Origin of the sequence: Actinoplanes subglobosus, from assembly GCF_042650585.1 — a bacterium.
GTDB classification, from domain to species: domain Bacteria; phylum Actinomycetota; class Actinomycetes; order Mycobacteriales; family Micromonosporaceae; genus Actinoplanes; species Actinoplanes subglobosus.
In genome coordinates this window covers 461,165-576,507 of sequence record NZ_JBHSBL010000028.1, presented here as the reverse complement: position 1 = coordinate 576,507, position 115,343 = coordinate 461,165, and the positions used below count along the sequence as shown (strand labels likewise).

At 69.8% G+C, this 115,343-nt stretch carries 91 protein-coding genes and 3 pseudogenes (1 of these 94 cut by a window edge); 43 read left to right on the top strand and 51 right to left on the bottom strand.

All coding sequences use genetic code 11. The features are described from left to right. The 3 genes from ACFO0C_RS42920 to ACFO0C_RS42910 all read right to left on the bottom strand — a co-directional run. Positions 1–760: the 5' portion of an nSTAND1 domain-containing NTPase gene (locus tag ACFO0C_RS42920; protein WP_378072602.1), read on the bottom strand. It extends 3,392 nt beyond the left edge of the window; the window shows 760 of its 4,152 coding nt (coding positions 1–760); its start codon is at positions 758–760; its stop codon lies beyond the left edge, outside the window. After that, on the bottom strand, positions 760–1,083 hold the full coding sequence (locus ACFO0C_RS42915) for a CU044_2847 family protein (protein ID WP_378072601.1): 324 nt from the start codon (positions 1,081–1,083) through the stop codon (positions 760–762). Before ACFO0C_RS42915 ends, ACFO0C_RS42920 begins: the two co-directional genes overlap by 1 nt. 84 nt (positions 1,084–1,167) lie before the next feature. After that, the gene (locus ACFO0C_RS42910) at positions 1,168–2,091 is read right to left on the bottom strand and encodes an LLM class flavin-dependent oxidoreductase (protein ID WP_378072600.1); all 924 of its coding nucleotides are present in this window, start codon (positions 2,089–2,091) and stop codon (positions 1,168–1,170) included. A gap of 100 nt (positions 2,092–2,191) precedes the next feature. Here ACFO0C_RS42910 and ACFO0C_RS42905 point away from each other — a divergent pair, with 100 nt between their 5' ends. After that, a complete protein-coding gene (locus ACFO0C_RS42905; RefSeq protein WP_378072599.1) occupies positions 2,192–3,040 on the top strand; it encodes a helix-turn-helix transcriptional regulator in 849 nt (282 codons plus the stop codon). A 70-nt stretch (positions 3,041–3,110) separates the two neighbouring features. Here ACFO0C_RS42905 and ACFO0C_RS42900 read toward each other — a convergent pair whose 3' ends face one another. Further along, entirely contained in the window at positions 3,111–3,635 is a 525-nt protein-coding gene (locus ACFO0C_RS42900) for a hypothetical protein (RefSeq protein ID WP_378072598.1), read from the bottom strand. Beyond that, positions 3,625–3,873 carry a hypothetical protein gene (locus tag ACFO0C_RS42895; RefSeq protein WP_378072597.1) on the bottom strand — a complete coding sequence of 83 codons (249 nt, stop codon included), beginning with the start codon at positions 3,871–3,873 and terminating at the stop codon, positions 3,625–3,627. Before ACFO0C_RS42895 ends, ACFO0C_RS42900 begins: the two co-directional genes overlap by 11 nt. 386 nt (positions 3,874–4,259) lie before the next feature. On the opposite strand from ACFO0C_RS42895, the gene sigK reads away from it, so the two are divergent. The 3 genes from sigK to ACFO0C_RS42880 all read left to right on the top strand — a co-directional run bounded on the left by sigK (position 4,260) and on the right by ACFO0C_RS42880 (position 7,494). Continuing rightward, complete coding sequence (gene sigK / locus ACFO0C_RS42890) at positions 4,260–4,874, top strand: ECF RNA polymerase sigma factor SigK (protein ID WP_378072596.1); 615 nt, start codon at positions 4,260–4,262, stop codon at positions 4,872–4,874. After that, entirely contained in the window at positions 4,871–5,608 is a 738-nt protein-coding gene (locus tag ACFO0C_RS42885) for an anti-sigma factor (protein ID WP_378072595.1), read from the top strand. The genes sigK and ACFO0C_RS42885 overlap by 4 nt, the downstream gene beginning before the upstream one ends. A 65-nt stretch (positions 5,609–5,673) precedes the next feature. Then, positions 5,674–7,494 carry a serine/threonine-protein kinase gene (locus ACFO0C_RS42880; protein ID WP_378072594.1) on the top strand — a complete coding sequence of 607 codons (1,821 nt, stop codon included), beginning with the start codon at positions 5,674–5,676 and terminating at the stop codon, positions 7,492–7,494. A gap of 59 nt (positions 7,495–7,553) precedes the next feature. Here the strand turns inward: ACFO0C_RS42880 and ACFO0C_RS42875 are convergent, their stop codons facing one another. Both ACFO0C_RS42875 and ACFO0C_RS42870 read right to left on the bottom strand, forming a co-directional pair. Further along, positions 7,554–9,167: a discoidin domain-containing protein gene (locus tag ACFO0C_RS42875; RefSeq protein ID WP_378072593.1), complete on the bottom strand. Its 1,614-nt coding sequence runs from the start codon at positions 9,165–9,167 to the stop codon at positions 7,554–7,556. Between the two features lie 413 nt (positions 9,168–9,580). Further along, positions 9,581–9,883 carry a MerR family transcriptional regulator gene (locus ACFO0C_RS42870; protein ID WP_378072592.1) on the bottom strand — a complete coding sequence of 101 codons (303 nt, stop codon included), beginning with the start codon at positions 9,881–9,883 and terminating at the stop codon, positions 9,581–9,583. Positions 9,884–10,806: 923 nt separating this feature from the next. On the opposite strand from ACFO0C_RS42870, the gene ACFO0C_RS42865 reads away from it, so the two are divergent. Then, a complete protein-coding gene (locus ACFO0C_RS42865; RefSeq protein WP_378072591.1) occupies positions 10,807–12,048 on the top strand; it encodes a helix-turn-helix domain-containing protein in 1,242 nt (413 codons plus the stop codon). 219 nt (positions 12,049–12,267) lie between these two features. Here ACFO0C_RS42865 and ACFO0C_RS42860 read toward each other — a convergent pair whose 3' ends face one another. Then, positions 12,268–12,903: a TetR/AcrR family transcriptional regulator gene (locus tag ACFO0C_RS42860; protein ID WP_378072590.1), complete on the bottom strand. Its 636-nt coding sequence runs from the start codon at positions 12,901–12,903 to the stop codon at positions 12,268–12,270. Between the two features lie 206 nt (positions 12,904–13,109). On the opposite strand from ACFO0C_RS42860, the gene ACFO0C_RS42855 reads away from it, so the two are divergent. Beyond that, complete coding sequence (locus ACFO0C_RS42855) at positions 13,110–13,745, top strand: DsbA family oxidoreductase (protein ID WP_378072589.1); 636 nt, start codon at positions 13,110–13,112, stop codon at positions 13,743–13,745. Here the strand turns inward: ACFO0C_RS42855 and ACFO0C_RS42850 are convergent. From ACFO0C_RS42850 to ACFO0C_RS42840, 3 genes are all read right to left on the bottom strand, one after another. After that, entirely contained in the window at positions 13,730–14,356 is a 627-nt protein-coding gene (locus tag ACFO0C_RS42850; protein ID WP_378072588.1) for a hypothetical protein, read from the bottom strand. The two genes, ACFO0C_RS42855 and ACFO0C_RS42850, sit on opposite strands and share 16 nt — an antisense overlap. A 110-nt stretch (positions 14,357–14,466) precedes the next feature. After that, entirely contained in the window at positions 14,467–16,695 is a 2,229-nt protein-coding gene (locus tag ACFO0C_RS42845) for a putative bifunctional diguanylate cyclase/phosphodiesterase (RefSeq protein WP_378072587.1), read from the bottom strand. Between the two features lie 96 nt (positions 16,696–16,791). Next, positions 16,792–19,059, bottom strand: coding sequence for a M4 family metallopeptidase (locus ACFO0C_RS42840; RefSeq protein WP_378072586.1), 2,268 nt, complete (start codon positions 19,057–19,059; stop codon positions 16,792–16,794). 288 nt (positions 19,060–19,347) lie between these two features. Between ACFO0C_RS42840 and thiM the strand changes: the two genes are divergently transcribed. The 6 genes from thiM to ACFO0C_RS42810 are packed head-to-tail and all read left to right on the top strand — an operon-like array spanning position 19,348 to position 24,674. Continuing rightward, positions 19,348–20,136 (top strand): hydroxyethylthiazole kinase, encoded by a 789-nt coding sequence (gene thiM / locus ACFO0C_RS42835; RefSeq protein ID WP_378072585.1) that lies wholly within the window; start codon positions 19,348–19,350, stop codon positions 20,134–20,136. After that, the gene (locus tag ACFO0C_RS42830; protein WP_378072584.1) at positions 20,133–21,461 is read left to right on the top strand and encodes an LLM class flavin-dependent oxidoreductase; all 1,329 of its coding nucleotides are present in this window, start codon (positions 20,133–20,135) and stop codon (positions 21,459–21,461) included. Before thiM ends, ACFO0C_RS42830 begins: the two co-directional genes overlap by 4 nt. After that, entirely contained in the window at positions 21,458–22,258 is an 801-nt protein-coding gene (locus ACFO0C_RS42825) for a sulfurtransferase (RefSeq protein ID WP_378072583.1), read from the top strand. Before ACFO0C_RS42830 ends, ACFO0C_RS42825 begins: the two co-directional genes overlap by 4 nt. A gap of 9 nt (positions 22,259–22,267) precedes the next feature. Beyond that, positions 22,268–22,942: a GntR family transcriptional regulator gene (locus tag ACFO0C_RS42820; protein ID WP_378072582.1), complete on the top strand. Its 675-nt coding sequence runs from the start codon at positions 22,268–22,270 to the stop codon at positions 22,940–22,942. 46 nt (positions 22,943–22,988) lie between these two features. Beyond that, positions 22,989–23,912 carry a TIGR03564 family F420-dependent LLM class oxidoreductase gene (locus ACFO0C_RS42815; RefSeq protein WP_378072581.1) on the top strand — a complete coding sequence of 308 codons (924 nt, stop codon included), beginning with the start codon at positions 22,989–22,991 and terminating at the stop codon, positions 23,910–23,912. 3 nt (positions 23,913–23,915) lie between these two features. Beyond that, positions 23,916–24,674, top strand: coding sequence for an alpha/beta fold hydrolase (locus ACFO0C_RS42810; RefSeq protein ID WP_378072580.1), 759 nt, complete (start codon positions 23,916–23,918; stop codon positions 24,672–24,674). A 26-nt stretch (positions 24,675–24,700) separates the two neighbouring features. Here ACFO0C_RS42810 and ACFO0C_RS42805 read toward each other — a convergent pair. The 6 genes and pseudogenes from ACFO0C_RS42805 to ACFO0C_RS42780 form a co-directional block, all read right to left on the bottom strand. Then, positions 24,701–24,862: pseudogene (locus tag ACFO0C_RS42805) on the bottom strand (GNAT family N-acetyltransferase); the annotation flags it as partial. Positions 24,863–24,912: 50 nt separating this feature from the next. Beyond that, complete coding sequence (locus tag ACFO0C_RS42800) at positions 24,913–26,697, bottom strand: carbohydrate-binding module family 20 domain-containing protein (RefSeq protein WP_378072579.1); 1,785 nt, start codon at positions 26,695–26,697, stop codon at positions 24,913–24,915. Between the two features lie 165 nt (positions 26,698–26,862). Continuing rightward, complete coding sequence (locus ACFO0C_RS42795; protein WP_378072578.1) at positions 26,863–27,777, bottom strand: ABC transporter substrate-binding protein; 915 nt, start codon at positions 27,775–27,777, stop codon at positions 26,863–26,865. Further along, the gene (locus ACFO0C_RS42790; RefSeq protein ID WP_378072577.1) at positions 27,778–28,434 is read right to left on the bottom strand and encodes an ABC transporter permease; all 657 of its coding nucleotides are present in this window, start codon (positions 28,432–28,434) and stop codon (positions 27,778–27,780) included. After that, the gene (locus ACFO0C_RS42785; protein WP_378072576.1) at positions 28,431–29,069 is read right to left on the bottom strand and encodes an ABC transporter permease; all 639 of its coding nucleotides are present in this window, start codon (positions 29,067–29,069) and stop codon (positions 28,431–28,433) included. Before ACFO0C_RS42785 ends, ACFO0C_RS42790 begins: the two co-directional genes overlap by 4 nt. Further along, positions 29,066–30,043, bottom strand: coding sequence for an ABC transporter ATP-binding protein (locus tag ACFO0C_RS42780; protein WP_378072575.1), 978 nt, complete (start codon positions 30,041–30,043; stop codon positions 29,066–29,068). Before ACFO0C_RS42780 ends, ACFO0C_RS42785 begins: the two co-directional genes overlap by 4 nt. A 91-nt stretch (positions 30,044–30,134) precedes the next feature. Between ACFO0C_RS42780 and ACFO0C_RS42775 the strand changes: the two genes are divergently transcribed. Further along, positions 30,135–31,556 carry an aromatic amino acid ammonia-lyase gene (locus ACFO0C_RS42775; protein ID WP_378072574.1) on the top strand — a complete coding sequence of 474 codons (1,422 nt, stop codon included), beginning with the start codon at positions 30,135–30,137 and terminating at the stop codon, positions 31,554–31,556. Between the two features lie 1,501 nt (positions 31,557–33,057). Here the strand turns inward: ACFO0C_RS42775 and ACFO0C_RS42770 are convergent. Beyond that, complete coding sequence (locus ACFO0C_RS42770; RefSeq protein ID WP_378072573.1) at positions 33,058–33,894, bottom strand: cytochrome c biogenesis CcdA family protein; 837 nt, start codon at positions 33,892–33,894, stop codon at positions 33,058–33,060. A 205-nt stretch (positions 33,895–34,099) separates the two neighbouring features. Here ACFO0C_RS42770 and ACFO0C_RS42765 point away from each other — a divergent pair, with 205 nt between their 5' ends. Beyond that, complete coding sequence (locus tag ACFO0C_RS42765; RefSeq protein ID WP_378072572.1) at positions 34,100–34,474, top strand: hypothetical protein; 375 nt, start codon at positions 34,100–34,102, stop codon at positions 34,472–34,474. On the opposite strand, the gene ACFO0C_RS42760 is transcribed toward ACFO0C_RS42765, so the two are convergent. Beyond that, a complete protein-coding gene (locus ACFO0C_RS42760) occupies positions 34,468–34,944 on the bottom strand; it encodes a DnaJ family domain-containing protein (protein WP_378072571.1) in 477 nt (158 codons plus the stop codon). The genes ACFO0C_RS42765 and ACFO0C_RS42760 overlap by 7 nt on opposite strands. Before the next feature lie 65 nt (positions 34,945–35,009). Next, positions 35,010–36,155, bottom strand: coding sequence for a LacI family DNA-binding transcriptional regulator (locus ACFO0C_RS42755; protein WP_378072570.1), 1,146 nt, complete (start codon positions 36,153–36,155; stop codon positions 35,010–35,012). 189 nt (positions 36,156–36,344) lie between these two features. On the opposite strand from ACFO0C_RS42755, the gene ACFO0C_RS42750 reads away from it, so the two are divergent. Further along, positions 36,345–38,555 (top strand): ricin-type beta-trefoil lectin domain protein, encoded by a 2,211-nt coding sequence (locus ACFO0C_RS42750; RefSeq protein ID WP_378072569.1) that lies wholly within the window; start codon positions 36,345–36,347, stop codon positions 38,553–38,555. A 183-nt stretch (positions 38,556–38,738) separates the two neighbouring features. Here ACFO0C_RS42750 and ACFO0C_RS42745 read toward each other — a convergent pair whose 3' ends face one another. Further along, positions 38,739–39,599, bottom strand: coding sequence for an amidohydrolase family protein (locus ACFO0C_RS42745; RefSeq protein ID WP_378072568.1), 861 nt, complete (start codon positions 39,597–39,599; stop codon positions 38,739–38,741). 64 nt (positions 39,600–39,663) lie between these two features. On the opposite strand from ACFO0C_RS42745, the gene ACFO0C_RS42740 reads away from it, so the two are divergent. From ACFO0C_RS42740 to ACFO0C_RS42730, 3 genes are all read left to right on the top strand, one after another. After that, positions 39,664–40,728: an aldose epimerase family protein gene (locus tag ACFO0C_RS42740; protein ID WP_378072567.1), complete on the top strand. Its 1,065-nt coding sequence runs from the start codon at positions 39,664–39,666 to the stop codon at positions 40,726–40,728. Positions 40,729–40,818: 90 nt separating this feature from the next. After that, on the top strand, positions 40,819–41,949 hold the full coding sequence (locus tag ACFO0C_RS42735) for an RCC1 domain-containing protein (RefSeq protein WP_378072566.1): 1,131 nt from the start codon (positions 40,819–40,821) through the stop codon (positions 41,947–41,949). A gap of 45 nt (positions 41,950–41,994) precedes the next feature. Next, the gene (locus ACFO0C_RS42730; RefSeq protein ID WP_378072565.1) at positions 41,995–42,900 is read left to right on the top strand and encodes a DUF1295 domain-containing protein; all 906 of its coding nucleotides are present in this window, start codon (positions 41,995–41,997) and stop codon (positions 42,898–42,900) included. Between the two features lie 1,030 nt (positions 42,901–43,930). Here the strand turns inward: ACFO0C_RS42730 and ACFO0C_RS42725 are convergent. Beyond that, positions 43,931–44,665: a nucleotidyltransferase domain-containing protein gene (locus ACFO0C_RS42725; protein WP_378072564.1), complete on the bottom strand. Its 735-nt coding sequence runs from the start codon at positions 44,663–44,665 to the stop codon at positions 43,931–43,933. Between the two features lie 160 nt (positions 44,666–44,825). Here ACFO0C_RS42725 and ACFO0C_RS42720 point away from each other — a divergent pair, with 160 nt between their 5' ends. Continuing rightward, entirely contained in the window at positions 44,826–46,565 is a 1,740-nt protein-coding gene (locus tag ACFO0C_RS42720; RefSeq protein WP_378072563.1) for a M28 family peptidase, read from the top strand. Positions 46,566–46,729: 164 nt separating this feature from the next. Here the strand turns inward: ACFO0C_RS42720 and ACFO0C_RS42715 are convergent, their stop codons facing one another. Beyond that, positions 46,730–47,896, bottom strand: a complete 1,167-nt coding sequence (locus ACFO0C_RS42715) for a DUF4041 domain-containing protein (protein ID WP_378072562.1) — start codon at positions 47,894–47,896, stop codon at positions 46,730–46,732. Between the two features lie 227 nt (positions 47,897–48,123). Beyond that, positions 48,124–49,452 (bottom strand): hypothetical protein, encoded by a 1,329-nt coding sequence (locus tag ACFO0C_RS42710; protein ID WP_378072561.1) that lies wholly within the window; start codon positions 49,450–49,452, stop codon positions 48,124–48,126. A gap of 515 nt (positions 49,453–49,967) precedes the next feature. On the opposite strand from ACFO0C_RS42710, the gene ACFO0C_RS42705 reads away from it, so the two are divergent. Both ACFO0C_RS42705 and ACFO0C_RS42700 read left to right on the top strand, forming a co-directional pair. Next, the gene (locus tag ACFO0C_RS42705) at positions 49,968–50,339 is read left to right on the top strand and encodes a YciI family protein (protein ID WP_378072560.1); all 372 of its coding nucleotides are present in this window, start codon (positions 49,968–49,970) and stop codon (positions 50,337–50,339) included. Further along, positions 50,327–51,517, top strand: a complete 1,191-nt coding sequence (locus tag ACFO0C_RS42700) for an RNA polymerase sigma factor (RefSeq protein ID WP_378072559.1) — start codon at positions 50,327–50,329, stop codon at positions 51,515–51,517. The genes ACFO0C_RS42705 and ACFO0C_RS42700 overlap by 13 nt, the downstream gene beginning before the upstream one ends. Here ACFO0C_RS42700 and ACFO0C_RS42695 read toward each other — a convergent pair. The 4 genes from ACFO0C_RS42695 to ACFO0C_RS42680 are packed head-to-tail and all read right to left on the bottom strand — an operon-like array spanning position 51,504 to position 56,284. Then, positions 51,504–52,247 carry a discoidin domain-containing protein gene (locus tag ACFO0C_RS42695; RefSeq protein ID WP_378072558.1) on the bottom strand — a complete coding sequence of 248 codons (744 nt, stop codon included), beginning with the start codon at positions 52,245–52,247 and terminating at the stop codon, positions 51,504–51,506. The two genes, ACFO0C_RS42700 and ACFO0C_RS42695, sit on opposite strands and share 14 nt — an antisense overlap. After that, positions 52,244–53,785: an alkaline phosphatase D family protein gene (locus tag ACFO0C_RS42690; protein WP_378072557.1), complete on the bottom strand. Its 1,542-nt coding sequence runs from the start codon at positions 53,783–53,785 to the stop codon at positions 52,244–52,246. Before ACFO0C_RS42690 ends, ACFO0C_RS42695 begins: the two co-directional genes overlap by 4 nt. A 49-nt stretch (positions 53,786–53,834) precedes the next feature. Further along, on the bottom strand, positions 53,835–55,601 hold the full coding sequence (locus ACFO0C_RS42685) for a sensor histidine kinase (protein ID WP_378072556.1): 1,767 nt from the start codon (positions 55,599–55,601) through the stop codon (positions 53,835–53,837). Next, a complete protein-coding gene (locus tag ACFO0C_RS42680) occupies positions 55,598–56,284 on the bottom strand; it encodes a response regulator transcription factor (protein WP_378072555.1) in 687 nt (228 codons plus the stop codon). Before ACFO0C_RS42680 ends, ACFO0C_RS42685 begins: the two co-directional genes overlap by 4 nt. Before the next feature lie 91 nt (positions 56,285–56,375). Between ACFO0C_RS42680 and ACFO0C_RS42675 the strand changes: the two genes are divergently transcribed. From ACFO0C_RS42675 to ACFO0C_RS42665, 3 genes are read left to right on the top strand one after another with little or no spacing between them, the layout of a single operon-like run. Beyond that, positions 56,376–57,533 (top strand): efflux RND transporter periplasmic adaptor subunit, encoded by a 1,158-nt coding sequence (locus ACFO0C_RS42675; RefSeq protein WP_378072554.1) that lies wholly within the window; start codon positions 56,376–56,378, stop codon positions 57,531–57,533. Then, a complete protein-coding gene (locus tag ACFO0C_RS42670) occupies positions 57,530–58,195 on the top strand; it encodes an ABC transporter ATP-binding protein (protein WP_378072553.1) in 666 nt (221 codons plus the stop codon). Before ACFO0C_RS42675 ends, ACFO0C_RS42670 begins: the two co-directional genes overlap by 4 nt. Next, a complete protein-coding gene (locus ACFO0C_RS42665) occupies positions 58,192–59,358 on the top strand; it encodes an ABC transporter permease (protein WP_378072552.1) in 1,167 nt (388 codons plus the stop codon). The genes ACFO0C_RS42670 and ACFO0C_RS42665 overlap by 4 nt, the downstream gene beginning before the upstream one ends. Before the next feature lie 388 nt (positions 59,359–59,746). Here ACFO0C_RS42665 and ACFO0C_RS42660 read toward each other — a convergent pair whose 3' ends face one another. Beyond that, positions 59,747–60,316 (bottom strand): hypothetical protein, encoded by a 570-nt coding sequence (locus tag ACFO0C_RS42660; protein WP_378072551.1) that lies wholly within the window; start codon positions 60,314–60,316, stop codon positions 59,747–59,749. A 93-nt stretch (positions 60,317–60,409) separates the two neighbouring features. On the opposite strand from ACFO0C_RS42660, the gene ACFO0C_RS42655 reads away from it, so the two are divergent. Further along, the gene (locus tag ACFO0C_RS42655; protein WP_378072550.1) at positions 60,410–60,742 is read left to right on the top strand and encodes a hypothetical protein; all 333 of its coding nucleotides are present in this window, start codon (positions 60,410–60,412) and stop codon (positions 60,740–60,742) included. Positions 60,743–60,874: 132 nt separating this feature from the next. Continuing rightward, positions 60,875–61,177 carry a hypothetical protein gene (locus tag ACFO0C_RS42650; protein ID WP_378072549.1) on the top strand — a complete coding sequence of 101 codons (303 nt, stop codon included), beginning with the start codon at positions 60,875–60,877 and terminating at the stop codon, positions 61,175–61,177. Positions 61,178–63,349: 2,172 nt separating this feature from the next. On the opposite strand, the gene ACFO0C_RS42645 is transcribed toward ACFO0C_RS42650, so the two are convergent. The 4 genes from ACFO0C_RS42645 to ACFO0C_RS42630 all read right to left on the bottom strand — a co-directional run bounded on the left by ACFO0C_RS42645 (position 63,350) and on the right by ACFO0C_RS42630 (position 74,643). Next, positions 63,350–64,000: an AAA family ATPase gene (locus ACFO0C_RS42645; protein ID WP_378072548.1), complete on the bottom strand. Its 651-nt coding sequence runs from the start codon at positions 63,998–64,000 to the stop codon at positions 63,350–63,352. 208 nt (positions 64,001–64,208) lie between these two features. Then, positions 64,209–65,402: an MFS transporter gene (locus tag ACFO0C_RS42640; protein WP_378072547.1), complete on the bottom strand. Its 1,194-nt coding sequence runs from the start codon at positions 65,400–65,402 to the stop codon at positions 64,209–64,211. Positions 65,403–65,508: 106 nt separating this feature from the next. Then, on the bottom strand, positions 65,509–71,586 hold the full coding sequence (locus ACFO0C_RS42635) for a carboxypeptidase regulatory-like domain-containing protein (protein WP_378072546.1): 6,078 nt from the start codon (positions 71,584–71,586) through the stop codon (positions 65,509–65,511). Between the two features lie 273 nt (positions 71,587–71,859). Beyond that, entirely contained in the window at positions 71,860–74,643 is a 2,784-nt protein-coding gene (locus ACFO0C_RS42630) for an FAD-binding and (Fe-S)-binding domain-containing protein (RefSeq protein ID WP_378072545.1), read from the bottom strand. A gap of 235 nt (positions 74,644–74,878) precedes the next feature. On the opposite strand from ACFO0C_RS42630, the gene ACFO0C_RS42625 reads away from it, so the two are divergent. Further along, the gene (locus tag ACFO0C_RS42625) at positions 74,879–75,973 is read left to right on the top strand and encodes a hypothetical protein (protein WP_378072544.1); all 1,095 of its coding nucleotides are present in this window, start codon (positions 74,879–74,881) and stop codon (positions 75,971–75,973) included. An 80-nt stretch (positions 75,974–76,053) separates the two neighbouring features. On the opposite strand, the gene ACFO0C_RS42620 is transcribed toward ACFO0C_RS42625, so the two are convergent. The 6 genes from ACFO0C_RS42620 to ACFO0C_RS42595 all read right to left on the bottom strand — a co-directional run bounded on the left by ACFO0C_RS42620 (position 76,054) and on the right by ACFO0C_RS42595 (position 82,176). Next, positions 76,054–76,380 carry an ArsR/SmtB family transcription factor gene (locus ACFO0C_RS42620; protein ID WP_378072543.1) on the bottom strand — a complete coding sequence of 109 codons (327 nt, stop codon included), beginning with the start codon at positions 76,378–76,380 and terminating at the stop codon, positions 76,054–76,056. Beyond that, the gene (locus tag ACFO0C_RS42615; RefSeq protein ID WP_378072542.1) at positions 76,377–76,823 is read right to left on the bottom strand and encodes an SRPBCC family protein; all 447 of its coding nucleotides are present in this window, start codon (positions 76,821–76,823) and stop codon (positions 76,377–76,379) included. The genes ACFO0C_RS42620 and ACFO0C_RS42615 overlap by 4 nt, the downstream gene beginning before the upstream one ends. Before the next feature lie 94 nt (positions 76,824–76,917). Next, a complete protein-coding gene (locus ACFO0C_RS42610; protein ID WP_378072541.1) occupies positions 76,918–79,125 on the bottom strand; it encodes a family 78 glycoside hydrolase catalytic domain in 2,208 nt (735 codons plus the stop codon). A gap of 5 nt (positions 79,126–79,130) precedes the next feature. Further along, positions 79,131–79,964 carry a carbohydrate ABC transporter permease gene (locus tag ACFO0C_RS42605; RefSeq protein WP_378072540.1) on the bottom strand — a complete coding sequence of 278 codons (834 nt, stop codon included), beginning with the start codon at positions 79,962–79,964 and terminating at the stop codon, positions 79,131–79,133. After that, the gene (locus ACFO0C_RS42600; protein WP_378072539.1) at positions 79,961–80,875 is read right to left on the bottom strand and encodes a carbohydrate ABC transporter permease; all 915 of its coding nucleotides are present in this window, start codon (positions 80,873–80,875) and stop codon (positions 79,961–79,963) included. The genes ACFO0C_RS42605 and ACFO0C_RS42600 overlap by 4 nt, the downstream gene beginning before the upstream one ends. After that, the gene (locus ACFO0C_RS42595; protein ID WP_378072538.1) at positions 80,875–82,176 is read right to left on the bottom strand and encodes an ABC transporter substrate-binding protein; all 1,302 of its coding nucleotides are present in this window, start codon (positions 82,174–82,176) and stop codon (positions 80,875–80,877) included. Before ACFO0C_RS42595 ends, ACFO0C_RS42600 begins: the two co-directional genes overlap by 1 nt. Before the next feature lie 252 nt (positions 82,177–82,428). Here ACFO0C_RS42595 and ACFO0C_RS42590 point away from each other — a divergent pair, with 252 nt between their 5' ends. Together ACFO0C_RS42590 and ACFO0C_RS42585 are read left to right on the top strand one after the other, a co-directional pair. Next, positions 82,429–83,442 carry a LacI family DNA-binding transcriptional regulator gene (locus ACFO0C_RS42590; RefSeq protein ID WP_378072537.1) on the top strand — a complete coding sequence of 338 codons (1,014 nt, stop codon included), beginning with the start codon at positions 82,429–82,431 and terminating at the stop codon, positions 83,440–83,442. 288 nt (positions 83,443–83,730) lie between these two features. Continuing rightward, on the top strand, positions 83,731–85,608 hold the full coding sequence (locus ACFO0C_RS42585) for a serine/threonine protein kinase (RefSeq protein WP_378072536.1): 1,878 nt from the start codon (positions 83,731–83,733) through the stop codon (positions 85,606–85,608). A 699-nt stretch (positions 85,609–86,307) separates the two neighbouring features. Here the strand turns inward: ACFO0C_RS42585 and ACFO0C_RS42580 are convergent. The 4 genes and pseudogenes from ACFO0C_RS42580 to ACFO0C_RS42565 all read right to left on the bottom strand — a co-directional run bounded on the left by ACFO0C_RS42580 (position 86,308) and on the right by ACFO0C_RS42565 (position 91,403). After that, entirely contained in the window at positions 86,308–86,556 is a 249-nt protein-coding gene (locus ACFO0C_RS42580; protein ID WP_378072535.1) for a hypothetical protein, read from the bottom strand. Between the two features lie 80 nt (positions 86,557–86,636). Next, positions 86,637–86,780 (bottom strand): annotated as a pseudogene (locus ACFO0C_RS42575) (helix-turn-helix domain-containing protein); the annotation flags it as partial. Between the two features lie 265 nt (positions 86,781–87,045). Further along, the gene (locus ACFO0C_RS42570) at positions 87,046–87,348 is read right to left on the bottom strand and encodes an STAS domain-containing protein (RefSeq protein ID WP_378072534.1); all 303 of its coding nucleotides are present in this window, start codon (positions 87,346–87,348) and stop codon (positions 87,046–87,048) included. Further along, complete coding sequence (locus tag ACFO0C_RS42565; protein WP_378072533.1) at positions 87,348–91,403, bottom strand: SpoIIE family protein phosphatase; 4,056 nt, start codon at positions 91,401–91,403, stop codon at positions 87,348–87,350. The genes ACFO0C_RS42570 and ACFO0C_RS42565 overlap by 1 nt, the downstream gene beginning before the upstream one ends. A 144-nt stretch (positions 91,404–91,547) precedes the next feature. Here ACFO0C_RS42565 and ACFO0C_RS42560 point away from each other — a divergent pair, with 144 nt between their 5' ends. Next, positions 91,548–92,225, top strand: coding sequence for a response regulator transcription factor (locus ACFO0C_RS42560; RefSeq protein ID WP_378072532.1), 678 nt, complete (start codon positions 91,548–91,550; stop codon positions 92,223–92,225). A gap of 194 nt (positions 92,226–92,419) precedes the next feature. Here the strand turns inward: ACFO0C_RS42560 and ACFO0C_RS42555 are convergent, their stop codons facing one another. Continuing rightward, positions 92,420–92,707 carry a hypothetical protein gene (locus ACFO0C_RS42555; RefSeq protein ID WP_378072531.1) on the bottom strand — a complete coding sequence of 96 codons (288 nt, stop codon included), beginning with the start codon at positions 92,705–92,707 and terminating at the stop codon, positions 92,420–92,422. Between the two features lie 20 nt (positions 92,708–92,727). Here ACFO0C_RS42555 and ACFO0C_RS42550 point away from each other — a divergent pair, with 20 nt between their 5' ends. The 4 genes from ACFO0C_RS42550 (at position 92,728) to ACFO0C_RS42535 (ending at position 96,807) form a co-directional block, all read left to right on the top strand. Further along, positions 92,728–93,828: a sensor histidine kinase gene (locus ACFO0C_RS42550; RefSeq protein ID WP_378072530.1), complete on the top strand. Its 1,101-nt coding sequence runs from the start codon at positions 92,728–92,730 to the stop codon at positions 93,826–93,828. A 143-nt stretch (positions 93,829–93,971) separates the two neighbouring features. Next, the gene (locus tag ACFO0C_RS42545; RefSeq protein WP_378072529.1) at positions 93,972–94,307 is read left to right on the top strand and encodes a PepSY domain-containing protein; all 336 of its coding nucleotides are present in this window, start codon (positions 93,972–93,974) and stop codon (positions 94,305–94,307) included. Positions 94,308–94,456: 149 nt separating this feature from the next. Further along, the gene (locus ACFO0C_RS42540) at positions 94,457–95,167 is read left to right on the top strand and encodes a DUF3311 domain-containing protein (RefSeq protein WP_378072528.1); all 711 of its coding nucleotides are present in this window, start codon (positions 94,457–94,459) and stop codon (positions 95,165–95,167) included. Further along, positions 95,164–96,807 carry a sodium:solute symporter family protein gene (locus tag ACFO0C_RS42535; protein ID WP_378072527.1) on the top strand — a complete coding sequence of 548 codons (1,644 nt, stop codon included), beginning with the start codon at positions 95,164–95,166 and terminating at the stop codon, positions 96,805–96,807. The genes ACFO0C_RS42540 and ACFO0C_RS42535 overlap by 4 nt, the downstream gene beginning before the upstream one ends. Before the next feature lie 299 nt (positions 96,808–97,106). Here ACFO0C_RS42535 and ACFO0C_RS42530 read toward each other — a convergent pair whose 3' ends face one another. Together ACFO0C_RS42530 and ACFO0C_RS42525 are read right to left on the bottom strand one after the other, a co-directional pair. Further along, positions 97,107–98,306: a sporulation protein gene (locus tag ACFO0C_RS42530; RefSeq protein ID WP_378072526.1), complete on the bottom strand. Its 1,200-nt coding sequence runs from the start codon at positions 98,304–98,306 to the stop codon at positions 97,107–97,109. Between the two features lie 24 nt (positions 98,307–98,330). Continuing rightward, positions 98,331–98,555 (bottom strand): annotated as a pseudogene (locus ACFO0C_RS42525) (transporter associated domain-containing protein); the annotation flags it as partial. Positions 98,556–98,893: 338 nt separating this feature from the next. Here ACFO0C_RS42525 and ACFO0C_RS42520 point away from each other — a divergent pair. The 7 genes from ACFO0C_RS42520 to ACFO0C_RS42490 all read left to right on the top strand — a co-directional run bounded on the left by ACFO0C_RS42520 (position 98,894) and on the right by ACFO0C_RS42490 (position 106,168). Continuing rightward, positions 98,894–99,574 (top strand): response regulator transcription factor, encoded by a 681-nt coding sequence (locus ACFO0C_RS42520; RefSeq protein WP_378072525.1) that lies wholly within the window; start codon positions 98,894–98,896, stop codon positions 99,572–99,574. Continuing rightward, the gene (locus ACFO0C_RS42515) at positions 99,571–100,863 is read left to right on the top strand and encodes a sensor histidine kinase (protein WP_378072524.1); all 1,293 of its coding nucleotides are present in this window, start codon (positions 99,571–99,573) and stop codon (positions 100,861–100,863) included. The genes ACFO0C_RS42520 and ACFO0C_RS42515 overlap by 4 nt, the downstream gene beginning before the upstream one ends. A gap of 89 nt (positions 100,864–100,952) precedes the next feature. Then, positions 100,953–101,876, top strand: a complete 924-nt coding sequence (locus ACFO0C_RS42510) for an STM4015 family protein (protein ID WP_378072523.1) — start codon at positions 100,953–100,955, stop codon at positions 101,874–101,876. Continuing rightward, positions 101,876–102,958 carry an STM4014 family protein gene (locus ACFO0C_RS42505; RefSeq protein WP_378072522.1) on the top strand — a complete coding sequence of 361 codons (1,083 nt, stop codon included), beginning with the start codon at positions 101,876–101,878 and terminating at the stop codon, positions 102,956–102,958. Before ACFO0C_RS42510 ends, ACFO0C_RS42505 begins: the two co-directional genes overlap by 1 nt. Continuing rightward, positions 102,946–103,743 carry an STM4013/SEN3800 family hydrolase gene (locus ACFO0C_RS42500; protein WP_378072521.1) on the top strand — a complete coding sequence of 266 codons (798 nt, stop codon included), beginning with the start codon at positions 102,946–102,948 and terminating at the stop codon, positions 103,741–103,743. The genes ACFO0C_RS42505 and ACFO0C_RS42500 overlap by 13 nt, the downstream gene beginning before the upstream one ends. After that, positions 103,740–105,164 (top strand): STM4012 family radical SAM protein, encoded by a 1,425-nt coding sequence (locus ACFO0C_RS42495; RefSeq protein ID WP_378072520.1) that lies wholly within the window; start codon positions 103,740–103,742, stop codon positions 105,162–105,164. Before ACFO0C_RS42500 ends, ACFO0C_RS42495 begins: the two co-directional genes overlap by 4 nt. A gap of 161 nt (positions 105,165–105,325) precedes the next feature. Then, positions 105,326–106,168 (top strand): STM4011 family radical SAM protein, encoded by an 843-nt coding sequence (locus ACFO0C_RS42490; RefSeq protein ID WP_378072519.1) that lies wholly within the window; start codon positions 105,326–105,328, stop codon positions 106,166–106,168. Positions 106,169–106,672: 504 nt separating this feature from the next. Here the strand turns inward: ACFO0C_RS42490 and ACFO0C_RS42485 are convergent. From ACFO0C_RS42485 to ACFO0C_RS42475, 3 genes are all read right to left on the bottom strand, one after another. Then, positions 106,673–107,653 (bottom strand): DUF6745 domain-containing protein, encoded by a 981-nt coding sequence (locus ACFO0C_RS42485; RefSeq protein WP_378072518.1) that lies wholly within the window; start codon positions 107,651–107,653, stop codon positions 106,673–106,675. A gap of 578 nt (positions 107,654–108,231) precedes the next feature. After that, positions 108,232–108,549, bottom strand: coding sequence for a hypothetical protein (locus tag ACFO0C_RS42480; RefSeq protein WP_378072517.1), 318 nt, complete (start codon positions 108,547–108,549; stop codon positions 108,232–108,234). A gap of 233 nt (positions 108,550–108,782) precedes the next feature. After that, on the bottom strand, positions 108,783–110,762 hold the full coding sequence (locus tag ACFO0C_RS42475) for a serine/threonine protein kinase (RefSeq protein WP_378072516.1): 1,980 nt from the start codon (positions 110,760–110,762) through the stop codon (positions 108,783–108,785). Positions 110,763–110,808: 46 nt separating this feature from the next. On the opposite strand from ACFO0C_RS42475, the gene ACFO0C_RS42470 reads away from it, so the two are divergent. Next, on the top strand, positions 110,809–111,534 hold the full coding sequence (locus ACFO0C_RS42470; RefSeq protein ID WP_378072515.1) for a PP2C family protein-serine/threonine phosphatase: 726 nt from the start codon (positions 110,809–110,811) through the stop codon (positions 111,532–111,534). 138 nt (positions 111,535–111,672) lie between these two features. Here the strand turns inward: ACFO0C_RS42470 and ACFO0C_RS42465 are convergent, their stop codons facing one another. Beyond that, a complete protein-coding gene (locus tag ACFO0C_RS42465; protein WP_378072514.1) occupies positions 111,673–112,866 on the bottom strand; it encodes an endonuclease in 1,194 nt (397 codons plus the stop codon). 180 nt (positions 112,867–113,046) lie between these two features. Here ACFO0C_RS42465 and ACFO0C_RS42460 point away from each other — a divergent pair, with 180 nt between their 5' ends. After that, a complete protein-coding gene (locus tag ACFO0C_RS42460; RefSeq protein WP_378072513.1) occupies positions 113,047–113,841 on the top strand; it encodes an alpha/beta hydrolase in 795 nt (264 codons plus the stop codon). Here the strand turns inward: ACFO0C_RS42460 and ACFO0C_RS42455 are convergent. Beyond that, positions 113,838–115,343 (bottom strand): LuxR C-terminal-related transcriptional regulator (locus tag ACFO0C_RS42455; protein ID WP_378072512.1); only part of this gene is annotated, 1,506 nt, incomplete at its 5' end. The two genes, ACFO0C_RS42460 and ACFO0C_RS42455, sit on opposite strands and share 4 nt — an antisense overlap.

The window sequence follows — 115,343 nt, the reverse complement described above, 5'->3', positions numbered from 1 at the left end:
CGGACGGGCCGACCACTGCCACGAAGTTGTGCTGCTCGATATCCTTGGCCAGCTGCGCGGTCCGGTCCTCTCGACCGAAATACACGTCCGCGTCCTGCTCGCGGAACGCGGCCAAACCACGGTACGGGCACGGCGCGCGCCCCATCTCGCCCAGGTCGGGCCAGGCCTCGGCCAGCGCCGCGGCCGGGATCATGTAAGCGGCACGCAGGTCGCCGTCGACCTCCGCGGCCACGGCCATGCCGACCACAGCTGCCAGCTCGTCGTCCCACACGGGCGAACCGCTGAAACCCGGCTCCACCGCATAACCGTTGTTTCCGCTGCTTTCCAGCTGGACCCAGCCGATTCCTTGCCGGCCCCTCAGGATCCCGGCCACCCAGACGCCGTCCTCACGCCCGCCCGAGAAGCCGAACAGCCGGCACGGATGACCCCAGAGCTCGGCCTCCTCGACCATCGGGACACGCCACGCAGTGCACGGTGGATCCGCGGCGAGCCTGAGCACCGCGATATCCCCGCTGCCGTCCGCGAGCACCGGCAGCAACGCCACGACCTCGGCAGCGAACGTCGCGGACCCGGGCAGCAACGGAAAATCCAACCGCACGGATCCCGCCCGCTGCACCACATGCGCGCATGTCAGCACCGTCCGGTCGCCGGCCAGGAACCCGACTCCGGCGACGCGGCCGTCATCACCCCGGATCCGGACGATCGCCGGCTCCAGACCACCTGCTGCCGGCACCCGGACCGGATCGACGGTCTGCGACATTACGGCGCCGAATCGTCAGCGAGTGTCCATCTCAGGACGACCTTGAAGTTTGCCTCACCGCTCGACTCCGCGATCACGAATCCCGTTTTGGCCGTCAGTTTCAGCCCGAGCTCGACGTCGATCTCGTCGGGAGGAACCGCAGTCTCCCTGGCGCGCCGGATCGCCTCCTGCCCCATCCGGGTCACCTGCGCGACCGCCTGGTCGAACCGCTCGGACGCCCGCCCGACCACGTCGCCCGCATTGGCCCGCACCACACCCTGACCGCTCACCTCGACCATGACGAAGTCGTCGTCGTCCACGGGTAGCTCAACATAGGCAACCATGTAGCCGTCATATCAGTGCACACCCGATTAAACCGTCCTATCCGGTGAATCAATCCGACAATCGTTCAAGAGGGTGATCGCACGTCAGCCAGGATCGGGGGCACGCCGCGACTCCACCGCCTCCCGGACGGCCGGGACGATCTCCGCACCCCAGCGGGCGAGTGACCTGCGATCGGGTGTGCCGCCGGACGGGGAGAACAGCAGGAAGCCCGAAGCGCCATGATCCAGGACGGCTGTGGTCAGCTCCTCCACCCACTGGCCGGCCGAGCCGCCGATCCACCGGCCGTCACGATCACGCGGAGCCGGTAGCGGACCGTCGGTGATACGGCCGGGAAGGTTGAACACCGTCCGGATCTGTTGTGGATCGCGGCCCATTGCTGCGGCCGCCTCGTCGATGACCGGCCGTGAACTGCGGTAGCGCGCACTCTGCCAGTCGGCAGCGTGGCCGGGGATCCACCCGTCGGCGGCGCGGCCGGTCGCGGCCAGCGATCGGGGACCGACCGAGCCGGTCCACACCGGAGGAGCCTCCACCGGGGCGGGCTCGATGCTCTCGACCCGGTAGTGACGGCCGTGATGGGTGATCGGCGGACCGCCGCCGGACAGCTTGCGGACCAGGAGGATCGCCTCCTCGAAGGCGTCGACCGCCTCGCTCGGCGACAGCCTTGGCACTCCCATGTCGCTGATGCGGTCCCACAGCCCGCCGGCTCCCATGCCGAGGACCACCCGCCCGGCGGACAGTGCCGACAGCGAGGTCACCGTGCGGGCCAGCACAGCGGGTGGACGGGTGGGCAGGTTGGTGACATTGGCGAACCCGGCCAGCCGGCGGGTGGCGCCGAGGACGAACCCGATGGCGGCATAGGCGTCCAACCGCCGGCCGAGGTAGGGGTGGTCGGACAGGGAGAAGACGTCGAGGCCGTCGCGGTCGGCCTGCTGTGTCAGCCGCAGCAGCTCAGGACCCTCGCCGATGTCGGTGTGCGCCCCGAAGCCGAAGACGATTCGCTCGTTCATGCGTCGAGATTGCCCCGGCTGCGGGCCTTGAGGGAGGCCGGGCTGATAGTGGTACCAGGAGGGACACCTTGAGGGCCCGCGGCGTTGTTACGGTCGGGTGGTGAGCGACAACGAACTCGGATTGTTCCTGCGGACCCGCCGGGAGGCGATCACTCCGGCCGAGGTCGGGCTGCCCGCCGACCCACGGCGGCGGGTCCCAGGTCTGCGCCGGTCCGAGGTCGCCGCGCTCGCCCGGGTCAGCGTCGAGTATGTGACCCGGCTCGAGCAGGGCCGCGACCGCCGGCCCTCACCGCAGGTGCTGTCCGCCCTCGCGGGCGCCCTGCGACTGTCGGCTGGTGAGCGTGCGCATCTGTTGCGGCTGACGAAGGCGTCCGACCCCGGTTACAACTGCCTCGGTGGCGGCACCAGGCCGGCCCGGGCGGTCCGGCCGACAGTGCGGGCGGTCCTCGATCGGCTCGAACCCACCTCGGCCGTTCTGCTGAACAGGCTCGGTGACGTTCTGGCCCACACCTCCGGCTATCAGCGGCTGATGGGCCCGGTCGGGCTCCTGGATGCGGCCCAGCCCAACGTGGCCCGGTTCGTGCTCACCGACGAGCGGGCTCGGCAGGTCTATCCCGACTGGGAGCGGGTCGCCGATGAGGAGGTCGCAGCGCTCAAACAGGGGCCGTTCCGGGCCCACCCGCACATCGCCGCCCTCGCCGACGACCTGACCATCACCGCCGGGGAGGAATTCACCCGGCGGGTGGAGACGGTTCCCGGACTACCGAGTGCCAGCGGCGTGCTGCGGCTGGCCCATCCGATCGTGGGCCCACTGCGGCTGGCATACGAGGTGCTGGAGCTCCCCGCCGACGAGGATCAACGGATCGTGGTCCACCTGCCCGCCGACACGGAGACGGCTGCCGCACTCGACCTGCTCGTGACACCGCCCCTGCACGCCCTGGCCGGCTGACGAGGTCCCCGTGGCGCACCCCGACATGGACGCATCAGTGACGCATCGACCGCGGCCGCAGGACGGAGGGTCAGCTGTGGTGACGCGGGGATCGCCACGTCTCCTGAGCCCACGACAGGTCGGCCGGGTCGTCGTGGATGCACAGGACACGGGCGATCGCGCCCGGCACGGCGGCGTAACCGTGGAACTCGTGCCGGGCCTTGCCGTCGACCGTAGTGGTCAGCCAGAAGGCTTGCCGCAGCACGCCGCTGTCGGGCTCGGTGGACTCGCCGTCACGCCGGGTCGGCGCGCCCTCGGTCAGCAGCGCGATCGCCTCGGCGGCGCCGGCCTCGGCCGGTGTGGTGTACATGTCGAGGACCACCGTGCGGCTGGGGCCGACGGAGCGGAACTCGTCACCCCGGCGGCGTGGAGCCAGGCCCGCGGTCCGCAACAGCGACCACTTGTCGGTGACACGTTCGCGCACGGTCGCGGGCAGGGCGTGGGGGATACGACTGAGCACGTCGTCGCGGTCCCACTCCTCGTTGAGGACCCGCCACAGCGTGGCGCCCTCGCGCCGGCCAGATACGGCAGGTCGTCGACCGGCGTCAGAACTCATCGACGCGTCCGCGCTGGTCGAAGCAGGTCGTGTCGATCGCCAGCTTGATCAGCTCGCGGGCGGTGGCGTGGTCGGTGGCTTCGGCGTCGAGGGTGCCCAGGGTCCGGGTCGTGTCGACGATCTCGTCGGTCGACCGGCCTGAGGCCAGCCCGGCGCAGGCGGTGTCGGCGATCGCCTGGATGTCGGCGTCGCTGCGGTCAGCGGCGATGTCGGCGAGTTGGGCCCGCACGACGTTCACGAACTCACCCGGCGACGAGGAGGGCGACGAGGAGGGCGAGGAGGTGGACGAGGATGCCACGGATGGCGATGGAGCCACGGACGGTGAGGAGGCAACAGATGACGTCGGCGGATCACCAGCCACCGGATCGGCACCATCCGTGCAACCAGCCACCGTGCAGAGGACCGCAACCACGGCCATCACCGGCCACGTCTTCATCATCGCCCCGTCCCTACCGACCAAGATCCCCCGAGACTAGACCAGCCCCGCCCACCCGGCCGCGGCCGCGACAGGGCCGTGACACGCCGCCCCGATAGTGGTAGCCAGATTGCGGAAATATCGCACCCATCCGCGGCCGGGGCGGCTCCGAACCCCCACACGGACGAATCGATGCGGGATGGAGAACGATGGCAGAGCGTGGCGTCGGGGACCGGCCGGAGTACCTGACTCCGGTGCCGGCCCCGGAGACGGTGCCGGATGCCGGCCTGTTGCTGGCGTCGGTGGCGCGCGGCGACGAGAAGGCGTTCGGCAGGCTGTACGACCTGGTCGCGCCACGCGTCTACGGCCTGGTCAGGCGAGTGCTGCGGGATCCGGCGCAGGCCGAGGAGGTCGCGCAGGAGGTTCTGGTCGAGGTGTGGCGGACGGCGGCCCGCTGGGATGCGAGCAGAGGTTCCGCGACGGCCTGGATCTTCATGATCGCCCATCGGCGGGCAGTGGACCGGGTCCGGGCCGAGCAGGCCGCCGGTGATCGGGTCGCCCGGGTGGGCGCGGCCTCGGTCGACACCCCGTATGACGAGGTCGCCGACGAGGTCGCGGTGCGCCTGGAGCGCCAGCAGGTGCGGCACTGCCTGGAGGTGCTCACCGAGGTGCAGCGACAGGCGGTGACGCTCGCGTTCTACCAGGGCCACTCCTATCCACAGGTGTCCGAGTTGCTGAGGGTGCCGTTACCGACGGTGAAGAGCAGGATGAGAGACGGCCTGATCAGGCTCCGTGACTGCCTGACTCCGGAGGTGGCCGCATGAGCGATGACGTTCACTCGCTGATCGGCGCCTACGTCCTGGACGCTCTGGACGACATCGACCGCGCCGCGTTCGACCGGCATCTGCGCGACTGCGACGTGTGCCGGCTGGAGGCCGACGAGTTGTTCGAGGTGACGGCCCGGCTCGCGGACGGCGCCTGGTCGGTGCCGCCGCCCCGTCTCCGCGACAACGTGCTCGCCGAGATCACCAACACCCGTCAGCTTCCGCCGGCGATTCCGTCACGGCCGCAGCCCCGGTCGTCCCGGCGCGGTCTGCGTCTGGTCGCCGCGGCCGCCGCGGTTGTCGCCGCGGTCGGAGCCGGGGCGGTCGTCTATCAGATTCAGGATCAGCGGGTACGGGACACGCAATCCCGGCTCGAGGCAGCGCAGGCGAGCGAGGCGCGGGTACGGTCGATTCTCGGCGCGTCCGACGTCCAGACACACTCTGAGCAGCTGAGAAGCGGCGGCCGGGTGACGGTGTCGACGTCCCGCCTCCACAATGCCGGCGTAATCATGCTCGCGGCTGACAGCGCTCCGGCCGCGGGACGCGTCTATCAGATGTGGACTATTCAATCGGGCGCACCTGCCTCCGCCGGCGCGCTGAGCGAGGGCCAGTCAGCGGCCGTGCAGGTGGTCGAGGGTCTGCCCGCCATGTCGAATGTGGGCATCACCATCGAGCGGGCACCCGAGTCCACGACTCCGACCGCCCCGCTCGACGCCCTGGTCGATCTGGCCTGACGATGCGTCCGTCCGCGAGCCGTCCCGCTCCGAATCCCTCTCGACGACACGAGAGGGGTTCGGGGATGAACGGGGAGCTGGGTGGCCGGTATCGGCTGCTCGAGGTGATCGGGTCCGGTGGGATGGGCCGGGTCTGGCGGGCCGACGACACGCTGCTGCAACGCACGGTCGCGATCAAGGAGCTCACCACCCCGGCCAGTCCGGTGCGGGAGGCGCGGGCCGCCGCCCGTCTGGATCATCCGGGCGTGGTGCGGATCTACGACGTGCTCACCACGCAGGACCGGGCGTGGATCGTGATGGAGTACGTGCCGTCGCGGTCTCTGCACCGGGTCGTTTCCGAGGACGGCCCGCTCTCATCGGCGGAGGCGGCCCGGGTCGGCCTGCTCATGCTGGCGGCGTTGCGCAGCGCCCACGCCGCCGGGGTCCTGCATCGCGACGTCAAACCGGACAACGTGTTGCTGACAGTGAGCGGGCGGGTGGTGCTGACCGACTTCGGGCTGGCCGCGATCAGTGGCGACGGCCCCGATCCACGTCTGGGCTCCCCCAGTTACATCGCCCCGGAGCGGCTGCTGTCCCAGGAGGCCGGGGTTGCCGGTGACCTGTGGTCGTTCGGCGCGACGCTGTATTTCGCGGTCGAGGGCCGTCCCCCGTTCACCCGCGGTGACGGCGGCGCTGCGCTGCGGGCGCTGATCAGCGAGCCACCGGATCCGCCGATGCGGGCCGGTCCCCTGGCCCCGCTGCTGCTGGCACTGCTCGACCGCGATCCGGCCCGGCGTCCGTTAGCGGCCGCGATCGAGCTGAGGCTCGGAGGCACTCTCCAGCCAGCCCTGCCGGGCAAGGAAAGGGAGGCGCAGGCCTGGCCGCAAGGAGAGTCCGCTCTTGGGGCGCAACCGCTGATGACGAAGGAGATACAACAGGGCCCGAACCTCCAGGCACCACCGTGGATGGAGAAGCGACGACAAGAGCCAGGCCCTCAGGCGCCACCGTGGACGCACAAGTTACGACAAAAGCCATACGCTCAGGCGCCACCGTGGATGCACAAGTTACGACAGAAGCCATACGCTCAGGCGCCATCGTGGACGCAGAAGCTACGACAAGAGCCAGGCCCTCAGGCGCCACGGTGGACAGCGAAAGAGCTACAACAGCGTCCCGGGCTGCGGGCGCGGCTGCAGAAGGCAGGGCGGCCGAATCGCCCGCCTCGGCTCCAGGAGATCTCCCGACGCGTGCGGCTGGCCCTGGCCGGCTCGGTGACAGCCGTGGCGATCAGCGGTGGGGCAGCGCTGGCGACGGTCACCGCGGACCGGGCGGCACAGCCGGGCAGCCCGCCCGCGGCGCTCATGTCGTATCGGGTCGACACCTGCGGTCCCGGTGCGACGACGACACCGGTCATCACCGCGACCAGCGACGTTCCGGCGGGGCTGCCGACGGATTGGGTGTGGTCCCGGGATCCGGCCGGGTTCGCGCTGGCGCTGCCCGCCGGCTGGCGGCGATCCGCGGGCGGTGACGAGGTGTGCTTCACCGACGCGGACGGCACGAGGGCGTTCACGGTCGACGTGACCGGCGGCGTGACCGGCGGCGTCACCGGCGGCGCGACTGGCGATCCACTCGCCTACTGGCAGAGCCGGGAGCAGTCCGAGCAGGCAGGTGGCGGCCTGCCCGGCTACCAGCGCATCCGCATGGACACGCTGCTGGTGAAAGGGGGCGGAGCGGACTGGGAGTACACGTGGCAACCGGGCTCGGGCGAGAAACGACATGAGCGCCGGATCCTGATCACCGCCAGCGACACCTGCTCATACCTGCTGCGGTGGACGGTCGCCGACTCCCGCTGGGCCGAGAACACCGCACGTCAAGGACGACTCGTCGACCTGTTGGAGGCATGCCGATGAAGACGCCGATCCCGTGCGGCGGCCGTTTCGACCACCGCACGGGACCAGGAGGGGGCCTGCTACTGGTAGACGCGGACGTAGTCGACCAGCATCTGGCTCGGGAACGGGGTGGTCGCGTCGATCGGTCCGGGGAAGTCGCCGCCGACGGCCAGGTTGAGGATCAGGTAGAACTTGTGGTCGTAGATCCACGGGCCACGGGTGTTCTCCACGGTCTCCTTGGCCGCGTCGAAGACGAGACGACCGTCGAGGAAGAAGCGGATACCCTTGCTGTCCCACTCGGCCGCCCAGACGTGGAAGTCCTGGGACAGGTCGACGGTGGCGTACTTCTGGCCGTGCCCTCCGGCTCCGTTGTAAGCCGGCGCGTGCAGCGTCGAGTAAGCCTCGCTGGTGTTGCGGCCGAGGACCTCCATGATGTCGATCTCCCCGTTGTACGGCCACGGCCGCCCCTGCAGGAAGTCGTCACCCATCAGCCAGAACGCCGGCCACAACCCATTGCCCTTCGGTACCTTGACCCGTGCTTCGATCCGGCCGTACTGGACGCTGAACTTGTTGCTCGTGTTCATCCGGTGCGAGGTGTACTGCCGGCCCTGGTAGTCCTGCCGGCGTGCCTCGATGACGAGCGAACCCTGCCCGTTCATCGACGCGTTCTCACTGTTGGGGGTGTAGTACTGGACCTCGCCGTTCTGCGGGACGCCCGGGTCGTACGTCCACTTCGCGGTGTCCGGCTTGCTGCCGGCCGCGCCGTTGAACTCGTCGGAGAAGACGAGCCGCGTGGCGGGGAAGGTGGGGTCGGCGGGCTTCGCCGGCGGCGTGGTCGGGTTGCCTCCGGTGCCGTAAATGCTGAACTCCCAGAGCGAGTAACCGTAGGCGCTGCTACGGGCGGTGCCGTACATCCGCACGTAACGGCCGGTGCCGGTGGCGTTGACGACGTCCTTCAGGCCGTCGCCGGTGGTGGTGCTGTAGAAGGTCGTCCAGTTGACGTTGTCCGGCGACACCTGCAGCTGGTAGGAGCGGGCGTACGCCGGGTCCCACTGGAGCACGACCTGGCTGATCTGGGCGGTGGCGCCCAGGTCGACAGAGATCCAGCCCGGGTCGACCCAGCCGTTCGTCGAACTGGTGGCCCACCGGCTCGCCGGGTCGTTGTCGAACGCCTTGTCCGGGCTGCACGGGTTGCAGTTGACATCGTTCTGCCAGGTGGAGGCCAGCGCCGGCTTGCCGTAGGAGAGCAGGCGCGTGGTGCCGGTCGGCGGGCCGTCACCGGAGTAGACCTGGAACTCCCAGAACGAGTAGCCGTATGCCTCCAGCGCCCGCTGCGTCAGGTTGATCCGCACGTAACGGGCGGTGCCGGAGACCGCGATGCTCTGCTGGCCGCCGGCGCCGGTGGTGGTGGCGTAAGCCTGGGTCCAGGTGCTGCCGTTCGCGGAGAACTGGATGTTGAATCCGCGGGCATACGCGGCCTCCCAGTTGATCGCGATCCGGCTGACCGAGGTGGACGCGCCGAGGTCGACCTGGAACCACTGGGCCGCCGACCACGAGCTGGCCCAGCGTGTGCCGTTGTTGCCGTCGACGGCCTCGGCCGCGAGGTAGGCGCCGGCCGCCTCGGTGGACGACGCAGTCGCCGCCTTGCCTTGCGAAACGAGGACCTCGGCGGCCGCTGCGGGACCGCTTGTCACGGCGACGAAGCCGGCCATCAGACCGGCGAGACCAACGGCAAGAGCAATCCTTCTGGTACGGCCGGAGCGCGGCCGTTTTCGGGCAGGAGTGATCATGGGACGGGACTCCTCGGGATGTGACGAAGCGGTTTCCAGCGGGGGAACGACCTGTGAAACCGCTCTCTTGCCCGCCACCGTCGCAGCCCTGTAGAGGGGTGTCAATGCCCTCCGAAACCGGTTCCGGCACCGGTTCCACGAAAGCCCAGCTCAGAGCCCAGACATACGTCAAGTTCCGGAACCGCCAAGCCCCGCCAACCTCTGACCGATATAGGCGATTCGAGTAATGAAAGCGCTCTACCGACGGTCACCCTTCGAGAGTTCAGGTGACTGGATGACGGTTCAGAGTGAGGGAGACCCCATCGCCCGGCGACCCACTAGCGGCACTCATGGTCGCGGTTGTGCTGCAGTGCCGCCTCGAGCTGATCCTCGAGACTGATGATCCGGCAGACGGCTTCGAGGGCGGTGCCCTTGTCGACCAGCTCCCGGGCTCGGGCCGCCAGACGCAGCTGGTGGCGGGAGTAGCGACGGTGCCCGCCGGCGGAACGGAACGGAACGATCAGATTCTCTTCGCCGAGACGGCGCAGAAAGTCCTGTGAGGCGCCGACGATGTCGGCGGCACGGCCCATGGTGTAGGCGGGGTAGTGATCGTCGTTGAGCATGTCATCGGATCCGGCCATACATTCCTCGTCATGAACGAGGGCCCCGGCGCATGTCGCACCGGGGCCCAGGGTTACGGGTTGAATACACCATCTACCGACAGGTTCGTCGGGTTCTCGTTTCCGCACCATGCCGATACCGGCAGAATCAGGTGCGAGGATCGCATATGCGTGACCGGAGACCACCTCACATTCGATGTGACCACGGTGTCCACCTCAAGACTGGAACCACGTCCTGACGGCGGGCGATCCAACGGCGTCAAACCCTCCCTTTCCTCTACTCGCGAGACCTTGGACTCGCGATAACCAATCTTGCTATCCGCCGATGCCGGAGCCCCACGCGACTTCATGGCCCCACACATGTGCGGCGGATCCCTGGTGCATCAGACGAAGGCCCCGATCTTGCGTCAGGCCTGCCTGCGGTATGCCCTGACCTGGAATTACGTCAAGGTCTTGTCGTGCATGCGGTGATGCCCTTCCATCGCGATCACCGAGCGAGCCACGAAACTTCCGGGCCCTGCTTTGGCGCTCGGCTTGTCACGTCAGCGTCTTCAACTGATCTCTGTCGTCAACGGAGACGATACTACCCAGCCCAGTCGAGGATATCTAGTTTCGAGAGACCAGATTTTCTCGGCGGCTGATCGCAGCTTTGTGGGCGGATGACCGCCTCCGCGGCGAGGCTTTGCCCAGCGGGGGAAGTGATCAGCCTCTTCGGGGCGTGGCGGCGGCCATACGTTCGGTCGCCGGGATGCGGGATCACAGCCGTGTCGGCGGTGAACAGCGGTCCGGGCAGCTGTGGCCGCGCGCTGGAAGCACCTCCGTCACCGGAACACGGCCCGGAAACCTGAACATCATGATCGTCCACCGCGCCGGCCGGACGCGCTGACCTGGGCTTCAAGTTTTCGGACAGCGGGCGTCAAGGACCGGGACGGTTTGCTGCGGCGATGAAGACGCGCACGGCGATGGAGACGCCCACGACGATGAAGACGCCCAGGATGATCGACACGCGCACGGCGATGGACACGTACACGGCGATGGACACGTACACGGTGATCGGCCGCGCCGCCGTGGTCTCGTCGCCGGCCGATCTGGCAGTTCTGCTACGCGGTTTGCGGCAGCGGCATGCACGGACCCGGCGGTCACCGGCGCTCAGCTACCGGGAACTGGCGACCCGCACCGGATGGTCACACGGGATCATCGGCGCCTACCTGACCGGCAAAGTGCTGCCGCCGGTCGACCGCCTCGACGAGCTGGCCCGGCAGTTGGGTGCCGCACCTGCCGAACTGGGAGCGCTGGCCGACGCCCGGGAGCGCATCGCCGACCGTACGCTCTGCACGCCGGCCCGGCCGCCCCGGCAGTTGCCCGCACCGGTACCGCGATTCACCGGCCGGGAACCGGAGCTGGTTCTTCTCGGCGCTCCGGACATCGGCCCGGCCGACTCCGCGAACCCGGCGACGACCAGACCGGCGACAGGCCATCTGACGGGGGGCGGATCAGTGACAAGCCGATCAACGGCGAGCGGCTGGCTTGCGCACGGACCGATGGTGGTGACCGGGCCACCCGGGGTCGGCAAGACGGCGCTGGCCGTTCACTGGGCTCAGTCCGTGGTCGACGCCTTCCCGGGTGGTCAACTCTGGGCCGACCTGCGTGGCAGCACCGCCCAGCCGGTCGAGCCCGACATGGTGCTGGATCAGTTCCTGGTGGCGCTGGGTGGGATCGCGGGCGGGGGTGCGACCGCCTACCGGACGCTGATGGCTCGCCGCCGGATCCTGGTGGTTCTCGATGACGCGGTGGACGCCGCTCAGATCCGGCCGCTGCTTCCGGGCGGGCCCGGTTGCCACACGGTGATCACCACCCGGGCCCGGCTGACGCCGCTTGTCGCGATCGATGGTGCTCGGCCGCTGACTTTGGGCCCGATGTCCCGGGACGAGGCCCGGCGGCTGCTCACCGCCCGCATCGGAGCGGACCGTGTCGCCGCCGATCCGCTCGGAGCCGAGGCGATCTGCGCGGCCGCCGCCGGACTGCCGCTGTCCTTGGCCGTCGCCGCCGCCCGGGTACTCATCGATCCCGGCGGCGACCTCCGCAGGGTGGCGAAGGAACTGGCCGCTGGAGACCTCCCCACCGACGGTCGCTGGGACCGCGCCACCGAAATAGCGATCACACATCGGACCGGCACGGACCGCTGATCCAGGCGCCGGACGGCACCGCGCCCACGGCGACAGGGGACCGCAGCGGTGACAGCGACCCGAGCCGGACCCGAGGCCAAGTCAGACCGCAGCGGCCAAGGCGACCCGAACCGGACCCGAGGCCAAGTCAGACCGCAGCGGCCAAGGCGACCCGAACCGGACCCGAGGCCAAGTCAGACCGCAGCGGCGAAAGCGACCCGAGCCGGACCCGAGGCCGAGTCAGGTGGACGGGGCTGCCGCGCCCTCGATCAGCAAGTGGTTGATCTCCTGCGCGCTCATCGGCGCGACCGGCAACGGGGTCGCCGCCGGGGTGCGTAGGCCGTCGAGCATGAAAGTGACCGCCCGGCGCCACGCCTCCGAACCCGCGGCCGCCGCCGAGCGGGCCAGCGGAGCGTGGGAGGCCAGGAAGAACAGCAGGTCGGAAGCAGTGAAATCCGGACGCAGCGAACCGTCACGGCGCGCCCGATCGATGATCGACTCGGCGGCGGAGAACGAGTTGTCGCAGACGGCCATGAGGCGGCTCGCGTCCGGGAAACGGCGCGTCAGCACGTCACCCAGCGCGGGATCGGTGGCCTGCAACTCGCAGACCTCCGTCACATACCCGGCGAAACCCTCCCACGGATCGGGACAGGCCAGCGCGGTCCGGGCGGCGTCGCCGAGACGGACCGCGGCCAGGTCGGCGATCACCTCGTCGATCAGGGCCTCCCGGGAGCCAAACAGGTTGTAGAGCGTCCCGTGGCTCACCCCGGCATGCCGGGCGATCTCCTTGAGCGACACCTGCAGGCCGCGCTCCTGGAACAGATCGGCCGCCGCGGCGCGCAGTTTGGCCGCGTTGCGCTGTGCGTCGGCTCGCATACCCCTCCATAACTTGACCCTGTGGTCAACATGTCTGCTACCGTGGCGAAGACAAGTTGACCGTAGGGTCAGGATAGCGGAGGAGCGGCCGTGCCGGAGACCCCAGCCGAGCAGATCGACGAGGAGACCCCCGTCGAGGAGCTGCCGCAGCTGATCATCCTCGAAGGCGCCGAGGACGCGCCCGTCTGCGAGAACGGAGTGTGCCTGTGAGCATCAGCATCGACGTCTGGTCCGACGTGGTCTGCCCGTGGTGCTACATCGGCAAGCGGCGCCTGGAGACCGCGCTCGGCCGGTTCGAGCACGACGTCACCGTCACCTGGCACAGCTTCCAGCTCGACCCGACCATCCCGGCCGGCACCCGGGAGCCGGTCCACGAGATGCTGGCCAAGAAGATCGGGGCGCCAGCCTCGCAGGTGCGGGCGATGACCCACCAGGTCACGCAGCTAGCCGAGGCCGAGGGCCTGACCTACGACCTGGGCAACGCGATCTCGGTCAACACCCGCGACGCGCACCGGATCGCCCACCTGGCCGGCGAGCACGGCCTCGGCACCGAGATGCACGAGGCCCTGCTGAAGGCGCATCTGTCCGACGCCGCGGTGGTCGACGATCCCGAGACTCTGGTACGGCTCGCGACCGCCGTCGGGGTCCCGGCCGCCGAGGCGGCGGACGTGGCCGGCGGGACGAAGTACGGCGCCGAGGTCGACGCCGACATCCGCAAGGCCCGGCAGCTGGGCATCAGCGGCGTCCCGTTCTTCCTGATCAACAACAAGTACGGGATCTCCGGCGCCCAGTCGGCCGACGCCTTCCTCGGCGCGCTGCACAAGGTTCACGCCGAGGGCTGACCGGCAGCCAGGCCGCTGAGGAAGTCGTCGGTGGCCGCCAGCACCCGGTCCAGCTCGTCCATCCCGCGCAGACTGGTGAAGAGGAAAGCGGCCCGGCCGCCGATCACGTCGGCGGCCGGGTTCTGCACCCGGGCGAGCGCGGCCAGCCCGTCCCCGCCGATCAGGCCGGCGAGGCTGCCAGAGATCTCGTAGCCGGGCTCACCCCGCCGCGGATCCAGGCGCAGGTCGCCGGTGAGCTCGGGCGCGTCCATGGTGACCACCATGGTCAGCACCGTGGTGCCGTGGTCGTTTCCCAGCTCCGACTCGAACCCGGACGGCACGACCGCGGCCAGCACCGCCACGGTGGCATCCCGCTGCCGGAACCGGCCCCGTGCGGCCCCACGCTGGCGCACCTCCGGCAGCCGCCCCATCCGGCCCACCGGCACGGTCGGCTCGAACGCGGCCGGCTCCCAGGTCCACCGGCGGGCGAGGGCCTGCTCCCGGAGCCGCCGCACGGTCTGCCCGGACCGGCGCAGCTTCCCGGCCTCCTTGCCGGCCATGCCGAACGCCACGACACCCCGGACGATCAGCGCCGCCAGAGCCACCATCGCACCGATGACCGTCCAGTCCACAGCTCCCCCTCAAGACCTGTCTCCCCGGCCATCAGTACCAGACACGGTCAAAATCGCACCCCGCCAGCCGTCGCTGAACGACGCGAAGCGATGCGGACAACCGGCGTGAGCTACGGCTGGCGAACGGGAGCGCGAGTTACGGACTGCTGGGAGGCGGGTAGGGGCTTGCCGTACAGCCAGCCCTGGGCGAAGTCGCAGTCGTTGGCCCGCAGCCAGTCCCGCTGGGTGGTGGTCTCGACTCCTTCGGCGACGACCCGGTGGCCGAGTGCGTGCGACATCGCCAGGACGGCGCGGACGATCGGTTCGTTCGGGCCGCCGTCGCCGACGCCGGTGACGAACGCCCGGTCGATCTTGACGATGGAGACCGGCATCCGCTGGAGGTAGCTCAGCGACGAGAAACCGGTGCCGAAGTCGTCGATGCACAGGGTGACGCCCAGGTTGCGCAGTTCGTGCAGGGTCCGCAGGCAGGCGTCCGGGTCGTCCATGAAGCCGGACTCGGTGACCTCCAGCCACAGCCCCTCCGGCGGGAGACCGGTCCGGGCCAGGATCTCCCCCACCCGTTCGGCGAGACCGGGTTCGCGCAGCTGCCGTACGGCCAGGTTGACCGACACGTGCACGGGAGCCGTCTCCCGCCAGTCCCGGGTGCGGGCGGCCGCCTCCTCCAGCAGCCATGCCCCGGCCGCGACGATGAGGCCGGTGTCCTCGGCGATCGGGATGAACTCGACGGGCGAGACCGGTCCCAGTGCGGGATGGGTCCAGCGCATCAGGGCCTCGAAGCCGTCGATCTGTTCGCTCTCCAGGTGCACGAGTGGCTGGTAGTGCACGTCGAGCTGGCCGTGGTCGAGGGCGCCGCGCAGTGCCCGTTCGAGGGTGAACCGCCGCTGGAGACGTTCGCGCAGCGGCGGGTCGAAGACGGCGTAGCGGTTGCGGCCGGACTCCTTGGCCTGGTACATCGCCGTGTCGGCGTCCCGTAGCAGTTCCACGGCCCCGGTTCCGGCGCGGGCGGTCGCGATGCCGATGGACGCGGTGACGTCGACCGCCCCGACGGACAGCGGCAGCGGCTCGTCGAGGGCCGCGAGCAGGCGCCCGGCCAGGTGTTCGGCGGCGGGATCGCCGGCCGGGGCGGTCAGGGCGACCGCGAACTCGTCGCCGCCGGTCCGGCAGACCAGGTCGTCGGCGCGGACGGTGACGGCGAGCCGGGCGGCGGCCGCGCGCAGCATCTCGTCGCCGACCTCGTGGCCCCAGTGGTCGTTGACCAGCTTGAACCGGTCGAGGTCGAGCAGCAGCACGCTGACCTGCGTGTCGGGGGCGGTCCAGCGGGCCACGGTGGCGGCCAGGCGTTCCCGGTTGGGCAGGCCGGTCAGGGAGTCGTGCTCGGCACGCCAGCGGGCCTCCTGTTCGGCGCGGGCCCGGGAGTTGTTGGCTCTCACCACGCGGGCGACCACGACGCCGATCAGTGCCAGCGACAGCGCCGCCCGTACCAGCGAAAAGGTCTGACCTCTCGGCGGCGCAGCCACGCCGAGGATCGTCGGCACGCACAACGTCGCCGTGATCATGGCGGTGCGGCCGCGGCGCAGCAGGTGGGAGCGGCCCAGCACCCGCTCGGTGAGGACGGGCACGGTGGGATGCAGCACGCAGGCGGCGTTGGCGAAGTCGGCGGCCAGGACGAGGGCGCCCATGGTCTTGAGCGGGATACCGTCGGCGCCGTGGACGAACCAGCCGCGGTTGGCGAGCACAATGTTCGCCGACAGCAGGGCCACACCGCTGGTGACGAAGAACCACATCGCGGGGGCGCGGGTCCGGCCGAGCAGCAGCATCGGCAGGGCGATGGTCATCAGCAGGGCGGCGGCCAGCGGTAGGGCCGCGGCGACCAGGTTCTGCCAGCGGAGGTCGTCGCCGGCGATCCAGGGTTCGACCCACAGCGACCAGACCAGCAGCGCGGCGCCGACGCCGATGAGGGCGGAGTCCACCCGGGCCGGGTCGTCGGCGGTCGCCCGTGTGCGCCGCACCAGGTCGATGACACCGGCAGTGAGCAGCAGGTAGATGGGCAGCAGTGCGGCGTCCGGGAACATGGCGAGGACGGTGCCCCGCTCGGCCAGCACCCGGGTCGACTCGCCGGTCAGCGAGACCATCATCGCGGCCAGGATGAGCAGCCACGGCCGACGCTGCCCGGGCGGGACGTTGCGGCGGATGCCGACGGCCGCCGCGATCACGCAGACCAGGACGCCGGCCAGGTAGGCGTAGGTGGCGCCGGGTGGGTCGGCGACACCGACGAAGACGGCGACGGGCACGCCGACGCTCAGCAGCACCCAGGAGGAGACGGCCCACCGGTCTCTCACATGTCTCGTATCGGTTCCTCGCCGCCGGGGCTTAGCGCGGCTCCGCGGCCACCGCCCTCAGGGCGATGACCGCGGAGCACACCGTTACCGAAGGGATCAGAGGGTCAGGGTCCAGCTGTTGATGTAGCCGACGTCAGCCGAGGCGGCGTCCTGGACCCGCAGGTTCCAGGTGCCGTTCGGGGCGGTCTCGGAGGACAGATTGGCCGTGTAGGTGGTGTCGATGTTGTCGGCGCTGCCACCGCTCCGGTTGCGCAGCGTGTAGACGCTGCCGTCCGGGGCGACCAGGGAGACGACCAGGTCACCGACGTACGTGTGCACGATGTGGATCTCGACGGTGCTGGTCGCCGAGGCGGCGCGGGAGCAGCCGCTGATGGTGATCGGCGAGTTGACCGTCGCGTTGTCCGAGATCGTCACGTCGGTGGCGTTGGTGCCGGAGCAGCTGCCACCGGCGCCGTTGATCGTCAGGGAGAACGTGGCCGTCTTGGTGGCCGCGGTGCCGGTGCCGGTGATCGTGATGGCGTAGGTGCCGGGGGCGGCCGCGGTGGTGGTGGCCAGGGTCAGCGTGGAGCTGGCGCCGGCGGTGACCGACGACGGGCTGAAGCTGGCGGTGACGCCGGACGGCAGGCCGGAGGCGGTCAGGGCGACCGTCTGGGCGCTACCGCTGGTGACGGCGGTGGCGATGGTGGCGGTGGCCGACGAGCCCGGGTTGACCGAGGCGCTGGTGGGGCTGGCGGTCAGCGAGAAGTCGTTGCCGGTGGAGCAGGTGGCGTCGCTGCCGGCCACGTTGACCGCGGTCCAGGCGGCCTGGACGGTCTTGTACTCGGTGGAGCACGAGCCGTACAGGTCGGTGGCGGCACGCAGGGTGTAGGCGCGGGCCGTGTTGGCCAGGTTCGAGGCCAGGTAGTAGCGGGTGTTCGAGGTGAAGTACGAGTCGAGCGCGCGGAACCAGATCTTCTCGGCCTTGGCGCGGCCGATGCCGGTGACGGCCGGGGCCGAGCCGCAGACCGGCGAGGTGCCGTACGCGGTGGCGCCGGTGCCCTCGGCGAGGTTGAAGAAGAAGTGGTTGCCCGGGCCGGACGAGTAGTGCACGTCGATGCTGTTGGTGTTGGAGGCCCAGCAGCCGTGCGACGAGCCGTCCAGGGTCGGGTTGTACATGTAGCGCAGCGGCGTGTTGTTGCCGTTGATGTTGATCTTCTCGCCGACCTGGTAGTCGCCCGGGTCCACGGTGGTGTTGGCGTAGAACTCGACCATGTTGCCGAAGATGTCGCTGGTGGCCTCGTTGAGGCCGCCGGACTCGCCGGAGTAGGTGAGGCCGCCGGAGACGACCGCCTCGGTGACGCCGTGCGACATCTCGTGGCCGGCCACGTCGAGGGAGACGAGCGGGCGGGAGTTGCCGGAGCCGTCACCGTAGGTCATCTGGGCGCCGTCCCAGAACGCGTTGACGTACGCGTTGCCGTAGTGCACGCGGGACGGGACGCCCGCGCCGGTGCCGAAGATGCCGTTGCGGCCGTGCACGTTCTTGAAGTAGTCGAACGTCTTGGCCGCGCCGAAGTGTGCGTCGACGCCGGCCGACTGGCGGTTCGAGGTCGCGCCGGTGCCCCACGTGTTGTCGGCGTCGGTGAACGTGGTGCAGGTGCTGGTGCCGTTGTTCATGTCGCAGGTGCGGCCGTTGCCGTGCGACGGGTCGATCATGCTGTATGTGGATCCGGACAGCGTGGTGTCGATGCTGACGGCGCCGGAGTAGACGCTGTTGCCGGTGCCGGCGACCGTCTCGATCTCGTCGAACTCACCGATGAACGCGCCGGTCTGCGCGTCGCTGATGACGTGCAGCTTCGACGGGGTCTGCTTGTCCGGGGCCCAGCCGCTGACGACGGTCTCCCAGGCGAGGCGGCCGGTACCGGTGCTCGCGTCGACGAACAGCTCCGGCGTGCCGGTCGCGGTGCGGGTGCCCTCGAAGTTGGCCTCGGCGGTCTTGGTGGCCTTGGCCGCGCTGACCTTCGGGGTGACGCTCAGCGTCAGCGGGGACAGCAGACCGACCGAGGAGCCGTCGTAGACGCCGCTCGGCTTGCTGTGCACGACGAAGTCACCGCCGTAGACGCGCAGGCCGTGGTAGAGGCGGTCGTAGCGCACGTGCGAGGCGCCGTTGGCGTCCACCGTCGTACGGAACACCTTGTACGAGTCGCCGTCGGAGGCCTCGACGTCCGCGGGGCGGGTCGCGATGTGGGTCTCCGCCCGGGCGACCGCCTGTGCTTCCGAGGGCGGGGCGACGGGGGACGGCGGTGCGGCTGAGGTGCTCGTGGCGGTGGCCACGAGCGCGCTGCCGACCAGCATGGTGGCGCTGGCCAGCGCAAAAGCTTTCTTCACTCGGTTCCTCCCCGAACCTGAGATTCACACATGACTATGTGTGAACATCAGTATGTAGACGAGGTAACGACGTACGTATATATCTCTACGGTCATACCGCGGGCATTCACCTGCCATGTAAGCGCTTACCCGGGCGTATTCGCGGCATCAGCGACTTACGCCGTTCCATCACCTCCCACCTCGGACACGACAGTCCTGCGCGTTCCAATCTCCTATCGAGTAGACGGGAGATGTAGGGTGCAGCTACTGTATGCAGCCGTATGCAGTAGCTCGATGCTGGAGGCGACGATGACAGTGACCACGTGGAAGGACCCGGCCGTTCGCGAGGGCTACGCCCGGATCGCGCAGACCGGCCCCTTCGTCTACGGGCTGACCAACTACATCGCGGCCAACCTCAGCGCCAACGTCCTGCTGGCGGCCGGCGCCGGTCCCGCGATCGGCGCCGCCTCCGACTGGACCACCACCTTCCCGGCCGGGGCCAGCGCGGTCTGGATCAACGCCGCGTCCCTGATGAGCAGTGACGAGGAGTCGCTGCGCACGGTCGCGCGCACCGCGCACGAGGCCGGCACACCGTGGGTGCTCGACCCGGTCGCCGTCGGCGCCGGGGCCACCCGCTACGACGACTTCGTCCGGTCGCTGCTGGAGTTCCGGCCCGCGGCGATCCGGGGCAACGCCAGCGAGCTGATCGCCCTCGCCGGCGGAGAGGCCACCGGCAAGGGCGTGGAGACGACCGTCGACTCCGCCGAAGCGGTCGCCGCCGTGTCCGACTTCGCCGCCCGCATCGGCACGATCGTGGCGGTCAGCGGCCCGGTCGACTACATCTCGGACGGACACCGCACCGTGGAGATCCCGGGTGGTGACGTGCGCCTGACCCGGGTCACCGGGGCGGGCTGCGCGCTCGGCTCGCTCACGGCCGCGGCGATCTTCGCCACCGGCGACCCGTTGCAGGGTGCTGTCGTCGCGCACGCCGCCTATGCCGAGGCGGCTGAGCGCGCGGGTGCCCGTACCCGCGGAACCGGCTCTTTCGCCGTCGCCCTGGTCGACGAGCTGTCGCTGTTGAACGAGCCCGTCGAGTGATCCATCTCGGCGCGTTCCTCAACGCCGGCGCGCAGGGCACCGCGGGGTGGCGGCACCCGGACGCCGCGCCCGGCTTCCTGACCGCCGCGCACTACGTCCGCATCGCGCAGGTCCTGGAGCAGGGCCTGTTCGACTTCGCGTTCGTGCCCGACGCGCTCGCCGTGCCGCGCAGTCTCGGTGGCTCGTTCGACCCGGCGGTGAAATGGGGTTCGGGCACGCCCCGGCTCGACCCGGTGCCGGTGATCAGCCTGATGGCCGCCGTCACGACCCGCCTCGGGGTGGCCGCGACCGTGTCCACCGGCTACCACGAGCCCTACAACGTGGCCCGGCAGTTCGCCACCATCGACCACCTCACCGGCGGGCGCTCCGGGTGGAACGTGGTGACCAGCTTCCAGGACGCCGAGGCACAGAACTTCGGCCGGCCGAAACTGCCGCCCCGGCCGGAACGCTACGCCCGCGCCGAGGAGTTCCTGGAGGTCACCACCCGGCTCTGGGACAGCTGGGCCGACGATGCGATCGTCGCCGACAAGGTGTCCGGGGTGTTCGGCCGGCCCGAGGCGGTGACCGCGATCGACCACGACGGCGAGCGGTTCCGGGTGCAGGGCCCGCTCAGCGTGCCCCGGCCGCCGCAGGGCTACCCGGTGATCATCCAGGCCGGGGCGAGCGAGTCGGGCCGCGACTTCGCCGCCCGGTGGGCCGACGTCATCTTCTGCAGCCACGAGTCCCTCGCGTCGGCGATCGCCTTCTACATCGACGTGAAGTCACGCGCCGCCGCCCACGGCCGCGACCCGGACCAGCTGAAGATCCTGCCCGCGGCCACCCCGGTGATCGGCCGCGACGTGCACGACGCGCTGGCCAGACACGAGGCGTTCGCCGATCTGGTGTCCGTGGAGGCCGGGCTGTCGCGTCTGGCCTACCACGTCAACGTGGACCTGACCGCCTTTGACCCGGACGGCCCGCTGCCACCCTTGGAGGAGGTCGGCGTCGAGGGCCACTACCGGGAGGTCGTCGAGTTCGCCGAGCGGGAGAGACTGACCGTGGCACAGATCGGCCGGTGGTACGGCGCCCGCACCGAGGGCAGCCTGATCGGCTCGGCGAGCGACATCGCCGACACCATCGAGCAGTGGGTCGACGCGGGCGCCGCCGACGGTTTCGTCATCCAGGCCACCCACGTGCCGGCCGCGTTCGAGGACTTCGTCGCCACCGTCGTACCCGAGCTCCAGCGGCGCGGCCGGTTCCGCACCGCCTACGAGGGTGACACGCTGCGGGAGAACCTCGGCTTGAAACGCCCGGGGCAGGGCGAGTGGAAGGCGCGGCGAGCATGACGGAACCCCTGGTCAGCGCCGCCTGGCTGCGCGATCACCGAGACGACGTGGTGCTGCTGGACGCGTCGATCGACCGTACCCCCGAAGGCGGTTTCGGCTCCGGCGCCGCCGCCTTCGCCGCCGCGCACATCCTCGGCGCCCGCTTCGCGGACATCCACACCGGATTCTCCGACCCCACGGCCGCGTTCCCCTTCACCCTGCCTTCCCTCCCGCAACTGCACGAAACAGCACAGACCTTGGGGGTACGGGACACCGCACGCGTGATCCTCTATGACCGCAACGGCGGCGCGTGGGCAGCACGAATCTGGTGGCTGCTGCGAATCCACGGGCACCCGGCGGTGAGCGTGCTCGACGGCGGGCTGTCCGCGTGGACCGCGCTCGGGCTCCCACTCGCCGCCGGCCCTCCCCCACCGCCGGCCGAACCCGCCCCACTGACACTGCACGAGCCCGGCCCGGTCACCGCCGGCCTGGACGAGGTGCTGCGCGGATCGTCCACCGGCACCCTGGTGTGCGCGCTGCGACAGGAACGCTTCGAGGCCGGCCACATCCCCGGCAGCACCAGCCTGCCCTACCCGGAGCTGCTGCGCGCCGACGGCACCGTCGACGTCGCGGTGGTCCGGGAACGCGCCGCCGGGCTCACCCCGGACACCATCGTCTACTGCGGAGGCGGCATCAACGCGGCCGGTCTGCTGCTCGCCCTGGACGCGGCCGGGCTGCCACTGCCCCGGCTGTACGATGGCTCGCTCACCGAGTGGCGGTCCGATCCGTCCCGTCCGCTCGACACGGGTGCGGGGTAGAGGAAACTGATGAACGCGCGGGACACGATCTACCGGGCTCTGCTGGAACGGCTCACGCACGGGCACTACACGTTCGGCGAGCCGCTGATCCCGCAGGCGCTCAGCGAGGAGTTCGACGTCTCCCGTACTCCGGTGCGGGAGGCGCTCGCCCTGCTCGAACAGGACGGGCTGCTGGTCGCGGGCCGGCGCGGCTTCGAGATCCGGCGCCGCAGCGACGAGGAGATCCTGGAGATCTTCGAGACCCGGGCCATCCTGGAGTCGTCCGCCGCCTACGCCGCCGCGACCCGGGCCACCCCGATCGACCTGGCCCGCCTCCAGGACCTGCACGACCGCTCGCAGGCCACCGACGACCCGGCCGAGGTGCGGCGGCTGTTCAACCACTTCCACGACGCGGTCCGCAACGCCGGCCACAACGGCACCATCACCACCCTGCTGCGCACCGTCGAGAGCCAGGTGAAGGTGTCCGCCCCGTGGAGCACACCCGGCGGCGCCCGCGACTTCGCCCCCAGCTACGCCGAACACGCCGCCCTGCTCACCGCCATCCGCTCCGGCGACCCCGTGGCCGCCCGCACGATCAGCCTGGAACACAGCGCCCACGACCGCGACACCCGCGTCAGCCAGCTGATCGCCCGGATGGCCGCCGACCTGACCGCCCCCGACGCCACCTCGGCCGGCTGGCGGTAATAGGAGTGTCCGGCGGCGTTGACAATCCGCTGGCAGCATCGGGCCCATGAGCATCGGTGTGGCTATCGGCCCGACGGGCGCCGTCAACTACGTGGACGAGACCATCGCGCAGGCCCGCGCGGCTCAGGAGGCCGGGCTGCGTAACGTCTGGTTCGGGCAACGTTTCGACTACGACGTGGCGGCGCTGGCCGCTCTCGTGGGGCGGGAGGTGCCCGGTCTGACCGTGGGCGCGTCCGCGATCCCGATCTTCGGGCGGCATCCGGTATTGGTCGCCGGGCAGGCGCAGACCGCGCAGGCGGCGACGCACGGCCGGTTCCGGCTCGGGCTGGCGCTGGGCGCGCGGTCACTCGTCGAGCCCGTTCTCGGGGTGCCGTTCGAGCGGCCCATCACCCGGCTGCGGGAGTTCCTGACGGTGATCCGGACGGTGCTGGAGACCGGGCAGGCCGACTTCCAGGGGGAGCTGATCTCGGCGCGGACCGTGCTGCCGACCGGGCTACCCGGCGCCGAGACGGCGGTGCCGCTGCTGGTCGCGGCCATGGGACCGCAGGCCCTGCGGGTCACCGGCGAGCTCGCCGACGGGACACTGCCCAACCTGGCCGGGCCCCGCACCCTGTCCCGCCACATCGTTCCCGCCCTCACCAAGGCCGCGGCTGAGGCCGGGCGGCCCCGGCCGCGGGTCATCGCGTTCCTGCCGGCGGTGGTGACCGGCGACCCGGAGCGGGCACGCGAGGCGGCGGAACGTCAGCTCGCCTTCTACGACACCATTCCCTCCTACCATCGGGTCGTCGAGCTGGAGGGCGCGTCACGGGCCGCCGAACTGGCCGTGATCGGTGACGAGAAGACGGTCGCCGCGGAGATCCGCCGCTACTTCGACGCCGGCGCCGACGAGGTGGTCGTCACCCAGGCCGGCCTCGACGGGCCGGACGGTCAGCTGCGCACCTGGCGGCTGCTCGGCGAGCTGGCGGGCTGAGCGGTGCACTACGCGGTGGCGACGGCCTCCGGGGCGTCGGTGGCGTTCCTCGATCTCGGGGCCGGGCCGGATGTCCGGGTCTACCTCGGCGGGCTCGGGTCGGCCTCGACCGTGGGGTTCGCCCCGGTCGTGGGGCATCCGGGGCTGGCCGGGGCCGGGCGGCATGTGCTCGTCGACCTGATCGGCAGCGGGTGGAGCGATCACGACGACACGTTCGGGCACAGCATCGACGAGCACGCCGGGACGGTGGCCGGGGTGCTCGACTCGCTCGGGCTGCGCCGGGTCACGGTGGTCGGGCACTCGCTCGGCGGGTCGGTGGCGATCAGTCTCGCCGCCCAGCGACCCGATCTGGCCGGAACGCTCGTCGTGGCCGAGCCCAACCTCGACCCCGGAGTCGGGACGTTCTCGGCCGAGATCGCCGCGTTCGCCGAGGACGACTTCGCCGCCGGGGAGCATCAGCGCATCGTCGAAGGGCTGCTCAAGCTCGGTGATCCGGTGTCGAGCCAGTTCGGCCGTACCGTCGCTCGATGGTCTTCCAGGGGTTTGCACCGCACCGCGGTGTCGCTGCTCGCCGGGCGCGCCTCGACGTTCCGTGAGCAGTTCGCCGCGTTCGGCGGGCCGCGCCGTTACGTCAGCGGCGAGCTGTCCCGGGAGGATCTCGCGCCGTTGCGCGAGACCGGTGCCGACGTGCGTGTCGTCGTCGGCGCCGGGCACGTGCTGATGTGGGACAACCTGGACGGATTCATCGCCGCGCTGCGCTGAGTCGCTGAGCGTGCGGTGCGGCGCAGCTCCAACCCGATCGACAGGTAGAGCCGGATGGCGTCGGTGTTGGTGGCGGAGGCGTGCATGAACGGGGTCTCGCCGCGCTCGCGGATGTCGTGCGCGACCGCGCGGACCAGCGTCGACGCCAGGCCCAGCCCGCGGAAATCCGGGTCGGTACTGAGGCCCAGGCGGCCCGGCCACCCTGAAAGGTGGCCGGGCCGGGTCGCGATGCGGAGGATCAGCGGAAGGTGTCGTTCAGCGTGACCTGGCCACTGGCCGGGACCGTGGCGGTGCGGTTGCTGCCGGACTCCCAGGTGACACTGCCGTCGGTGTTCTTACGGATGTACTTGTACTCGAACGCCGTGCCCGCGGGCAGCGACACCGTGCCCTTCCACACCGGATAGGTGGCCGCGGACAGGGCGACCGCACTGGCCGGGGCCCAGTTGCCGAGCGCCGCCTGGTTGCCGACGACGAAGATGTTCTGGCCGAGCGTGGTGGTGGCGGTGACGTTGAAGCCGGCGCCGGCCGCGGCGGTGCTGGTCGGCGTGGGCGAGGCCGTCGCGGTCGGCGACGTGGTCGGGGTGACGCCGCTCGCGCCGACGTAGAGGGCGATCGCGTCACCGGCGGGGACGGTCGCGGTGAACTGGCCGGAGGAGTTGACGGCGTACGTCGTACCCGTGCATCCGCCGTTTGCCGTGGGGTCGCCGTGCTGGACGTCGCAGTAGGTGCCGGCCGGAAGAGACGTCTGGAAGGTTCGCGTCAGCGAACTGCCCTCGTGGTTGATCGCGACGTAGCCCTTGCTGCCACGGCTGAAGGCGATCTGGTCGGCGCCGTTGCTCCACCAGTCGGCGACCGCGGTGCCGCGGGTGGCGTTGCGGAACCCGACCATGTTGCCGATCTGCCGCCACGCGTGCTGGCACTTCCACCCGTCGGCGTAGCAGGCGTTGACCGTGCCGTTGTTCGGCGGCCCGGCGTCGTGGTTGGTGAACTCGTAGCCGGAGTTGACGTCCGGCGCGCCGTACGGCCAGGCCAGCGTGAAGACCTGGGCCAGGGTGTACGCCGACCCGTTCTTGTAGCTGAGGGTGTCGCCGCCACGCTCGGTGTCGTGGTTGTCGACGAAGACGGCCGCCTGGTTGCTCGGCATGTAGCCCCACGCGGTGCCGAAGTTCGACAGGTAGGCGAGGTTCTCGTTGAGGAACACGCGCTTGAGGTCGCGGGCGAACCGGAACTCCTGCACGTCGCCGGTGCCGGTGTACTCGGTGGGCTGGACCGCCTCGCCGGCACCGTAGATGGCCTCCTGCTTCCAGTACGCACCGGTGTTGTTCAGCTTCGCCTTGATGCCGGCCAGGTCGGCCGCGGCCATGTGCTTGGCGGCGTCGATCCGGAAGCCGTCCACCCCCAGCGAGGCCAGGTCGTTCATGTAGCCGGCGATCTTGCCGCGGACGTAGTCGCTGCCGGTGTTCAGGTCGGACAGGTTGACCAGCTCGCAGTCCTGCACGTTGCTGCGGTTGGTGTAGTCGCTGATCGCCGAACGGCAGGAGTGGAAGTCGGCGTCGGAGTAGACACCCGGGTAGTTGTACTTGGAGTACGAGGTGCCACCGGTGCCGGTGCCGGAGCCCGCGCTCATGTGGTTGATCACCGTGTCGGCGACGACCTTGACCCCGGCCGCGTGGCAGGTGCTGACCATGCTGGCGAACGCCGCGCGGTCACCGAGACGACCGGCGATCTTGTAAGACACCGGCTGGTAGGAGGTCCACCACTGGCTGCCCTGGATGTGCTCCTGGGGCGGGGACACCTGGACGTATCCGTAGCCGAGCGGGCCGAGTGTGTTCGTGCACTCGCGCGCGATCGACGCGAAGCTCCACTCGAACATCACGGCGGTGACGTCCTTCTCACCGGGCGGGGACGCGAACGCGTCCGGGCCGGTGACGATCTGGGCGACACCGAAGCCGCCGACGCCGAGGGCGAGGGTGGTGGCGGCCAGGATGCGGGTCAGGCGTCGCCGCCTGCGGGGACTGTCCACATCTACCTCCGGGCAAAGGGGAACGGGCTGCAAGCCCTTGCAGTAACAGGCTTGAAACTTTCTGAAAATCTTTGCGGCAAAGATAGATACCAGCGAGTGTGCACGTCAAGACATCTGCCGGAAACAGAAAACGCCGCCCCGGAGGGCGGCGTTCTGTTAACAAAACTAGCTGAGGCCGTTCTCCGTCAGGAACGCCTTCGCCACCACGGTGATGTCCTTCTTGTCCACCTGGACCTGCGCCAGGTAGCTGGTCAGGTTCTCCGTGGTCAGCTTGCCCGAGACGGCGTCCAGGGCACCGGTCACCGTCGCGTTGTTCGCCTCACTGCGGATCAGCGGCAGGACGTTCTGCGAGGTGAACAGGTTCTTCGGGTCCTCCAGCGGGACGAACTTGTTGGTCACGATCGACGAGTCGGTGGAGAACAGGTTCGCCACCTGGATGTCGCCGTCCTTGAGAGCGGTGACGGTCAGCGGGCCACCCGGGTCCAGCGGCTTGTACTCCTTGAACTCGACGCCGTACACCTCCTTCAGGCCCTTGAGGCCCTGCTGGCGCTCGGTGAACTCGGGCCCGCCGCCGGCGACCAGCGTCGAGGCGACCGCCTTCAGGTCCTCGATGGACTTCAGGTTGTTCTTGCTCGCGGTCTCCGCGCTGACGGTCAGCGTGTCCTTGTCCTCGGCCGCGGACTGGGCCAGCACCTCGGTGCCGGCCGGCAGCACCTTCTTGAGCTCGGCGAGAACAGCGTCCGGGCTGCTCACACCGGCCGGGACACCGTTCGGCGACAGGGCGGCCAGCAGCGCGCCGTTGTACTCCGGGAGCAGCGAGATCGAGCCGTCCTGGAGCGCCTTGAGGTAGACCTCACGGGCGCCGATGTTGAACTTGCGGGTGACCTTGACGCCCTTGACCTCCAGGGCCTGCGAGTAGATCTCGGCGAGCAGCTGGCTCTCCGGGAAGTTCGCCGAACCGACGGTCACCGATCCGCCGGCGGCACCGGAGGCCGCCGGCTCGTCGGCTAGCGGATCACTGTTCGCGCCACACGCGGTGAGCGTGAGCGCCATGGCAAGAGCAGCGGCGATGCGCTTCATTTACGAGCCTTTCAATCCGGGTGAGACGATCAGGCGCTGGATCAGCGCCAGGAACAGATCGACGAGTACGGCCAGTACGGCGACGACGATGGCGCCGGCCAGAACCCGTGAGTAGTCGTTGACGGCCAGGCCGTCGATCAGGAGCCGGCCCAGCCCGCCCAGTCCGACCGCGGCCGCGACCGTGGCGGTGGCGACGACCTGCAGCGCGGCGTTGCGGAAACCGCTGAGCATCACCGGGAGCGCCATCGGCAACTCGACCCGGGTCAGCACCTGCCAGGGGCGCATCCCCATCCCGCGGGCGGCGTCGACGACCCGGTGGTCGAGGTTGCGCATCCCCGCGTACGCCGAGGTCAGGATCGGTGGGATGACCAGGACGGTCAACGCGATCAGCACCGGCAGCAGGCCCAGCCCGAGCAGGGTGACCATCAGCATCAGCAGGCCCAGCGTCGGCAGGGACCGCCCCGCGTTGCCCGCGTTGATGGCGATGAACGAGCCCCGCCCGGTGTGGCCGATGTAGAGCCCGACCGGCAGGGCGATGATCGCGCCGAGCAGCAGGGCCAGCGCCGTGTAACCCAGGTGGGACACGATCAGGTTCGGGATGCTGCCCGGGTTGCTCGGGTCCCAGTGGGCCGGATCGGTCAGATAGGAGAAGTTCATGCCACACGCGTCCACGGGGTGACGGCCCGCTGCACGAGCACGATGATCAGGTCGGCGATCCCGGCGAGCAGCACCGACAGGATGATGCCGATCAGGATCGGCTCCAGATAGAACAGCTGGAAGCCACGGGTGAACAACTGGCCGAGACCGCCGATGCCGATCAGTGAACCGACGCTGACCAGGCTGATGTTGGACACCGTGGCGACCCGCAGACCGGCCAGGATGACCGGCAGTGCGATCGGCAGCTCGACGTCGATCAGCCGGCGCGTGCGCCGGTAACCCATCGCGGTGGCCGCCTGCACCACCACCGGGTCGACCGATCGCAGGCCGTCGGCCACCGTCCGGGCCAGCAGCGCCACGGTGTAGACGGTCAGCGCCACCACCACGTTGACCGGCGACAGCACCTTGGTCCCGAGGATCACCGGCAGGAACACGAACAGCGCCAGCGACGGGATCGAGTAGAGCACCCCGAACGTGTTGATCAGCGGGTGGTAGAGCCAGGTGAACCGCACCGCGAGGTAGCCCAGCGGCAGCGCGATCACGAAGCCGAAAAGGATCGGCAGCAGCGCCAGATACAGATGCTCCTGGAGCGCCTGCCAGACGATCTCGTGATTGTTCGTCAGGTACTGGATCATGAGCGGCGGCTCTGCAGGTAGTCGGCCAGGTCGTGGTGACTGACCTGCCCGTCGGCGGCCCCGTCCGGCCCGACCCGCACCGCGATCCCGCCCGGCGAGCTGATCACCAGGTCGGCGACCACCCGCAGCGAGTCGTCCTTGGTGAAGACGCCGGGACGGCCGACCGGGCGGCCCGCGCCGTCCAGCTCGACGCCGTCGACCGGGCGGACCGGCAGCTCGGCCGCGCTGTCGAAGGAGAGGCTGCGCAGACCGCGGTCACGGCCGACGAACGACGCCACGAAGTCGTCGGCCGGCTCGGCCAGCAGCTCCCGCGGCGTCGCGAACTGGGCCAGCCGCCCTCCGGTACGGAACACCGCCACATGGTCGCCGAGCTTGATCGCCTCGTCGATGTCGTGGGTCACCATCGCGATGGTCTTGCCCAGATCCTGCTGGAGACGCAGGAACTCGGCGTGCAGCTGCGCGCGGACCACCGGGTCGACGGCACTGAACGGCTCGTCCATCAGCATGATCGGCGGGTCGGCGGCCAGCGCCCGGGCGACACCGACGCGCTGCTGCTGACCGCCGCTGAGCTGGGCCGGGTAGCGTTTCGCGAAGTCGGCGGAGAGACCCACCCGCTCCAGCAGCGTGAGCGCGGCGGTCCGGGCCTCCCGGCGGGTCCTGCCGAGCAGCACCGGGACGGTGGCGACGTTGTCCAGGACGGTCCGGTGCGGGAAGAGGCCGGCGTGCTGGATGACATAACCGATGCCCCGCCGCAGCAGCGCCTCGTTCTGCTGCGCGACGTCCTGGCCGTCGATCAGGATGCGGCCGGAGGTCGGCGCGACCATGCGGTTGATCATCCGGAGGGACGTGGTCTTGCCACACCCGGAGGGCCCGACCAGTACGGTGATCTTGCCAGTGGGTAGCTCCAGGTCGAGGTGGTCAACCGCGGTGGCGCCGCCGGGGTAGACCTTGACGACGTCCTCGAATGTGATCATGGCGCTCCCAGTTGATCTTCTGAATCATACTATTCATACTCGCTAAGTAGTGAATAAGGTGTCAACGTACGGTCACGGTTCTGGAGACTTCGTGCAGGTCCGGCTAGATGGTCACTCCCTGACGATCCCAGAACTGGAGGCGATCGCATCCCGGGCGATCGAGATCACTGTCGATCCGGCCGCACTCGCCCTCGTCGACGAACGACACGCCGGACTCCGTGAGGCCCGGGCACGCGGCGCCGTCTACGGCGCCAACACCGGCGTCGGCGCGAACCGGCACGAACAGGCCGGCGATCCGGACGGTCACGCGCTGCGCCTGCTGCAGAGCCACTGCGCCGGCGCAGGGCCCGAAGAGGACGATCGCACCGCCCGGGCCGTCATGGCCGTACGCCTGAACCAGATCCTGGCCGGCGGCTCCGGCGTCTCGCGCCGCGTCGCCGAAGCCCTCGCCGCGGCCCTCCGCGCGGGTGCCGTGCCGGCCCTGCACCGCTGGGGCGCCATCGGCACCGCCGACCTCTCCCCGCTCGCCGAACTCACCCTCACCCTCGCCGGCGCCCGCCCCTGGCGCAGCGGCGACGCCCCAGCCGTCGAACTCGACGCCACCGACGCCCTGCCGATGATCAGTTCCAGCGCCCTCACCGTCGCCACCTCCGCCCTCGCCGTCTCGGAAGTCCACCGTCACCTACGGGCCTCAACGATCATCGCCGCGCTTTCCTTCCTAGCGCTGCGCGGCAACCCCGAGGCCTACGATCCTGCCGTGCACGCCGCCCGCGCGCACCCGCACCAGATCGCCGTCGCCGAGACGCTGCACACGCTGGTCACCGGCGCGTCACCGGCGCTGCGCCTGCAGGACCCGTTCGGCCTCCGGGTGGTGCCGCAGGTCACCGCCCCCGCCCTGCACGCCGCCGAGAACCTGACCGCCGCGGTCACCGCCGAAATCAACGCCGCCGTCGAGAACCCCCTGGTCACCGCCGACGGCATCCACCATCACGGCCAGTTCCACACCGCGACCCTCGCCTCCGGCCTGGACGCCGTCCGCGGCGCCCTGCTACCGGTCATGTCCCTCTCCGCAGCCCGCCTCAGCCTGCTGATGCGCCCCGACATGACCGGTCTGCGCCCGTTCCTCGCCGACGGCCCACCCGGCAGCTCCGGCCTGATGATCACCGAATACCTGGTCCAGGACCTGCTCGCCGAGATGCGCGGCACGGTCCAGCCCACCGCCTCCGGCACCCTGTCGATCTCCCTCGGCCTCGAGGAACACGCCAGCTTCGCCACCCAGGGCGCCCGCTCCCTGCGAACCATGACCCAGCTCACACCGACGTTGCTGGCCGCCGAACTCGTCGCCGCGGTCCGCGCCCTCAGCCTCGCCCCCGAACGCCTCACCACCGGAACCCTCCGCACGGCCTACGACCTCGCCACGGCATCCCTCTCCCCCGACCTCACCGACCGCCCCCTCGACGGCGACCTCACCCACGCGGCCGCCCTGCTCCCCCGCTTGGCGACACTCCTCTGACACCCTTCCCACCCCGGCCGACCGTCGGCCTCCGAACAGCCACCCGCGCCCACCCACCGCGGCCCGCTCCCGGCAGTCGCGGACAGCCTTCTCGTACGGCCACACGAACCGTGGCCAGCAGACCCGCGAGAGGCTGCCCGCTCCCCGCCCCACCGCGACCACCACACTGGCGACCCACCCCGCCTACCACCGCCCACCACCGCACTGGCGCCACCACCACAACCACACCTGGCTGCCGCCGCAACCACCACAACCACCGCACTGCCACCACCACATTGCCGCCAGCACCACACCGCCGCCACCACACGGGGCTGCCACCACCACACCGCCACCACCACTGGGCTGCCGCCGCACTGGGCTGCCGCCACCACAACCCCACCTGGCTGCCACCACCACCGCACTGCCACCACCACACCGCCACCACCACTGGGCTGCCGCCACACTGGGCTGCCGCCACCACAACCCCACCTGGCTGCCACCACCACCGCACTGCCACTTCACACCGCCGCCACTACCGCACTGGGCTGCCGCCACCACAACCACACTGGGCTGCCCGCTCAGCGATTCCCGCCCGGTTCGCTGTCGCCCCGCCCCAACCCGCTGACGGCCAGGGGCAGTCCGGAGTCAGCGTTTGCCGTGCGGTCAGGGCGAGTTCGCGAGCCGGAGCTCAGACACCTCACGAGCGGCCGATGGGGTGTCTGAGCTCCGGCTCGCGATGGCGCTATGCCGCGCGCCCCAAGTTGATCTTGCTGAGGCTCCACCGCGACCGCACGACCGCCACCTGCCGGGACAGCCATCGTCGCAAAATCTGCGCCCCAGCGATGATCACACCGCGGTCGTTCAGCTTCGGCAGGTCAGGGCATTGATCAACTCAAGCTGAACGGCATTGCGCGATCGCGAAGCCTGTCCCCGACAGCTCCCTGGTCTGATCGCCGCCCGTTGTCTGCGGCCAGCCGGCGTGGATCAGCGCGCACAGTCGACGATCGGGTGCTCCTGCCGCCGCGATGGAGGCGGTGGACGACCCCGAACTGCCGGTCGGAGCATTCATCGCCCCAATAGCGCGTGACCGCGGCGATAAGGCCACCCGCTGATGTTGCGTGTGCTCCCGTCGCCCCTGCGGCCAGGCCGGCCGCCGCCTACGAACCGCTGGTCGCCGCATGCGGGAACAGGCCACACGTGAGAACGGAGCACACGCGAGAACGGGACACGCGGGAGCGGGCGAACGGGGGGACGGGAACGAGCGGACGAGCGGACGAGCGGGCGAGCGAACGGACGGACGGACGGAGGGACGAACAGGCGGACGAGCGGACGAGCGGACGGACGGACGAGCGGACGGACGGACGAGCGGACGAGCGGACGGACGGACGGACGAGCGGACGGACGGACGAGCGGACGGACGAGCGGACGGACGGACGAGCGGGCGAGCGAGCGGGCGGGCGGGCGGGCGGGCGGGCGGCGAAGTCTGGTGAATCGGTGGCGAGGAAGTCGATGGCGGAAGGGGTCAGCGGCCGTCGGCGGGAGTGGGGCGCGGGGCAGGCTTTCGGCGGGTGACGACGGCCAAGACGGCCACCACGGCGAAGGCCGCGGCGATCCACGTGATGCCGATGGTGTCCAGCCACGTCGTGACCCGGCCCTGAAGGTCGGTCACGGCGGCCACGAGCGGGTCGGAGGGGGAGCCACCGTCTGCGAGGCGCAGTTCGTACCAGCCGTAGTAGGTGACGTAGGCGCCCGCCAGCAGCAGGAAGGCACCGGACAGGCGGGAGATCCATGGGAGTACCGCGCGGGTCCGGCGGACGGTCGCCTCCCTGGCGAAGGCGACCAGCATCGCCAGCAGGCCCACGACCAGTCCCATGCCCAGGCCGTAGGCCACGAACGCGGCCACTCCCGACCTGATGTCGCCGCCGCCGGAGACCAGGCCCGTCACGGCCAGGAACGGGGCGATCGTGCACGACAGGGACGCCACCGCGTACGAGGCGCCGTAGCCGTACAGCGCGAGGATCGAACCCGTCGGGGACCCGGCGGCGAGCCGCGGAAGCCGGACCCGCAGCTCCCGGCCCGACAGTAACCCGGCTCCGAGCAGGAACAATACGACTCCGGTGACCACCGCGGCCCAGGGCAGATGCCGCTGGATCGGCGCTGTCGTGACGGCGAGCACCGCACCGATCGACCCGAAGACGGTGACGAATCCGGCGGTCATCGCCGTCGACAGGCGGAGCGCGCGCAGCACCCCGCCCGGTCCGGCTACCAGCAGCGCCAGGAACGACGGCAGCAGCGCGAACCCGCACGGATTGAACGCCGCCAGCAGCCCGGCGGCCAGCGCGAAGGTGATCGTCTCCATGTCCACGACAAGGCATACGGTTCCGCGCCGCCCAAAGCTCAAGATCAACGCGAGGCGAGGCGCGGGGTGCGGGCGGCGGGGCGCGAACGGGTGAGTCGGTTCGGGCCGTTCGAACCGGAAAATTTGGTACGGCTACGCGTTGCGGCCCATGAGAGCACCATGGTTCTCGAACAATTCCACCAACAGGTAAACGGGGGATCATGCCATGCGGAAGAACACGATCGTCATTGCCGTGACCGCGTTTCTGGCCGTCGGTGCGGGGGCTGTGCCGGCGCACGCCGGAAGCCGTTTCGGCTGCGTTTATCCGCGCGTCTGCTTCTACCAGACCAGCACTGACTGGCTCGCCCGCAAGCCGACCGCCTCCTATCGGGACATGACCTCGGAATTCCAGAAACTGGGTTCGCGCGCGGAGGGGTCATATGCGGTCTACAACTCACGGATCGACGATTCGGCCTGGTTGAAGATGTCGGATGATTCGCGGTCCTGTCTCGGGCCGAACGACAACTGGTTCTATGACCAAGGGGATACACCGGAGCGGGTCATGGGCGTCCAGATAGTTGACGAGGACGAGTGTTACTGACCGGGAACGGTGAAGAGCCGCCGCCACCACGGCAGACGCACGGATGGCGGCGGTGGCCCGGGCGGGGCCGGCAGTGGGCGGGTCGCCAGCCAGAGCGCGACCACCGGCTCGGGGTCGACCCACCGGACGACCAGGCCGGAGTCGGCGGGCAGGCGCCAGGACTCCTCGATACGCCGGTTCAGCTCGGCGACCGTGGCGCGGACCCTCTCCTCGGTGGGCAGGTCACGGACCGTGTCGTCGATGTCCTCGGACTCCTTGCGCAGCCGCAGCGGCAACGGGAGCGAGGTCTCGGCGGGAACCTCCTCGCGCTCCAGGTAGTCGCGGAGCCACCAGTCCTCGTCGTCGGCGCCGGGCGGGATCGCCTTGCCCGCGCCGGGCAGATCGTCGAACTCGCCGCGCTCGGTGGCCTCGGTGATCTGCTGGTCGATCCACGACTCGAAATTCATGCCGACAGGTTTGCGCTCGGTCATCGCCGCCCCCGAATCCTCGAGAGGAACACCGTCCGCCAAGCCTAATACCCGACCGGCAGATCCGGTCAGGGCGCGGAAGGAGGAGCGGCCACGGCAGGAGGAGCGGGCGCGGAAGGAGGAACGGCCGCGGAAGGAGGAACGGCCGCGGAAGGAGGAGCGGGCGCGGAAGGAGCGGCCGCGGCAGGAACGGGCGCGGCGGGCGAGGTGGGCGTGACGGGTGCGGGGCCGGTGGAGCCGCGGACGATCAGGTCGGTGCCGAGTTCGACGTGGCGGGCGTCGAGGTCGTGGCCTTTCAGCATGCGGACCAGCATGGTGACCGCCATCCGGCCCATCTCGGCGAGCGGCTGGTGCACCGTGGTCAGCATCGGATCGGTGGCCTGGCCGATGTCGGCGTCGTCGAAACCGCCGATCGACAGGTCGGCCGGCACGCGCAGACCCCGCTCCCGGGCGGCCCGCAACGCGCCGATCGCGGTCTTGTCGTTGAAGCAGGCCAGCGCCGTCGGCCGGTCCGGCTGGTCGAGCAGCTCGCAGGCGGCGCGATGACCGTTCTCCATGGTGGGCTCGTTGACGAACCGGATCCGGCCGGGTGACGGCAGCACCCCGGCGTCGGCGAGGGCCGCCACGTAGCCGGCCGTCCGTGACGTGGTGACCAGCCACTCGCGGGGGCCGGCGATGATGCCGACCTGGCGGTGCCCGAGCTCCACCAGATGGCTCATCAGGAGCCTGGCCCCGGTGACGTGGGCGCTCGACACGGCCACGATGTCGCGCGGCGGGCTGGTCCGCGGGTCCAGCACGACGAAGGGGAAACCCTGGTCACGGAGCCGGGCGAGTTCCTCGGGCGACTCCGGCGGGAGGATCAGGACGCCACCGGCGAGACCGGCGGTGCGGGGCAGGCCGGTCAGCGCTCCGGGGCGGCGGGCCGCCTTGCCCGCGTTGATGACGGCGGTCATGCCGTGCAGCTCGATGGTCTCCACGATGGACGAGACCATCGGGCCGAAGTAGTCGTCCAGAAGGTACGGACACCGGACGAACACACCGCCGGCCGGTGTGCTCGTGGTCAGCCCGTCGTGGCCGAGTCGCCGGGCGGCGTGCAGTACCAGCTCACGGGTCCGGGGAGCGACGTTGTCCTGGCCGTTGAGGACCCGGGACACCGTCGCGATGGACAGGCTGGTCTCGGCGGCGATCTGCCGTACCGTCGCGCGCTTCTTCACCGGGACCCCCACTGGCGTTCCATATTTGGATGTAACAATGTAACAGATCCGGAACCGGTTTCGACCAGCGCATATGCAGCCCGCGACGGACTGTCTCATTGACATGTATAAGCCGCGAGTGTTCCATCTCCGTTACGTCGGCTGGGCAGGAGGTCCGCCACGTTCCGTTGTTCACACAGGGAGTTCCCCATGCCGTTGACTGGCATCCCGTCAATCAGGCGACGACTACTCACCGTCGCCACCACCACCGCGGTCGTCGGCGGCCTCGGCATCCTCGGCATCACCAGCGCCTCCGCGGCCAGCGCCGGCTCGCTGGTCGGTGCGGGCAGCGGCAAGTGTCTCGACGTCGCCAACGGCTCGACCGCCGACGGCGCCGCGATCCACATCTGGACCTGCTACAGCACGGTGGCGAGCCAGCGGTGGACACTGGCCGACAACGGTCAGGTCCAGTCGCAGGGCAAGTGCCTGGACGTGGCGAACAACGGAACCGCGGACGGCTCGCTGACCCACCTGTGGACCTGCTACGACAGCGTGACCACCCAGAAGTGGTCGCTCAACGCCTCCGGCGCGCTCGTCAACCAGGCCAGCGGCAAGTGCCTGGACGTGCAGAGCAACGGCACCGCCGACGGTTCCCGGCTGCAGATCTGGACGTGCGCCGGGTCGGCCAACCAGCGGTGGACGCTGTCCGGCGGCACCACCACGCCGCCGACCACCCCGCCCACGACGCCGCCGAACGAGACCCCGGTGACCAACCCCGACCTGGGCCCGAACGTGTCGGTGTTCGACCCGTCGATGACGGCCTCGAGCATCCAGAACCGGTTGAACACGGTCTTCAACCAGCAGGTCACCAACCAGTTCGGGACCCAGCGGTTCGCGCTGCTGTTCAAGCCGGGCACCTACAACGTCGACGCCAACGTCGGCTTCTTCACCCAGGTCGCCGGGCTGGGCCTGGTCCCCGGGCAGACCACGATCAACGGCCGGGTGCATGTCGAGGCCGACTGGTGGCCGGACGGCTCGCAGAACGCGACGCAGAACTTCTGGCGTTCGGCGGAGGGCCTCGCGGTCAACCCGACCGGTGGCCTGGACCGCTGGTCGGTGTCACAGGCCGCCCCGTACCGCCGCATGCATGTCCGGGGAAACCTGGCGCTCTCCGACGGCGGCTGGTCGTCGGGTGGCTGGATCTCCGACACGAAGATCGACGGGCAGATCGACTCCGGCTCGCAGCAGCAGTGGATCACCCGTAACTCGCAGATCGGGTCGTGGACCGGCCGGAACTGGAACCAGGTGTTCGTCGGTGTGCAGGGCGCCCCGGCCACCAGCTTCCCCAATCCTCCCTACACCAACATCGGACAGGCGCCGGTGGTACGGGAGAAGCCGTACCTGTACGTCGACGGCAACGGCGGGTACCGCGTGTTCGTACCGGCGCTGCGCCGCAACACCAGTGGCACGACCTGGGCCGGCGGCACGCCGGCCGGTGAGTCGATCTCGCTCAGCCGGTTCTACATCGTGCGGCCCGGCGACACCGCGGCCAACATCAACACCGCTCTCGCCGCCGGTTACCACCTGCTGGTCACGCCGGGCACGTACAACATCAACCAGACCATCAACGTCAACCGGGCCGACACCGTGGTGCTCGGCCTGGGCCTGGCCACGTTCGTGCCGCAGAACGGCATCGTGCCGATGCGGGTCGCCGACGTCGACGGTGTGAAGGTCGCCGGCATCATGTTCGACGCGGGCACCACCAACTCGCCGCTGCTCCTGGAGGTCGGCCCGAACGGCTCGTCCACCGACCACTCGGCCAACCCGACCTCGCTGCACGACGTGTTCTTCCGCATCGGCGGCTCGATCGCCGGCAAGGCCACCGTCAGCCTGCAGGTCAACAGCGACGACGTGATCGGCGACCACACCTGGATCTGGCGTGCCGACCACGGCAACAACGGCACCGTCGGCTGGAACATCAACACCGCCGACACCGGACTGATCGTCAACGGTGACGACATGACCTTCTACGGCCTGTTCGTCGAGCACTACCAGAAGTACCAGACGATCTGGAACGGGGAGAACGGGCGCACGTACTTCTACCAGAACGAGATGCCCTACGACCCGCCGAACCAGGCCGCGTACATGAACGGCTCGACCCGGGGCTGGGCCGCCTACAAGGTCGCCGACGCGGTCAACAACCACCAGGCCTACGGGCTCGGCTCGTACGCCTACTTCAACGTCAACCCGTCGGTGGTCAACGAGCGGGCCTTCGAGGTCCCGAACAAGTCCGGGGTCCGCTTCACCAGCATGGTCACCGTGTCGCTCGGCGGCACCGGCACGATCAACCGGGTCATCAACAACACCGGTGCGACGGTGAACAGCGGCAGCCAGGTCGCCTACCTGGTCACCGGTCCCTGACGTCACGGCCGGTCCGCACCGCTGCCTCGAAGCCGTCGAGACAGCGGTGCGGACCAGGCGGTGACCGTCGCATACGCCCCGGCGGCCGCGCTGTCGGGCGGGAGCGGGCAGCCCCGTCGCGGGGTAGGTCCGGGGACGGTGTGGGCTGCGGTTGTGGGAGCGGTGGCCGTACCGGAAAAGGGGTTATCGAAGTAACCGTGCGGGATTCGCGGTGAAGTAGGCGTCGTGGTAGGCGAAGGGGTCCAGCGGCTCGGCGTAGGGGCGGTCGGAGCCGTGGACGACGGCGGCCGGGCCGACGACGCGGGCGACGGCGGCGATGGCGTCGGTGCGGTACGAGGACGTCTCGTAGAAGACGTTCGGGTCGGCGACGAAGGCGGGCCCGCCGCGGGCCGAGAGGCGCTCGTGGTGCAGCGGGGCGAGGCCGGCCAGGGCGACGAACGCGATACGCAGGCTCGGGTGGCTGTGGCGGCCCGCGACGTGCCAGGCCATCCAGGAGCGGTGCATCTGGGCGACGTAGGGCACCAGCGCCGGCCACCAGCCGGGCAGCTCGCCGGGTTCGGCGGCGGCCGGACCGGGATGGACGAGCAGCGGTTTACCGGCCCGTTCGAGGACCGTGAGCAGCGGTTCGACGAACGCGATGGCGTCGGGGCTGCCGAGGGCGGTGGCGGGCAGCTGCAGGCCGGCGACCCGGTCCTCGCGCAGGATCTTCGTCAGCGCGGCCGGGTCGGGAGCGGCGACCGACGCGGCGGCCCACAGGTGGAACGGGTCGGGCAGGTCGAGGGCGCTCGCGTGCCAGATGTCGATGAGCTCGGCACCGCCGGGGTCGTGCTCGATGCCGAGCGGGCTGGAGAGCGAGACGAGGACCCGGCCGGCGCTCTCGGCGGCGCGCCGGCGTTCCACATCGTGGGCGGCCGGGTCGACCTGGTAGGGATTCTCGCCCTCCAGGTGCAGGGTCCAGTCCCGCAGGAACGGCATGGCGTCGCGCTGCCGCAACGCTGCGACCAGCGCCGGAGGCCAGAGATGCTGGTGGCAGTCGAAGCGCATGCCGGAGAGCCTACCGGCCGAGGTGAACGTTAACAGTCACCGCTTATCTGGCACGATGCCGCCCATGACGAGTATCGACAAGGTGACAATCGGCGAGCTGGCCGACGGCACGGGCATCGAGAAGTGGACGCTGACCAACGCGGGTGGCGTCTCCGTGTCGATCCTCACCTGGGGCGCGACGATCCAGTCCGTGCTGGTGCCGGACCGGAACGGCGACCTCGCCAACGTGACGCTCGGGTTCGCCGACCTGGCCGGGTACACCGATCCCGCCTACCTGGCCGGCAACCCGTTCCTCGGCTCGACGGTCGGCCGCTACGCCAACCGGATCGCCGGTGGCGGCTTCACGCTGGACGGGGAGAGCTACAAGCTCGCGCAGAACGAGGGCCAGACCACCCTGCACGGCGGTTCGCACGGCTTCGACCAGCGGGTCTGGACGGCCACCGAGGTCGACGGCGGCGTGCGGATGACCTACACGTCGGCTGACGGCGAGCAGGGCTTCCCGGGAACGCTGCGGGCCGGCGTCACGTTCACCCTCGACGAGCGGGGTGCGCTGCGCCTGGACTACGAGGCCGAGACCGACCGCGCCACCGTCGTCGCGCTGACCAACCACGCCTACTGGAACCTGTCCGGCGAGGGCAGCGGCACCACCGAGGGCCACCTGCTGCGCATCGACGCGGAGCACTACACGCCGGTCGACGCGACGCTCATCCCGACCGGGGAGATCGCCGAGGTGGCGGGCACGCCGTTCGACTTCCGTGAGTTCCACCCGATCGGCGAGCGGATCCGCGGGGAGCACCCGCAGCTCGGGATCGGCCGCGGTTACGACCACAACTACGTGCTGAACGCCGGCGACGGCCTGCGGACGGCGGCGGTCGTGCGCGACCCGGCCAGCGGGCGGGAGATGACGATCGAGACGACCGAGCCGGGCCTGCAGTTCTACTCGGGCAACTTCCTGGACGGCAAGCTGCGCGGCACGGGCGGGCTCACCTACCGGCAGGGTGACGCGTTCGCGCTGGAGACCCAGCACTTCCCGGACAGCCCCAACCAGCCGCAGTTCCCGTCGACGGTGCTGCGCCCGGGCGAGACCTACCGGTCGACGACGACCCACATCTTCTCCACGTTCGCCTGACCCCGCCGCTTGTCCATTGCTCGGTGTCGATGATATGAACGCGTGGGAGCGCTCCCACTCCCACCCGTTCCCCATCCCCGGAGTGAGCACATGGTCAAGTTCCGTTCCCTCGTCCTCGCGCTGGCGGTGGTGGCGCTGAGCCTGGTCGGCAGCCCAGCCTCGGCCGCCACCACCCCCAGCGTCGCCACCGGCTACGCACACACCTGCACCATCCCCGCCGACGGCTCGCTCTGGTGCTGGGGCGGCAACTACACCGGCGCCCTCGGCGACGGCACCACCAACCACCGCACCACCCCGGCCCGCGTCGGCGCCGCCACCGACTGGACGTCGATCGACGCCGGCTTCCTGCACAACTGCGCGGTCCGCTCCGGCGGCACCCTGTGGTGCTGGGGCAACAACTTCCGGGGCCAGCTCGGCGACGGCTCCACCACCACCCGTACCGCCCCGGTGCAGGCCGGCACGGCCACCAACTGGGCCACCGTCAGCGCCGGCGACAGCCACACCTGCGGCGTGCGCACCGACGGCAGCCTGTGGTGCTGGGGCTTCAACCGCTCCGGCCAGCTCGGCACCGGGCTCTCCTCCTACACCGAGAACGCCCCGGTACGGGTCGGCACCGCCACCAACTGGGCCACCGTGACGACCGGTTACGCCCACACCTGCGCCACCCGCACCGACGGCACCCTCTGGTGCTGGGGCGACAGCACCACCGGACAGCTCGGCCTCGGCATCCTCAACTACCGCGCCACCCCCGAGCAGGTCGGCACCCTGACCACCTGGAAGACCGTCACCGCGGGGTACGCGTTCAGCTGCGCCACCCGCACCGACGGGACACTGTGGTGCTGGGGTGAGAACGGCTACGGCCAGCTCGGTCAGACCGGCACCTACCAGACCACACCGGTCCAGGTCGGTACCGCGTCCACCTGGGCCCGGGTCACCGGCAACGACAACTCGGCGTGCGCGTCGCGTACCGACGGCAGCCTGTGGTGCTGGGGCAACAACATGGAGGCCCAGCTCGCCGACGGCACCACCGTCAACCGTTACGCCCCGACCCGGGTCGGCACCGCCACCGACTGGACCGGGAACTTCGCGATCGGCTACCACGGCTGCGGCATCCGGACCGGCAACGCCCTGTGGTGCTGGGGCAACAACGCCAACGGGCAGCTCGGAGACGGCACCACCACCCGCAATCCGGCTCCCACCGCGGTGGCCCTGCCCGGCTGAGTTCCGGCGTTCCCTTCCGCAAGCCGGAGACATTAGTCTCCGTCCATGACTTACCGGATCGGCGGGAACCTGGCCGGCTCCTCGCGGCCGGCCGGGTTCGCCGTCGTGACACTCGCCTACCTGGCGGCCGGGCTCGCCGCCTGGGCGGTCACCGCCGCCGTCGACGGGCACGGACTCCTCGTCACCTTCTACGCCGACCTGGCCGCCACACTCGTGGTGTTCGCGGCGAGCATGCTGGTGGCCAACGCGAGCCTCTACGACCCGTACTGGAGCGTCGCCCCCGCGATCATCGTCATCGCCTGGGTGGCCCTGTCCCCACCACTGACCGGCCGGCAGATCGCCGTACTCGTCCTGGTGCTCGCCTGGTCGATCCGGCTCACCGCCAACTGGGCCCTGTCCTGGCGCGGCCTCAGCCACGAGGACTGGCGGTACGTCCAACTACGCGAACAACGACCGGCCGGCGTCCCCTGGTGGCTGATCAACCTCGGCGGCATCCAGCTCATGCCGACCCTCGTCGTCTTCGCCGGCCTGCTCGCCGTCTGGCCGGCGACCACCGTGACCGGCCGCCCCTGGGGCCTGCTCGACATCATCGCCGTCGCCGTCACGGCCGGCGCGATCCTGCTGGAGTCCACCGCCGACCGCCAGCTGCACCGCTTCGCCGACGACCCGGCCAACCGCGGCGCGATCATCGACCGCGGCCTGTGGCGGCACTCCCGGCACCCCAACTACCTCGGCGAGATCACCTTCTGGTGGGGGATGTGGTTGTTCGGCCTGGCCGCGGCCCCGAACTGGTGGTGGACGGTCATCGGCCCGGTCACCATGGTCCTGCTGTTCACCTTCGTCAGCGTGCCGATGATGGACCGCCGTTCACTGATCCGCCGCCCCGCCTACGCCGAACACATGCGCCGCGTCCCGGCCCTGTTCCCCCGCCCGCCCGGATTCCGCGGCTGACAACCCCCGGTCCCGGTCCGCGTTCTCTCACCCTTCCTTCTTTCCGGTACGGCTCCGGAGAAGCCCCACCCCCGGAAAAGGCCGGTGAACCGCCCCGGGCGATGACCCACCCCCTCGCCGGCCCGGCCGTCGTCCGGCGCCGCTCCCCCACGCACACCAATCCCAGCTCAGCCACCGCACCCCCACGAGCCGCCCGAGCCCCACACCACACCTCCAGGCACAACAACGCCAGCTCAGCCACCGCACCCCATCCACCGCCCGAAGCCCCACACCGCACCCCCACGCCCACGCACCGCACGCGGTCCGCCGCCGCCGACCACGGCCACGACCGTCGGCCGGGAGCTCGGGAATCCTGTCGTTCGGGGATTCGGCTGAGACATTGATCTTGGCCAGCTGGCTGTCACCGCCGCCTCACGCGAGTGGAGACAGCGGTCACGGCCAGCCCGATCTGCGCCACCGCCACCTCCTCCTCGCGACAGCGGTCAGGGTCGGCGCCGTGTCCGGCAGTTTCGGCGGGCAAACCCCGCCGATCTTGGACGCTTTGTCACCGCGACGTCGAACTTGAGCGCCTGACCACCGGAAGCGGTGGTAAAGCGACCAAGATCGGGAGGTGGCGGGCCGCGGATCGAGGGCGGAACACCGCGACCGGCAGGCCGCACGCGCACGACCGGCGGGCCGGAGGCGCACGACCGGCAGGCCACAGGAACGCGCACGGCAGGCCGCGGAAACGCGCCCGCAGCGCAGATCGGCACCCAACGGCGACCGCATCAGGGTCGTAAAACCCGCAGTTCAGAGGCTTGATCAACTCAGGCTGTCCGGCATCACCGGAGACCCGGCCGGTTGCCGCCGCCGTCGCGGGTGACTTGAGGCGGCGCTGACGACCAGTCGCGGCGAGGCCCGGACGCCGCATGAACTCGCCGCCCGGATCAGCCTCTGACGCCGCGCCTCTTCACCTGTCCCGGGCGACTTGAAGCGGCGCTGACGACCACTCGCGGCGAGGTCCGTACGCGGCATGGGCTCGCCGCCCGGATCAGCCTCTGACGCCGCGCCTCTTCGCCGCGCCCACCGTCATGGCCGCGTCGCGCCAGGCGATGGCCGCCGTGCGCAGCCGGGGTGATCGGATCGTCTCGCCGCGGCGACGGGCGCCGAGCTGGTCGCGCAGCCACCGCGGTGCGCGGGCCTGCTGGATCGCGCGGGTCTTGGTGAGCAGTTCGCCGTGCGTGAGGGCGTGCCGGCCGCGGGCCATCGAGGTGAGGCCGAGGTCGGCGATCATCGGGTCGAGCCACAGCCAGGGGCGTCGTGCGGCCCACGCCCAGTAACCGGTGAGCTCGGCGTGGGCGGCGGCACGGATGTCGTCGCCGGAGACCGCCGGGAAGACGCCGGCCGGTGCCCGCCCGTACACCGCGTAGCCGTGCAACGCCAGCTCGGCCCGGGTCACTCCGGAGAGGATCCGGTGGACGAGCTGCCCGTGTGTCCACGTCGGGTGCCGCACCTCGGTGTCGGGGACGGTGGCGGCGTCGACGTAGACGCAGCCGAGCGCGTACCCCTTGCCGGATCCGCTGTCGAGACGGCGATGGACGTCCTCGAGGGCGGCGATCCGCTCGGGCCCGACCGGCCCGTCGGTGAGCGCGACCAGGTCGAGGTCGCTGACTCGCGGGATGTAGTCGCCGGTGGCCAGCGACCCGGCGACCAGCAGATCGGTGACCCACCGGAGCTGTTTCAGCTCGTCACCGAGGTCACCGACGACGGCGGGCGAGGTCGTCACGAGCACGAGTGTAGAGGCCGCGCTCAGCGTCAGGACGTTCACGACGCGGTGTGGCACCAACCTGACAAAGAGATATAAGCATTTCGATATGTTGTGCCTCGCGGCGCGTTCCTGTTCTTCTACGGCCAGCCAAGAATCGGCCTAGACCCTAGGACCCCCCATGAAACTCAGAACGGTGACGGCAGGACCTGCCCTAGCTGTTTTCGCCGCGGTGACGCTGGTGCTCAGCGCCCTCCCGGTGTCGGCGTCGACCGACGAGATCGCGCCGGCGACCAGTGCCGCCCTGCTCGCGGCCCCGCCGACCGTCAACGTCGCCAACGTCAACGCCCACCTGCAGCAGCTGCAGAACTTCGCCACCAGCAACGGCGGCAACCGGGCCACCGGCACGGCGGGGCACACCGCGACGACGACCTACCTGCAGCAGAAACTGCAGGCGGCCGGTTACACCGTCACCGTGCAGACCTGCACCACCTGCTCCGGTTCGGCGAAGAACATCATCGCGGACTGGCCGGGCGGCGACACCAGCAACACCTACATGTTCGGGGCGCACTCCGACAGCGTGTCGGCGGGGCCGGGGATCAACGACGACGGTTCGGGTACGGCCACCCTGCTCGAAGCCGCACTCCAGCTGGCCGCGAACAACCCGACGATGACCAACCACCTGCGGTTCGGCTGGTGGGCCGGCGAGGAGCAGGGGCTGATCGGCTCCAAGTTCTACGTCAACTCGCTGACCACCGCCCAGAAGAGCGCGATCAAGGCGTACGGCACGTTCGACATGATCGCCTCCACCAACGGCGGCTACTTCGTGACCGGGACCGACGCGGTCGCCGTGAAGCTGCGGGAGTACTTCACCTCGATCAGCGTGCCGACCGAGACGTCGACCGAGTGCTGCAGCGACGACGGCTCGTTCCGTAACGCGGGCATCCCGGCGTCGATCAACTCGACCGGGGCCAGCTACACCAAGACCAGTGCCCAGGTCACCAAGTGGGGCGGTACCGCCGGGCAGGCCTACGACCCCTGCTACCACAAGGCGTGCGACACGTACCCCTCGAACGTCAACACCACCTCGCTGGGCCGCTGGGCCAACGCCGAGCTGTACGCCGCGTGGACCCTCACCACGGCCGCGTCGACCACCAACGACTTCTCGGTGGCGCTCAGCCCGGCCAGCGGCTCGGTCAACCCGGGCTCGTCGGCCACCACCACGGTCAGCACCGCCACCACCTCCGGCAGCGCACAGACCGTCGCACTGTCCAGTTCGGGTGCCCCGTCCGGTGTGTCGGTGAGTTTCAGCCCGGCATCGGTCACGTCCGGCGGATCGTCGACCATGACCGTCACGACGACCGCGGCGGCCGCACCGGGTTCGTACCCGATCACCGTCACCGGAACGGGCTCGGTGACCCGCACCGCCTCCTACACGCTGACGATCAACGGGACCGGCACGTGCACCGGCACCGGTCAGAAACTCGGCAACAACGGCTTCGAGAGCGGGACGACACCGTGGACCGCCACGACCGGGGTGATCGGCGCCAACACCGGTGACGCGTCCCCGCGAACCGGCACGCGTGACGCGAAGCTCGGCGGCTACGGCTCGACGCACACCGACACGCTGACCCAGTCGGTGACGCTGCCGACCGGGTGCAGCTCGTACACGCTGTCGTTCTACCTGAAGATCACCACTTCGGAGACGACGACCAGCACCCAGTACGACAAGCTGACCGTGAAGGTCGGCACGGCCACGCTGCAGACGTTCTCCAACCTGAACGCGAGTGCGTACACGCTGCGCTCGTACAACCTGGCCGCCTACGCCGGGCAGACCGTCACGCTCACCTTCACCGGCACCGAGGACTCGTCGCTGAAGACCACGTTCACCATCGACGACACGGCCCTCACCGTCGCCTGACACAGTCCGGACGATGCCGTGGCAACGCTGCGGCATCGTCCAGCCGTCTTGTCAGAGAGATCCTCGTACCTGCCCCCGCCGCCTGCCGCTTTTCCTGACTTCCTCACGGCGAGGAGGCGTCGAAGAGCACCGACGGCCCTGGCCGGCGGCGGCACCCTACTATCTTATGTCCGCGGCCATCTCCCCTTGCTTTGGAAATACTGGTCAGCCTGAGGCTTCTCGGTGAACTCCAGCAATCCACCGGTCTTCTTCTCGAGAATTTCTCGAACTTCAGCCGGTGTGGCGAAAAAGAATTCGCGCCGCTCGTTCACAAAATTTACTCGCCGCCCGGCGAACTCTTTGTGCAACTCGTTTTCGAGAGTGATGGCGTCGTTGGAGAAATACAGAACATGCACATCATACGGAAACGGCACGGATGCGTCGCCAAGTTCTCGGACCCGATCGAGAGGCTCGAGTCGACGCGTCATGCCGATCTTGACTACATCCGGCCCGAAGGCACCGATGTTCGAGATGACGTATACGTAGCCAGCGCGAATGTTAGCGATTCGATAGTCATTTTGCTCAATGGCCAGGTCAATCTGCGCCAATCGACTGGAAAGCTCTGCTATGGCGGCTTGATCGCCCTGGAAACGCAGGGACTCAAGGGCGCTCTGATAGTGGGCCCGCTCTTTTTCGAGACGCTCACGCTCTGCGGCCAGCTCCTGCTCCGCACGACGCTGTTCGCGCAGGAGCTCGCGCTCTTCCCGGGCTCGCTCACGTTCCTCCTGAACCTTCACCTGAAAGTCAGCGGTCAACTCGAGCTCCCGCACTCGAAGAACGTGATATTCCGGATTGACCCGCATCTCCATGATCGCGCCAAGCTTCTCGATCGCCGTGACGGCTGATTGAAGGCGTTTCTTCGCCGTCACGATATTTCCCGAACGCAGGGAACGGACGCAGTTATCCGCCTCGGCGTTATAAGCCCTGAGCATGAGTTTTGAAAGATCCGCGGTCATCTTACGACCCTTGGCCAGCGAGCCGGAAAAGGTAAACATGTCGGCAGCAAGAACGGCGCGCCCGGATTTGACGATCGTATCCATCTCGACCTCGAGAGATCGAAGCCGTTCCTTGTATGCTGCCGCATCTTCAAGGGGATGGTGATACCGGTAGATCCCGACATCCTGCAACACGCGCTGATCGTCAAGCTCGACGACGCCGTTTGCGGTCTGCCCCTTGGCCTGCGCTAACGCGGCTTCCAGCTCGGCGATGTGAGCGAGTAGAGAACCCGTTCCATGACCGGCCACCGCTGAATCGATGGCCAAGGAGTCGGAGACCACACCAGCGACGGGCACACGTAAGGCTGCACCTTGATTGTGGGTCGCAGACAAATCATCTACGAGGCGACTCGGCCCCTTCGGCGACTCCGCTGCCGCATTCCCCGATGGTTCCGGAACGTCGGGCAGCCAGAACTGCCACCCTGTCGGCGGTGGGGGCCAGGAAGGGTCAGGGTTCCATCCAGCGGGCGGGGACCATCCCGCTGGTGGCTGCGGCCATCCCGGTGGCGGGTTGAACCGCACGCCTACCGCCCTCGGACCCGGACACCAGCGCTGCTGTCGGCGGCCACGAAGTCGAATGGCGACTTCGACAGTGCGGCCCCGAGGTAACTGAGGGTCGCATGCGGGACGACATGAGCCAGGTCGAAGGTGCCGAAGTGCTCGCGGTCGGCTCCCACGAGCACGAACGGGATACGCTCCGGTTGCCCCGTCGCCGGCGCAAGCCGATCGGCAGCCACGGTGAGCGCCACGGATCGGATCTTCCCCGCGCGGTCCGCCTCGAATATCTCGTGCAAGGTGCGAAGCGCGACCTGCCATACGGCACTGGCATAGCGATCCTTTCGCTCCTTCACCGGCAATGCGGTGGGCACGATCTCATCCTTTGCTTTCACGTACCTGTATTCCTTGACCGCCGGAAGACCACCAGGCTCCGGGACGATAACGGTGAGTACAAGCTCACGGCTGCTGATGTCGAAGCTGTGGTCGTAGGCGATCGGAAACGCCTCGGGATAGACGGAGTTGGACAGCACGACTCCGACGTAGTCCTGAATGGCGGATTCAACATCGAAGGCCAGATCGTTGATAAATTGCGAGAGGTGCTGATTCTGCGCCTCGGCTTCGGCCTCGCGTTGCCGACACTGAAGTCGGTATTCCTCTTCAGCAGCGTTGAGTCTATGAACACGTTCCTGCTCAGCCCGCTTTCGCCGCTCATACTCAGCCATATAGTCGGCGTGCAGGCGAGCGCAATGCTCATGCCAGCCCCGATGAGCGACCTCGTAGGCGGCACGGACCTTGGCAACCTCCGCCTCATGCCGCTTCTTCCCGCCGAAGGCGTTCGACAGTCCGGTCGGGGCGGCCGGTTCCCGGTAGACAGGTTCAGGAGGGTAGATCAGGGACGGCATCGGAGGCACGGGATCAGCCAGCGGCCCGGGTTCGAATCGGGGATGCTCCACAGTCTTGATCTTGAGAGACTCCAGATCAATGTAGTCGTCCACATCCAGGGTGGATGCGAGAAGGCAGTTCATATCCTCGTACAATTGCGCAAGTTCGGCATTCATCGCAGCCGCCTCAGCTGTTCGCGCATCAACATGCATGCGTGCAGCAAGCTTCTGCGCCTCCACTTGTTCGGCGGCACTCGCGCGGGCTGACGCAGCGGCAGCTCGTTCGTAGTCCCTCCGAGCGCGTTCAGCTTCCCGCTGTGCGGCAGCCTGCGCCCGATAGGCTGCGGCCACCTGTTGCCTGCGGCGCTTCTCGGCCTGCTGAGCCTGATAGTTCAGCTCGGCAAAGAAACCACGTCGTGCCACTTCAACCCCCAAATACTCTGGTGCGCCGAGGAACAGTACCGAGCCGGACAAGCACGTGCATCACCCAAATACCTGATTCGCATGAACCAGTCGGCGCGCATTCAGAGATCACTCGCCAGATCAACACCGTGCTGGGGTCGAGAAAGAATCACGAAGCGGCGCATATATCGCCACATCGCCGAAATAAGTCCTGAAGCGGTCGACTGCCTGCATATCATTTTGATCTTCCCGGCGGCGCTCCGGATCGCTGTTCCCGCAGGTCAGCAGTATATCGAGCGAGAGACTCCGGCGCCGCGAACAAACCCATCAGGGAATTCCGCCGGAGGCTTAGCCGGCCTTCTCACCCTCCGCGCCTGCTCGAAGTGATCGAGCAGGCGCCTCTCCGATTCCAATGGATGGACCAAGCTTGTCCGCCCTTGCCCGGTCTGTCCGGCATCGAGAGGCGGCGACAACAGTCCCCTGTCACAGGAGAGTCGAAGCTCGGCCGCCCGACCGGAGGTAGGTGACGATTTGCGGGAGAGCCGTTCGTCATCACGGTGACGGAGTTCGAGCGGAGGAGAGAGATCATGCGGTACGCGCTACTGATGCACCACTTCGAGCCGGCCGAGGGGGAGCTCAGTGAGGAGGCGATGGCCGAGGGGCAGCGGGCCTTCGGGGTGTATGCGAAAGCGCTGCACGAGGCCGGAGTGCTGCTGTCGGCGGACATCCTCAGTCACACGCCGGCTACGACGACCGTGAGCCGGCGGGACGGGGCGACCCGGGTGCAGGACGGGCCGTTCGCCGAGACCAAGGAGGCGCTCGCCGGGGTGTTCGTGATCGACGTGCCGGATCTGGACGGGGCCATCGGGTGGGCCGAGCGGTGTCCCGGCGCGGAATGGGGTGCCGTGGAGGTCCGGCCGGTGGCGACCTCGGTCGTGAACGGTGGATGGACCCGCTGACCGAGGCCGAGGCAGCCGCCCGTGAGTGGCACGGCCGGCTGCTGGCCCTGCTCGCGGGCCGGTCGGGTGACATCCCGGCGGCCGAGGACGCGCTCGCCGACGCCTATGAGGCGGCCGTCCGTACATGGCCGGGGCAGGGCGTTCCCGGCAATCCCGGCGGATGGCTGCTGACCGTGGCCCGTAATCGGCTGCGGGATCGGTGGCGGGCCGCCGAGTTCCGGCGGACGGTGGCTCTCGACGTGGAACGGGACAGCCCGGCCTGGCTCGACGACCTCGACGTGGACGCGATTCCGGACCGGCGGCTGGAGCTGATGCTGGTCTGTGCGCATCCGGCGATCGACTCGGGCATGCACACGCCGCTGATGCTCAACACCGTGCTCGGGTTCACCGCCGAGCAGATCGGGCGGGCGTTCTCGGTGCCGGCGGCGACCATGGCCACCCGGCTGGTGCGGGTGAAGAAGCGGATCCGGACCACCGGGATCGCGTTCCGGATCCCCGATCGGGGCGATCTGCCGGGGCGGATGGCGGCGGTGCTCGAAGCCGTCTACGGGGCGTTCGTCATCGACCGGGGCGGGGCCGAGGCGCTGCATCTGGCCGGGGTGCTGGCCACGCTGGCGCCGGAGGATCCGGAGGTGCACGGGCTGGCGGCGCTGGTGCAGTTGTCGGCGGCCCGGGCGGGTGCGCGTTCCGGGGTGGACGGGCGGTTCGTGCCGTTGGAGGAGCAGGATCCGGGGCGGTGGGATCGCGGGCTGATCGCGCGGGCGCACGAGCATCTGCGGGTGGCGCACGGTCTCGGGCGGCTGGGGCGGTTCCAGGTGGAGGCGGCCGTCCAGGCGTTGCACTGCTCGGGGGCGGCGGATGCCCGTACGCTGATGGACCTGCATTTGATCTTGAATGATCTGGCGCCGTCGCTCGGTGGTGGGGTGGCGCTCGCGGCGGTGACGGCCGAGGCCGACGGGGCGGAGGCCGGGCTCGCGCGCCTCGACGAGCTGCTGGCCGGCGCCGGTGAGGCGGGGCGCCGTTTCCAGCCGGCCCGGGCGACGCGCGCGCACCTGCTGGAACGTCTCGGGCGGCACGCGGAGGCCCTCGCCGAGTACGACCGGGCGATCGCCCTGACCGACGACGCGGCCGAGCGCGACCACCTCCGCGACCGGCGGGCACGAGTCAGGAGACGGTGAGTTCGGCGATGCGGGACAGGTCGCCGAGGCCGTTGCCGGACAGCGTCAGGATGCGCACCGCTGAGGTCGGGCGGGGTGGGAACCGGCTGGTCCGGGTGGTGGCCGTGTTGCCGCGGACCGACGCCACGGTCTGCCAGCCGCCGGACCACACCTGGACGTCCCAGTCGCGCAGGCCGTTCCCGGGTGGTGTCGTGACGTCGGCGCGCGACACGGTGACCGGGGTGTTCCAGCCGAGCTGGAACCAGTCGGGCCAGTACTTGGTGGTGCCGTCCGACCAGAACGTGGCGGGGTCGCCGTCGGTGGCCGCGCAGATCGGGTTCTTCGCGCGGAACGACGCCGCGGTCACCTCGGCGGCACGGGTGACCAGGGTGGCCGACGGCGCGGGGGCGGACAGCGTGACCGGGACGTCGATGGCGCCGACCCTGATCCGGTAGTCGCCGGGCGGGGTGCCGGTGGTGGCGCTGACCCTGACCGGCACGGTGCTGGTGTATCCGGCCGGCAGCCACGTCGACACCAGGGTGCGTTGCAGGTGCAGGGCCCGCGGTGCGGACAGTTCGGCGTCGGCGTACAACGGCTGGGTGGAGGTGTTCGCCAGCCGTACCGAAAGCTCTCGGGCGTTGCACGGGCCGGTGGTGAGCGGAAGGCTGCGCGGATCCACCGTCAGGTGAACCGGGTCCGGCGGGGGTGCCGCCGGGAGGAGCGCGCAGAGCAGCGCGGACATGATCTTCATGCCGCGACCAGTCCGGGACGGGCGCGCTCGGAGACGAACGAGGCTCGCGTGGTGATCGGTGAGCCGGGGCGGGTGACGTGCGGCAGGACCCGGAAGTCGGCGCGCAACATGTCGCGGGTCAGTTCGCAGCGCACGTAGCCGCGCTGCCCGTTGGTGAACCGCAGGTGCGGGCTGTACCGCTGTTGCTGCTGGAGTTTCGGGACCACGTCGGCACCGTCGCCGCCGCTGGTGAGCGAGGTGCCGACCAGTTCCACGCCGACCGGTGGCAGGTCCGGCCGGGAGAAGTCGGTGCGCAGGTCGGCGGCGTAGTTGAAGTGGATGTCACCGGTCAGGACGACCGTGCCGGGGACGCGGGCGGCGGCGCCGAGGATCGCCGCCCGGTCGGCCGGATAACCGTCCCACTTGTCCATGTCGAGGCGGCCGGCAGCACCGCCGTACCGGCACTCGGCCATCATCACCTGCTGGGCCAGCAGGTTCCAGCGGGCGCCGCCGTGTGCCATGCCGTTGAGCAGCCAGGTCCGCTGACCGGGTCCGAGCAGGGTACGGCCCGGCTCGTCCCGCTGAGCGCAGACGGACACCATCCGGCCGTCGCACGCCTGGTCGGTCCGGTACTGGCGGGTGTCCAGGACGTACGCGTGGGCCAGGTCCCCGAAACACAGCCGCCGGTGCAGTGGCATGTCCGGGCCGGCGGGCTGGCGCGGGCGGCGCAGCGGCTGGTTCTCCCAGTAGGCGCGGTACGCGTTGGCCCGGTGCACCAGGAAGTCGGCGGGCGGCCCGCCGCCGCGGGGCACGGCGGCCGCGTAGTCGTCCTCCACCTCGTGGTCGTCCCAGGTCAGCGCCCACGGGACGGCGGCGTGCGCGGCCTGCAGGTCGGGGTCGGTGCGGTAGAGGGCGTAGCGCATCCGGTACAGGTCGAGGGTGTCGGCGGCCAGTTCGAACGTGTCCGGCAGCCGCAGGGACCGGTCGTTGCGGTCACCGCCGACAGCGTCGACGGCGCCCTCGTAGATGTAGTCGCCGAGGAAGAAGAGCACGTCCAGATCCTCGGCGGCCAGGTGGCGCAGCGCGGTGAACCAGCCGTTGGTGTAGTTCTGGCAGGAGGCGATCGCGAACCGCAGGCGTTCCGGTCTCGCCGTACGGGCCGGGGTGGTGCGGGTGCGGCCGGCCGGGCTGATGTGCCGGTCGGTGCGGAACCGGTAGAAGTAGTCGTGGGCGGGCCGCAGGCCGCGGACGTCGACGTGCACCGAGTGGCCGTAGGCGGCGGCCGCGACGGTGACACCGTCCTTGACCACCCGGGTGAACCCCTCGTCCTCGGCCACCTGCCATCGGACCTGGTAGTCGGCTCTCGGCAGGCCGCCGGTCGGCTCCAGCGGGTGCGGGGCCAGCCGGGTCCAGAGGACCACGCCCTCGGGCAGCGGATCGCCGGACGCCACTCCGAGGGTGAACGGGTCGGCCGGCGGGGCGGCTCGTGCGGGTGCCGGGGTCAGCGCCGTCACGAGAGCGGCGCTGCCCACGGTGAGCAAGTCGCGGCGGGTCGCCATCGCGTCCTCTCCCGATGAAGACGATTCCCCAGGAAAGGTACCCGCCGCGTCAGGCCGGGAGGGCCGGAAGCCGGACTGTGAACACGGTTCCCCGGCCTGGAGTGCTCTGCACCTCGATCGTGCCGTCGTGGGCCTCGACCAGCTTGCGGGTGATGGCCAGCCCCAGTCCGCTGCCGCCGGTCGCGCGACTCCGCGATTCGTCGGCTCGCCAGAAACGGTCGAAGACGCGCGGCAGATCCTGCTCGCTGATGCCGATGCCGGTGTCCCGTACCGCAATCGTGGTGTCCGACGCGGTGACCGTGACCGCACCGCCCGCCGGTGTGTAACGGATCGCGTTGCTGACCAGGTTGCCGACGACCTGCCGCAACCGCACCGGATCGGCCCGGACCACCGGATCGCCCTCGACCCGCGTCTCCAGACGCACCGCGGCCGTGCCCCGATGTGCCTCCACGACCTGCTCGATCACGTCCCGCACCCGGATCGGCTCCGGATGCACCCGCAGCGTGCCCGCGTCGACGGCGGCCAGGTCACCCAGGTCGTCGATCAGGTGCTGCAGCAGCACCGACTCCTCGTGCAGCAGATCGACCAGCTGCGCGTCGGTGGGTGCCAGATCGTCCTGGGCGGCCTCCAGCCAGCTGCGGATGTTGGTCAGCGGCGTCCGCAGTTCGTGCGCCACGTCGTTGACCATGGCGCGCCGCTGCTCGGCCGAGGCGTTCAACGCCCGGGCCAGGTGGGCGATCTCGTCGCGGCCGGAGACCACCATCGGCGCCTGCCGGTCGGCGGCCTCGGTCAGCGCCCGCAACGGCCGGACCAGCCGCCGCCCGGCCAGCACCGTGACGAGAATGGTGGCCAGCAGGACGGCACCGGTGGTGGTGACGATCCGGACGGTGTTCTCCTCGGACAGCGTGAAGGTGGTCTCGGCCGCGCCGGTGTCCGGATCGGTCACGAAGAGCAACGCGGGCGGGGCGACAAACGGCTGGAGCTGGGTGCGGCGGGACTTCTCCAGGCAGGACCGGATCCGCGCGACCTGGCCCTTCTCCTTGGTGCGGTAGTCGGGGACGATCGGCACCACGGTCCGGTCGGCGGCCTCCTTCCAGGTGACCACATAGGCGCTGAACTGCGGCGACACCATCACCGTGCCGCCGTCGACCCCGCCCAGGCAGGCACTCGTCATCTTCCCGAGCGTCTTCAGCGCCTTCCTCTCGGTGTCGGTGACCTCCTCGTCCAGCCCGGCCGAACACCGGGCCAGGGCGCCGCTCGTGTCGGGCAGTGTCAGCTCCAGAGCCGGGCGGCCGCTCGGGGTGTCGACGACACGACCGGACACCCCGGCGTAGTCGAGGCACGACTTCGACTTCAGGGCGTAGTCGCGCAGCTTGGCACGTTCGGCGGCAGGCAGCAGGTAGGGGCCGACCGCGCGGGTGTCGATCCGCTCGGTGCCGCCGGTCAGGCCGAGATCCAGGTTGAGCGGGTCGACGACGGCCGACGGACGAGCGGCGGCCAGTGACGGGCCCGGACCCGAATCGATGATCACCTGGCGGTCCTCGGTCATCAGGGTGATCCGCCGGCCCAGTTTCGCAGCCCGGACCCGGATCAGCTCCGTGGCCTCCGACCAGTCCGGATGCCCGGCCGCGTAGGTGACCAGCATGTCGTAGACACCCTTGTCGTCGGTGAGCGACCGGCCCTGTTCCTGGCTGATGGCGCGGGTCGCGGTGCGGACCGCCAGCCAGGCCGTCGACCCGATGGCGGCGATCGCGATCAGCACCGACGTCGCGAGCAGGCGGGTCACCAGGCTGTGCCGCCACCGCACCTTCGTCATGCCGGGCCCGCCGTCAGCCGGTAACCGACCCCGTAGACGGTCAGCAGCTGCACCGGCCGCTGCGGATCCGTCTCGATCTTGCGGCGCAGGTTCATCACGTGCACGTCGATGGTCCGCTCGGTGGAACTGCGGTCGATGCCACGGGTGTGGTGCAGCAGCTGGCCACGGCTGAACACCCGGTCCGGCTGCTCGCACATGGCGGCCAGGATCGCGAACTCGCCACGGGTGCACTCGATCGGCTCGCCGTCGACGGTCACCTGATGGGTCTCCGGATCGAGCGCCACCCGGCCCACCTCCCGTCTGGTACCCGCGACCGGACGGCTCGCCCGCCGCAGCAGGGTGCGCACCCGGGCCATCAGCTCCCGCGGGCTGTAGGGCTTGGTCAGATAGTCGTCGGCGCCCAGCTCCAGGCCGAGCAGCAGGTCGTCCTCGCCGGTCCGCGCGGTCAGCATCAGCACCAGCACCTCCGACTCGGCGCGCAGCGTGCGGCACACGTGCAGGCCGTCCAGCTCGGGCATCATCACGTCCAGCACCAGCAGGTCCGGGCGCAGCCGCCGGGCCTGGTCGAGCGCCTGCCGCCCGTCGTGCACCACGGCCACCTCGTGACCGTCGGCCTGGAGGTACCGCCGGACCACCTCGGCCTGCCGGGGATCGTCGTCGGCGATCAGCACGTGTGCGCACATGGCGGCGACTATAGGTGCGAGCGCCACCATCGGGCCCGTCGTCGGGCGAGACCTGACAGCTTTCTAACGATCTCCGCCCAGGCTCTCCGGCATGCCTGCTCACTCTCACCTCCGGCGGATCGGGTTCGCGGCCGGCGCGCTGGCCCTCCTTTCCGGCGGCGCCTTCCTCCTCACCGAGCCGCGATCCGCCGCCTCCCCCGCGCCGGCCACCACCGATCCGGTCGCCACCGCCAAGCTCGAGCGACGCGATCTGAGCACGTCAAAATCAATTTCCGGATCCATCGGGTACGGGAACCCGCGCGCCGTCGAGGGTCACCGGCAGGCGACCGTCACGTGGCTTCCGGCGCCGGGGGCGAGCATCAAGCGGGGTCAGCAGTTGTACCGGGCCGACGACCGGCCGGTGCCGCTGTTCTACGGTGGGATGCCGCTCTACCGGGAGATCGCCGGCAAGGGGCTGGTGGGCCGGGACGTGGAGATCGTCGCCGGCAATCTGTCCGAACTGGGCTATTCGCTCGGCTACCGGCCGCGGCCCGGAACATGGGTGACACCTCCGGCCGCGTCGCCCTCACCCTCACCCTCCACACCATCCGCGTCAACGCCACCGGTTCCCCCCGTCAAGATCAAGAAGGGCGAGGGTGTGCTCACCTCCGGGATGATCGCGGCGATCAGGAAGTGGCAACGCGACCTCGGCCTCCCCGAGACCGGCACGATCGCCGTCGGTGACGTCGAGGTGCTCTCCGGCGCGGTCCGCGTCGACTCCGTCGCCGTGCAGCCCGGCGCCCCCGCGAACGGCCCGCTCATGGCGGTCACCCCGACCCGCAAGGTGATCACCGTGTCCGCCGGGATGTCCGAGGCCGCCTCCATCGAACGCGGCGCCGCCGTCACCGTCGTCCTCCCCGACGAGCGGGAGATCCCGGCCCGCGTCCTGTCGGTCGGCCGCACCCTGGCCGCCCCCGAGGGCACGATCGGGGACGGCACACCACAACTGACCGTGACCGTGACCGTCGACGACCCGGCCGGCATCGCGAAGATCGACTCCGCCGACGTGACGGTCGCCTTCGCCGGGAAGTCCCGCCCGGACGTCCTCGCCGCGCCGGTCGAGGCCCTGATCGCGCTGGCCGAGGGCGGGTACGCCGTACAGACATCGTCCGGTCTCGTGGCCGTGACCACCGGAATGTTCGCGCAGGGCTGGGTCGAGATCACCGGAGACGGCCTGACCGAGGGCACCGACGTGGTGGTGGCGTCATGACCGCCCCCGTGCTGTCGGTGCGCGACGCCGGCATGATCTACCCCGGCGGCGTGACCGCGCTCGCCGGAATCGACCTCGACATCCACGCCGGCGAGTTCGTGGCGATCGTCGGACGGTCCGGCTCCGGCAAATCCACCCTGCTCAACATCATCGGCACACTCGACCGCCCCACCTCCGGGACCGTCCGGATCGCCGGCCAGGACGTCACCACCCTCTCCGACCGGCGGCTGTCGGCACTGCGGGCCCGCGAGATCGGCTTCGTCTTCCAGCAGTTCCACCTGACCGACGGCCTGACCGCCACCGACATCGTCGCGACCGGGCTGCTCTACGCCGGAGTGCCGCGGCGGCGACGGGCGGCGATGGCCGTACAGGCACTCGACCGGGTCGGTCTCGCCCACCGCGCCGACCACCGCCCGAACCAGCTCTCCGGCGGCGAACGGCAACGCGTCGCGATCGCCCGCGCCCTGGTCAACAGCCCGGCCCTGATCCTCGCCGACGAACCGACCGGTGCCCTCGACACCGCCACCGGCCAGACCGTGCTGGCCCTGCTGCACCGGCTCAACGCCGAAGGCGCCACGATCGCCCTGATCACCCACGACCGGGAGATCGCCGCCGCCCTGCCCCGCCGGGTCGAGATCCGCGACGGGCGGCTGGTCCCGTGACGAACCCGATTGACATGCTCGCCCTCGGTGTCGTCGGGCTGCGGACCCGGCCGCTGCGGGCACTGCTCTCCGGCCTCGGCATCGCGATCGGCATCGCCACGATGATCGTCGTGACCGGCATCCCCGCGTCCAGCCAGGCCGCCCTGGTCCGCGAACTCACCGCCCTCGGCACCGACACCCTGCAGGCGATGCCGATCCCCAACCAGGAACCACCGGCAAAATTGCCGGAGACAGCGGTGGCGATGGCCGAGCGGATCGGTCCGGTCCGGGCGGCCAGCGCGGTCGGCAACACCCATGCAGCGGTACGCCGTAACGACCGCGCCGACCCGACGAGCGGCACCGGCCTGAGCGTGCTGGCGGCCAGGCTGGACCTGCTACCGGTGATCAGCGCGCGGATCGAATCCGGACACTGGCTCACGGCCGCCACCGCCGGTTTCCCGGCCGTGGTCCTAGGCTCGGTCGCGGCGACCCGCCTCGGCGTCACCAGCGTGACCGCCGCACCGCAGGTGATGATCGGCGACCGCTGGTTCACGGTCGTCGGGATCCTCGCCACCACTCCCCTGTCCCCCGACATCGACCGCTCGGTGCTCGTCGGCTGGGAGGCGGCCCGCTCCGAACTCCGCTTCGACGGCCGGCCGACGGTCGTCTACCTGCGGGCCGAGGAGTCACAGCTGGAGACGGTCCGGTCGGTCCTGGCCGAGACGATCAACCCCGAGCGGCCCGGTCAGGTCCTGGTCACCCGGCCGTCCGACGCGCTCGCCGCGAAACGTGCCACCGAGAGCAGCTTCTCCGTGCTGTTCCTCGCCCTGGCCGGGGTCGCCCTGGTGATCGGCGGCATCGGGGTCGCCAACACGATGGTGGTGTCGGTGCTGGAACGCCGCTCGGAGATCGGCCTGCGCCGGGCCCTGGGTGCGACCCGGGGCCAGATCCGCGGCCAGTTCCTGACCGAGTCGATGGTGCTGTCCACCGCCGGAGGCCTGGCCGGAACATTGCTGGGCCTGCTGGCCACCGTGGGTTACGCCCGCTGGCAGAACTGGCCGATCGTCGTCCCCCTCGAATCGGCCGCCGTCGGCGTGGGCGGAGCCGTGGTGATCGGCGTGCTGGCCGGCGTCTATCCGTCCGTGCGCGCCGCCCGCCTTCCGCCCGCGCAGGCCCTGCACTGACACCCGCCACCAGCCTCTCCCGCCGCCCACCCTTCCCTTTCCTTGACCCCTCCCCTTCGCCGCCCACCCTCCCCTCCCTTCCCTGACCGCCCACCCTTCGCCGCCTTCCCTTCCCTGACCGCCCACCCTTCGCCGCCCACCCTTCCCTTCCCTTCCCTTCCCTTCCTTGACTGCCCACCCTTCGCCGCCCACCGCTCCCTCCCCTTCCTTCGCCGCCCGCCCTTCCCTCCTTCTCCTTCGCCGCCCGCCCTTCCTTCGCCGCCTGCCCTTCCCTCCGCTGACCGCCCTTCCCTCCGCTGACCGCCCTTCCCCTCCCAGACCTCCCCTTGGCAGCAAAAGACGGCGGCCGATGAAATCTCGGCCGCCGTCTTTGAAGGTGTCGCTTTTATCAGGATTTAGCGGCCACCTCCCGCTCGCAGTCCGGGATCCGGTCCATACCGAGCGTGATCGACCGCGAGTCGTTCTGGTCGCCGCCGAGCGCGATCGAGATACCGTCCTCACTGACCTCGACGAACTCGACACCCGCATGCTTCAGGCACTTCACGACGTCGAGGGCGAAGTCCCGCGCCTCCGGGTTCGCCGGATCCTTCTCCCACGGCGGCAACGGCAGGAACTGCGGCTCACAGATCTGGTTCGCCTGCTCCGCCTTCTTCTCCTCCTCCGAGCCGGCCGCCGCCACCTCGGCCTTCTTGCGGGCATCGACCGGATCGAACCCCTGCTCGCGCATGCACTTGTTGTACGGTTCGAGCAGCGCCTCGTACTCCTCCGGGGTCATGTCGAGGCGTTCCCGCGGGCGCTCGGACTTCTTGGACGCCGAGGCGGCTGGCGCGGCGGCCGCGCTCTGCAAGGTCGCCACCCCCGGCTTGTCCGCGGCCTCCGTCGTCTCCCCTTCGGAACCGCAGGCCGTCAGCCCGGCGAGCGCGACCGCGGCGATGATGAGCGCGGCATTCCTCCGCATGGGACCCTCCTGTCCGGCAGGGACTTTCCCCGCCGCGCCGGACAGCCTGACGAGCAATAATCAGGAAGTCGTCAGGTTCGATCAGGAGCGTCCATGTCAGCCTTCGGTCCCGCGCTTTTCGTGTCCCGCGCCGACGGCGCCGACATCCCCGAGGCCGAGCGGGCGACCATTCTCGCGCACATCCGTACCGCCACGGCCAGGCTGGCCCTGCCCCGTGCGGTACCCCGCGTCTACGACTACGACGGCTACGAGCCGAAGGCGCTGGGCGTGCTGCTCTACTCCGAATACGGCTACCAGCACATGCCCGACGAGGTCCGCGAGGACCAGGACGCAGCCTGGTCCGAGCAGGGCCGTCGTGTCGGCGCCCAGGTCGAGAAACAGGTCCCCGGGGTGTACCGGTTCACCGCCTACGCCGTCGAGGACTGACGCGGCTGTACCCGCGACACCAGCCTCCCGGGTTACCGGTTCACCATATGCAAATACGATGATGTCCGGTAAGTGCCCGAAAGGGCATCGCATCACGGAGAGCACCATGCGTTCACCAGATCTTCGATCGGGATGGCGACCGCCGCCGTCATGATGGGCGCCGGTTTCGGCAGTGTCGCTCTGGCCAGTCCGGCCCTCGCCGCCGGATGCTCGGTGAGTAACTACGGCGAAAAGGGCGCCCGCGACTACTGCGTCGTCGGGGCAGCCGTCTACAAGCACCGGGCGGTCATCAAGTGCCGCAAGGTGGCCGGTGGCACCTACACCCGCTACGCGGCGTGGAAGAACCCGGGCGTGTTCACCTACGTCTACTGCACCGGCAACGACTCACGGCTGAGCGTCAGCTACGAGACGCAGATCCTCGTCATCGAGACGTGACCCGATAGCCGCCCGATCAAGACCGCGTCGCCGTCCGGCGGCACGGTCTTGATCGCATTTACGGTCGTTTGCGTGCGTAGCAGGGACACCTTGTCGGTGCTGCCGCCCGGCCCGGACCGCACTGCCGCCCGGCCAAGACCGCACTGCCGCCCGGCCAAGACCGCACCGCCGCCCGGCCAAGACCGCACCGCCGCCCGGCCAAGACCGCACCGCCGCCCGGCCAAGACCGCACTGCTGCCCGGCCCGGACCGCACTGCTGCCCGGCCAAGACCGCTCCGCCGCCCGGCCAAGACCGCGCTCCCGCTGGCCGAGACTGCGCTCCCACCGGCCGAGACCACTCGCATGGACCGGGCTTGAGCCTGGGTCGGCTTCAGCCCTCTCAAGGACCTCACCCCGCCGCTCACCGGCTGGCGCGACGACCGGCCGGTCTGGGAGAAGACCGAGTCCGAGCTGTCTCCGTCGCAAACAGTGTCCGCCCTTGTGGAGGGCTGGCAGCCCGGCGCAAGGTTTTGGATCTGCAGCGGGCGGTGGTCCTGGCCCTGCCCCTGCTGCGCCACGACAACGTTCAAGACCTCGCAGGGTTCAAGACCTCGCAGGGTTCAAGACTTCGCGGGTTCGAGACCTCGCGGGTGGGCTGTTCGGATGGTCCCGAGCCGCGGCCGCCCGGGCGTTCCGACGGACCTGTTCTCCGGCAGGCACCGGCCTGCCTGGATGAACTTGCAGGTCATCTCGACCCCGACGGCCGGATCTTCGATACCGGTACCCCGACCGGTGGCGCGCCGCACGACAACGTCACGGTCGCCGCTTCCGGTCTCGCGGACCGCGGGGTCGGCCACCTCGCCGACGGCGGCCCCGGTGTGCTCGCGGGCATGGGCTTTCAGGGCTGCGGCCCGTCGACGCCGTACCGCGAACCGCCGGCCAGGCCAGTGACCGAAGTCGGCAAGAGCTGCAGCCGGGCATCGGACAGCCTGCGTGCCGTCGTCGAATGCTCCATCCCGCACCTGGTCAACCGGAAGACTTTCGATCTCGGCTACCGAGGCCGCCTCTCAGGGGGCGGTTACAGACGCTCTGATGGGTTTCATGTTTCGGGGCCGACGCGGATTGCCTGCTCAGGTGCCCTATCGGCGAAGGGTGCCGAGCGGCGATGGATCAATCGGCCTGCAACTGGTCCTCCGGCTCGGCCCAGATGTGGCGGCCTCGCACGCCCTTCGCCCTGACCCTGCCGGATGAATAAGGGCGAAAGTGCGTAAGTAGTGCGATTGGAACTACCAAATCATTTGTAACCACCCTCTCAGAGTTCTTCGGCTTACTACGGTCTTGAGATCTACCGGGGACGGCGCCAGCGGTCGATATCCGGCAAAATAGGTTGGCATGATCCACTGCTTACACTTCCGGATTCGGGCGCGGAAGAATTTAGGCATGAGGCAGGGGTCATTGTTCAGCCGGGCTGAAATTGCTGTGATGCGTGACCGGACCGCGTCTCGGAATTACTCTGCCGAGCGTGAAGAATTTCGCCGCGAGCACGAGCGACACCGGGCTTGGGGCTTGCAACGCCGCCACGCTGAAAAGCTTCGGCGTCTTCGGGAAAATGGATCATCGCCAGCGGTCAGGCCTGTTCCACCACGCCACGAGGCGTTCGTCCCGCAGCGGCCTGCCTCCGAGCCAGCTCCCACGCCGCCGCCCCAGCAGCCGCCGCCCCAGCAGCCGCCGCCCCGGCTGCCTGCGCCCCGGCTGCCGGCGAACAGGACGCCCGCACCTGCCGGAGGCCCGATGCCTGGCGAGACTATGATGCCTGCTGCGACTATGCAGCCCACATCAGCCGCGGGCGCCGTCCCGGCCACGCTGGCGAGCCGGCTGGAAGCACCCGTTACGGATCAGACGAACGAAGCGGTGCCCGTTGCGGATCAGACGACCGAAGCGGTGCCCGCGGTGGGTCCGGCAGGCGTGCTGGGGTCCGACGCTGAGCGGCTGGGTGAGCCGGATCTTGCGGTTTCGTCCTTGTCTCCGACAGGTCCCCGTGAGTTTTTCATGAGTATGGGTGGACGCTGTGAGCAATTGGTCGATGTTTCACTCGTTCAAGCTGCATCCGGCGAGGTTTTCAACGATCACCCTTCGGGGGTTCTGGTCAATTATTGTCGAGGGGCTTGTGGGCCGGGTCTCCTTTCGCCTGGTTCATTCTCTTACGCTTGTGGGCTGCCGTCTGTGGTTGAGCATCCGTGCCGGGGAGGTGGTCGTCTTCTGTGTGCAGCGGTGACAGCTTGTCGGGCATGGGGTTCGGGGTGTGGCCTGGGTCAGGCCGCTTGTCTGCAGGATGGTGGTCACTGCTTCCTCGAGGGTGAATGTCTCTGGGATGATCCGTTCGCCGGGGGTGCCGAGCAGGTCCTTGTTCGTGTACCAGTCGTGCATCATGTCGGCGGTTACCGGGATCGGTTCGGCTCGCTGGTGGTGTCGCCGGACCGTCTCTTCGAACGAGACGTCCATGTAATAGCAGCTCGCCGGGCCCGGGTGGGTTTCGATGAGTTGCCGCAGGTGGGTGCGGTGTTCGCCGCTGTGCAGGATTCCCTCCAGCACCACGTGGTAACCGGCTTCCAGGGCAGCCTTCGCTGTTCCGACGATGAATCCGGGGGCGATCGCTTCGTCGCCGAGGCCGCCGTGTTCGCGCAGCAGGACCCTTCGCAGTTGGTCCTGTTCGATGAGGGCGCAGCCTCGGCCGTAGCGGCGGCGGACTTCCCGGGCGGTCGTGGTTTTTCCGCTGCCGGAGTTGCCGCGCAGGATGATCAGCGTCGGGCCGTGTGCGTGTGCCGCCGAAAAGGGCGAGGCCACCGACGCGGGAGAGGCCGTGGGAGCGGCAGCGGAGGCAGGAACGGGAGCGGGAGAGGCCGCGGGAGCGGGAGGGATCGCGGGAGCGGAGGCAGGAGCGGGAGCGGGAGAGGCCGCGGGAGCGGGAGGGATCGCGGAAGCGGGAGCGGAGGTGGGAGCGGGAGCGGAGGTGGGAGCGGGAGCGGACTCGGGAGTGGCGGGCCTGGCGGGGTCAGGCTGGGTGGTCGGCGATGGGGGGCTCTGCGGCTGTTCGGAAGGTGTCATCGACGGGTGTCTCCGTTGCATGCCTGGTGGGTGGGCTGTGGGAGCCTGCCACGAAAGCTACGGCCCCTACCACCACTGTCAGGCCGCAGAGGACCAAGGTCGTTCGGTGGCCGAACTGTTCCACCGCGGCGCCGGACAGGATGCCGGAGATCAGCAGGCCTGTGGTGGCGGAGTTGGCGAACAATGTTGTGGCGCGGCCTGTTGCGGGGGCCAGCACGTCCTGGAAGTAGCGGATTCCGGCCGCCGCGACCACGGCGATCCCCAGCCCGCGGAGGACCTGGCCGGCTATCAGCATCGGCATTCCGGAGGCTCCGACCGTCAGGAAATGGTAGGCCGCGAAGGAGCCGAAACCGCCGAGGATCAGGGCGCGCTGGCTGGTGCGGGACGGCAGCGCGGCCAGGATCAGGGTGGCCACCACCTCGACGGCCGCGCAGACGCTGAAGAGCACGCCGACCGACGCGGACGGCTGGTTCAGGCCCCTCGTCACGAACAGGGACAGGGCTATGCCGCCGGCGAACATGGCGGTGAAGAACAGCGTGACGCTCACCGTGAGCAGGACGGGGGTGGGGCCCGCGGTGGAGGCTTCGGCCGTCACCGGGCCGGGGCGGGTTACGGCCAGGACGGTCAGGGCGGCGACCAGGTAGACGGCGGCGGCGGTCCACATCAGGCCGGTGTAGCCGTTACGGGACAGGATGACGGCGCCGATCAGTGGCCCGACGGCCCACGCCATGGACCAGGACGCCCGCAGCAACGGTGTGGCGCGCTGGCCGGCGGGGCCTTCGCCCAGCACGGCCCGGGCCAGCGCGAACAGCTGCGGGAAGGCGGCGCTGACCGCCCCGAAGATGGTCGCGGCCATCAGGAGCAGCAGCGGGTAACTCGACACCCGCGGCAGCACCAGATACCCGGCTGAGCCCATGAGGATCACGACGATGGCGTACGCCCGTGTCGGTCGCCGGTCGAACAGGCGGCCCAGCGTCCAGCTGATCGTGATGCCGCCGACCGCGAACGCCGAGGACCACACGCCGATCTGGAGTGGCGTCATCCGGACCACGTCGGCGCCGAACAGGACGATGTAGGAGTTGACCATCGAGTCCGCGGTCCCGAACAGCAGGACCGCGGCGGCCAGGGCTAGAAAGGGCACGGCCTCTTCGTACCGACTCAATCCATTCAGCGGTACCTATTAAAGGCTCCCGGTCGCTCACCACACCCCCCTGCGGGTGGTGAGCGACCGGGAGCCGGGTGAGGGATCAGGCAGTGGCGACCGGGTCGAACCGCAGGCCGACTCCGGGGCGCAGGTTGGTGATCCAGTCGCCGTAGGTCAGATTGCTGGACCAGTCCCACTTCGACATCCCGATCAGCGACACGCCCCCGCTGCGCAGGAACGTCGTGTCGGTGCCGGGGTAGACGAAGCTGTATCCGCCGGCCTCGTCCAGGATCGCCTGGAACGTGACCGTGGTGGCCGGGTCGAGCGGGTGGCTGACCTCGTGCCACTCGACCACGTACTGCCGGTTCGGGGCGGTGCCGCGCACCTCGGTCCGCACCTCACCGTCCCACTCGCCCCAGAACGGGTCGAGGTAGGCGTTGTCGAATTCGATCGTGCCGGACCTGCTGATCCACACGCTGGTGGAGGTCTGGCCGTAGATGCTCACCGGGAACGGCAGGGTGACCTGGTTCCAGTTGTCGGTGCCGGCCAGTGCCGTCTCCGCGCCGAGCGGCGTGTAGGCGGTCGCCGTCTCGGTGAGGAAGTAGCCGGCGTTTTGCGGGGTGGCGAGCAGGGCGAAGTCGACCGGTTGCATCGTCGCGCCGATCAGCACCGCCTGCGCCGTGGTGCCGGCGCAGTCCCCGGACTGGATGGTGACGAGCACCTGGTGTGTCTTCGTGGGCAGGTCGCCGAGGAAGTAGGTGCCGTCCGACCACGTTGCCGTGCTCTGGCCGGCGACGGTCACCGTCGCGTTCTCGACCGGTTGTCCGGCGCAGGTGACCGTACCGTTGAGGTAGTTGGTCTCCGGGGTTTTCGAGGTGTATCGCACGCCGACACCGTCGCTGAGCATGTCGGATTTGTAGGAGTACTGGAAGGCGGTGGAGCCGCCCGGCCCTTCGATGCCGACGGTGGCTTCGGCGCCGCGTTCGGTGGCGCTGCCGCTGTAGGCGAGGGTGATGCCGCCGTCCTCGGTGAAGATGATCTCGAAGGAGACCCGGTCTGTGGTGTTGCCGTAGGACGCCAGGTTGCGCCATTCGACGATCCACTGCCGGTTCGGTGCGGTGCCGGTCGTCTTGGTGGCGATCGCCGCGGACGCGTCGACGACCCAGTCACTCCACATCGGGTAGATCGCGGTGTTCGGGCTGTATTCTTCGGTTCCGGACGGGATCGCGGTCGCCGTGTAGTCGGTGGCGGCGGACGGCCCGAAGGTGAGGAACCCGTTGCTGCTGATCCACGGTGTGGTGGTGGTCTCGCCGTACAGCTTGATCGGGAACGGCGCGGTGGCCTGCCAGGCCTGGTCGTCGCCGGTCCAGGTGGTCTGGACGGTGTCGCCGGGCAGGTAGGACTGGGCGATGTTGGCGCAGTCGTAGTAGGGGTCGACCTGGTTGAGTGACAGATCGGCCTTGACGTCGACGCCGCCCTTGAAGACGTCGGCCCGCGAGTCCTGGCCCTGGCAGCGTTCGCCGGTGTATTCGGCCACCACCCGGTAGGCGCCGGGCGGGACGCTGGTGAACTGGTAGCTGCCGTCGGTTCCGGTGACGGCGGTCCGGCCGGTGGGCTGCAGGGTGATGGTGCTGCCCGCGATCGGTGCGGTGGTACCGGCCTCGGTCAGCACACCGGCGACGATGCCGGGGCTCGCCGGGGTCCAGGTGATCGAGCTGTTCGAGGTGATGACCGCTTCGCGGCTCGAGTAGTACTGGGTGATCCCGGTCGGGCCGCTCAGGTCGACGTCGGCTTTGAGACCCTTCTGCCGGTCGGTGGTGACGGTGCCGTAGTGGTACGCGACCCGCCCGTCCTCGTGCAGGACCAGCTCGAACGTGGTGCGTTCGGTGGTGTTGTAGAAGAGGGCGTTGCGCCATTCGATCACGAACGACCGGTTGGGCGCGGTGCCGACCGACTGGGTACGGACACTGGCCGACGCGTCGATCACCAGGTCGTCGTAGAACACGTCGAGGTAGTGGGTGTAGTTCTCGCCGACCGACACGTAGCCGTTGACGCTGACCTTGACGACGTTCGACGTCTCGCCGTAGAACCGCGTCGAGAACGGCATGGTCACGCTGGTGATGGCGCCGTCACCGGTCAGCGCGAGCACGGTGCCCGCGGCGACGTAGGCGGAGGCGCCGACCGTGCACGAGTAGCCCATCGAGCCGTGGTCGGGCCCGTACCTGAGGTCCTTGACGGTGTCGGCGGCCAAGTCGACGACGGCGTCGGCCCGGGTCAGGCACCGGGTGCCCTGCTTGCTGCTGACCGTGTAGCTGTCCGACACCAGGCCGTAGAAGGCGTAGGCACCGTCTCCGGCGGTGGTGGCGGTCAGTCCGGTCGGTTCCAGGGTCACGGTGGCCCCGGCGACGGCCGTACCGGCGGCGTTGGTGAGTTTGCCGGTCAGGTTGAAGACCTCGAGCGGGTCGGCGTTCGGGTTGGTGAAGACGATCGCCTTGCCGGCCGCGAGCGCCGGCTCCTCGGTGGAGTAGGCGAGCCCGTCCTCCCCGGTCGGCGACTCGATCCCGACCAGCGCGAAGTCACCCTGTTCGGCCGCGTTGTCGAGACCGGCGTAGTTGGTGGTGATGGTGCCGTCGATGCCGAGCGAGACGGAGAAGCTGAGCCGCTGGGCGGTGTTGCCCTTGCGGTGCACGTTGTACCACTCGATCAACATCGCCTTGGTGGCGCCGGAGCCGGTCACCGCCGTGCGCACGCCGGCGGACGTGTCGACGACCAGGTCGTCCCAGAACGGGGCGATGATCCCGTTGGGCTCGGCCTCGGCACCCAGCTGACCGCCGCCGGTGTACGGGTACGACACACACGTGTCAGCGAAGGTGAGCAGCCCGTTCGTGTCGACGCAGACCTCCAGCGGCGCCCCGCCGTAGAACGGGAACGCGAACGGCAGGGCCACCTTGGTGACCGCGTCGTCACCGGTCAGCGCCAGGACCGTGGTGCCCGAGGCGTAGGTGACGGTCCGCTCGGCGCACAGGTGCCCGGCCTTGCTGGCGATCGGGAAGACGGTCAGTTCCAGCTCCAGGCCGTACTTCCCGACGAGGAACGACTGGCTGCCGGCCAGACCACAGCGGCCCTGATAGCCGGCGCGCACCGTGTAGGTGTCGATCGGCAGGTCGGGGAAGTCGTACATCCCGTTGGCGTCGCTGGTCGCCGTGTAGCCGCCGGGCTGGAGTGTGACGGTGGCGCCGACGACGGGCGCGCCGTCCTCGTCGACGACCGGCCCGGAGAGGCTGGCCTGCGGCAGGACGGTGATCGTGCGCTGGTCCCTGGCGCCGATCCGGATGGCGTCCTCGCCGGCGAAGAACAGCTGCCGGTCGCCCTTGGTCGTGCCGACCGGGATGTCGACGGTCGCCGTCCCGCCCACCGGAACGACCGTGCCGGCGAGACCGTCGGCGTCGAGGCTGTAGCGGAACCTGGTGACGTTGGTGTCGCCCTCGGCGTCGAACGTGACCTTGAGGTTGCCGCTCGCGGAGACCTCGGTGCCGTTCGGGAACGTGATCGCCGGCTGGAGCGCCTTCGAGCGATTCACGAAGATGTCGGTCGCCGCGATGGAGCTGAAGATCTCCACGTCGTCGAGCAGGCCGTTGAGATGACCGTCGTCGGCGGCAGCCCAGCGGCGTTTACCGACCGTGACCGCCCCGGTGGCGTTGAAGCCACCGACCAGAGTCGCCGTCGTGGTCTGCGCGACACCGTCGACATACAGCGTGAGCTTCTTCGTCGCCGCGTCGTAGGTGCCGGCCAGATGCGTCCATTTACCGGCTGTCGGTGCGACGTTGGAATACGCCGAGTACAGGGCCGGGGCTGCGACATCACTTCCGGCCATGGTGAACCGCCACTTGTTGGCCGGCCCGTCGTAGCCGATCGTGTACGCCGACGTGTTCGTGCCGCTGGCCGCGACGGCGATCTGCTGGCCTGTCACACCGGTCGTGGTGGTCAGCTTCACCCGGGCCGTGACGGTGAAGTTCGCGTCGGTACGGACCGCGACCGCCGCACCCGTGGCGGCGTTCGGATACGACACCGGGCCACTGGTCGCCGCCGACCGGGCCGACGTGCCGTTGAGGGACAGGGCGCTGCCTTCGTTGCCACGCCCGGCCACCCGGGTGCCGCCGGTCAGGGTGAGCGTGTTGCCGTGCTCGGCGGTGTCTGCGGTCGTGGTCGCCGACGTGTCGTCGAAGTCCCAGCCGGCCGCCGGACCCGACCCGTGCAGGACCGTGAACGTGTACGTGACCTGCCCGGACACGTTACCCGCCTTGTCCCTCGACCAGACCCGCAACGTCTTGATGCCGTCGGTCATCGGCGTCAGCGTGACCGAACCGGTGAAGTCCGCGTTCACCGGCACGGTTCCGGAGGAGATCTTCACCCCGCCGTCGAGCGACCACGCGTACACAGCGATGTCTTTGGCAAGGGTCGTCGACGTCGGTGCCGCGATCCGGAACGTCCCCGGATAACCGACACCGCCGCTGGGTGTCGTCGACGAGTAGTCGGTCGACGAGAGACCGCCGGGCGCTGGTGGTGGCGTCGCGTCGACGGTGAACTCGCAGGTCTTCTGGGACCAGTTGTCCATCCGGTACGCCGTGGACACGTTGTCGTAGGAGCGGGCCCGCCACGCGTAGGTGACACCGTCGGTGAGCGCCGGGAGCGTACCGGTGACCGTCGCGTTGTTGCCCGTCGACTGCGACACCACGTTGCTCGTGTTGGGTGCGACGGTGCTCGGCCACCAGTAGAAGTAGGTGGTCAGTGTCTGTGCGGTGTCCGGGTCCTGCTGGGTGCCGGTCAGTTTCACACCGGTCGTCCTGGTGACGTACGGCCGGGTCGCACCGGTGACGCAAGCCTTCGCGTCGGTCAGCTGGTTACGCAGTGCAAGCGGCCGCTGGTTGTAGTTCACCCACAGCCGCGCGGTCGACGGCTTGTAGCGCTTCCACTGGTTCTTGGTGGACTCGTCGATCGCCTTCATGCCGATCGTGACGGTGTTGTCGGCGTCGCTGACCATGTTCGTCACGTTGAACTCGAGCGTGCCGACACCGAGACAGCCGTGGATCGCGCCGTACTTGCGGTTGCCCAGTACCTGCGCCGTCTTGCTGGTGAACGACGGCTGCTTCTTCCAGGTGGTGGCCGACGAGATCTCGCCGGTGCGCCACACCTTGGCGTTGCTCTTCGGGTTGCACGTCCACGACCAGCGCTGCTCGATCCGGAACTCGGCCGCGATGACCTTGCCCTTGACACCGGTGGTGTCCATCCGGAAGAACGACCGGATGATGTGGTCGGCACAGCCGACGCAGTCCTCGGTACGGCCTACCCCCGCCTGACCGGTGATCGACCCGTCGGTGAGCGCCGTGGTGTTCTTCCAGAACGACTTCGTCGGGTACTTGCTCCACACCGACGTCCACGCGCCACCCGACATCGAGCCGGTGACGGCCGGGTCGATGTAGACCGGGTACTCGGTGCGCGGATCGGCGAGCATCGCCCGGTCCGGGGTGAGGGTCAGCGAGCCCCGGCCGAGCTTGACCGGCATGGCCGACCGCCGGGCCCGTTCGCCGCGGGAGCTGTCGGTCTCCGCGGCCGACGGCCGGGGCTGGTTCTCGACCGCCTCCGAGGAGTCCCACATGAGCGGGGCCGGTGCGGTGAACACCTCGGCACCGGAGGTGTCCCGGGCGCTGAACCCGCCGCCCGCGTTCCTGGCCACGGTCACACCCTTGGTGTCCAGGCCGAAGGTGAGCGAGGTCAGATCCGATTTCTCGGCGGCCGCACGGGTCTTGACGACGAGCACCTCGGAGAAGCCGGTGGCGGTCGCGGTCACCCGCAGGTCGACGTCGGGCAGGACGTTGCGGTAGACGGCGGTGTCGCCCTTGAGGTCGGGCTCGGGCAGGGCGGTCGGCCAGGTCACGGCGATCGCCCGGTTCCCCTCACTGAGCCGGCCGACCAGCGTGGTGCCGCCGGCGGAGAAGGTCATCGGCAGCACCGTGGCGGCCGGGGCGATGCCCGCCGGCGTGCGTTCGAGCGTCGTGTCGATCGGCACCCAGTGGCCGTTCCGGCGCACCCGCTGTGGCTCGACGCTGGCCTCCAGCGAGCGGGTGCCGTCCGGGTTGGCGAACGTGCGGGAGAACTCGGTGCGGTCCGCGACAATCTCCACCGCGCTGCCGCAGGAGATCGACATGCGGTCCGCGGCGGCCTCGGTCGCCTGCTCAGGAGCACACGCGGGCGGTCTCGCGGGAGCCGCCGCGGCGGGTGCGGGGAGGCCTCCGGAGTGGAGCCCGGAGACCACCAATGAAAGTACACATAGGACAGACAGACGTCGGATTACCCTTGTCCGGACAGCAGCCATTGCCGATCCCCCGTGGGCGCGATCAATCGATACGCGCAGACCTAAACAGAGAAGATCGGCTATGTAAAGTAAATCCTCAACCTATGAACGGGTACGAATGCGTTCCTGAAGAAGCTGAACAAGGTGGACACCGGAGACGCCCGCGAGGTCGTCGGCCTGGGTCCGGCAGGAGAAGCCGTCGGCCAGCAGGATGTCCCCGTCCTCGGCCTTTTCCAGGGCGGGCAGGAGTTGCTGCTCAGCCACCTGCACGGACACCTCGTAGTGACCGCGCTCGACACCGAAGTTACCGGCCAGACCACAGCAGCCGCCGAGCCGCTTGACGGTCGCACCGGCCTGCTTGAGCAGTTTCGCGTCGGCGTCCCAGCCCATCACGGCGTGGTGGTGACAGTGCGGCTGCGCGATCACCCGGACCCCCTCCAGGCTGGGCGGGGTGTAACCCTCCGTGGCGGCAAGGAGTTCCGCGATCGTCACCGTCGCCGCGGCGACCTCCCGGGCGGCCTCGTTGTTCACCAGCTCGACGGCGTCCTGGCGGAGCACGCCGGTGCACGACGGTTCGAGGCCGACGATCGGAATGCCCTGCTTGGCCGCCTCGTGCAGCTCGGCGACGGTGCCACCGAGAATGCGCCGGGCGGCGTCGAGCTGGCCGGTGGAGATCCAGGTCAGGCCGCAGCAGGCCTTACGGCTGGCCACTTGCGGAGCGTAACCGGCGTCGACGAGCACGTCGACCGCGGCCCGGGCGATCTCCGGCGAGAAATGGTCGGTGAAACTGTCCACGAAAAGGATGACCGGTTTGCCATTCTTTATCGGCTTGAACGACGATCGGAACGTCTTCGGGGCGAATGCGGGAATGTTACGGCGCTTGTCGACCCCGGCGATCCACAACGCGACACCCTTGATACCGGGCAGACTCGTGGCCAGATTGGCGAGCGCGGGCATACGAGACGCGAGCCGGGACCAGCGCGGCAGCCAGCCGAGCGAGTAGTGCGACCGCGGCCGCACCCGCCCCTTGAAACTCTGGTGCAGGACCTCGGATTTGTAGGCCGCCATGTCGATCCCGGTCGGGCAGTCCGACGCACAACCCTTGCAGGACAGACAAAGATCAAGCGCATCGTGTACGGCCTCAGCGCGCCAATCCGGGGCGAGATCACCGTCGAGCATCTCCTGGAGCACGCGGGCGCGCCCCCGGGTCGAGTCCTTCTCGTCCTTGGTGGCCAGGAAGGACGGGCACATCACCCCGCCGAGGACCCGGGTGTCGACGCGGCATTTGCCGACGCCGGTGCACCGGTGCACGGCCTGGTTGAAGTCACCGCCGTCGTGGTGGTATGCCAGTGCGAGCGGGACCGTCACCTTACGTGCCTGCGACACCCGGATGTTGGCGTCGACCGGATCGGGGTCGACGAGGTTGCCCGGGTTCAGCAGATTCCTCGGGTCGAAGACGCCCTTGATCTGCCGGAACAGACCCATCGCCGCCGGCGAGTACATCCGCGACAGCAACTCGGACCGGGCCCGGCCGTCGCCGTGCTCGCCGGACAGCGACCCGCCGTAACCGACCACCAGGTCGGCGGCGTCCTCCAGGAACGACCGGAACATCCTCGGGCCGTCCGGCTTGTCCAGCGGGAAGTCCAGCCGGACGTGCACACAGCCGTCGCCGAGGTGGCCGTACGGCATGACGGACAGACCGTGCCGTGAGCACAGGGCGTCGAAGTCACGCAGGTAGGCACCGATCTTCACCGGCGGGACCGCGGCGTCCTCCCAGCCCGCGTGCGCGGGCAGCCCGCTCGGGGCCCGCCCGGCCAGGCCCGCGCCGTCCTCCCGGATCTTCCACAGCGGGGCCGCCTCGGCGGTGTCCTCGACGATCCGGTGATCGACCGCCTCGGCCACCGCGACCAGCTTGGCGACCCGCTCGCGGACCTCGTCCAGGTCGTCGCCGGCGATCTCCACCATCAGCCAGGCCGTGCCGCCGGGCAGCGGCGGCACGGCACCCGGGCCGCGGCGGGAGCGGACCAGGTCGCAGATGCGGTGGTCGAGGCCCTCGCAGGCGGTCGGGGTGAACTCCAGGATCTTCGGGATGATGTCGCCGGCCGTACCGAAATCGGGGTAGCCGAGCACGACCAGCGTGCGGTGGGCCGGGTCGGCGACCAGCCGGACCGTCGCCTCGGTGATCACCGCGAGGGTGCCCTCGCTGCCGACCAGGAACTCGGTGAGGTTGAACCCGTTCTCCGGGAGCAGGTGCTCGACGGCGTAACCGGAGACCTGCCGGCCGAACCGCGCGAACTCGGTCCGCCCGATCGCCAGGTTCGCGCCGATCACGTCGCGGAGCTGGTCGACCGTCTTCGACGTGGACAGTTCCTCGCCGTCGATCGTGTACGCCTTCAGGGCCAGCGTGTTGTCCGACGTCCGGCCGTACCCCAGGGTGCGGGAGCCGCACGAGTTGTTGCCGATCATGCCGCCGATCGTGCAGCGGGTGTGCGTCGACGGGTCCGGCCCGAACCGCAGCCCGAACGGTTTCGCCGCCGCCTGCAGCGTGGCCTGGACCGTGCCGGCCTGCACCCGCGCCGTCCGCGCGTCGCCGTCGACCTCGAGCACCCTGTTCATGTGCCGGCTGAAGTCGAGGATGATGCCGGGGCCGATCGCGTTGCCGGCCACACTCGTCCCGGCGCCGCGGGCGGTGATCGGCACCCCCGACTCACGGCTCACCGCCAGGGTCGCCAGCACGTCGTCGTCGTGTCGCGGGCGGACGATCAGCTGCGGGACGATCCGATAGAGAGAGGCGTCGCTCGCGTACGCCGACCGGTGCGCCGCATCGGTGAGGACGTCGGTGACGCCCGCCCGGTGCAGCAGGGCGGCGAGGTCGGCACTGGTCACGCGGGTCTCCAAGGCTGTCTCAGGGCTGGTCCGCCTTGGGCAGCGTGCGGCGGTGAACCTGCTTCGGGACGTCGCCGTCATGGTAGTCGCCGCCGATTGCGCCCCTGCGCAGCGCCGGTTTCGCTGTGAGATCGGCAATCGCCGGGACCACTGTTGGCAACTCGACAAAAGGGCGATAACCTCCTGCGCGTACGTTCCACAGAAGATCGGTTTCAAGCGCCGCAAGGAGACGCGTGTGGGGCGGAAAGAGCCTTCCCCGGACGAGGGCCGGCGTTCCTCATCGCTGAGGGTCGGCGGCTACGTGACGACCCGCCGGGCGCCCCGGCACCGCGCTCCGGAGGTGGCCGAGCAGGGCGACCGGCTGCCTAACATCTCCGACTACTGGCCGGACGCGCCGCACCGGCTGCGCGCGCCGTGGGAGGGGTTCCTGCCGCTGCCACCGAACGCCGTCTCGTCGGTGGACGTCGAGGTCAGGGGCGAGATCGGGCCGTCCGGCACACTGGACCGGCGGTGGCCGATCGTGCTCACCGGTGTGCTCGCCCTGACCGTGGTCGCGGGCACGATGCTGCTGGCGCGGCCGCTGGCCGAGTCGGAGATCCGCCAGCAGCGGGCCGCGCTGCCGCCGTCGGCGGTCGCCATCGAGCCGCAGATCACCGTCGCGCCGATGCCGCCGCCGCTGCTGCTCTCCCCCACCCCGTCGCCGTCGGCCACGACGACCGCGCCGCCGGACGTCCGCTCGGCCCGGCTGGAGTTCGTCACCGGCGTCACCGATCTGTCGGTGCGCATCGCCGATCTGGGTGACGTGCCGTTCGAGGTGACCTCCACGGACGGGTCGGAGGTCGACGCCACCACCACTTTCAGTGACGGCGTGCTCCGTGTCGAGATCAACTCGGCGGGGGCGAACGGTTCGGCCGAGGTCCGGCTCAGCAACCGGATCGTCTGGGGTCTGCGGCTCTCCGCCGGGGTGAAGTCGGCCAGCTTCGACACCACCGCGGGCACGGTGAGCCGGATCGACCTGGACGGCGGGGCGGAGAGCTTCAACCTGGTCCTGGGGCGGCTGTCCGGCGTCGTGCCGATCCGGATGACCGGCGGCGTCAGCAACTGGCGGATCTGGACCGACGGCCGCGTCCCGACGCGCGTCACGGTCGGTGACGGCGCCGGGAACGTGATCGTCTACGGCGACGAGAACGGCGGGACCGCTCCCGGGGCGGTCATCCGGTCGGGCGATCTGGACGACGGGCGCGGCCTGGACGTCGACGCGGTCGCCGGCGTGGGTTCCCTGGAGATCAGCTCGACCGATCAGTCGGGCCGGGGCCGCACCCGGCGCTGACCCTTCCGGCCCGCCGATCCGCTCGCCGCCGACGAGGACGACGGCGAGGACGACGGCGAGGACGGCGAGCGGAGTGGCTGTCAGGGCTCGCGGGCGATCGCCTCGGCGATGCGCTTGATGCGCTGGAGCCGGGCGTCCCACGCGGCGCCGACCGACGACAGCTGGGCCACCGCGCGGGCCAGCTGGGCGTCGTCGACCCGGTAACGCCGCTCCCGCCCGGCCGGGGTGCCCCGGACCAGGCCGGCCCGTTCGAGCACGACCAGGTGCTTGGCCACCCCCTGCCGGGTCACCGACAGGCGGTGGCCGAGCGTGGTGGCGGTGCCGTCACCGTCGGCCAGGAGCAGGTCGAGCATCCGCCGCCGGGTGGGATCACCGATCGCCGACCACAGATCGTCGTCGACGGTCACGGCCGGACGACCCGGGTGCCGGCGTAGGGCGCCAGCCGGGGCAGGAAGAAGTCCCACCCGTTGACGTGGTCGCGCCACGCCTCCTCGGCGACGGCCTCGGTCCACCCCCGCTCCCGGAAACCGGTCTCGCTCATCCGCAGCAGCGTCCCGTCGCCCTTGGGGGTGAGGTCGAAGGTGACCAGGAACGAGTTGCCCGCAACCGCGGCCTCGCCTGCCGGATGCGTCCACCGGAACGCGAACGACCGCGGCGGCCGCACGTCGACGACGGTGAACGTCTCGACCTTGTCGCCGAACGAGATGCGGCCGGCCTCACCCGGGGTGAGCGGGTAGTCGGCCTCGTCGGGCCACCACTGCTTGACGTGCTCGGGGCGACTGACCACCTCGAAGACGATCTCCGGGGACGCGTCGACGTAGATCTCGCGCTCGATGCCGGCGTACTCCATCACAAACCTCCCGCAACCTTTGGTTGCGCATGACTCTAGGCCGCCGGCCGCCCTATGCGCAACCAGAAGTTGCGCATAGGGCGGCCGGGTCTCCTCAGCCGGTCAGCTCCATGTCCTCCTTCCCGGGCAGCGACAGCACCCCGGTCACGCCCGTGGGCAGGGTGACGTCGACGGCGAGCTCACCGTCGACCAGGCGCCACGACACGGCGATCCGGCCGTGCGGGGTGTCCAGACCCGCACGAGCCCAGGTCAGCCCGCCGCCGGGCCGGGGCGCGATCAGCACCCGGGAGTAGCCGGGCTCCAGCGGCGCGATACCGCCGATCACCCGGTGCATCCAGTCGGCGACCGCACCGAGCGCATAGTGGTTGAAGCTGGTCATCTCCCCCGGGTTGATCGACCCGTCCGGGAGCATCGAGTCCCACCGCTCCCAGATCGTCGTCGCACCCATCGTCACCGGATACAGCCAGGACGGGCACCCACGCTCCAGCAGCAGCCGATAGGCGACATCGAGATGTCCGGTCCGGGTCAGGGCATCGAGGATGTACGGGGTACCCGCGAACCCGGTCGAGATGCGATGACCGCTGTCGGCCACCAGCGTGGCCAGCCGCCGCCCGGCCGCGGCCTCGTCGTCGACCAGCCCGAACACCAGCGCCAGCGTGTAGACCGTGGTGCAGTCCGAGACGATCGTGCCGTCGGCCGACACGTACTGCTCGTTGAACGCCGCCCGCGCCCGCGCGGCCAGCTCCCCGAACTCCGCCGCGTCCCCGTCGCGGCCGAGCAGCGCCGCCGTCTCCGCCGTGATCGTCGCCGACCGGTAGTAGGCGGCGGTCGCCACCACGCCCGGGTCGGCCTTGGCCTTGGCCGGGTTGTCGGCCGGAGCGTCCGGGTCGAGCCAGTCGCCGAACTGGAACGACGTGTCCCACACCCCGGCCGGTGACAGCAGCGACGCGACCCGGCGCACGTGGGCGGTCATCGAGTCGTACTGGTTCGCCAGGATCGACCGGTCGCCGTAGGCCTGCCACAGTGTCCACGGCACCCAGACTGCGGCGTCCGACCAGAAGGCGGTGCTGTCCGGAGCGGGGAACTCGGGCACGTCGGGCAGGTATTTCAGCACGTCCGGGATGACGAACGGGACGAGACCGGCGGCGGCCTTCTGCTCGGCGGCCAGGTCGGCCAGCCAGTCGGCGAGGAACGGGCCGGTGTCGAACAGGTAGGCGGCCGACGGGGCGAAGACGGCGATGTCCCCGGTCCAGCCGAGCCGTTCGTTGCGCTGCGGGCAGTCGGTAGGCAGGTCCAGGAAGTTGCCCTTGGTGCTCCACACGACGTTGCTGTGCAGCCGGTTCAGCAGGTCGTCGGAGCAGGCGAACGTGCCGGTGCGGGCCAGGTCGGAATGCACGACCACGGCTTCGACCCGGCGGGCCTCTTCCGTGGAGAGTCCGGCTACTTCGGCGTACCGGAATCCATGGAATGTCATCGTCGGCTCGAAGAAGTCCTCCGCGCCGCTGAGGATGAATCGGTCGGTGGCCTGCGCGTCGCGCAGCGGCCGCGAGCCGAGCTCGCCGTGTTCGAGGACCTCGGCGTGCCGGATCCGGATCTCCGATCCGGCCGGCCCGGTCGCGGTGAAACGGATCCAGCCGACGAGGTTCTGGCCGAAATCGATCAGAATCCGCCCGGTCGGCGACAGCCAGACGTCCACCGGCGCGACGACGTCCTGCCGGGTCACCAGAGGGCCGAGGTACGGGGTGAGCACGCTCGCGTCGAAGTCGAGCGCCTTGACCGGCAGGAACCATTCGGGCTCGCCACCGGCGACGTGCCATTTGGCCGACCGCCGCCGTGCGTCGATGGTCTGCCCGTCGTAGAGGTCGTCGGCGAGCACGTCGGAGCCGCCGGCCGTCCACGTCTCGTCGGTGACGACGGTCTGCCGGTGCCCGTCGGCGAAGGTGATCTCCAGGTCGGCGACCACCCCGAGCCGGTCGCCGTAGAACGCCCGGCCGCCCATGAACCCGAGCCGTCCCCGGTGCCAGCCGTTGCCGACCAGCACGGTGAGGACGTCGTCGCCGGTCAGCAGCGTGGTGACGTCGTGCTCGACATACCGGAGCCGGTGCTCGTAGGAACTCCAGCCGGGGCTGAGCACGTCGTCGCCGACCGGCCGGCCGTTGATCCGGGCCTCGTGCACGCCGAGGCTGCTGATCCGCAAGCTCGCCGCGGCCACCGGCCCGTGTCCGTCGGCGAGGGTGATCTCGGTGCGGAACAGCGGAGCGCTGCCGAGCTGGCTGGCGGGGGTGATCATCCGACCTTGCATGGGGCTCAACCTTTCACCGAGCCGGCAACCATGCCGGACACGATCTGGCGCTGGAAGATCATGAACATGATCAGCGGGGGGACCGTGACCAGCAGGATGTCCATGAACAGGAGGTTGTAGGAGTTGGTGTACTGGCCCTGGAAGTTGAAGAGCGTGAGCTGCACCGTGGCGTTCTCGTCGCCGGGCAGGAAGTAGAGCGGGCTGGTGAAGTCGTTCCAGATGAACACCGTCTGGACCACGACGACGGTCACGATGATCGGCCGCAGCAGCGGGAACACGACCCGGAAGAACAGGGCTAGCGGCCCGGCACCGTCGATGGTGGCGGCCTCGTCCATCTCCTTCGGAATACCGGCGATGAACGCCTGGAAGAGCAGGACACAGAAGGCCATGGCGTACGCGATCTCGACCAGGATCAGGCCGGGCATCGTCTTGAACAGCCCGATCCTCTGCAGCACCCAGATGGTCGGGACCACGGCCGGCGGCAGGACCAGACCGGACAGGATAACCAGGTTCGCCACCCTGGTGAACCGGCTCCTCCGCCGTTGCAGGACGAACCCGGCCATCGCCGCCAGGATCACCACCACGGTCACGCTGGCGACGGTGAGGATCGTGCTGTTGATGAACGCGATGATCAGCAGGTAGTCGCGGGCCTCGATGACGGCCTGGAGGTTCTCCACGAACGCCCATTCCGTCGGCCAGGAGAAGTCCAGCAGCGCCGACTCCTGCGCGGTCTTGCCCGCGGTGAGCAGGATGAACACGAACGGGACCAGGAAGACGACACCGAACAGGACGATCGCCAGGCCGCTCAGCGGATAGTTGGCCCGGGTACGCGTACTCATGCGTCCTCCTTCCGGTTGAAGAACCAGAACAGCGGCAGCGCGATCAGGATGACCAGCAGGAACAGCACGACGTTCCCGGCCGTGGAGAGCCCGTAGAAGCCGGCCTGGTACTGCTTGTAGATCACCGACGCCATCACGTCGGAGGTGAAGCCCGGGCCGCCCTTGGTCATCGCCCAGATCAGGTCGAACTTGCGCAGCCCACCGATCAGCGACAGCAGGATCACCGACACCGTCGCCGGCTTGGCCAGCGGCAACGTGATGTTGCGGAACCGGTGCCAGGCTCCGGCGCCGTCCATCCTGGCGGCCTCGAAATACTCGCCGGGGATCGACAGGATGCCGGCCATGTAGATGACCGTGGCCAGGCCGACACCCTGCCAGACGTCGACGAACGCGACCGACAGCAGCGCCCAGTCCGGGTCCACCAGCCAGGCCGGGCCGGTGATGCCGACCATGTCCAGCGCCTGGTTGATGACACCACGGGTCGGGTGCATCAGGATCTGGAAGGTCAGGCCGACACCGATCGTGCTGACCAGCACCGGGAAGAACGCGACCGACCGCATGAAGCCGCGGCCCAGGATCGGGCCGGTCAGCAGCACCGCCAGGGCCATCCCGAGGACCACCTTCATCCCCGAGGTGGTCACCGCGTAGACCAGCGTGTGCCACAGCCCGGAGGCCAGCGCCGGCTCCCGGAAGAACTGCACGTAGTTGTCGAGGCCGATGAACTCCTGGTCGAACAGCGTCCACCGGGTGAGGCTGAACCAGAACGCCATCACCGACGGGACCAGGAAGAAGACGGTGAAGATCGCACCGCCCGGGAGGATGAACCAGTACGGGTAGGGGCTCCTGCGGCGGCCGGGCTCCGGGACCGTGGTCGCCGGAGCCTCAGTCACCGTCTCGGTGACGGTCGTCATCACCAGCCCTGGAGTCCGAGCTGCTGCGCCTGCTTCTTCACGTCCTCGTCGTACAGCTTCGCGCCGTCGGCCGCCGGGCGGATACCGGAACCGACCTCGACGGTGATCTGCTCCAGGGCCGGGCCCTTGATCGGGGACAGGAACTCCAGCGCGGGGCTGGCGGCACCGGCGTCCACGTACGCGCTGAGGTCCTTGACCGCCGTCGCGACGTCGTCCGGAAGCTTGCAGGTCTTCACCGCGAACGGGCCACCCAGCGACGTCGCGCTCGCCTCGGCCGCACAGCCGTCCGGCGTCGCCAGGAACGCCTGGAACCTCTTGGCCGCGGTGAGCCGGTCACCGGTGGTGCTCTTCGGGATGTAGAGACCGGACGGTTCCCACAGGGTCACACCGTTCTTGCTCGCGTCGGTGCCGGGCAGCGCGAAGAAGCCCACATCGTTCGTCTTGCCCGGGGCCGCGGTGTCGATGGCGGTCACCGCGAAGGTGATCATCGGGTAGTGCGCGGCGGTGCCGTTGGCCACGGCGGCCAGGCCCTCGTTGTACTTCGCCGAGGCGTAGTCGTCGTTCCAGTAGCCGGCCTTCTTCAGCTCCTCCAGGTGCTGGAAACCGGCCAGGGCGGCGGGCGTCGTCGCGTACTTGGCCTGGTTGTTCGTGTACTTGTCGGCGAAGCCGGGATCGGCGGCGGACACGTTGTGGAAGTCGGCGAGCACCAGGATCTGCGACGTCCACGTCTCGCTGTAGGTCTGGGCGACGGGCGCCGTACCCGAAGCCTTGATCTTGCTGTTGTTGGTCATGAAGTCCGCCCAGGTCTTGGGCGGCTGGAGGCCGAGCCTGGCGTAGAGCGGCTTGTTGTAGAGGATGCCGCCGCCGGAGATGGTCTGCCACGGCGAGCCGTAGACCTCGGTGCCGCTGGAGACGACCTTCTTGAACGTCTCGTCCAGATCGCCGACCCAGGACTCGCCGGTGATCGGCGTCAGGTTCGTCGACGGGGCGATCGCCTGCAGCAGCGAGCCGGAGTTGTACTCGAAGACGTCGGCCATGTCGCCGGTGGAGAGCCGGGTCTTGACCAGGTTGTCGCCCTCGCTGCCCTGCGGGCGGGTGTCGAGCTTGACGTCTATGTCGGTGTTCTTCGCCTCGAACGCGGCGATGACCGCTTCGGCCACCTTGACGTTGGCGGGGTCGTTGTTGGTGAGGAAGGTGATCTGGGTCTTGCCGCCGGCCGTGTCGTCGCTGGACCCCAGGGATCCGGCACTGCAGGCCGACAGAGAGAGTGCGCCCGCGAGCAGAACCGCACCGAGCCTCATATGAACCTCCGGTTTCGCGCATGTTTGTAGATCGGTCTCCGCGTGTAACAGCCGTCACAGTAGACCGGTCTACGCCTCGAACACAAGACGCAACTCGAAACGTTTCAAAGATTGAATGACCCGCTCCACCACGCGTCGCCACCCCGCCCGCCGTCTCACCACCCGCCGCTTCACCGCCCGCCGCCCCGCCCTCCGCTTCGCGGCCCGCCGCCCCCTGCTCCATGCTGTGGAGAACGGTCTACAGTGAGGCATATGTCGATCAGGAAGGGCCGCTCGGTCACCATCAGCGACGTCGCCGAGGCCGCGGGTGTCTCCCGCGCCGCCGTGTCGAAGGTGATCCGCAACGCCTACGGGGTCAGCCCCGGGATGCGCGCCCGCGTCGAGACCGCCATCGAGGAGCTCGGCTACCGGCCCAGCGTCGCCGCAAGGGCGCTGCGCGGGTCCAGTTACCGGCTCGGCCTGGAGACACCGCACATCAACGCCCGGTTCATGGGCCAGATCATGCATGGTGCCAAACAGGCCGTCGACGGGACGCCCTACCAGGTCATCCTCGCCCCCGCCGACGGACCTGAGTACAGCACTCTCGAATCACTGGCCGACGGGCTCGTGGACGGCATCATCGCGGTGTCCCCCCTGGTCGACACCGCCTGGCTGGAGAATCTGGCCGGCCGGGTCCCGGTGGTGATGCTCGGCCGCCACGACGATCCGCGCGGCTACGACACGGTCATCGGTGACGATCACGCCGGGACGCGGGCGGTCATGCGGCACCTGTTCGAGCTGGGGCACCGCCGCATCGCCCACCTCACCGAACCGTCGCCGGTGACCGCGCCCGGATCCGGCACACCACACGCGATCCGCCTCGAGGTCTACCGCGCGTGCATGGCCGAGGCCGGGCTCGGCCACCTGACCCACGTGGCCCGCCGGCACGACAACACGGTGCCCGCCACCCGCGCCGCCGCCGAACTACTCGCCGCACCCGAACCCCCGACCGCGATCGTCGCCGGACACGACGACATCGCCCTGGACGCCCTGGACGCGATCGTGTCCGCCGGGATGCGCGATCGGGTCGCGGTCGTCGGGTATGACAACACCGACCTGGCGGCGCATCCGCTGATCGATCTGACATCGGTGGACCAGCAGGGGGTAGAGATGGGGGCGCAGGCCGCGACCATGCTGCTGGAACGTCTCCAGGGCCGGACCGAGCCCCGGCACTACATCGCCACGACCACCCTGCACGTCCGAGGTTCCAGCATCCCGCCCGTCTGAGATCGCCACCCTTCCCGTCTCCCTCCCTCCCTCCCTCCCTCCCTCCCTCCCTCCCTCCCTCCCTCCCTCCCTCCCCGCGGCCTGCTCCTTCCCATCCGTCCACTGCTCGGCCGGTGTCCGATTTCGGTCACCCTCTCCGGCTCCTGGACCCGCAAGCCTGCACGTGGGGCGCCTGTTTCCGGCTCTTGTGGAGAATCGTCGCCAAGCCGACATCGACGCGGTAACCAAGAGGCGTGATCACCTTGAGTAGACTCCCGGGGCGCGACGGCCCGAAGGGATGAGAACCACATGAACATGCCGCTGCGTCCGGGAGACCCGGTCGCCCTCGGCCGATACGAGCTGGTCGGACGGCTCGGTGAAGGCGGCATGGGCACGGTGTTCCTGGGCCGCGACCCGGACGGCCGGCCGGTGGCGATCAAGATGGTCCGGCCCGAGTTCGCGAACGAGGCCGAGTTCCGGGGCCGCTTCCGCAGTGAGGTCACCCGGGCCAAGCAGGTGCCACCGTTCTCCACCGCCGAGGTCCTCGACGCCGACCCCGACCACGAACCGCCCTATCTGGTGGTCGAGTACGTGGACGGCCCCAGCCTGGCCGCCGAGATCAAGGCGAAGGGTCCACTGGCCGGATCCGCCCTGCACGGCGTGGCCGTCGGCATCGCCACCGCGCTCACCGCCATCCACGGTGCCGGCGTCATCCACCGCGATCTCAAGCCCGGCAACGTGCTCTTCGCCCGGGGCGGCATCAAGGTCATCGACTTCGGCATCGCCCGGGCGTTCGAGGCGACGAGTCAGCACACACGTACCGACCAGCTCGTCGGCACGGTCGCCTACATGGCACCGGAACGCTTCGACCCCGTCGACGGGCGGCCGGTCACCGCGGCCGCCGACATCTTCGCGTGGGGCGCCGTCGTCGCCTACGCCGCGACCGGGCGCACCCCGTTCGCCGCCGATTCCGCCCCGGCCACCGCGATGCGCATCCTCACCCAGCCGCCCGACGTCAGCGGCCTGCCCGAGTCACTGCGCGGACCGGTCGTGAGGGCGCTGTCCAAGGAGCCCGGCGACCGGCCCACCGCCCGCGAGCTGCTGGACATCCTCCTCGCGGGCGGCACCGTCACCCCGCCGGCGGCCGACACCGTGTTCCTGCCCACGATCGAACCCGGGCAGCGCTCCGCCGCCGGTCCCTCACCACAGTCCCCCGCTGTCCCCTCCCAGCCGCCCACCGGCCACTCGTCGATCTCTGCCACGCCCTCCCAGCCGCCGACCGGTTACTCACCGCAGTCCACTCGGCCTTCGCAACCCTCGGCCGCCTACTCGCCGCACAGCCAGCCTTCGCAACCGCCGGCCGGCTACTCGCCGCACAACCTGGCTTCGCAACTGTCAGCCGGCTACTCGCCTGGCTCTGCCGCGCCCTCCTTCGCGGCCTCGCCGGCACCGGGGGGTGCGTCGGCTCCCCTGGCGGACACCGCAGTGGGGCGGCCGCGGAGTCGCCGTGTCCTGGCCATCGCCGCGACGGCGGCCGCCGTAGTGCTCGCCACCACTGTCGGTGTACTTATCCGCCACAACGGCCTGTCCGATCCGGACCAGTCGGCCTCCGGGCCCGGCGAGGGGCCTGCCTCCGCGTCGGCGCCCGGTTCGGCCCCCGCTTCGGCATCGGCCAAACCGGTTCGCACACCGAGCGCCGAGGAACGACTGAAGTCCATCAAGCTCGGCAAGAACCGCACTCTGATCCACATTGCCGAACTCGACCGCGACCTGGCTCTCCAGGGACCGTTCACCGAGGTCGAAGCCGGCGACGGGACCGGGCCCAAATCCGAGTTCGTCCTGATCCCGATGGGTGTCGACTACCTGATCCGCTCCCTGTACGACCCGGCCGGCGAAGAGGTGTGCATCGGCGTACGGCTCATCGCCGACGCCTCGGCCAAGCTGGTCGCGACCGAGTGCGCAACCGGCAAGGGCACCCTGTTCGAACTGGTCCCCACCGACGAGAAGGACGACAAGAACCGTCCCCGCTTCCACATCTACAACGACGCCTACGGTTTCGTGCAGTGGGACGAGGACGCCAATGAGGGAGCGGGAAACTTCTTCGTCGAACACGTCGGCGACGCCCCACCGCTGACGACTTTCAGCTTCGTCGACCGCGGCCCCTTGCCTTCCCCGTCCCCCAGCTGACCGCCTCCTCCGGCCCCCTCCCCATCCGACGGTCACCCGGCACGGCCCCGAGGACCCACCTTTCTCACTGGTCGCCACCGAGGTGTCACTCAACGCGCCCTCGACTGGAGCCGGGGGCTACTCGCGACACCGGTAGCGTTGACGAGCACACACCGCGATCGCTGACCGTGCGCACACCGTGATCACTGGCCGTGCGCTCGTTGTGATCGCTGACCGCGCGCTTGTGGTCGTGATAGCAAGGTGAACGCACCCGATCAAGGCATCGCGATCATTCATCCGGGTGATAGCGACGGCAGGATCACCCGGTGGCGCCCAGTGTGCTCTCGGCGTCGCTAGCGGGCCCGGTCGGCGCGTTCCTCACGTCCCGCCCGTGCTCCGGCATTCGCCGAAACCCCACACCACCCCGCCTGTGCCCCTCCCACTGGGCAGCAGCCACGACCGGGTCACCCCTGCCGGGTCTTGTCCGATACACCGCCATTTTCGGTGTGTTCTCGGTGGTGAATCGGACAAGATCGGGGAGCCAGACAGGCCACGCCGTGGGTCGCCGCACAAGCCGAAACCCCGTCACGCCTCATCCACGCCCTGACTGCTGGCCAGCACGTCTCGGCCGTCCACCAGCGCCTCAGCCGGCGGCCGGTGCACCTGTGACCAACGCATTCGTTGGCCATCTGGGATGCTGATCTTCGAATCGGCGCGGTTCTAGGTGGGCTGACCTGTGGACCGGCGGCGAGTGTAGGGCATGACGAAAAGGTACAAACCGGTGATCATCAGCACCGCCAAGGGAAATAGCGGCACGTAGGAGACCCACACGATCGGGTCTTTCTGAGCGAGCGCGATGAACGTAAGGACGACGGTTGCGGTGAAGACGGCGGACGTCCAGCGGTGAAGACGGCGAATGCGGTTGTTCCAGGTCATCGTGTCCTCCGGGATCGGGATCTCCTCGCTCACGAACGCTAGTCAGGCAGGAACGGGCCAGGCTTCTCGATTCCTGACCGTCTCGACCCGAACGCATCGACGATCGAACCCTTCGGCGCCCGCTGATACCGCGGCGGGCGGTCACTGGCCAGGGCCTTCTTCACCGTGTTCCGCGACATCGTCAACCGCCGGGCAATGGCCTTGATCGCCATCCCTTCCGACCGCCGCAGCCGCCGGATCTCTGCCCAGTCCTCCACGTTCAGCACCTCCCGATGCTGCAGGAGGTGGTCCCGATTCACCCGGAACCACGTGGTCAGCTTTCAGGCGGAGCCGACACGGGCAACCACGGAGACCGGGCAGACGCGGAGACCGGGCAGACGCGGAGACCAGGCAGACGCGGAGACCAGGCAAGCGCGGAAGGCGGAAGAACGCGGAAAGTGGCCAACCGCGGATACGGGACGAACGCAGGGACGCGGACGAAGATCCGGGCGCGGAAAGGCCGGCGGAGGATGAAAGGGCTGGTCAGGCGCGGTGGACTGTGGTCAAGTCGGTCAGGCCTGAAACCTCCAGCAAGGGGGCGAGCAGGGGCCCCGTACGCAACTCGATGTGGTCTGCCTGGGCGAAAAGCGCTGCGAGACCCGCGCTGTCCAGGTAGTGGATCTCGGTGATGTCGATGATCAGGCGCGCGCCGCCGGCGTCGGCGACCGCCGCGACCAGGGCGTCGGCGAACGCGTCGGCGTTGCTCATGTCGATCTCGCCGGCCGCGGTGAGAACGACGGCACCGTCGGAGGCGGACCCCGTCGTGAAGGTGAGCTCGGTGGTCATCAGGTAAGCCTCGCCTGCATGTCGACGACGGTGCCGGTGGTTCCGGAGGTGACGGTGACAGTGTGCATGAAGGCGCGCATGAGCTTGATCCCCCGTCCGCGGTACGGCCCGGCGTCGGGGTCGGGTGTCTTCCAGCGGCCGCTGTCGGTGATGGTCAGCCGTAGGTCGCCGGCGGTTGCCGCGGCGCGGAGCCGGATCCGGCCGTCGGGGTGTTCGCGGTGGCCGTGCTCGATCGCGTTGGCGCAGGCCTCACCTGCGGCGACCAGCACGCTCTGCACCGTGCCAGGGTCGAGGCCGCAGCGGTCCAGCCAGCCGCGGAGAGTAGCGCGGACGTGGGCGAGCCGGGTCGACTCGGCCGGGAACTCGATCTCCAGCGGGCCGGGATGCCGGTAGAGAAGCAGCGCGACGTCGTCGTCGTAGCCGTTGGCGGGGGCCATCCGGTCCATGATCTCGGTGGCCAGGTCCTCGATCGGGGTACCGAGTCCGTGCTGGACGGCGGCGCTGGCCTCGCCGATACCGGTGGAGAGTGGCTGGCGGCGGCGCTCGACCAGCCCGTCGGTGTAGAGCAGCAGCGTGGCCCGGGGTGGCACGACGTAGGTGGCGTCCGGCCGGGGCATGCCGGGCCGGACGGCGACGGGCCGGGAGCGGCCGCCGTCGAGCAGGTGGGTGGTGCCGTCGGGGTGCCCGACGATCGCCGGTGGGTGGCCGGCGCTGGAGTAGACGAGGTGCCCGGTGCCGGGGTCGAGGATGCCGCAGAAGACGGTGGCGCAGCCGGCACCGGGCAGGATGGCGGCGAACCGGTCGAGCGCCATCAGGGTGTGTGCCGGGCTGGTGTCCTGGAGCAGCAGGGCACGGCAGGCGCTGCGGAGCTGGCCCATCACGGTCGCCGCCTGGAGGCCGTGGCCGACGCAGTCGCCGACGACGATGCCGATCCGGCCGTCGGACAGTTCGATCGTGTCGTACCAGTCGCCGCCGACCTTGAGTGGCCGGGTCGCCGGCTCGTAACGGACCGCGAAACCGGTGGGCAGATGGTCCGGGCCGAGGATGGATCGTTGGAGGGCGAGGGCGGTCTCACGTTGCTGGTCGATCTGGTCGATGCGGCGCAGGCCCTGGCTGAGACGGCCGGCGAGCAGTGCCAGGAGCGTCTCGTCGGGTGCGGTGAACGGGCGCTGCGGGCCCGGCTCGATCCACAGCGCCATCGCGCCGTGCGGGTGGTCGAGGACGATGCTCGTGCCCGACGGGGTGAACGCCGGCCGGTCACGTAGCGCGAGGATCTCGCGGCGCCGCTCCTCGGGGAGGGTGGCCCAGGTGAGGCCGGGGTCGGTGGCGGTCACGACCGGGTCGGTGCGGTCGGCGAAGACCGTGGCCAGCACATACCTCGCCTGCCACGTCTCCTGGAGCTCGCGCAGCACGGCCTGGACGGCGCTGCCCAGGTTCTCCGCCTCGGACAGGCGCAGGCCCAGGGCGGCGAGGGCACTGTCGCGCTGCACCGCGTAGTGCTCGGCGGTGACGTCACGGAATGTGCCGACGACGACCCGTCGGCCGGTGTCCGGGTCGCGGACGTGGTTGAACGCGGCGGCCGCCCAGAGCCGGCGGCCGTCACGGTGCACGACCGGGATGGTGTAGGTGCCGTGTGGCTCCTCGATCAGCATGGCGAAGGCGTTCTCCACCGCCCGGTAGGCCTCGGCGTCGGTCTCGGCGTCCGGCCACCACGGGTGTACGGGTAGATACGGTAGCCCGTCCGTCCCGTACCCCAGAATGTCGGTGAATGCGCTGTTGATCTCGATGATGGCGCCGGACTCGTCACAGACGAAGAACGCCTCCTGCAACGAGTCGATGAGCGCGGTCCGCCAGCGGGCGTGGTGGTTGCGCAGCCGGGCCAGTTCGACGTTGGCGCGCACCCGGGCCAGCAGCTCGGCGGCGGAGAACGGCTTGAACAGGTAGTCGTCGGCACCGGCCTCCAGGCCCTCGATGGACGCCTCCTGACCGGCGCGGGCCGACAGCAGCAGCACCGGCGTGCTCGCGGTCCGCGGATCGGCGCGCAGCGCGGCGACCAGCTGCAACCCATCGAGGCGGGGCATCATCACGTCGCTGACGATCAGGTCGGGAGTCGAGGCGCGGGCCGCTTCGAGAGCCTGCTGACCGTCGACGACGGCGGTCACCCGGTGCCCGGCGGAACGCAGCAGCCGGGTCAGGTAGTCACGCATGTCGGCGTTGTCGTCCGCCACGAGCAGGGCCGCGCCGCCGCCGGGCTCCGACTCCGGCGTCGCCGGCGGCTCGGCGTCGGCCGGGACCCAGCGCCAAGCCTCCTCCAGGAACGGTCCGGCCTGGCTTTCGGCCGGGGATTCCGGTGTGTACGGCGGAAGGTGCGCGCCGCCCATCGGGAGCCGGATCGTGAAAGTCGTACCCTCACCGAGGGTGCTCGCCGCGGTGATCGTGCCGTCGTGCAACCCGACCAGCTCACGCACCAGGGCCAGGCCGATGCCGCTGCCCTCGTTGGACCGGGACCGGGAGGTCTCGATCCGGTGGAACCGCTCGAACAGCCGTGGCATCTCCTCCTCGGCGACGCCCACCCCGGTGTCGCTGACGGTGACGACGGCCTGGCCAGCGTCAGCACGCACAGCAACGCGGATGCCACCGTCGAAGGTGAATTTGAGCGCGTTGCTGAGCAGATTGAGGACCACCTTCTCCCACATGCCGCGGTCGAGGTGGACCGCCTCCGGCAGCGGCGGGCAGTCGACCTCGAGGCTCAGCCCGGCCTTCTCGATCGCCGAGCGGAAGACGCTGGCCAGCTCGGCGGTGGTGACGGACAGGTCGACGGTCTCGAAGCGGGCCTGCATCCGCCCGGCCTCGATGCGCGAGAAGTCGAGCAGCGTGTTGACCAGTTTGCCGAGGCGCAGCCCGTTGCGGTGGATGACCTCCAGGTCTTCACGAACCTCCTCGCCGGCGTCGGCGAGCTGCGCTCGCAGGTCTTCGACCGGACCCATGATCAACGTCAACGGGGTACGGAACTCGTGGCTGATGTTGGAGAAGAACGTCGTCTTCGCGCGATCGAGCTCGGCCAGCTCCTCGGCACGGCGCTGCTGGGCCTGGTAGCTACGTGCGCCGGCGATCCCGGCCGCCACGTGGGCGGCGGTCAGCTCGACGAACCCTCGATAGCCGTCGTCGAGCGGCCGATACCGGTTCAGGCCGGCGACCAGGAAACCGTACGGTGTACTGCCCTGTCGCAGCAGCGGGACCGCGAGCGCCTGGGCCGGCGGCTCCGGCCAGTCGCCGCCGGGCAGCCCGTCCCAGTCACCGAGGTCGGCCAGCACCGGCTCGCCATCGGCCAGCCGGGCCGTGGGCCACACCGCGGGCGCCGACGCCGGGTGCCGGGCGTCGATGCCGGTGGACGCCGCGAGCCGGGCCTCACCGTCCTCACCGAGCAGGTAGGTCAGCGTGAACGGCAGGTCGCGCCGGTTGCGGTCGAGCTGCTGGCTGACGAACCCGAGCACCTCCGCCTCGGTGCGCACCACACTCGGGTCCGAGCCGAGGTCACGCAGCGTGGTCATGCGCCGCTCACCGATCACCCGATCGGTCTCCTCGCTGACCACGCAGAGCATCCCGACGAGGCCGCCGTCGTCGTCGCGCAGCGGACTGTAGGAGAACGTGTGATACGACTCCTCCGGGTAGCCGGAACGCTCCAGGAACAGCAGCAACGCCTCGTCCCACGTGGCCTCGCCGGTGCGCAGCACGGTGTCGATGCGGGGGCCGATGTCGCCCCAGATCTCCGCCCACACCTCGCTGGCGGGCCGGCCGAGCGCCCACGGATATTTGCGGCCCAGCGTGTTGCGGCGATAGGCGTCGTTGCAGAAGAACGTGAGCTCCGGGCCCCAGGCCATCCACATCGAGAAGCGAGAGGACAGCAGGATGCTCACCGCTGTCCGGAGGCTCTGGGGCCAGCCCTCGGGCGGCCCTAGCGGGGTCGCCTCCCAGTCGACCGCGGCGAGGTCGGCACCGACCTCGGGGTCGGCGGAGAAGTGCGCGGGAGACGGCCGGTTGTCTTCACCGTTCATCGCGTCCGCTTGTCCCCCCGCCACACGCCGTCGAAACCATCACGACGGTAACCATTCGCACCTTCATCACGGTATCCGGGTCAGCCGTCCGCGTGGTTGCGACCTTCAGCTTGGATTCAGGTTCGCTGGGGAAGGATGTCCCGCATGCGTGTACTCGTCGTGGAGGACGAGAGGCGGCTCGCCTGGTCGTTGCGGGTGGGCCTGGAGGCCGAGGGCTTCGCCGTCGACGTCGCCCGGGACGGCGTCGACGGTTTGTGGCTGGCCAGGGAGAACGACTACGACGTGGTCGTTCTCGACCTGATGCTGCCCCGGCTCAACGGCTACCAGGTCTGTGCCGCGCTACGTGCCGAGGAGAATTGGACGCCGATCGTGATGCTGACCGCCAAGGACGGCGAGTGGGATCAGGTCGAGGGCCTCGACACGGGCGCCGACGACTATCTGACCAAGCCGTTCTCCTATCCGGTCCTGGTGGCGCGATTGCGGGCGGTGGCCCGGCGTGGGGCGCGGGAGCGGCCGGTCCTGTTGACCGCTGGTGACCTGCGGATCGATCCGGCGGCGCGGCGGGTGTGGCGGGGCGAGAGCGAGGTCGAGCTGACCGCCCGCGAGTTCGCCCTGCTGGCCTTCCTGGCCCGCAACACCGGCGACGTGGTGTCGAAACAGCAGATCATGGAGGCGGTGTGGGACGCGGATTTCGACGGCGATCCCAACATCGTCGAGGTCTACGTGCGGCACCTGCGTAACAAGATCGACCGGCCGTTCGGGCGGGAGGCGATCCAGACCGTGCGGGGAGCGGGCTACCGGCTGGGCGGCGACGGTGGTTGAGCGCGCCTCGATCCGGTTGCGGACCACTGCGCTGGCGATGCTGGTGATGGCGGTCGCGATGGTCATCGGTGGGGCGACGCTGGTGCTGCTGACCAGGGCGTCGATGATCGGCGGGATCGAGGACGCGGCGGAGACCCGGGCCTCTTCGATCGCCACCCTGATCGAGACGTCGGGCCTGTCCGCGGTGACGGGTCTCACCATCCCGCCCGGCCCGGGAGCCTCCGCGCCAGTCCCTTCCTCTTCGTCTTCCCCTTCCTCTCCCTCTTCGTCTTCCTCTTCGTCTTCCTCTCCCTCTTCCTCTCCCTCTTCCTCTTCCTCTTCGTCTTCGTCTCCCCCTTCGTCTTCCTCTTCGTCTTCGTCTTCCTCTTCGTCTTCCTCTTCGTCTTCCTCTTCGTCTTCCTCTCCCCCTTCGTCTTCCCCTTCCGGGCTCGGCGGTTCCGTCCCGGCCGTTCTCGGGTCCGGAGGCTCCTCCCAGGACCCATCCGGTGCGGGCCCCTCCTCCATGGGCGCCACTTACGCCCCGGGCGCCGCTTCGCCCGGTCTGTCCGAGGCGGAGGACGAGGATGACGACTTCGCCTGGGCGGTTCGCGACGAGCGTGGCGCCGTGCTGTGGTCGTCGCCGGCGCTCGACGAGAGGGCCCTTGAGGTCACCGAGGACGCCGGGGCGTACACCGTCGTGGTCCTTGCCTCTTTGGAGGAGGTCGACGATGCCACGAAAGCCCTGCTCACTCCCCTGTTCGTCGGGGTGGCCGGGGTGCCGATCCTGGTCGGTGGAGTCACCTGGGTCGTGGTGACGGGGGCACTGGCGCCGGTCGAGCGGATCCGACGGGAGGTGGAGGAGATCACCGCGGAGCGGCTGGACCGGCGGGTTAGGGAACCGGTGGCGCGCGACGAGATCCAGCGGCTGGCCGCGACGATGAACCGGATGCTCACCCGTCTGGAGGACTCCCGCGAGCGGCAGCAGCGGTTCGTGGCGGACGCGTCGCACGAGCTGCGGTCGCCACTGGCCGGGATCCGGCAGGCTGCCGAAGTCGCGCGGTCGCATCCCGGAGCGCTGCCCGAGGGGGAACTGGCCGAGGCGGTGCTCGAGGAGTCCGGGCGGATGGAACGTCTGGTGGAACAGTTGTTGCTGCTCACCCGTACCGGCGGGGCGGATGCCCGGGAGCTGCGGGATGTGGATGTCGACGATCTGGCGCTGACCGAGGTGCGGCGGTTGCGGCGGGCCGGGCTCGCCGTCGACTCGTCCGGGGTGGGGGCGGGGCGGGTGCGCGGGGATGCCACGGCGCTCGCTCAGGTGGTTCGCAACCTCGCTGACAACGCGGCGCGACATGCGGCGTCGAGTGTGGTGATCGCGGTCCGATCCGGTGGGCGCGGGGTGGAGCTCGTGGTCGAGGACGACGGGGCCGGGGTTCCGGAGAGTGAGCGGGAGCGGGTGTTCGAGCGGTTCGTGCGGCTCGACGAGGCGCGCGACCGGGACGCCGGGGGCAGTGGGCTGGGGCTGGCGATCGTCAAGGAGATCGTGACTGCTCACGGGGGCACGGTGGAGGTCACCGCGTCGGTGCTGGGTGGGGCTCGTTTCGTCGTGCATCTCCCGCTTTCCTGAAGAGCCTTTCAGCCGCGTTCAGGGGAGGTTCAGGGACCGGGGCGCAAGCTGTTGCCGTACTCGTTGATCGCTCGAGATCCACGGTTCGGGACTCGTCGTTCGAGTCTCCGGGTCTCGATGCGCCCCAGAGAAAGGCACAACTGATGGACACCAGCAAGCTTCGTGGCAAGCGCACTGTCATCGGCGGCATCGCCCTCGTGGCCGCCTTGGGCGCCGGCGGCACCGTGTGGGCGACCGCTGCAAACGCCGACGGCCGTCCGGACCCGGATGACCGGGTGCTGAGCGCCGAGGAGCGCACTTCGGCGGAGAATGCCGCCCGGGCAGCCATCACTGGTGGGACCGTCCTGGAGGTCGAGGCCTCCGACGACAAGGGTGTCGCCTACGAGGTCGAGGTCCGCGACGCAACCGGGCAGGAGTGGGACGTGGACCTGGACGCTTCGTTCCAGGTGGTGACCAAAACGGCCGATGACGATGACTGAGTTTTGATCAGGGTCTTTCCTCTGTGGAGATCGCGCGGTAAAACAATCTTCACGGTTTCGGCACTAGCAGTGCTAATACTTGCGCGTTCTCCACGCCGTGGCCGGACTCCGGCGGCTTCCGCCGCACCCCACGACGCCTGGAGACAAAGATGTCCGCCCGCCGCCGTCACTGGCAGTGGCTGCTGGTCATACCGACCGCAGCACCACTGCTGACCCCGTTCGCGAACAGGATGGAGCCGACGTTGGTCGGCATCCCGTTCTTCTTCTGGTACCAGTTCGCCTGCGCACTGCTAGCGATGGCCGTCATCACGGTCGTCTACTTCGCTACCCGGGAAGAGCGGCCGCTCGCCACCAGCGAGGACGAGCCGATCCCCGCAGACCGGCGCCCCGGCCGGGCGTTCACGCATCGCGCCGACCGGTCAGCCGGCGCCCGTGCGCCCGGCTGGCCGGCCGGCCCTCGTGCAGACCGTTCGTCCGCCGCTCACGCGGACGTGCCGGCCAGCACCAACGCGGACGGACCGGTTGTCAGCCGAGCAGATTGGCCGGCGGACACCCATGCGGGTCTGCCGAACGCCAGCCGGACGGGACGGCCAGCCGGGGATCACCCCGACCAGCCGAATGCCGACAGCGCGGGCTGGCCTGCTCGGGCCCATTTGGACCAGCCGGTCGCCGGCCGGGCGGGTTGGCCGGGCGCGGCCCATACGGACCAACCGGTCGCCGGCCAGGCGGGTTGGCCGGGCGCGGCCCATACGGACCAACCGGCCGCTGGGCCGGCGGGCTGGCCGCGTGGCGCGCATGCGGATCAGCCGAGTGCTGGCCGTGGGGACTGGCCGTTCATCTCCCCGGCGGACCGGCCATGAGTGATCGGGACGTCGAGGTCGGCGTCTTCCTGGTGCTGATGGCTGGTGTGGTGCTTCTCGGGTTCGGTGCGGCGCGCTGGCGGCGGCCCGCCGACCCGTACCACATCGAGGAGTGGAGTGTCGGCGGGCGGGCCTTCGGGAACTGGACGATCTGGTTCCTGCTAGGCGGCAGCATGTACAGCGCGTACACGTTCATCGCGGTGCCGGCACTCACCTACGGCATCGGCGCGATCGGGTGGTTCGCCGTGCCGTTCGCGATCGTCACCACGCCCCTGACCTTCATCTTCACCACTCGGGCGTGGTCGGTGGCGCGACGGCACGGCTTCCTCACCCACAGCGAGTTCGCGGCTGCCCGGTTCGGGTCGCCGGGGCTCGGTGCGCTGGTGGCGGTCACCGGCATCCTCGCCACGATCCCGTATGTGGCTGTCCAACTGATCTCGTTGCAGGCGGTTCTGCGGACTGTCGGGTTCGGCGGCGAATGGCCACTGCTGGCCGCGGTGGCACTGGTGTCGATCTGCACGTTCCGCTCCGGCCTGCGGGCTCCGGCACTGTTGTCAGTGGTCAAGGATGTGCTGCTGGCCTGGATGCTGATCACGGCGGCCCTGATGGTGGCGATGTACGGCGGCTGGGGCAGCGCCTTTCGCGGTGCCGCGACACGGTTCGCCGCCACGCCCAATCCGGCCGACGGCCTGCTGCTACCGGAAACCGGGCATCTCGGCTTCCTCACACTGGTCATCGGCTCGGCGCTCGCGATCTTCGCCTATCCGCACGCGCTGGTCGGCATGCTCGCGGCCAAGGATCGCGACACGGTCCGCCGCAACGCCGCGGCCCTCCCGGTCTACTGCATGGCGCTCGCGTTGATGGCGATGCTGGGGATCTTCGCACTGTCCCGTGGGGTGACACCGGCCGACGGCGACCTCAACACCGTGGTGCCACGGCTCATCCACGAGTATTTTCCGAGTTGGTCGGCCGGAGTGGCGTATGCCGCTCTCAGCATCGCCGCCCTGATCCCAGCCGCCGTCATGTCGATCGCCGCGGCGAACGCGTTCACCCGCAGCCTCTACCGCACCTATCTGAGGCCCGACGCCACACCCGAGTCCGAGGCGTGGACCAGCCGGTGGGTGTCGCTGATCGTCAAGTTCGGTGCGGCCGCCCTGATCCTCGCCGTCGATCCGGCGTTCTCCGTGGACTTGCAGCTCATCGGCGGGGTGCTCATCCTCCAGACCATCCCGGCGGTCTTCCTCGGCCTGCTCACCGGATGGTTCCACCGGGTCGCGCTCACCGCCGGGCTGATCAGTGGGCTGGTCACCGGCCTGGTGATGCTGTGGGACATCCCGAAACTCGACGGCACCGGCCGGGTCGTCGCCGAACACTTCGGCGGTTCCAGCTGGTCACTCGGCGACGGGCGCAGCATCTACGTCGGCGTGGTCGCCCTCGCTGTCAACCTGATCGTGACCATCGTGATGACCTGGCTCATGCGGGCTGCCGGTGTTCGCGACGGCCACGACGGCACCCGCCCCGACGACTATCACGCCGATGCTGGAGACCCCTATCTCCAGCGTCTCGACGAACTGATCGACGGCCTACCGACGGCCGCCGACCGCGAGCAGCAGCGGGTCCCATCCCAGGAACGACCATGAACCGGTCACTCGCGACGAGCAGTATGTCCAAGCCACAGGCCGGGAGCAGCATCACCGGCCGCCCGCGGGAACGCCCATGCCTTGGCCAGTCCCGGCAAGAAGCGGTCCGTGCGCTCGCCACTGTGTCAGCACCGGAGGTCAGGAGAAGAGTCGAGACCAGCACCGAAGTCCGGAGAAGAATCGAGACCAGCACCGAAGTCCAGCGACGAGCCGGGGCCAGCACCGCGATCTTGTGGAAGTCTTCATGACGAGTGAAGTCGACAAGATCGCGAGTGAGTGCGGGCCCCGGTCCGGAAGGGTTAGTCCTCGCCCTCGTCGCCGCCGTCTTCGTCGTCGAAGACCTCGTCCATGATCTCGCTCGCGACGTAACCGGCGGCGAGGCCGCCGACTACGCCCATCGCTACGCCACCCATGCCGGAGCCGCCGCCACCGTGATGCTGCTGCGGATAGTGGCCGTGGCCGTGCTCCGGCCCGTAGCCCGGCTGACCATGCCCGGAATGTCCATAGGCGGGCTGCCCAAAACCAGGCTGGCCGTAGGCGGGTTGGCCAGGCTGGCCGTAGGCGGGCTGGCCGTAACCCGGCTGGCCCGACTGAGCGTGGCCCAGCTGAGCGTGGCCCAGCTGAGCGTGGCCGGTCTCAGCGTAGCCCGGCTGGGCGAAAGCAGGCTGACCGTGGCCGGGCGGGCCGTAGGGTGACGGCGGCGCGTACCCCGGGAGGGACTGGCGGTGTTCGACAGCCTGCCGGACCCAGCCGTCGACCACACCGGCCCAGTCGGTGGTGTCTGCGTCGGCATGGGACACCGTGTAACGGCCGAAGCTGTCGTGGCCACCGCCGCCGAACATGTCGCTGCGCTTGTCGAACTCCAGGATCACATCGACCTGGTGCGGGCTGGTCACGAAGGTCAGCTCGACCTCGTTGACGGCCTGCGCCCACTGCTGCGGCGGGAAGAACTCGATCTCCTGGTAGAACGGCAGGGTCTGGTGAACGCCGGCGATCTGGCCGTACTCCAGGTCGGCGGACTTGAAGACGAAGCCGAGCCGGTTGAACGCGTCGAGGATGCGCTGCTGGACGGGCAGCGGGTACACCTGGACCGCGTCGAGATCACCCTTGTCGACGGCGCGGGCGATGGACACCTCGGTCCGCACACCCATGACCATCCCGTGCAGCGGCTGACCGTACACCGCGGTGATCGGGGTCTCCCACGGCAGGACCAGCTGGAACGGCAGGGACAGATGCTGGCCGGCGGCCAGGTGCAGCGGACCGCTGACGGTCAGGCGGTGGAACTCGCCGGTCGCATGATGGTCGCCGTCGCCGGTCTCCACCTCCATACGGGTGACCAGACCGAGGGTGATGTGCTCGATCGCCGCCTCAGTGCTGCCGCCGATGAGGTTGACCTGCCCGGTCAGAGGCGCTCCGGGCTGCGCGCCGGGTTGGGAGAGCACGGTGTCGACACTTGGCCCACCGACTCCGAAGGCACCCAGCATCTTCTTGAAGACCACGACATTCTCCGATCAAAACCACAGTTAATGGTACGAACGTAACGAGCCGTCCTGAATAGCCGCTGAATGGATTGCCAGGGGTTTCGGAGAATCGGCCGGCCGCATTCTGAGCCGGGTGATGGCCCGTCCGGTGATCTCGACGACCTCGGCGGTGTGCCCGTCGATGCGGACCGTCTCGCCGGGGACGGTCGGGATGTGCCCGAGCCGGGCCAGCGCCAGACCCGCCACCGTGGTGTAGTCGCCGGCATCGGTCTCCCGCAGCGTGATGAGCACGATCCCACTACCCGAACGCAGCACCAGCACCAGCACCACGACCAGGACAGCCTGCCAGCCGTATCCGCCCACGGCGGACGTCGACTCCCTCGTTTCTAGCCTTCGACAATGTCCCGGAACCGTATCCGGCCTTTTTGAGAAAAAATGGAGTCGGAGCCGTACAAAATTGATTTCCTGGGGTTACCCTTGCCGTTTCCTTGCCTGACCCTGGCGCTGTTCTGGCCGATTCCGAAGCGATCTCACAGCGAGGAGGCGGTGACCGTGGTGCCCGGCACGGCTTCTATAGTCGGAACCGGGCTGCTGAAGGGATGAGAATGCGGGTGCTCCTGGTCGAGGACGACGACTCGATCGCGGTGCCGTTGGTGGAGGGCCTGGCTCGGTACGGGATCGTCGCACGGCACGTGACCACCGGCGCCGAGGCATTGGCCGCTCCCCCGGTCGACCTCGTTCTGCTCGATCTGGGGCTGCCCGACATCGACGGTGTCGACGTGTGCTGGGAGCTCAATCGGGTTCGCAATGTTCCGGTCATCATGCTGACGTCCCGGCGCGGTGAGGCCGATCTGGTCCGTGGTCTGGAGGGCGGGGCCGACGACTATCTGGCCAAACCGTTCAGCCTGCGGGAACTGGTCGCCCGGATCCGGGCCGTCGACCGGCGGTCCCGTGCCACGGCGATCGCGCGGACGACCGATGACGCGGCTACGGAACCGGATGTCCGTACCGTCGGAAGTCTGGTCGTCGATCGGGCGTCCCGCGAGGTCAGCGTGGGTGGGAAAGCGGTGGCGCTGGCGCCGAAGGAATACGACCTGCTGGATATGCTCGCCGATCGGCCCGGTGTGGTGGTGTTGCGCCAGAAACTGCTGGAAAAGGTGTGGGCGACCGCCGAGGGCCGCGGGAAGACCCTCGACTTCCACATCGCGGCGCTGCGCCGGAAACTCGGTGACCCGGCCTGGATCGAAACGCGCCGCGGAGTGGGATTCCGGCTCGTCGCGCAATGACCCGCCGTCTCGTTCTCACCCATTTGACGCTGGTGCTGATGGTGCTGGCCGCGCTCGCCGTCCCGCTCGGCTATCTCTATCAGCACAGCGAACAGCAGCAGGCACTGCGCCAGCTGGAACGCGAGGCCGAGGTGCTGGCGGCATACGTCGACGCCGAACTCGACGAGGACGATGACGACGGCGTTCAGCAGATCGCCCGGGAATCGGCCCGGCGATGGCGCGGGCAGGTCGAATTGTTCGACGCCCGCGGCGGCCTCGTATTCAGCACCCTCGCCGTCGATTCCGGCGGACCGGCGATGATGTCGGCATCGGTTCCGGTCAATGCGGGAAAGCCCGATCTGGGTACGGTCCGGGTGAGCGTCCCCGGTGATCCGGTCACCGATCAGGTGCACCAGTTCTGGGCGCTGCTCACCGGCGCGGCGATCGCCGTCCTCGCGGTCAGTGTCGCCGTCGCCTACGCGCTGGCCAGCTGGATCAGCAAACCGGTCCGGGCGCTGGAACACGCCACGCGCCGGCTCGCTGACGACACCGGTCCGGCCGTCGTCCCCGGCGCGGCCGGGCCACCCGAGCTCCGGCGTCTCGCCGACACCTTCAACCGGACCGCCGCCCGGCTGCACAGCGTCCTCGAAGCCCGCGGATCCTTTGTCGAGCACGCCTCCCACCAGCTGAAAAGCCCTCTGGCAGCGTTGCGGCTGCGGCTGGAGAACCTGGAACCGGACGTCGCTGCGCCGGGTACCGCGAATCTGGACGCCGCCCTCGGTGAGACCGAACGCCTGGGCAAACTCGTCGACACGCTGCTCGACCTGACCCTCATCGAACGCCGTGAGGAGTCTCCGGAACCGGTCGATCTGGCCGCCGAGGCCACCGAACGCGCCGCCATCTGGCAGCCGCTCGCCGCCGAACGTGATGTCACGGTCCGCGCCGACGTCGACGGTCCGGTGTGGGCGATGTCGGTGCCCGGCACCGTCGAGCAGATCCTCGACAACCTGATCTCCAATGCCCTCAACGTGGCCCCGCCCGGCAGCCTCGTCCGGCTGACCGCCGGCACCGCCGGCGGGTGGGCCGAACTGCACGTCGCCGACGCCGGGCCCGGTCTTCCCGCGGCTCAGCGCGAGCAGGCGATGGACCCGTTCTGGCGGGCGCCCGGAGCCCCCAAGGGTGGCAGCGGGCTGGGCCTGGCTCTGGTGCGCAAGCTGGCCGAGGCCGACGGCGGTCACGCCCGCCTCGACGCCGCCGACCCCACCGGCATCGACGCCGTCGTCACCTTTCCGGCGCACGCCGGCCCCTGAGGGGGTTACGCGCGGCGCGAAAGTGTCGGTGGGGGCTGCTAGGTTCTCGGCACTGTTCGGTGAGCGTCGTTACGGACCAGGGGAGTCCTGTGGGCATTTACGAGTACGTGGAGACCTTTGCCGGCCTGCCCGTGGTCGCGGCCGACGACACGGAGGTGACCGTCGCCGACCCGTCAGCGGTCGCGTGGCGGATCGACATGGAGGACTTCGAGGCCGATCCGGAGGAGTTCGAGGCCGCGTTCACCCAGCTGCTCGATCGCACCGGGCCGGGCGGGCCGACCGCCCTCGTCATCGGCGAGTGGGGCTCGGCCTACGACACCCCGTTCCCCTACGAGCTGCTGACCTCGCACGCCGGCCGGCTGAGCGCGCTGCGGGCGCTGTTCATCGGGGAGATGTCCGGGGAGCAGTGCGAGATCTCCTGGATCAACCAGGGCGACATCACCGGTGTCCTCGATGCGCTCCCGGCGCTGGAGCGGCTGTGGATCCGCGGTGCCGCGGGCCTGTCGCTGAAAGCGGTCCGGCACGAGGGCCTGCGTGAGCTGGTCTTCCAGTCCGGCGGCCTGCCGGTCGAGGTGGTGCGCGCGGTCGGCGCCAGCGATCTGCCCCACCTGACGCACCTGGAGCTGTGGCTCGGCGTCGGTCAGTACGGCGGCGACGCCCGCGCCGACGATCTCGCCCCGATCCTGGCCGGGCGGTCCCTGCCCGCGCTCACCCACCTGGGCCTGCGCAACGCCGAGATCGCCGAGGAGGTGGCGGCCGCCGTCGCCGCCGCGCCGGTCGTCGCCCGTCTCACCGAGCTCGACCTGTCGCTGGGCGTGCTCGGCGACACCGGCGCCGAGACGCTGCTGGCCGGCCAGCCACTCACCCACCTGCGCCGGCTCGACCTCAGCCATCACTTCATGTCGGAGGAGATGGCGCAGCGTGTGGCCGACGAGCTGCCCGGTGTCGACGTCGACGTCTCCGACCGCCAGTCGGAGCGGGAGTGGGGGCGCTACACCGCGGTGTCGGAGTAATGCGCCTCGCCGTCGTCGGTAACCCGTCGAACCGGCGGGTCGCCCTGTTCACCGAGGCCGTTCTCCGGGCCGGGCTGCCCGCCCCGGAGGTCCATTCCTGGCATTCCGTCCTCACCGGTGGTCCCGTTCCCGGGCCGGGCACACTCGTGCGCGTCGAGTCGCCCGGGGAGGATGCCGAGGTCGACCGGTTGCTGCGGGAGCTCGGGAGCGGGCGTCCGGCGACAGCGGCCGAGCACGGGGAGATCGTCGGGACGGCGGCGGCGTTCGCCGGACTGCGGGCGGCGCTCGGCCGTGTCACGGCCGGTGGCGGTGTGCTGCTCAACCAACCCGGCGACATCCTGATCATGTCCGACAAGCCACGCTGTCACGCTCTGCTGTCCGCGGCCGGCATCGCGGTGCCGCCCGCGCTGCCGCCGGTGCACGACTACGCCTCGTTGCGCGCGGCGATGGCCGACACCGGCTGGAGCCGGGTGTTCGTCAAGCCGGCGCACGGCTCGTCGGCCTCCGGCGTCCTCGCCTTCGCCACCGCGGGCCGGCGGGTCACCGCGACCACGTCGGTCGAGCTGGCCGGCGACAAGATCTTCAACAATCTTCGGGTACGGCGTTATGACGACGAAGCCTCCATCAGAGTGATCGTCGACCGGCTGGGTCCGGACGGGCTGCACGTGGAGCGGTGGTTCCCGAAAGCGTCGCTCGGCGGCCGGGTGCTCGATCTACGGGTCGTCGTGATCGCCGGCGAGCCACGGCACATCGTGGTCCGGGCCAGCCGCTCCCCCATGACCAACCTGCACCTCGGTAACGCTCGGGGTGACGTGGCGACGGTCCGTGCCGCCGCCGGCGAGCGGTCCTGGGCCGCGGCGATGGAGACGTGCGCCCGAGTCGCGGCCTACTTCCCGGGGACACTGCACGCCGGTGTCGACCTGATGTTCCGCACCGGGTGGCGCGATCACGCGGTCGCCGAGGTCAACGCGTTCGGTGACCTGCTGCCCCGCGTCCTGGCCGGCGGGCTCGACACCTACGGCGCGCAGGTGGCCGCGCTGGTCGCCGGCTGGACTCCCGCGGGGGTGCCGTGCGCGAGCTGATCGGGAGTCATGACCTGCTGTTCGTCACCCTGGACACGTTGCGGTACGACGTGGCGGTGGCGTGTCTGGAGGGTGGTCGGACGCCGTACCTCGCGAAGGTCCTGCCCGGCGGGAAGTGGGAGCGGCGGCACACCCCGGCGAGTTTCACCTACGCCGCGCATCATGCGTTCTTCGCCGGGTTCCTGCCGACACCGGTGACGCCCGGGCCGCACGAGCGGCTGTTCGCGGCGCGGTTCGGCGGGAGCGAGACGAGCGGGCCGGGCACGTTCGTCTTCGACGCCCCGGATCTGCCGGCCGGGCTGGCCGCCGCCGGGTATCACACCGTCTGCCTGGGCGGCGTCGGGTTCTTCAACCCGGCGGCACCGCTGGGCCGGGTGTTGCCGGGGCTGTTCGCCGAGGCGCACTGGGAGCCGGCCTTCGGCGTCACCGCGCCGGACTGTTTCGGCGCCCAGATCGACCGCCTCACCACGATCATCGACGGCCTGCCACCGTCGCGGCCGCTGTTCAGTTTCGTCAACGTGGCCGCCCTGCATCAGCCCAACCGCCACTACGTGCCCGGCGCCACCGACGACGACACGGGCACCCACGCGGCCGCCCTGGAATACGTCGATGCGCGCCTTGATCGACTTTTCTCCCTGGTCACCGGGCGAGGCCGGCCCTGCCAGGTGATCATCTGCTCCGACCACGGCACGCTGTACGGCGAGGAGGGCCACACCGGCCATCGCGTCGCCCACGAGTCCGTGTGGACGGTTCCGTATGCCGACTTCATCCTGGACGCCCGGTGAACCTCGACTCCCCCTATCAGGGTTACCTCTACGCCTATCCACACAAGACCGCCTACCGGCGGCTCGACCCTCGGCCGCTGCTGCGGGACGTATGGGCGGCCGAGCCGCAGACTTCCCTTTTCGGGTACGTGCATCTGCCGTTCTGCGAGATGCGGTGCGGCTTCTGCAACCTGTTCACGCGCGCGAACCCGCCTGACGAGCAGGTCACGGCCTATCTGGCGCAGTTGCGTCGACAGGCGGCGGCGGTCCGGGACAGTCTGGATGCGTCGGTGTCGTTCTCGCGGCTCGCGATCGGGGGCGGGACGCCGACCTATCTGACGGCGCCGGAGTTGGAGCAGTTGTTCAGCATCGTCACCGACACTTTCGGTGCCGCAGCCGCTTCGCCTTCGGCTGTGCCGCTTTCCGCTTCGCCCCCGGGAGTACCGCTTTCCGTTTCGCCCTCCGGAGTAGCGCTTTCCGCTTCGCCCTCCGGAGTAGCGCTTTCCGCTTCGCCCTCCGGAGTACCGCTTTCGGTGGAGACGTCGCCGGCTACGGCTACGCCGGATCGGCTGGCGGTGCTCGCGGCGCACGGGACCACGCGGATCAGCATCGGCGTGCAGAGTTTCCTGGACGCCGAGGCCCGGGCCGCCGGGCGACCACAGCATCTCACCGAGGTGATGGCCGCGTTGCAGGCGATCCGTGACGCCCGGATCCCGGTGCTCAACATCGACCTGATCTACGGCATCGACGGCCAGACCGTCGAGACCTGGCAGCACTCACTCGACGAGGCGCTGCGCTGGCAGCCCGAGGAGCTGTACCTGTATCCGCTCTACGTCCGGCCGCTGACCGGACTGGGCCGCCGGGCCCATGCTCGCGCCGACTGGGACAGGCAGCGCCTCGACCTGTACCGGCAGGCCGTCGAAGTGCTCACCGCCGCCGGATACGTGCGGCACTCGATGCGCCAGTTCCGCCGGGCCGACGCCCCGGTCCCGGACGGCCCCGACTACTGCTGCCAGGACGACGGCATGGTCGGATTGGGCTGCGGGGCCCGGTCATACACGACAGACCTCCACTATTCGTTCGATTACGCGGTTGCGGTGCCCGAGGTCCGGGCAGTCCTCACCGATTACCTTTCCCGCCCGGCAGACGATTTCCGGTACGCCGAGTTCGGCTTCCACCTCGACGCGATCGAACAGCGCCGTCGCTGGCTACTGAAGTCCCTGCTCCGCGCCGAGGGGGTCGACCCCACCGCCTACCGGGAGCGCTTCGGCACCGATCACACCGGCGACTTCCCGCAGCTCATCGAGTTGGTCGACCGTGGCTGGCTGAACGAGCCGCGAACCGTCCTCACCCCAGCCGGCTTGGACCGCTCCGACGCGATCGGCCCGTGGCTGGTCTCCGGCGAGGTCCGCGAGGCGATGGGAGCCTACATCCCGCGATGACCAGCCCCGACACCCGCGACCACCGGCCCACCCCGGCGCCGGATGCCGATGGCCGCCCGCAGCTTGCGGTTACCGCGGTCCGGGGCCCGCGGCCTTCCCCGAAGGTGGCGGCGTCTGCTCACGTGGGGCCGTCGGTTGCCGGCGGACGTGACGATCTGTATGTGCTTTATCGCGGCCCGCTTGCGAGCTGCAACTATGACTGCCCCTACTGCCCGTTCGCGAAGCGGGTTGATCCGCCGGAGCTTTTGCGCGCCGACCGGGCCGATCTCGAACGGTTCACCGGATGGGTGGAGGCGACCACCGACCGGCGGCTGTCGGTACTGTTCACCCCGTGGGGCGAGGGGCTGACCCGGTCCTGGTACCGGGACACCATCGTCCGGCTCTCCCACCTGCCGCACGTGGCGCGCGTCGCGATCCAGACGAACCTGGCGGCCCGCACCGGCTGGCTCGCCGACGCCGACCCGCGGGTGGCGGCACTGTGGGCTACCTACCATCCGGGTCAGGTGACGAGGGAACGGTTCCTCGACCGCTGCCGGGAACTCCTCGCCCTCGGGGTCCGGTTCTCCGTCGGCGTGGTCGGGCTTCCCGAACACCACTCCGACGCTGTGGCGCTACGGGAAGCCCTGTCGCCTGAGGTCTATCTGTGGATCAACGCCGCCGAGGGACACGTCTACTCCGCGGAGGAGGAAGAACGCTGGACCGCCTTGGACCCCCGATTCGGTGACAGCGTCCGGCCACACCCGTCGCTCGGCCTGCCGTGCCATGCCGGGGAGACCGCCATCTCGGTCCTCGGTGACGGCACGGTCCGCCGATGCCACTTCATCAAGGATCCGATCGGCAACCTGTACGACGGCAGCTGGCGGGCCGCACTCCAGCCACGGCCGTGCACCAACACACTCTGTGACTGTCACATCGGCTACATCCACCTGAAGCCCTTGGGACTCCGCGACGTCTACTCCGAGGGCCTCCTCGAACGCATCCCCGCAGCCTGGCCTCTCACCTGACAGGGCCCGCACCACCTGACCTCCCCGCGCGCCGGTGCGTGCCAGCCAAGCGATGGGCGCGGCGGGTGCGGGCCGTGGGGCGATGTGGGCGTGTCGGCCGCAGCCGGGTCAAAAGCGCGACCGAGCCAAAGCGCGGGCGTGTCAGGCGCGCGGCCGAGTCAAAAGCGCGACCGAGTCAGCCGCGAGCGTGTCCGGCGCGCGGCCGGGTCAAAAACACGGCCTGGTCAAAAACACGGCCTGGTCAAAAACACGGCCGAGTCAAAAGCGCGGCCGAGCCAAAAGCGCGACCGAGCCAAAAGCGCGACCGAGCCAAAAGCGCGACCGGGTCAGCCGCGGGCATGTCCGGCGCGCGCCTGGCGGGACCGCACTTGACCGGAGCGCGCCGAGCTGACGGCTGCCGAGGCGCGGGAGCGCCCCGGCGCACCGATGCAGGCGGAGGGCATGCCGAGGCAGGCCGAGGGCACGCCGATATGGGGCGGCAGGGCGCGCCGGGCCGGCCGGCGGTCAGGTTTGGATCAAGGGCTGGTACTCCTCGGCGGTCAGGCCGAACGTCCAGGCGACGCCTTCGCGGGCGCTCCGGGTGCGGGGTGGGACCCGAAGCCAGTAGATGCGGCTCGTGCCGTCGGGCTCGGGTGTCGAGTTGACCACCTCGACCATGACCAGGGGCTCGTCGCCGGGGAGATCGAGATACCACAGCGTGCCGGTCTCGTCGGAGCCCATCTTGCGCGCGCCGGCGTCGCGCAGGTATCGGTCGTAGCCGTAGTGCTCCAGCATCACCCGCCGGATCTCCGCGTTGTCCTCCTTGCGGATGCGGCCGATGGTCAGCTTCGGCAACTCGGATGCCAGGTCCGCCGGGATGGGCATGCCACGCCAGGCCCACAGCCCGTAGCCGTCGGGGAACTCCAGGGCGGCGCCCTCGCCACGGTGCAGGCGGCCGACATTGTCGCGGGTCAGGGTCGACGGGCGCTCGGTGAGGACGGCGACCTTCTCGTTCGCCCACCACCAGCCGGCGTGGCGGGCGACCGAGGCGAGGCCGGTCAGCCCGGACATCAGGTCGGCGTCGGGGCACAGGCGGTCGGCGGCCTCGAACGTGGACAGCCACGTGCCGTCATGCTGTCCGTAGATCGCGTCGAGCACCGGCATCCGCATGGCCCGCCCGTCGTCACCGGGGAAGTCTGCGGCCAGGTCTTCCCCGAGCCGTGCCCGGAGCCGACCGGCGATCAGGTCCATCACCAGGGCCCACGAGCGGCGGCCCGCAGCGGCACTGAGCTGCGCCCAGCCCTCGCTGCCGAGCGCCTCGACGGCCGCTTTCCGGGCGGCCGCCCACGGCTCGGTCCGCACCCTGCGCCGCATCGACGGACCCGCGGTCTCCCCCGGCGTCCAGCCCTGTCGCAGCAGCTCAGCAGCCACCTCGGCGAACCAGGCGGGACCGAAGCCGTCCGCCCGGTCGACACCGGGCTGCGCCGAGGCGCCAAGCGGAGACACCGCAACGGAGGACGACACCGGCGAAGTCGGGGCGTCAAAAGGGGACGCCCCAACGGAGGACGCCGGCGAAATCGAAGCGTCAAACCGGGACACCGGAGAAATCGAAGCGGCAAACGGGGACACCGGCGAAGTCGAAGCGTCGAGCGGAGGCACCGCAGCGGAGGAGGGCTCCGGGGAGGAGGGCTCCGGGGAGGAGGGCTCCGGGGAGGAGGGCTCCGGGGAGGAGGGCTCCGGGGAGGAGGGCTCCGGGGAGGAGGGCTCCGGGGAGGAGGGCACTACGGAGGCCGCGGCGGAAGAACGCGCGGTGGGGACGGGAGACGTGAGGGAGGGCGGGAGCGGCGTGGGGAAGGCGACCCGGCCCGAGAGCAACGCCATCGCCGCTGCTCCGGCGCGCGGTGAACCGAACCAATAGATCCGGTCGGGAGCCTCAAGTCCGGCCAGGTGATACGACTCCCGTACAGCAAGGGTGGCGGCGTCTCGCATCGCGGCGCCGGTCTGGACCGCGGTGGCCAGCCACTGGTCTTCGATGGCCGCGGCCATCGCCTCCTGAGCGTGGGTCAGCTTCATCTCTCGCTCCCTCAGTCCGCAACCGGGCGGAACGCGCCCGGAATGTACTCACGCTGGCGCACCACCCGGTAGTGACCGGATGGCAGGGAGATCGGCCCGTGCTCCTCGTGGGTGACCCGCCCGTGTGACGGCACGTCGATGAACATGCTCTCCGGATCGTCGAGGTCGGCGAGCAGCTGCAGGCCCGGCCCGCCGACGACGTGGGCGTGACCGGTCGCCTCGCCGCGCGCCAGCACCATCCGCCCCCGCCTGTCGCGGGGAACGGGCGCGCACGCCGGCACCTCGCTCTGCGGAACCGGAATCATCAGCACATCGCCCTGCCGGTACATCCCCGGTCTCCCCTCACCGCCGACCTTGACGCGCGGAACGCTACCGCCGGGGTCCGACATTTTCGGCCGCACGCCGTCCGACCTGCGGAAAGCCGGGGTCCGACATTGTCGGCCGCACGCCATGCGACCTGCGGAAAGCCGGGGTCCGACATTGTCGGCCGCACGCCGTCCGACCTGCGGAAAGCCGGGTCCGACATTGTCGGCCGGACGCCGTCCGACCTGCGGAGACCGGGTCAGCGGAGATTCATGCGGGCGACCGCCGTGACCTTGCCGCCGCGGATCGTGACGAGCGCGGGAAACGGTGAGGGCTCGTCGATGATGGTCGAGAACTCCTGGAAACTGACCGCGCACGTGCCCGCCAGTGTCGCCGGGTCGGTGCATTTCCGCTTGTCGGGCCGGTAGTCCAGGTATTCGGGCCGGGCAGCGATCGGCAGGCTGACCTGCATTCCGCTGGCCACCGGCACGTATTTGCTGTCGCATTTCGGCGAGCTCTGTTCGAGTCGGCGGCAGTACTCGGCACCGGTCGGATATTCGGCGGGTTCGGCGATGGCGACCCGCCCGCGGTCGTAGACCATGTGCATGGAGGCGACCAGGTCGGCGTCGCCGGTGATGAAGTCCGGCGTCCGCGGTGTCACCGGGTCGGCACCGGACCGTAGCTCGGCGTCGGTGTAGGTGACCATGCCGCCCGAGGCGCCGAGCAGTACCCGCCCGCTGACCAGCGACGACTCGTCGAGCGGGCCGGTGAGGACGTCCTCGCCGTCGATACGGAGGGTGACGTCACGTTCGCCGGTGACCACCTGGAGAAGGTGTTCCGGCCCGACGTCGGTGCTCCGGCGAGCGCTGGCGAGCGGCGTCTCCTCACCGTTGACCCGAGCGGACAGTTTGACCCGGTCCGGGCACACGACGGCCTGGTACGAGTCGGGGAAGAACTCGTCGTTCCCGGCCCGGAACCAGATCGTGGCGCAGGATCTCCGGTCGCCGAGGACGGCCCGGACACCGACGTTCTGGCTGGGTGGGAAGACGGTCCGCTGGTAGTCGCCGCACATCATGGCGTTGTCGGAGGCCGGGGTCACCCGCAGCCCGCTGGTGTAGGCGCATCGGCCGTTCTGGGTCTTGGCGGCGGTGAAGAGGCTGTCGGTGCCCAGCGAGTCGAACAGGGCGGGACCGGTGACGGTGGCCGGCGGTTCGGGGTCGGGTTCGGGCTGGGACAGCGACGGGCGCAGCGCGACCCCGGCGGCGACCGCGACCGCGACGGCGGTGACGGCCGAGGCGGCGGCGATCATCGCGAGCCGTCCGCGGCCACGGCGCTTGCGGGGGCCGGTCTCGAAGCGGCCGGACTGCTGGGCGGCTTCCGCGGAGCGCTGCAGCTCGACGGGGAGCGGTGGGGCGCTGGGTGCCCCGGTGACGAGGAGCCGGTCGAGCATTTCGGGGGCGGTGGGCCGGTTCTCCGGCTCCTTCTCCAGGGCTGCGGCGACCAGTTCGGCGAGGTACGGCGGCAGGTCACCGACCCGGGGCGGCTGGGTGAGGATGCGTGCGGCCGTGACGGCGGGACTGTCACCGCCGAACGGGGTGCGCCCGGTTCCCGCGAACGTGACGACGGCGCCCCAGGCGAACACGTCGACGGCGGGTGTGGGCAGCCGGTCGGTGTCGGTGTCGAGGCGTTCCGGCGCCATGTAGGCCAGCGTCCCCACGACCTGGTCGGCGCGGGTGTGGAAGCTGGTCGGGTCGAGCGGCCGGGCGATACCGAAATCGATCACCTTCGGCGTGCCGAGGGCGAACAGCACGTTGCGGGGTTTGAGGTCGCGGTGCACGACGCCGGCGCCGTGGATCGCGGCGAGCGCGGCCGCCACGCCGACGGCGACACCGTGCAGGCTTCCCCCGGTGAGGGGTCCCTGGTCGGCGACGACCTCGTCGAGGCTGGGACCGTCGACATATTCGACGACGAGGTACGGCGTCTCGTGATCCGGATCGGCGTCGAGCACCTCGGCCGTGCAGAACGGCGGCACCTCACGGGCCCGGTTGACCTCACTGCGGAACCGGGCACGGTATTCGGGCTCGTGCGCGTACTCCGGGCGGATGACCTTGACCGCGACGAGCCGCCCGGCCGGGTCCTCGGCCAGGAAGACGGATCCCATCCCGCCCGTGCCGAGTCGGCGCAGTGTCCGATATCGGCCGATGCTGAGAGGATCGGTGGGTCGCAGTGGATCTGCCACGGGATGGCAACCTACCGCAAACGGCCGCGAGATCTAGCCTGCGGTCATGGAGTTGACGGCCGTTGAATGGGTTCTCGGGCAGAGGTTACTCACGGCGACGGCGGGTTCGGTCGTCGGTAATCGGTATCCGGCCAACTTCGACGTGCTGCATCTCGACGGGGCACGTCCGCTCGCGGTGGTCGCCGACGGGATGGGCGACGGTCCGGGCAGCACGGCGGCGGGGCGGACGTCGGTGGACGTCTTCGTTCGCGAGACGGCGAACGTGACGGCGGCGGGTCTGCGGTCCGCGGTGGCCGAGGTGCAGCGGGCGGTGCGGGACGCCGGGCGGGGCATCGCCGACCTGACCGGGTGCACGCTGACCGCTTTCGCCGGTGGCCCGGACGGTTCGGCGTGGCTGGTGCAGCTCGGTGATTCACGGGCGTACCGGTTGCGGGACGGCGTGTTCGAGCTGCTCACGTCCGATCACACGGCGGCCTGGCTGGGGATTCTCAACGGCTGGTATGCGGCGGACTCCCGGGAGGCGTTCCGCGACAGGCATCGCCTGACCCGCTACGCGGGACATCCCGACATGCCGGAGCCCGATCTGCTCAACGTCAGCCTGCGTCCAGGTGACCGATTCCTATTGTGTACGGACGGAGTCTCCGACCAGATCCACGATCGACGTCTGGCCGCGGCCGTGGCTGACCGGACGACCGTGGCGGAGTTGCTGGCCGAGACGCTGGACAACGGCGGAGACGACAACGCCACCGCCGTGATCATCCAGGTCGCTTGATCCGCCGCGACACCGGCACTTCCGCCGATACCGGCGTTCCGCTCCCGCACCGCGGTCACCCACTGGGAGTCGAAGGCCACGGAGTGCGGCGCGGCCACCGCCTCGAAGGAGACGGTGGCCGCGCTCTGGGGGGCCGGGTCAGCCGAAGATCGAGGCGACCCACTCCGGGTGGTCGATGAACGGGTTGCGGTTGTGCTGGTAGGTCGCGTAGATCGTCTGGTTGCGGGCTTTCTCCGCGGCGTCCGGCGGGTCGGCGTTGTGCCAGGCGATCAACGTCGAGAGCTTGCCGGTGTAGGGGACGCTGCCGTTCCCGGTCACGTTGTTGACCTCGAGGTCGGCGAAGCCGTCGTCGCCGGAGTACCGGACGGCCATGTAGAACACCATCCGGGCGACGTCGCCCTTGACCGCCGCGCGGGGCTCCCACGAGTCGGAGTCGGAGTAGTTCCCGGACGCTCCGGAGACCGCGCTGCCGCCGTTGTCGAAGTCGAGGTTGCCGCGGAGCGCGTTGATGGTGACGTCCTCCGGCCGCAGGTGGTGCAGGTCGGTGCCGGGGCCGGCGCTGGTGCCGAAGTCGCCGTGGGACTGCGGCCACACGTGCTCACGGTTCCAGTTGCCGGAGCTGCCGCCGTTGAGGGTCTTGGAACGGCTGATCCCGGAGTAGAACAGTTTCACGTTGGACGAGTTGGACGGGTCCTGGTCGGTGACCTTGAGGGCCTCCCACACACCGTCGTACGACAGCTTCGTGATCCCGGTCGACGTGATGGTGTGCAGCGCCGACTTGAGGTTGGTGCCGGACTTGCCGAGAGCCGACGCGTAGTAGGTGTCGGTGGTGCTCGACGCCGTCGGGGTGGCGGTGGCCGTGGATGTCGCGGTGGGGCTGGTGGTGGAGCCGGTCCCGAGGCTCATCGCGGTCGGCGACTTGAGGCCGGCGTGCGAGAAGTACGCGGTGAGCGTCCCGGTGACGGTGAGCTGCTTGCCGATCAGGGACGGGTTGGTGAGCAGCCCGAACGACGACCGGTACGAGCTGGTGATCTGGACGTACAGCATGCTGCCGGTGCTGGTCTGTGACGCGCTATCGGCGATGGCCAGGGCGGTGTCGCCGGTGAAGCTGCTGAACCGGACCGTGTTGGTGGCGGTGGGTTCACCGACGATGTATCCGGTGACGGTGCCACTGGCGCCGGTCTGGCTGCTGATCGCCTGGGCGACGGTCAGCGAGGCGGCGGCTGCGGGCTGGGGGAATCCGAAGACGGTGACGGTGGCGACGAGGATGCCTACGAGCGGGGGGATCAGCAGCGCGACGATGCGCCGATGTCTGGTGGTGGGACCGGGCATGGGGGGCTCCGTTCGCACAGGCTGTATAGACAAGCCTCAGTGTGGGCGAGCGGCCGGGGAGGGGGTTCATACCACTTCGGTCATACGCAGAATCCTGTGAGGTTCTGCCGGATGTTCTGCCTGGTCCCACGAAAGTGCCGCTGTTTCGATGAGGAGACCGCGACAAGGGAGCACACGCACATGAGCACGATCGTCCTCATTCACGGTCTCTGGGTCACCCCGCGCAGCTGGGAGCAGTGGATCCCCTACCTCCGGGCCAAGGGCCACACGGTGATCGCGCCGGCCTACCCGGGTTTCGAGGTGGAGGTCGAGGCGCTGCGGGCCGATCCCACGGTGATCGCCGAGCTGACCGTGCCGGAGACTGTCGCCCATCTGGAGAAGGTGATCACCGCGCTGCCGGAGAAGCCGATCCTGATCGGACACTCCTTCGGCGGGACGCTGACGCAGCTGCTGATGGACCGGGGCCACGGCGCGGCCGGTGTGGTGATCGACTCGGCGCCGCCGGAGGGCATCCGGGTGACGCCACCGTCGCAGCTGAAGTCGCTCTTCCCGATCCTGAACAACCCGGCGAAGCGGCATCAGGCGGCCGGCTTCACCCAGGAGCAGTTCCACTACGCGTTCACCAACACGTTGCCGGAGGACGCGGCCCGGGAGACCTACGAGCGGTACGCGATCCCGGCCCCGGGCAGCTGGGTGTGGAGTTACGGCCTGATCGCCAACTTCAAGCCCGGCAAGCAGGAGACCTGGGTGGACTTCCACAACGCGGACCGGGCGCCGCTGCTGTTCATCGCCGGCGGTAAGGACCACATCATGCCGCCGTCGGTGAACCGGTCGAACGCCAATCACTACAAGGCGCCGGGCACCGTCACCGAGTTCCACGAGTTCCCGGAGCGGTCACACTGGACCTGCGGCGAGCCGGGCTGGGAGGCCGTCGCCGACTACGCCCTGGAGTGGGCGCTGCGGCACGCCGCCTAAGGCCGGAGGGCCCCGGCGAGCTGGGCTCGCCGGGTCACCCCGAGCTTCGGGTAGATGCGGTAGAGGTGTGACCCGACGGTGCGGTGCGACAGGAACAGCCGCTCGGCGATCTGCCGGTTGGTCAGGCCCTCGGCCGCGAGCGTGGCGATCTGCAGCTCCTGCGGCGACAGCTGCTCGCGTGCCGCCGACACGCGCCGGCTGCTGGTTTCGCCGGTGGCCCGCAGCTCGGCCCGGGCCATCTCGGCCCACGGCTCGGCACCCAGCGTGTCGAACGTCTCCCGGGCCGATCGCAGCAGGTCACGGGCTTCGGCAGCGCGGTGGCGGCGGCGCGCGAGACGGCCACGGTGCAGTTCGAGGCGGGCCCGGTAGAGCGGCCACCGCGCCACCACCGGACCCATCGGGGCGTCGTCGAGGATGACCGCGGCATATTCGGCGGCCACCGTCATGATCGGCGCCGGAATCCCCCGGGGCAGGTCCGCCACCAGAACGGCCGCCTCGTCCAGCCGTTGCGCGGCCAGGGCGGCGTCGAGCAACTCCGGAACCAGCCACCACCGCATGTACCGGTGGTAGGTGGGCGACGCCGGGTCGAAAGCGCGGGCCAGTACGGCGTACGCCTGCTGATTCTCCCCGCGGAAGAGATGGACCAGACCGCGTGCCTGGACCCGCGCGGAGTGGATGTAGCTCATGCCCGCCGCGAGCGGGCTGGTGGCGACCTCGTCGAGGAGCCGCTCGGCGGTGTCGAGGTCGCCGCGCATCGCGGTGATCGCGCCGGTGCTGGTGCGGGCGGCGACCGCGTAGAACGCCTCGCCGGTGTCGCGCGCGAGCACCCCGGACTCGGTGAGTTCCGCGATCGCCTGGTCCCAGTCGCCGAGCCACAACCGGCCCCAGTTGGCGCTGGTCAGCAGCCGGACGATGACCGCCATCCGGCCTTGGCCGCGAGCGTCGGCGATCGCCGCGTCCAGCCACGCCGAACTGCGCTCGAAGTCACCGAGCACCAGCGCGGCGCTGCCGAGGAACCGCAGCGTGTCGGGGCCACCGGTGGCCGCGAGGCGGTGCAGCCGCTCCAGGATCTCCGCGCCGCGCTCCTCCGGGACGGTGTAGGCGATCAGCGCGAGCGCGAGCGGATCGTCGCCCTCGGCGGCGGCGAGTTCCGCGATCCGGGCCCGCGCGTCGGCGGTCTCCGGCCCGGTGGCCTGGAAGAAGCAGCGGGACGCGGCCCGCCACAGCAGCTGGAGGAAGACCTGGCGGCTCCCGGCGTCGCGGGCGGCGACGGCCCGGTCGATCAGCTCGCGGACCCGGGACGCCGGGTCACGGAACTGCCCGAAACGCACGACTTCGAGCACGTTCGCGAGGCGGGCCGCCTCGATCGGCCCGAGAGCCGAAAGATCACTCTCGGTGAGGAGCCTTTCGACCTCCTGGCGGGCGCCGATCTCACTGGCGAGTTCGGCGGCGCGCAGCACCAGCGCGGTGGCGGCGGCCGGCTGTCCGGTCAGCTCACCGGC

Coding starts and splice junctions, on each gene's coding strand:
- ACFO0C_RS42695 (WP_378072558.1), bottom strand. CDS start 52,247: ATGAAGATCATGTCCGCGCTGCTCTGCGCGCTCCTCCCGGCGGCACCC.
- ACFO0C_RS42820 (WP_378072582.1), top strand. CDS start 22,268: ATGAACGCGCGGGACACGATCTACCGGGCTCTGCTGGAACGGCTCACG.
- ACFO0C_RS42760 (WP_378072571.1), bottom strand. CDS start 34,944: ATGACCGAGCGCAAACCTGTCGGCATGAATTTCGAGTCGTGGATCGAC.
- ACFO0C_RS42465 (WP_378072514.1), bottom strand. CDS start 112,866: ATGCCCGGTCCCACCACCAGACATCGGCGCATCGTCGCGCTGCTGATC.
- ACFO0C_RS42865 (WP_378072591.1), top strand. CDS start 10,807: ATGAAGACGCGCACGGCGATGGAGACGCCCACGACGATGAAGACGCCC.
- ACFO0C_RS42600 (WP_378072539.1), bottom strand. CDS start 80,875: ATGACGACCGTCACCGAGACGGTGACTGAGGCTCCGGCGACCACGGTC.
- ACFO0C_RS42660 (WP_378072551.1), bottom strand. CDS start 60,316: ATGCGGAGGAATGCCGCGCTCATCATCGCCGCGGTCGCGCTCGCCGGG.
- ACFO0C_RS42675 (WP_378072554.1), top strand. CDS start 56,376: ATGCCTGCTCACTCTCACCTCCGGCGGATCGGGTTCGCGGCCGGCGCG.
- ACFO0C_RS42565 (WP_378072533.1), bottom strand. CDS start 91,403: ATGAACGGTGAAGACAACCGGCCGTCTCCCGCGCACTTCTCCGCCGAC.
- ACFO0C_RS42705 (WP_378072560.1), top strand. CDS start 49,968: ATGCGGTACGCGCTACTGATGCACCACTTCGAGCCGGCCGAGGGGGAG.
- ACFO0C_RS42655 (WP_378072550.1), top strand. CDS start 60,410: ATGTCAGCCTTCGGTCCCGCGCTTTTCGTGTCCCGCGCCGACGGCGCC.
- ACFO0C_RS42765 (WP_378072572.1), top strand. CDS start 34,100: ATGCGGAAGAACACGATCGTCATTGCCGTGACCGCGTTTCTGGCCGTC.
- ACFO0C_RS42670 (WP_378072553.1), top strand. CDS start 57,530: ATGACCGCCCCCGTGCTGTCGGTGCGCGACGCCGGCATGATCTACCCC.
- ACFO0C_RS42915 (WP_378072601.1), bottom strand. CDS start 1,083: ATGGTTGCCTATGTTGAGCTACCCGTGGACGACGACGACTTCGTCATG.
- ACFO0C_RS42550 (WP_378072530.1), top strand. CDS start 92,728: ATGGGCGCCACTTACGCCCCGGGCGCCGCTTCGCCCGGTCTGTCCGAG.
- ACFO0C_RS42795 (WP_378072578.1), bottom strand. CDS start 27,777: ATGAAGCGCATCGCCGCTGCTCTTGCCATGGCGCTCACGCTCACCGCG.
- ACFO0C_RS42720 (WP_378072563.1), top strand. CDS start 44,826: ATGAAACTCAGAACGGTGACGGCAGGACCTGCCCTAGCTGTTTTCGCC.
- ACFO0C_RS42740 (WP_378072567.1), top strand. CDS start 39,664: ATGACGAGTATCGACAAGGTGACAATCGGCGAGCTGGCCGACGGCACG.
- ACFO0C_RS42745 (WP_378072568.1), bottom strand. CDS start 39,599: ATGCGCTTCGACTGCCACCAGCATCTCTGGCCTCCGGCGCTGGTCGCA.
- ACFO0C_RS42770 (WP_378072573.1), bottom strand. CDS start 33,894: ATGGAGACGATCACCTTCGCGCTGGCCGCCGGGCTGCTGGCGGCGTTC.
- ACFO0C_RS42790 (WP_378072577.1), bottom strand. CDS start 28,434: ATGAACTTCTCCTATCTGACCGATCCGGCCCACTGGGACCCGAGCAAC.
- ACFO0C_RS42700 (WP_378072559.1), top strand. CDS start 50,327: ATGGACCCGCTGACCGAGGCCGAGGCAGCCGCCCGTGAGTGGCACGGC.
- ACFO0C_RS42910 (WP_378072600.1), bottom strand. CDS start 2,091: ATGAACGAGCGAATCGTCTTCGGCTTCGGGGCGCACACCGACATCGGC.
- ACFO0C_RS42535 (WP_378072527.1), top strand. CDS start 95,164: ATGAGTGATCGGGACGTCGAGGTCGGCGTCTTCCTGGTGCTGATGGCT.
- ACFO0C_RS42685 (WP_378072556.1), bottom strand. CDS start 55,601: ATGACGAAGGTGCGGTGGCGGCACAGCCTGGTGACCCGCCTGCTCGCG.
- thiM (WP_378072585.1), top strand. CDS start 19,348: ATGACAGTGACCACGTGGAAGGACCCGGCCGTTCGCGAGGGCTACGCC.
- ACFO0C_RS42605 (WP_378072540.1), bottom strand. CDS start 79,964: ATGAGTACGCGTACCCGGGCCAACTATCCGCTGAGCGGCCTGGCGATC.
- ACFO0C_RS42470 (WP_378072515.1), top strand. CDS start 110,809: ATGGAGTTGACGGCCGTTGAATGGGTTCTCGGGCAGAGGTTACTCACG.
- ACFO0C_RS42650 (WP_378072549.1), top strand. CDS start 60,875: ATGGCGACCGCCGCCGTCATGATGGGCGCCGGTTTCGGCAGTGTCGCT.
- ACFO0C_RS42610 (WP_378072541.1), bottom strand. CDS start 79,125: ATGCAAGGTCGGATGATCACCCCCGCCAGCCAGCTCGGCAGCGCTCCG.
- ACFO0C_RS42680 (WP_378072555.1), bottom strand. CDS start 56,284: ATGTGCGCACACGTGCTGATCGCCGACGACGATCCCCGGCAGGCCGAG.
- ACFO0C_RS42870 (WP_378072592.1), bottom strand. CDS start 9,883: ATGGCCGGATCCGATGACATGCTCAACGACGATCACTACCCCGCCTAC.
- ACFO0C_RS42570 (WP_378072534.1), bottom strand. CDS start 87,348: ATGACCACCGAGCTCACCTTCACGACGGGGTCCGCCTCCGACGGTGCC.
- ACFO0C_RS42505 (WP_378072522.1), top strand. CDS start 101,876: ATGCGCCTCGCCGTCGTCGGTAACCCGTCGAACCGGCGGGTCGCCCTG.
- ACFO0C_RS42825 (WP_378072583.1), top strand. CDS start 21,458: ATGACGGAACCCCTGGTCAGCGCCGCCTGGCTGCGCGATCACCGAGAC.
- ACFO0C_RS42540 (WP_378072528.1), top strand. CDS start 94,457: ATGTCCGCCCGCCGCCGTCACTGGCAGTGGCTGCTGGTCATACCGACC.
- ACFO0C_RS42480 (WP_378072517.1), bottom strand. CDS start 108,549: ATGTACCGGCAGGGCGATGTGCTGATGATTCCGGTTCCGCAGAGCGAG.
- ACFO0C_RS42785 (WP_378072576.1), bottom strand. CDS start 29,069: ATGATCCAGTACCTGACGAACAATCACGAGATCGTCTGGCAGGCGCTC.
- ACFO0C_RS42520 (WP_378072525.1), top strand. CDS start 98,894: ATGCGGGTGCTCCTGGTCGAGGACGACGACTCGATCGCGGTGCCGTTG.
- ACFO0C_RS42515 (WP_378072524.1), top strand. CDS start 99,571: ATGACCCGCCGTCTCGTTCTCACCCATTTGACGCTGGTGCTGATGGTG.
- ACFO0C_RS42880 (WP_378072594.1), top strand. CDS start 5,674: ATGAACGGGGAGCTGGGTGGCCGGTATCGGCTGCTCGAGGTGATCGGG.
- ACFO0C_RS42595 (WP_378072538.1), bottom strand. CDS start 82,176: ATGAGGCTCGGTGCGGTTCTGCTCGCGGGCGCACTCTCTCTGTCGGCC.
- ACFO0C_RS42585 (WP_378072536.1), top strand. CDS start 83,731: ATGAACATGCCGCTGCGTCCGGGAGACCCGGTCGCCCTCGGCCGATAC.
- ACFO0C_RS42560 (WP_378072532.1), top strand. CDS start 91,548: ATGCGTGTACTCGTCGTGGAGGACGAGAGGCGGCTCGCCTGGTCGTTG.
- ACFO0C_RS42460 (WP_378072513.1), top strand. CDS start 113,047: ATGAGCACGATCGTCCTCATTCACGGTCTCTGGGTCACCCCGCGCAGC.
- ACFO0C_RS42690 (WP_378072557.1), bottom strand. CDS start 53,785: ATGGCGACCCGCCGCGACTTGCTCACCGTGGGCAGCGCCGCTCTCGTG.
- ACFO0C_RS42615 (WP_378072542.1), bottom strand. CDS start 76,823: ATGGAGTACGCCGGCATCGAGCGCGAGATCTACGTCGACGCGTCCCCG.
- ACFO0C_RS42545 (WP_378072529.1), top strand. CDS start 93,972: ATGGACACCAGCAAGCTTCGTGGCAAGCGCACTGTCATCGGCGGCATC.
- ACFO0C_RS42885 (WP_378072595.1), top strand. CDS start 4,871: ATGAGCGATGACGTTCACTCGCTGATCGGCGCCTACGTCCTGGACGCT.
- ACFO0C_RS42750 (WP_378072569.1), top strand. CDS start 36,345: ATGCCGTTGACTGGCATCCCGTCAATCAGGCGACGACTACTCACCGTC.
- ACFO0C_RS42860 (WP_378072590.1), bottom strand. CDS start 12,903: ATGCGAGCCGACGCACAGCGCAACGCGGCCAAACTGCGCGCCGCGGCG.
- ACFO0C_RS42735 (WP_378072566.1), top strand. CDS start 40,819: ATGGTCAAGTTCCGTTCCCTCGTCCTCGCGCTGGCGGTGGTGGCGCTG.
- ACFO0C_RS42590 (WP_378072537.1), top strand. CDS start 82,429: ATGTCGATCAGGAAGGGCCGCTCGGTCACCATCAGCGACGTCGCCGAG.
- ACFO0C_RS42555 (WP_378072531.1), bottom strand. CDS start 92,707: ATGGGTCCTGGGAGGAGCCTCCGGACCCGAGAACGGCCGGGACGGAAC.
- ACFO0C_RS42900 (WP_378072598.1), bottom strand. CDS start 3,635: ATGAGTTCTGACGCCGGTCGACGACCTGCCGTATCTGGCCGGCGCGAG.
- ACFO0C_RS42780 (WP_378072575.1), bottom strand. CDS start 30,043: ATGATCACATTCGAGGACGTCGTCAAGGTCTACCCCGGCGGCGCCACC.
- ACFO0C_RS42730 (WP_378072565.1), top strand. CDS start 41,995: ATGACTTACCGGATCGGCGGGAACCTGGCCGGCTCCTCGCGGCCGGCC.
- ACFO0C_RS42815 (WP_378072581.1), top strand. CDS start 22,989: ATGAGCATCGGTGTGGCTATCGGCCCGACGGGCGCCGTCAACTACGTG.
- sigK (WP_378072596.1), top strand. CDS start 4,260: ATGGCAGAGCGTGGCGTCGGGGACCGGCCGGAGTACCTGACTCCGGTG.